At 33.0% G+C, this 115,343-nt stretch carries 110 protein-coding genes (2 of these 110 running past the window's edge); 70 read left to right on the top strand and 40 right to left on the bottom strand.

Annotation, left to right across the window (positions count from 1 at the left end):
• The 5 genes in view from H6589_06980 to H6589_07000 are tightly spaced (at most 1 nt apart) and all read right to left on the bottom strand, a layout consistent with a single transcriptional unit that may run on beyond the window.
• On the bottom strand, nucleotides 1-687 hold the 5' portion of the coding sequence (locus H6589_06980) for a DUF3365 domain-containing protein (GenBank protein ID MCB9174334.1). Its footprint begins 270 nt before the window's first position; 687 of the gene's 957 nt are visible here — the first part of the coding sequence; it begins with the start codon at nucleotides 685-687; its stop codon lies beyond the left edge, outside the window.
• Complete coding sequence (locus H6589_06985; protein MCB9174335.1) at nucleotides 684-1,154, bottom strand: hypothetical protein; 471 nt, start codon at nucleotides 1,152-1,154, stop codon at nucleotides 684-686. Before H6589_06985 ends, H6589_06980 begins: the two co-directional genes overlap by 4 nt.
• Nucleotides 1,144-1,542, bottom strand: coding sequence for a hypothetical protein (locus H6589_06990; protein ID MCB9174336.1), 399 nt, complete (start codon nucleotides 1,540-1,542; stop codon nucleotides 1,144-1,146). Before H6589_06990 ends, H6589_06985 begins: the two co-directional genes overlap by 11 nt.
• Before the next feature lies 1 nt (nucleotide 1,543).
• Nucleotides 1,544-2,134 (bottom strand): TetR/AcrR family transcriptional regulator, encoded by a 591-nt coding sequence (locus H6589_06995; GenBank protein ID MCB9174337.1) that lies wholly within the window; start codon nucleotides 2,132-2,134, stop codon nucleotides 1,544-1,546.
• The gene (locus H6589_07000; GenBank protein ID MCB9174338.1) at nucleotides 2,134-2,541 is read right to left on the bottom strand and encodes a hypothetical protein; all 408 of its coding nucleotides are present in this window, start codon (nucleotides 2,539-2,541) and stop codon (nucleotides 2,134-2,136) included. Before H6589_07000 ends, H6589_06995 begins: the two co-directional genes overlap by 1 nt.
• Nucleotides 2,542-2,708: 167 nt before the next feature.
• Here H6589_07000 and H6589_07005 point away from each other — a divergent pair, with 167 nt between their 5' ends.
• The 5 genes from H6589_07005 to H6589_07025 are packed head-to-tail and all read left to right on the top strand — an operon-like array spanning nucleotide 2,709 to nucleotide 9,315.
• Nucleotides 2,709-4,565: a type IIA DNA topoisomerase subunit B gene (locus H6589_07005; GenBank protein MCB9174339.1), complete on the top strand. Its 1,857-nt coding sequence runs from the start codon at nucleotides 2,709-2,711 to the stop codon at nucleotides 4,563-4,565.
• A 9-nt stretch (nucleotides 4,566-4,574) separates the two neighbouring features.
• Nucleotides 4,575-7,346: a DNA gyrase/topoisomerase IV subunit A gene (locus tag H6589_07010; protein ID MCB9174340.1), complete on the top strand. Its 2,772-nt coding sequence runs from the start codon at nucleotides 4,575-4,577 to the stop codon at nucleotides 7,344-7,346.
• The gene (locus H6589_07015) at nucleotides 7,346-7,975 is read left to right on the top strand and encodes a rhomboid family intramembrane serine protease (GenBank protein ID MCB9174341.1); all 630 of its coding nucleotides are present in this window, start codon (nucleotides 7,346-7,348) and stop codon (nucleotides 7,973-7,975) included. The genes H6589_07010 and H6589_07015 overlap by 1 nt, the downstream gene beginning before the upstream one ends.
• Nucleotides 7,976-8,467, top strand: a complete 492-nt coding sequence (locus H6589_07020; GenBank protein MCB9174342.1) for an HAD family hydrolase — start codon at nucleotides 7,976-7,978, stop codon at nucleotides 8,465-8,467.
• Nucleotides 8,467-9,315 carry an aminotransferase class IV gene (locus H6589_07025; GenBank protein ID MCB9174343.1) on the top strand — a complete coding sequence of 283 codons (849 nt, stop codon included), beginning with the start codon at nucleotides 8,467-8,469 and terminating at the stop codon, nucleotides 9,313-9,315. The genes H6589_07020 and H6589_07025 overlap by 1 nt, the downstream gene beginning before the upstream one ends.
• Here the strand turns inward: H6589_07025 and H6589_07030 are convergent, their stop codons facing one another.
• Nucleotides 9,316-9,945 (bottom strand): response regulator transcription factor, encoded by a 630-nt coding sequence (locus H6589_07030; protein ID MCB9174344.1) that lies wholly within the window; start codon nucleotides 9,943-9,945, stop codon nucleotides 9,316-9,318.
• A 145-nt stretch (nucleotides 9,946-10,090) separates the two neighbouring features.
• On the opposite strand from H6589_07030, the gene H6589_07035 reads away from it, so the two are divergent.
• Nucleotides 10,091-14,056: a gliding motility-associated C-terminal domain-containing protein gene (locus H6589_07035; GenBank protein MCB9174345.1), complete on the top strand. Its 3,966-nt coding sequence runs from the start codon at nucleotides 10,091-10,093 to the stop codon at nucleotides 14,054-14,056.
• Between the two features lie 61 nt (nucleotides 14,057-14,117).
• The gene (locus tag H6589_07040; protein MCB9174346.1) at nucleotides 14,118-15,149 is read left to right on the top strand and encodes a PorP/SprF family type IX secretion system membrane protein; all 1,032 of its coding nucleotides are present in this window, start codon (nucleotides 14,118-14,120) and stop codon (nucleotides 15,147-15,149) included.
• 1 nt (nucleotide 15,150) lies between these two features.
• Here the strand turns inward: H6589_07040 and H6589_07045 are convergent, their stop codons facing one another.
• Together H6589_07045 and H6589_07050 are read right to left on the bottom strand one after the other, a co-directional pair.
• The gene (locus H6589_07045; GenBank protein MCB9174347.1) at nucleotides 15,151-15,918 is read right to left on the bottom strand and encodes a geranylgeranylglyceryl/heptaprenylglyceryl phosphate synthase; all 768 of its coding nucleotides are present in this window, start codon (nucleotides 15,916-15,918) and stop codon (nucleotides 15,151-15,153) included.
• 19 nt (nucleotides 15,919-15,937) lie between these two features.
• Entirely contained in the window at nucleotides 15,938-16,546 is a 609-nt protein-coding gene (locus H6589_07050; protein MCB9174348.1) for a 4'-phosphopantetheinyl transferase superfamily protein, read from the bottom strand.
• Between the two features lie 74 nt (nucleotides 16,547-16,620).
• Here H6589_07050 and H6589_07055 point away from each other — a divergent pair, with 74 nt between their 5' ends.
• Complete coding sequence (locus tag H6589_07055; GenBank protein MCB9174349.1) at nucleotides 16,621-17,925, top strand: adenosylhomocysteinase; 1,305 nt, start codon at nucleotides 16,621-16,623, stop codon at nucleotides 17,923-17,925.
• Nucleotides 17,926-18,002: 77 nt separating this feature from the next.
• Here H6589_07055 and H6589_07060 read toward each other — a convergent pair whose 3' ends face one another.
• Nucleotides 18,003-18,836, bottom strand: coding sequence for a universal stress protein (locus H6589_07060; GenBank protein MCB9174350.1), 834 nt, complete (start codon nucleotides 18,834-18,836; stop codon nucleotides 18,003-18,005).
• 99 nt (nucleotides 18,837-18,935) lie between these two features.
• Between H6589_07060 and H6589_07065 the strand changes: the two genes are divergently transcribed.
• Entirely contained in the window at nucleotides 18,936-19,208 is a 273-nt protein-coding gene (locus H6589_07065; protein ID MCB9174351.1) for a DUF493 family protein, read from the top strand.
• Between the two features lie 3 nt (nucleotides 19,209-19,211).
• On the opposite strand, the gene H6589_07070 is transcribed toward H6589_07065, so the two are convergent.
• Together H6589_07070 and H6589_07075 are read right to left on the bottom strand one after the other, a co-directional pair.
• A complete protein-coding gene (locus tag H6589_07070; protein ID MCB9174352.1) occupies nucleotides 19,212-19,733 on the bottom strand; it encodes a hypothetical protein in 522 nt (173 codons plus the stop codon).
• A 48-nt stretch (nucleotides 19,734-19,781) separates the two neighbouring features.
• On the bottom strand, nucleotides 19,782-20,489 hold the full coding sequence (locus H6589_07075; GenBank protein ID MCB9174353.1) for a Crp/Fnr family transcriptional regulator: 708 nt from the start codon (nucleotides 20,487-20,489) through the stop codon (nucleotides 19,782-19,784).
• An 84-nt stretch (nucleotides 20,490-20,573) separates the two neighbouring features.
• Here H6589_07075 and H6589_07080 point away from each other — a divergent pair, with 84 nt between their 5' ends.
• The 14 genes from H6589_07080 (at nucleotide 20,574) to H6589_07145 (ending at nucleotide 35,160) form a co-directional block, all read left to right on the top strand.
• Complete coding sequence (locus H6589_07080; GenBank protein MCB9174354.1) at nucleotides 20,574-22,976, top strand: heavy metal translocating P-type ATPase metal-binding domain-containing protein; 2,403 nt, start codon at nucleotides 20,574-20,576, stop codon at nucleotides 22,974-22,976.
• Between the two features lie 222 nt (nucleotides 22,977-23,198).
• Entirely contained in the window at nucleotides 23,199-24,182 is a 984-nt protein-coding gene (gene nadA / locus H6589_07085; protein MCB9174355.1) for a quinolinate synthase NadA, read from the top strand.
• A gap of 79 nt (nucleotides 24,183-24,261) precedes the next feature.
• Nucleotides 24,262-24,957, top strand: coding sequence for a hypothetical protein (locus tag H6589_07090; protein ID MCB9174356.1), 696 nt, complete (start codon nucleotides 24,262-24,264; stop codon nucleotides 24,955-24,957).
• A 10-nt stretch (nucleotides 24,958-24,967) separates the two neighbouring features.
• Nucleotides 24,968-25,225 (top strand): hypothetical protein, encoded by a 258-nt coding sequence (locus H6589_07095; protein ID MCB9174357.1) that lies wholly within the window; start codon nucleotides 24,968-24,970, stop codon nucleotides 25,223-25,225.
• 70 nt (nucleotides 25,226-25,295) lie between these two features.
• A complete protein-coding gene (gene nadB, locus H6589_07100) occupies nucleotides 25,296-26,915 on the top strand; it encodes an L-aspartate oxidase (GenBank protein ID MCB9174358.1) in 1,620 nt (539 codons plus the stop codon).
• Nucleotides 26,916-26,978: 63 nt separating this feature from the next.
• On the top strand, nucleotides 26,979-27,155 hold the full coding sequence (gene ccoS / locus H6589_07105) for a cbb3-type cytochrome oxidase assembly protein CcoS (GenBank protein ID MCB9174359.1): 177 nt from the start codon (nucleotides 26,979-26,981) through the stop codon (nucleotides 27,153-27,155).
• 18 nt (nucleotides 27,156-27,173) lie between these two features.
• Nucleotides 27,174-29,309: a cytochrome-c oxidase, cbb3-type subunit I gene (ccoN, locus tag H6589_07110; protein MCB9174360.1), complete on the top strand. Its 2,136-nt coding sequence runs from the start codon at nucleotides 27,174-27,176 to the stop codon at nucleotides 29,307-29,309.
• A gap of 188 nt (nucleotides 29,310-29,497) precedes the next feature.
• Complete coding sequence (locus H6589_07115) at nucleotides 29,498-30,103, top strand: c-type cytochrome (protein ID MCB9174361.1); 606 nt, start codon at nucleotides 29,498-29,500, stop codon at nucleotides 30,101-30,103.
• 114 nt (nucleotides 30,104-30,217) lie between these two features.
• Nucleotides 30,218-31,633, top strand: coding sequence for a cytochrome c oxidase accessory protein CcoG (gene ccoG / locus H6589_07120; GenBank protein MCB9174362.1), 1,416 nt, complete (start codon nucleotides 30,218-30,220; stop codon nucleotides 31,631-31,633).
• A gap of 19 nt (nucleotides 31,634-31,652) precedes the next feature.
• The gene (locus H6589_07125) at nucleotides 31,653-32,090 is read left to right on the top strand and encodes a FixH family protein (GenBank protein MCB9174363.1); all 438 of its coding nucleotides are present in this window, start codon (nucleotides 31,653-31,655) and stop codon (nucleotides 32,088-32,090) included.
• Between the two features lie 3 nt (nucleotides 32,091-32,093).
• Nucleotides 32,094-32,798 carry a sulfite exporter TauE/SafE family protein gene (locus H6589_07130; protein MCB9174364.1) on the top strand — a complete coding sequence of 235 codons (705 nt, stop codon included), beginning with the start codon at nucleotides 32,094-32,096 and terminating at the stop codon, nucleotides 32,796-32,798.
• 82 nt (nucleotides 32,799-32,880) lie between these two features.
• The gene (locus H6589_07135; protein ID MCB9174365.1) at nucleotides 32,881-33,768 is read left to right on the top strand and encodes a PHB depolymerase family esterase; all 888 of its coding nucleotides are present in this window, start codon (nucleotides 32,881-32,883) and stop codon (nucleotides 33,766-33,768) included.
• Nucleotides 33,769-33,775: 7 nt separating this feature from the next.
• Nucleotides 33,776-34,258 (top strand): GNAT family N-acetyltransferase, encoded by a 483-nt coding sequence (locus H6589_07140; protein ID MCB9174366.1) that lies wholly within the window; start codon nucleotides 33,776-33,778, stop codon nucleotides 34,256-34,258.
• 74 nt (nucleotides 34,259-34,332) lie between these two features.
• A complete protein-coding gene (locus H6589_07145) occupies nucleotides 34,333-35,160 on the top strand; it encodes a hypothetical protein (GenBank protein ID MCB9174367.1) in 828 nt (275 codons plus the stop codon).
• Between the two features lie 132 nt (nucleotides 35,161-35,292).
• Here the strand turns inward: H6589_07145 and nth are convergent, their stop codons facing one another.
• The gene (nth, locus tag H6589_07150; GenBank protein ID MCB9174368.1) at nucleotides 35,293-35,928 is read right to left on the bottom strand and encodes an endonuclease III; all 636 of its coding nucleotides are present in this window, start codon (nucleotides 35,926-35,928) and stop codon (nucleotides 35,293-35,295) included.
• A 344-nt stretch (nucleotides 35,929-36,272) separates the two neighbouring features.
• On the opposite strand from nth, the gene H6589_07155 reads away from it, so the two are divergent.
• The 4 genes from H6589_07155 to H6589_07170 all read left to right on the top strand — a co-directional run bounded on the left by H6589_07155 (nucleotide 36,273) and on the right by H6589_07170 (nucleotide 40,859).
• Nucleotides 36,273-37,574, top strand: coding sequence for a hypothetical protein (locus tag H6589_07155; protein ID MCB9174369.1), 1,302 nt, complete (start codon nucleotides 36,273-36,275; stop codon nucleotides 37,572-37,574).
• Entirely contained in the window at nucleotides 37,574-39,220 is a 1,647-nt protein-coding gene (locus H6589_07160; GenBank protein MCB9174370.1) for an amidohydrolase, read from the top strand. Before H6589_07155 ends, H6589_07160 begins: the two co-directional genes overlap by 1 nt.
• A 30-nt stretch (nucleotides 39,221-39,250) precedes the next feature.
• Nucleotides 39,251-39,904 (top strand): hypothetical protein, encoded by a 654-nt coding sequence (locus tag H6589_07165; protein MCB9174371.1) that lies wholly within the window; start codon nucleotides 39,251-39,253, stop codon nucleotides 39,902-39,904.
• Between the two features lie 112 nt (nucleotides 39,905-40,016).
• The gene (locus H6589_07170; GenBank protein MCB9174372.1) at nucleotides 40,017-40,859 is read left to right on the top strand and encodes a T9SS type A sorting domain-containing protein; all 843 of its coding nucleotides are present in this window, start codon (nucleotides 40,017-40,019) and stop codon (nucleotides 40,857-40,859) included.
• A gap of 4 nt (nucleotides 40,860-40,863) precedes the next feature.
• Here the strand turns inward: H6589_07170 and nusB are convergent, their stop codons facing one another.
• Together nusB and H6589_07180 are read right to left on the bottom strand one after the other, a co-directional pair.
• Nucleotides 40,864-41,817, bottom strand: coding sequence for a transcription antitermination factor NusB (nusB, locus tag H6589_07175; GenBank protein ID MCB9174373.1), 954 nt, complete (start codon nucleotides 41,815-41,817; stop codon nucleotides 40,864-40,866).
• Nucleotides 41,818-41,880: 63 nt separating this feature from the next.
• Nucleotides 41,881-42,975 carry a Glu/Leu/Phe/Val dehydrogenase gene (locus tag H6589_07180; GenBank protein MCB9174374.1) on the bottom strand — a complete coding sequence of 365 codons (1,095 nt, stop codon included), beginning with the start codon at nucleotides 42,973-42,975 and terminating at the stop codon, nucleotides 41,881-41,883.
• Between the two features lie 138 nt (nucleotides 42,976-43,113).
• On the opposite strand from H6589_07180, the gene H6589_07185 reads away from it, so the two are divergent.
• The 4 genes from H6589_07185 to H6589_07200 all read left to right on the top strand — a co-directional run bounded on the left by H6589_07185 (nucleotide 43,114) and on the right by H6589_07200 (nucleotide 46,611).
• Complete coding sequence (locus tag H6589_07185; protein MCB9174375.1) at nucleotides 43,114-44,916, top strand: ABC transporter ATP-binding protein; 1,803 nt, start codon at nucleotides 43,114-43,116, stop codon at nucleotides 44,914-44,916.
• Between the two features lie 84 nt (nucleotides 44,917-45,000).
• Entirely contained in the window at nucleotides 45,001-45,360 is a 360-nt protein-coding gene (gene rplS, locus H6589_07190; protein MCB9174376.1) for a 50S ribosomal protein L19, read from the top strand.
• 130 nt (nucleotides 45,361-45,490) lie between these two features.
• Nucleotides 45,491-45,994 carry an OmpA family protein gene (locus H6589_07195; protein MCB9174377.1) on the top strand — a complete coding sequence of 168 codons (504 nt, stop codon included), beginning with the start codon at nucleotides 45,491-45,493 and terminating at the stop codon, nucleotides 45,992-45,994.
• Nucleotides 45,995-46,089: 95 nt separating this feature from the next.
• Entirely contained in the window at nucleotides 46,090-46,611 is a 522-nt protein-coding gene (locus tag H6589_07200) for a transposase (protein MCB9174378.1), read from the top strand.
• A gap of 41 nt (nucleotides 46,612-46,652) precedes the next feature.
• Here the strand turns inward: H6589_07200 and H6589_07205 are convergent, their stop codons facing one another.
• Nucleotides 46,653-47,888, bottom strand: a complete 1,236-nt coding sequence (locus H6589_07205; GenBank protein ID MCB9174379.1) for a competence/damage-inducible protein A — start codon at nucleotides 47,886-47,888, stop codon at nucleotides 46,653-46,655.
• 92 nt (nucleotides 47,889-47,980) lie between these two features.
• On the opposite strand from H6589_07205, the gene H6589_07210 reads away from it, so the two are divergent.
• From H6589_07210 to H6589_07275, 14 genes are all read left to right on the top strand, one after another.
• The gene (locus H6589_07210) at nucleotides 47,981-48,691 is read left to right on the top strand and encodes a DUF4197 domain-containing protein (GenBank protein MCB9174380.1); all 711 of its coding nucleotides are present in this window, start codon (nucleotides 47,981-47,983) and stop codon (nucleotides 48,689-48,691) included.
• Nucleotides 48,692-48,752: 61 nt separating this feature from the next.
• Nucleotides 48,753-49,301 (top strand): NUDIX hydrolase, encoded by a 549-nt coding sequence (locus H6589_07215; protein MCB9174381.1) that lies wholly within the window; start codon nucleotides 48,753-48,755, stop codon nucleotides 49,299-49,301.
• A gap of 5 nt (nucleotides 49,302-49,306) precedes the next feature.
• Nucleotides 49,307-50,782: a hypothetical protein gene (locus H6589_07220; protein MCB9174382.1), complete on the top strand. Its 1,476-nt coding sequence runs from the start codon at nucleotides 49,307-49,309 to the stop codon at nucleotides 50,780-50,782.
• A 99-nt stretch (nucleotides 50,783-50,881) separates the two neighbouring features.
• Nucleotides 50,882-51,622, top strand: a complete 741-nt coding sequence (locus H6589_07225; GenBank protein MCB9174383.1) for an electron transfer flavoprotein subunit beta/FixA family protein — start codon at nucleotides 50,882-50,884, stop codon at nucleotides 51,620-51,622.
• A gap of 103 nt (nucleotides 51,623-51,725) precedes the next feature.
• Nucleotides 51,726-52,691, top strand: a complete 966-nt coding sequence (locus H6589_07230) for an electron transfer flavoprotein subunit alpha/FixB family protein (protein ID MCB9174384.1) — start codon at nucleotides 51,726-51,728, stop codon at nucleotides 52,689-52,691.
• Nucleotides 52,692-52,776: 85 nt separating this feature from the next.
• Nucleotides 52,777-53,400, top strand: coding sequence for a bifunctional nuclease family protein (locus H6589_07235; protein MCB9174385.1), 624 nt, complete (start codon nucleotides 52,777-52,779; stop codon nucleotides 53,398-53,400).
• A 62-nt stretch (nucleotides 53,401-53,462) separates the two neighbouring features.
• A complete protein-coding gene (locus H6589_07240; GenBank protein ID MCB9174386.1) occupies nucleotides 53,463-54,716 on the top strand; it encodes a Na+ dependent nucleoside transporter in 1,254 nt (417 codons plus the stop codon).
• Between the two features lie 122 nt (nucleotides 54,717-54,838).
• Nucleotides 54,839-57,391, top strand: a complete 2,553-nt coding sequence (locus H6589_07245) for a DUF559 domain-containing protein (GenBank protein ID MCB9174387.1) — start codon at nucleotides 54,839-54,841, stop codon at nucleotides 57,389-57,391.
• An 82-nt stretch (nucleotides 57,392-57,473) separates the two neighbouring features.
• Nucleotides 57,474-57,986: a hypothetical protein gene (locus tag H6589_07250; GenBank protein MCB9174388.1), complete on the top strand. Its 513-nt coding sequence runs from the start codon at nucleotides 57,474-57,476 to the stop codon at nucleotides 57,984-57,986.
• 228 nt (nucleotides 57,987-58,214) lie between these two features.
• Entirely contained in the window at nucleotides 58,215-58,772 is a 558-nt protein-coding gene (locus tag H6589_07255) for a hypothetical protein (protein MCB9174389.1), read from the top strand.
• Nucleotides 58,773-59,030: 258 nt separating this feature from the next.
• Nucleotides 59,031-59,240, top strand: a complete 210-nt coding sequence (locus H6589_07260; protein ID MCB9174390.1) for a helix-turn-helix transcriptional regulator — start codon at nucleotides 59,031-59,033, stop codon at nucleotides 59,238-59,240.
• 75 nt (nucleotides 59,241-59,315) lie between these two features.
• Nucleotides 59,316-59,630, top strand: coding sequence for a HipA N-terminal domain-containing protein (locus H6589_07265; GenBank protein MCB9174391.1), 315 nt, complete (start codon nucleotides 59,316-59,318; stop codon nucleotides 59,628-59,630).
• Between the two features lie 4 nt (nucleotides 59,631-59,634).
• Complete coding sequence (locus tag H6589_07270) at nucleotides 59,635-60,594, top strand: HipA domain-containing protein (GenBank protein ID MCB9174392.1); 960 nt, start codon at nucleotides 59,635-59,637, stop codon at nucleotides 60,592-60,594.
• A gap of 78 nt (nucleotides 60,595-60,672) precedes the next feature.
• Entirely contained in the window at nucleotides 60,673-61,314 is a 642-nt protein-coding gene (locus tag H6589_07275; GenBank protein MCB9174393.1) for a class I SAM-dependent methyltransferase, read from the top strand.
• Between the two features lie 12 nt (nucleotides 61,315-61,326).
• On the opposite strand, the gene H6589_07280 is transcribed toward H6589_07275, so the two are convergent.
• The gene (locus H6589_07280) at nucleotides 61,327-62,736 is read right to left on the bottom strand and encodes a phosphoglucomutase/phosphomannomutase family protein (GenBank protein ID MCB9174394.1); all 1,410 of its coding nucleotides are present in this window, start codon (nucleotides 62,734-62,736) and stop codon (nucleotides 61,327-61,329) included.
• Nucleotides 62,737-62,841: 105 nt separating this feature from the next.
• Here H6589_07280 and H6589_07285 point away from each other — a divergent pair, with 105 nt between their 5' ends.
• Both H6589_07285 and H6589_07290 read left to right on the top strand, forming a co-directional pair.
• Complete coding sequence (locus H6589_07285; protein MCB9174395.1) at nucleotides 62,842-63,357, top strand: DinB family protein; 516 nt, start codon at nucleotides 62,842-62,844, stop codon at nucleotides 63,355-63,357.
• Nucleotides 63,354-64,337: a cation transporter gene (locus H6589_07290; protein ID MCB9174396.1), complete on the top strand. Its 984-nt coding sequence runs from the start codon at nucleotides 63,354-63,356 to the stop codon at nucleotides 64,335-64,337. The genes H6589_07285 and H6589_07290 overlap by 4 nt, the downstream gene beginning before the upstream one ends.
• 63 nt (nucleotides 64,338-64,400) lie before the next feature.
• On the opposite strand, the gene H6589_07295 is transcribed toward H6589_07290, so the two are convergent.
• Both H6589_07295 and H6589_07300 read right to left on the bottom strand, forming a co-directional pair.
• Nucleotides 64,401-66,503 carry an insulinase family protein gene (locus H6589_07295; GenBank protein MCB9174397.1) on the bottom strand — a complete coding sequence of 701 codons (2,103 nt, stop codon included), beginning with the start codon at nucleotides 66,501-66,503 and terminating at the stop codon, nucleotides 64,401-64,403.
• A gap of 36 nt (nucleotides 66,504-66,539) precedes the next feature.
• Nucleotides 66,540-67,859: an insulinase family protein gene (locus H6589_07300; GenBank protein MCB9174398.1), complete on the bottom strand. Its 1,320-nt coding sequence runs from the start codon at nucleotides 67,857-67,859 to the stop codon at nucleotides 66,540-66,542.
• A gap of 186 nt (nucleotides 67,860-68,045) precedes the next feature.
• Here H6589_07300 and H6589_07305 point away from each other — a divergent pair, with 186 nt between their 5' ends.
• The gene (locus tag H6589_07305) at nucleotides 68,046-68,450 is read left to right on the top strand and encodes a hypothetical protein (protein ID MCB9174399.1); all 405 of its coding nucleotides are present in this window, start codon (nucleotides 68,046-68,048) and stop codon (nucleotides 68,448-68,450) included.
• Here the strand turns inward: H6589_07305 and H6589_07310 are convergent.
• On the bottom strand, nucleotides 68,447-69,133 hold the full coding sequence (locus tag H6589_07310; GenBank protein MCB9174400.1) for a rhomboid family intramembrane serine protease: 687 nt from the start codon (nucleotides 69,131-69,133) through the stop codon (nucleotides 68,447-68,449). The two genes, H6589_07305 and H6589_07310, sit on opposite strands and share 4 nt — an antisense overlap.
• Nucleotides 69,134-69,255: 122 nt before the next feature.
• On the opposite strand from H6589_07310, the gene H6589_07315 reads away from it, so the two are divergent.
• Nucleotides 69,256-69,477 (top strand): hypothetical protein, encoded by a 222-nt coding sequence (locus tag H6589_07315; protein ID MCB9174401.1) that lies wholly within the window; start codon nucleotides 69,256-69,258, stop codon nucleotides 69,475-69,477.
• Here H6589_07315 and H6589_07320 read toward each other — a convergent pair whose 3' ends face one another.
• A complete protein-coding gene (locus H6589_07320) occupies nucleotides 69,478-70,212 on the bottom strand; it encodes a TerB family tellurite resistance protein (protein ID MCB9174402.1) in 735 nt (244 codons plus the stop codon).
• A 96-nt stretch (nucleotides 70,213-70,308) separates the two neighbouring features.
• Here H6589_07320 and H6589_07325 point away from each other — a divergent pair, with 96 nt between their 5' ends.
• The 6 genes from H6589_07325 to H6589_07350 all read left to right on the top strand — a co-directional run bounded on the left by H6589_07325 (nucleotide 70,309) and on the right by H6589_07350 (nucleotide 76,619).
• The gene (locus H6589_07325; GenBank protein MCB9174403.1) at nucleotides 70,309-70,734 is read left to right on the top strand and encodes a hypothetical protein; all 426 of its coding nucleotides are present in this window, start codon (nucleotides 70,309-70,311) and stop codon (nucleotides 70,732-70,734) included.
• A 197-nt stretch (nucleotides 70,735-70,931) separates the two neighbouring features.
• Nucleotides 70,932-71,795, top strand: coding sequence for an RNA polymerase sigma factor RpoD/SigA (locus tag H6589_07330; protein ID MCB9174404.1), 864 nt, complete (start codon nucleotides 70,932-70,934; stop codon nucleotides 71,793-71,795).
• Between the two features lie 70 nt (nucleotides 71,796-71,865).
• On the top strand, nucleotides 71,866-74,481 hold the full coding sequence (locus H6589_07335; protein ID MCB9174405.1) for a hypothetical protein: 2,616 nt from the start codon (nucleotides 71,866-71,868) through the stop codon (nucleotides 74,479-74,481).
• A complete protein-coding gene (locus tag H6589_07340) occupies nucleotides 74,468-75,052 on the top strand; it encodes a methyltransferase domain-containing protein (protein MCB9174406.1) in 585 nt (194 codons plus the stop codon). The genes H6589_07335 and H6589_07340 overlap by 14 nt, the downstream gene beginning before the upstream one ends.
• Nucleotides 75,053-75,060: 8 nt before the next feature.
• Nucleotides 75,061-75,552, top strand: a complete 492-nt coding sequence (locus tag H6589_07345) for a C40 family peptidase (protein MCB9174407.1) — start codon at nucleotides 75,061-75,063, stop codon at nucleotides 75,550-75,552.
• Nucleotides 75,553-75,557: 5 nt separating this feature from the next.
• Nucleotides 75,558-76,619: a CoA transferase gene (locus H6589_07350; protein ID MCB9174408.1), complete on the top strand. Its 1,062-nt coding sequence runs from the start codon at nucleotides 75,558-75,560 to the stop codon at nucleotides 76,617-76,619.
• Here the strand turns inward: H6589_07350 and H6589_07355 are convergent.
• Nucleotides 76,606-77,151, bottom strand: a complete 546-nt coding sequence (locus tag H6589_07355) for a hypothetical protein (protein ID MCB9174409.1) — start codon at nucleotides 77,149-77,151, stop codon at nucleotides 76,606-76,608. The genes H6589_07350 and H6589_07355 overlap by 14 nt on opposite strands.
• A 112-nt stretch (nucleotides 77,152-77,263) precedes the next feature.
• On the opposite strand from H6589_07355, the gene H6589_07360 reads away from it, so the two are divergent.
• Entirely contained in the window at nucleotides 77,264-78,088 is an 825-nt protein-coding gene (locus tag H6589_07360; protein ID MCB9174410.1) for a hypothetical protein, read from the top strand.
• 6 nt (nucleotides 78,089-78,094) lie between these two features.
• On the opposite strand, the gene H6589_07365 is transcribed toward H6589_07360, so the two are convergent.
• The 9 genes from H6589_07365 to H6589_07405 all read right to left on the bottom strand — a co-directional run bounded on the left by H6589_07365 (nucleotide 78,095) and on the right by H6589_07405 (nucleotide 87,151).
• Nucleotides 78,095-78,700: a dephospho-CoA kinase gene (locus H6589_07365; protein MCB9174411.1), complete on the bottom strand. Its 606-nt coding sequence runs from the start codon at nucleotides 78,698-78,700 to the stop codon at nucleotides 78,095-78,097.
• Entirely contained in the window at nucleotides 78,681-79,670 is a 990-nt protein-coding gene (locus H6589_07370) for a hypothetical protein (GenBank protein ID MCB9174412.1), read from the bottom strand. The genes H6589_07365 and H6589_07370 overlap by 20 nt, the downstream gene beginning before the upstream one ends.
• A 6-nt stretch (nucleotides 79,671-79,676) precedes the next feature.
• Nucleotides 79,677-80,006, bottom strand: a complete 330-nt coding sequence (gene yajC, locus H6589_07375) for a preprotein translocase subunit YajC (protein ID MCB9174413.1) — start codon at nucleotides 80,004-80,006, stop codon at nucleotides 79,677-79,679.
• Between the two features lie 27 nt (nucleotides 80,007-80,033).
• Nucleotides 80,034-80,516 (bottom strand): DUF1573 domain-containing protein, encoded by a 483-nt coding sequence (locus H6589_07380; GenBank protein ID MCB9174414.1) that lies wholly within the window; start codon nucleotides 80,514-80,516, stop codon nucleotides 80,034-80,036.
• A gap of 130 nt (nucleotides 80,517-80,646) precedes the next feature.
• On the bottom strand, nucleotides 80,647-82,602 hold the full coding sequence (locus tag H6589_07385) for a T9SS type A sorting domain-containing protein (GenBank protein MCB9174415.1): 1,956 nt from the start codon (nucleotides 82,600-82,602) through the stop codon (nucleotides 80,647-80,649).
• Nucleotides 82,602-84,350 (bottom strand): long-chain fatty acid--CoA ligase, encoded by a 1,749-nt coding sequence (locus tag H6589_07390; GenBank protein MCB9174416.1) that lies wholly within the window; start codon nucleotides 84,348-84,350, stop codon nucleotides 82,602-82,604. Before H6589_07390 ends, H6589_07385 begins: the two co-directional genes overlap by 1 nt.
• Before the next feature lie 9 nt (nucleotides 84,351-84,359).
• Nucleotides 84,360-85,103 carry a hypothetical protein gene (locus H6589_07395; GenBank protein MCB9174417.1) on the bottom strand — a complete coding sequence of 248 codons (744 nt, stop codon included), beginning with the start codon at nucleotides 85,101-85,103 and terminating at the stop codon, nucleotides 84,360-84,362.
• A gap of 15 nt (nucleotides 85,104-85,118) precedes the next feature.
• Nucleotides 85,119-86,570, bottom strand: a complete 1,452-nt coding sequence (gene nhaC / locus H6589_07400) for a Na+/H+ antiporter NhaC (protein MCB9174418.1) — start codon at nucleotides 86,568-86,570, stop codon at nucleotides 85,119-85,121.
• A gap of 113 nt (nucleotides 86,571-86,683) precedes the next feature.
• On the bottom strand, nucleotides 86,684-87,151 hold the full coding sequence (locus H6589_07405; GenBank protein ID MCB9174419.1) for a RecX family transcriptional regulator: 468 nt from the start codon (nucleotides 87,149-87,151) through the stop codon (nucleotides 86,684-86,686).
• A 35-nt stretch (nucleotides 87,152-87,186) separates the two neighbouring features.
• On the opposite strand from H6589_07405, the gene H6589_07410 reads away from it, so the two are divergent.
• From H6589_07410 to H6589_07445, 8 genes are all read left to right on the top strand, one after another.
• Nucleotides 87,187-88,467: an MFS transporter gene (locus H6589_07410; protein MCB9174420.1), complete on the top strand. Its 1,281-nt coding sequence runs from the start codon at nucleotides 87,187-87,189 to the stop codon at nucleotides 88,465-88,467.
• Entirely contained in the window at nucleotides 88,460-90,196 is a 1,737-nt protein-coding gene (locus H6589_07415; protein ID MCB9174421.1) for an ABC transporter ATP-binding protein, read from the top strand. Before H6589_07410 ends, H6589_07415 begins: the two co-directional genes overlap by 8 nt.
• Nucleotides 90,197-90,276: 80 nt before the next feature.
• Nucleotides 90,277-92,349: a phenylacetic acid degradation bifunctional protein PaaZ gene (gene paaZ / locus H6589_07420; protein ID MCB9174422.1), complete on the top strand. Its 2,073-nt coding sequence runs from the start codon at nucleotides 90,277-90,279 to the stop codon at nucleotides 92,347-92,349.
• 75 nt (nucleotides 92,350-92,424) lie between these two features.
• Nucleotides 92,425-92,790 (top strand): four helix bundle protein, encoded by a 366-nt coding sequence (locus H6589_07425; GenBank protein MCB9174423.1) that lies wholly within the window; start codon nucleotides 92,425-92,427, stop codon nucleotides 92,788-92,790.
• Nucleotides 92,791-92,828: 38 nt separating this feature from the next.
• Nucleotides 92,829-93,218: a VOC family protein gene (locus H6589_07430; GenBank protein ID MCB9174424.1), complete on the top strand. Its 390-nt coding sequence runs from the start codon at nucleotides 92,829-92,831 to the stop codon at nucleotides 93,216-93,218.
• Between the two features lie 72 nt (nucleotides 93,219-93,290).
• On the top strand, nucleotides 93,291-94,064 hold the full coding sequence (locus H6589_07435) for an enoyl-CoA hydratase/isomerase family protein (protein MCB9174425.1): 774 nt from the start codon (nucleotides 93,291-93,293) through the stop codon (nucleotides 94,062-94,064).
• A 96-nt stretch (nucleotides 94,065-94,160) separates the two neighbouring features.
• Nucleotides 94,161-94,580 (top strand): hypothetical protein, encoded by a 420-nt coding sequence (locus tag H6589_07440; GenBank protein MCB9174426.1) that lies wholly within the window; start codon nucleotides 94,161-94,163, stop codon nucleotides 94,578-94,580.
• Between the two features lie 278 nt (nucleotides 94,581-94,858).
• Nucleotides 94,859-96,001, top strand: a complete 1,143-nt coding sequence (locus H6589_07445; protein ID MCB9174427.1) for a hypothetical protein — start codon at nucleotides 94,859-94,861, stop codon at nucleotides 95,999-96,001.
• Between the two features lie 196 nt (nucleotides 96,002-96,197).
• On the opposite strand, the gene H6589_07450 is transcribed toward H6589_07445, so the two are convergent.
• The 6 genes from H6589_07450 to H6589_07475 all read right to left on the bottom strand — a co-directional run bounded on the left by H6589_07450 (nucleotide 96,198) and on the right by H6589_07475 (nucleotide 102,311).
• The gene (locus H6589_07450; protein MCB9174428.1) at nucleotides 96,198-97,493 is read right to left on the bottom strand and encodes an NADH:ubiquinone reductase (Na(+)-transporting) subunit F; all 1,296 of its coding nucleotides are present in this window, start codon (nucleotides 97,491-97,493) and stop codon (nucleotides 96,198-96,200) included.
• Nucleotides 97,494-97,503: 10 nt separating this feature from the next.
• Nucleotides 97,504-98,118 carry an NADH:ubiquinone reductase (Na(+)-transporting) subunit E gene (gene nqrE / locus H6589_07455; protein MCB9174429.1) on the bottom strand — a complete coding sequence of 205 codons (615 nt, stop codon included), beginning with the start codon at nucleotides 98,116-98,118 and terminating at the stop codon, nucleotides 97,504-97,506.
• Between the two features lie 22 nt (nucleotides 98,119-98,140).
• A complete protein-coding gene (locus H6589_07460; protein MCB9174430.1) occupies nucleotides 98,141-98,803 on the bottom strand; it encodes an NADH:ubiquinone reductase (Na(+)-transporting) subunit D in 663 nt (220 codons plus the stop codon).
• 28 nt (nucleotides 98,804-98,831) lie between these two features.
• Nucleotides 98,832-99,731, bottom strand: coding sequence for an NADH:ubiquinone reductase (Na(+)-transporting) subunit C (gene nqrC / locus H6589_07465; protein ID MCB9174431.1), 900 nt, complete (start codon nucleotides 99,729-99,731; stop codon nucleotides 98,832-98,834).
• A 2-nt stretch (nucleotides 99,732-99,733) separates the two neighbouring features.
• Nucleotides 99,734-100,900 (bottom strand): NADH:ubiquinone reductase (Na(+)-transporting) subunit B, encoded by a 1,167-nt coding sequence (locus tag H6589_07470; GenBank protein ID MCB9174432.1) that lies wholly within the window; start codon nucleotides 100,898-100,900, stop codon nucleotides 99,734-99,736.
• A gap of 61 nt (nucleotides 100,901-100,961) precedes the next feature.
• Entirely contained in the window at nucleotides 100,962-102,311 is a 1,350-nt protein-coding gene (locus H6589_07475) for a Na(+)-translocating NADH-quinone reductase subunit A (protein ID MCB9174433.1), read from the bottom strand.
• Between the two features lie 149 nt (nucleotides 102,312-102,460).
• On the opposite strand from H6589_07475, the gene H6589_07480 reads away from it, so the two are divergent.
• Nucleotides 102,461-103,804, top strand: a complete 1,344-nt coding sequence (locus tag H6589_07480; GenBank protein ID MCB9174434.1) for a DUF5103 domain-containing protein — start codon at nucleotides 102,461-102,463, stop codon at nucleotides 103,802-103,804.
• Between the two features lie 67 nt (nucleotides 103,805-103,871).
• Entirely contained in the window at nucleotides 103,872-105,041 is a 1,170-nt protein-coding gene (locus H6589_07485) for a SpoIID/LytB domain-containing protein (protein ID MCB9174435.1), read from the top strand.
• 1 nt (nucleotide 105,042) lies between these two features.
• Here the strand turns inward: H6589_07485 and H6589_07490 are convergent, their stop codons facing one another.
• On the bottom strand, nucleotides 105,043-106,314 hold the full coding sequence (locus tag H6589_07490; GenBank protein ID MCB9174436.1) for a DNA/RNA non-specific endonuclease: 1,272 nt from the start codon (nucleotides 106,312-106,314) through the stop codon (nucleotides 105,043-105,045).
• Nucleotides 106,315-106,359: 45 nt separating this feature from the next.
• On the opposite strand from H6589_07490, the gene H6589_07495 reads away from it, so the two are divergent.
• On the top strand, nucleotides 106,360-108,483 hold the full coding sequence (locus H6589_07495) for a ComEC family competence protein (protein MCB9174437.1): 2,124 nt from the start codon (nucleotides 106,360-106,362) through the stop codon (nucleotides 108,481-108,483).
• Nucleotides 108,484-108,487: 4 nt separating this feature from the next.
• Here H6589_07495 and H6589_07500 read toward each other — a convergent pair whose 3' ends face one another.
• Nucleotides 108,488-108,850, bottom strand: a complete 363-nt coding sequence (locus tag H6589_07500) for a hypothetical protein (GenBank protein MCB9174438.1) — start codon at nucleotides 108,848-108,850, stop codon at nucleotides 108,488-108,490.
• A gap of 162 nt (nucleotides 108,851-109,012) precedes the next feature.
• Here H6589_07500 and H6589_07505 point away from each other — a divergent pair, with 162 nt between their 5' ends.
• Entirely contained in the window at nucleotides 109,013-109,732 is a 720-nt protein-coding gene (locus H6589_07505) for a carboxypeptidase-like regulatory domain-containing protein (GenBank protein MCB9174439.1), read from the top strand.
• Between the two features lie 55 nt (nucleotides 109,733-109,787).
• On the opposite strand, the gene H6589_07510 is transcribed toward H6589_07505, so the two are convergent.
• Both H6589_07510 and rlmH read right to left on the bottom strand, forming a co-directional pair.
• Complete coding sequence (locus tag H6589_07510; protein ID MCB9174440.1) at nucleotides 109,788-114,185, bottom strand: PKD domain-containing protein; 4,398 nt, start codon at nucleotides 114,183-114,185, stop codon at nucleotides 109,788-109,790.
• Nucleotides 114,186-114,299: 114 nt separating this feature from the next.
• Nucleotides 114,300-114,770, bottom strand: coding sequence for a 23S rRNA (pseudouridine(1915)-N(3))-methyltransferase RlmH (gene rlmH / locus H6589_07515; protein ID MCB9174441.1), 471 nt, complete (start codon nucleotides 114,768-114,770; stop codon nucleotides 114,300-114,302).
• A 104-nt stretch (nucleotides 114,771-114,874) separates the two neighbouring features.
• Between rlmH and H6589_07520 the strand changes: the two genes are divergently transcribed.
• Complete coding sequence (locus H6589_07520) at nucleotides 114,875-115,258, top strand: DUF4783 domain-containing protein (protein ID MCB9174442.1); 384 nt, start codon at nucleotides 114,875-114,877, stop codon at nucleotides 115,256-115,258.
• On the top strand, nucleotides 115,251-115,343 hold the beginning of the coding sequence (nadC, locus tag H6589_07525; protein MCB9174443.1) for a carboxylating nicotinate-nucleotide diphosphorylase. 756 nt of this gene lie beyond the right edge of the window; the window shows 93 of its 849 coding nt (coding positions 1-93); it begins with the start codon at nucleotides 115,251-115,253; its stop codon lies beyond the right edge, outside the window. The genes H6589_07520 and nadC overlap by 8 nt, the downstream gene beginning before the upstream one ends.

A 115,343-nucleotide genomic window follows, 5' to 3' on the forward strand; every position in this document is an offset into this window, starting at 1 on the left:
GTTAGCTTGATTGTTAGCGTTTCGAGGTTTATCACTTACTCTTTTTATTTTAGCACCAAACTCAACCGACATACTATCGGTTAATGGAATGGCTTTGATGTTACAAAAATCAACCGCATGTTCTGCTCCTTTGGTTTGAATGGCATTCATCAAGTTTTTACCCAGAATGGCTTTCGTTCCCATAGCATACTTTAAACCCATGTCTTCAAAACTCAATTTTTCCTCATCAGTTTTTGGCTGCTTATTAAAAGCTTCCCAACGAGCATACCACTCATCAGAGGCGACATCATTTTCAAACAAATATGCTGCAATCAATTTAATGTCTTCATCTTTAAAAGTCATTTTTGGCATCAATCCAAAATTGCGAACAGCTCCTGGCATTATAGAATTTTCTTCGGTTGGGTTATTAATAAAGTATGTAATGTTTTTTACAAACTCATCTTGAGTTGTTTCATCATCCAAATAATGTTCTCGAATTTTAAACAAAGGAGGAGCAACTCTATTGTCGATTTCCATATCAGGATTATGGCAGGTAAAACACGTTTGGCTCATTAATTTTAAAGCCACTTGCTCATCAACCTTTGTACTTTCTTCCTCAACAGTAATTGGTTCAGCATTTCTACCACAACTTTGTAAAAAAAGTAAACCTAACAATACTGAGAAAGCTGTTATTACCGTTTTTTTCATTTGAAATAAATATTAAATTCGTTAAACGATTGATTGATTTTTTGAAATGATGCTTTAGCTTCGTCAATATTTTCACTTTCAGCATACTCCGAAGCTAAATCTAAAAAAGGCAACAACCACTTGTGCAATTCGTCGTGTGCTTGCCCTGTCATGGTACAATTAGAAGTTAAGTCTTCTAGATTTTTGTCAATTAATTTCGACAACGATTTATGGTCTTCAAAAGTGGCGTTTTCCTTTTTAGAAAATTCCACCACTCCGTTTTCGATGTTTGTTATAAAAGCCTTCATTTCTGGTACAACCACCCATTTATTTCCATTATCTAAAACAATGGCTTCGTCGTCATCGTGGTGATGCTCGTCTTCGGCAACAACAGTTTCTTGAGTTACTTCTTTTTCTTCAGTTGTAGCTTCCCCACAACTAAACAATACAAATCCTAATGCAATAGGTATAATTAATTTAGTTTTCATTTTTCTTGTTTTTAGTTATTAATAAATATGATGATGTTGTAAATACAATTGTGATAACTGTTCTGAATATCATAGCTCCAACAGTTTTAGTTTCGTAAATTCCTCCGCCTTTTATGTGAAGTAATAATCCTAAAAAGGCAACAATTAAAATAACCACAGATGCAGCTAAAAGTTTGGTTGCCCATTTTTTTAATTGAACAAAACCATAAGCCGATACTAAATAAAGGATACTACTGATAAAGTTTGCCCAAACCACAAACAACACATAATTACCTTCTTTGGCTCTTATCCCGAACCAATCGAATATTACCGACGAACTTAAAAAGAGGGTTAACAACCCAAATGCAGTAAGTACAACTGCAACAACGTATCGAAGTATATTTTTCATTTTATTTTTCTAATAAATTTATTAAACCGTTTAACACCGATGTACCGTCTTTAATTAAATCCGATTTATGTCCTGATAATTTCCATTTCAGTACTACCATTCGCATACTTCCCATTATAATGGTTGTGGTAGCAGATGCTCCAAGTAAACTATTGTAAACTCCTACTTCTTGACCTCTCTTAACAACCTCTCCAATATTGGTTTGCATCACTTTCATCATTGCCGAAACTTTATCCGACAACTCTTTATTAAATTGAAAAATACCTTCCGAAAAAATAACACTAACTATTGCAGGGTTATTTACAAAGGTGTTTAATTGTGTAGTAAAAATTAGTCTTAAAATTTCTGATGGCGATTTTTCTTTATCTGATAAGGCAGAAGAAATTCGCTCTTTCATTCCCATAATAAAATAGGTTAGCAACCCCAGTAATATCTCATTTTTACCTTTAAAATGACGGTATAATGCAGCTTCCGATAAGTTAATATCCGCAGCTAAATTTTTTATGGTAAGTTCTTGTATTCCACAGCAATCAATACGCTTAATTGCAGCTTCCATTATCTCTATTTGTCGTTCTGTAAACTTGTTTTCCATTATTTTTCTGATTTTAAATTAAAAAATACTATACCTAACCAAATCACAGCAGCTGTCATAGCCATTGCCCCAAGCAATACAAAAATTGGAGGTGCACCAACATATACTTCCGCTAAAATACCTATTGGCATTAACAGACCGACTAGACTTAACAACGATATGGCTTTCGTATTTGCTAATTTATCTTGAAATTGTATTAAAAGATATCCAACAACGATATTTAAAAAAGCAAATAAATTACCGTGAACATGTGCCAATCTCGATTCAAAATGTTTTCCAAACGAATAAGAATTAATCCATTCTTCTTTTTCTGGTGCAAAATCTCGTAAATAAATTAACATAAAACCATAAGCCATAAACAATCCCATAGTTAAAAAACCTATTGCAATATTGTATTTTCCGTTCATGACAATTTATGTTAGTAAGTATTCACTTACAAAGTTACGGCAAAAAAAGATTAACTTCCAAGTACAACTTAAAAAATGTTAATAAATCCTTTGATAACCTTTATTGGATAGTCAAAAAATCAAAAAAAATAATTTCTAATTTTAGGATTTCTTGAAAGAAACCCTTTATGGCAGAAGAATCAAATTATACCGAAGACAGCATACGGTCGTTAGATTGGAAAGAACACATCCGATTACGGCCCGGTATGTATATAGGTAAACTCGGCGACGGGTCTGCTTACGACGACGGTATTTACATTTTGTTGAAAGAAGTTGTAGATAACTGTATTGATGAGTTTGTAATGGGAAATGGTAGAACCATTGATATTTCTATTAAAGACAAGTTGGTAAAAGTGAGAGATTACGGTCGTGGTATTCCGTTAGGAAAAATGATTGATGCCGTATCGAAAATGAATACGGGTGGAAAATACGACTCAAAAGCATTTAAAAAATCGGTTGGTTTAAATGGTGTGGGTACAAAAGCAGTAAATGCTTTATCCAGCTCATTTATTGTTGAATCGGTTAGAGATGGACAAATTAAAAAAGCAGAATTTGAGCGAGGCGAATTAATCAACGATTACCCGATTGAAGAATCGAGCTACCGAAAAGGAACAAAAGTGAGTTTTATTCCTGATGAAGTTATTTTTAAAAACTACCAATACCGTATGCAGTTTGTCGAAAAACTGTTGTGGAACTATGCGTTTTTAAATACTGGTTTATCCATCAACTTCAATGGCGAAAAAATTGAATCGGAAAACGGGTTAAAAGATTTATTACAACAAAATTTATCCGACGAAGCCCTCTACCCTATTATCCATTTAAAAGGCGAAGATATTGAAGTGGCTATTTGTCATACTCAAGCGTATGGCGAAGAATACCATTCGTTTGTTAACGGACAATTTACTCCGCAAGGTGGAACACACCAAAACGAATTTAGAACGGCTTACGTTAAAACCATTCGTGAGTTTTATGGTAAGGATTATGATGCTGCCGATGTGCGTTCAGGAATTATTTCTGCAGTAAGTGTAAAAGTAATGGAGCCTGTTTTTGAATCGCAAACAAAAACAAAATTGGGTTCAACAGATGTTGGTCCTGATGGTCCTTCGATGCGTGCATTTATCAACGATTTTTTAAAACGTGAATTAGATAATTACCTTCATAAAAACCCAGATGTTGCCGAAGCCGTTCAGCGCCGTATTTTACAAGCTGAGCGTGAACGCAAGGACATGGCGGGCATCAAACAATTGGCAAAGAAACGAGCCAAAGAGGTTTCGTTGCACAACAAAAAATTAAGAGACTGTAGAGTTCATTACAACGACGAAAAAGACAATCCTAGAAAAGTGGAGACTACCCTTTTTATTACTGAGGGAGATTCAGCTTCTGGTTCTATTACCAAGTCGAGAGACGTAAACACTCAAGCGGTTTTTAGTTTAAAAGGAAAGCCCTTGAATTCGTATGGTTTAACTAAGAAAATTGTTTACGAAAACGAAGAATTCAATTTATTACAAGCAGCCTTAAACATTGAAGAAGGCATTGAATATTTACGCTACAACAACATTGTTATTGCTACCGATGCCGATGTGGATGGTATGCACATACGATTGTTGTTGATTACCTTCTTTTTACAATTTTTCCCTGATGTGATTAAAAATGGACACTTGTATGTATTAGACACGCCTCTTTTTAGGGTTCGTGATAAACAACAAACCTTTTACTGTTATTCGGAACAAGAAAAGAAAGATGCCATTGAAAAACTAAAAGGTAAAGCCGAAATAACTCGATTTAAAGGGTTAGGAGAAATTTCACCAAGCGAATTCAAATTTTTTATTGGTGAAGACATTCGTTTAGACCCAGTTATTATTGGTTCTGACACACCAGTACAAAAATTGCTGGATTTTTACATGGGTAAAAACACACCAGAACGTCAAGAATTTATCATCGAAAACTTAAAAGTTGAAAAAGATTTAATTGAGGAATCATTATAGAATAAAATAATGGCAGAAAACGAAGAAGATAACATAGAAAGAGACGAAGAGTTTGAAAACAACGAAGGCGAAAAGCTGGAAAATGTTATTCAGGTTTCGGGCATGTATCACGAATGGTTTTTGGATTATGCTTCTTATGTTATTTTGGAGCGTGCTGTTCCTCATTTAAACGATGGTTTAAAACCAGTTCAGCGTCGAATATTACATTCGATGAAAGAACTGGACGACGGTCGTTACCACAAAGTAGCCAACGTAATTGGTAACACCATGAAATATCACCCTCATGGTGATGCTTCAATTGGCGATGCCATGGTACAAATCGGACAAAAAGATTTATTGATTGATTGTCAAGGAAACTGGGGAAATATTTATACTGGTGATAGAGCTGCTGCACCCCGATACATTGAGGCACGTTTAACCAAATTTGCTCTAGATGTAGTATTTAATGCAAAAACTACTACTTGGCTGTCTTCATACGATGGTAGAAACAACGAACCCGAAACCTTACCTGTAAAATTCCCTTTACTGCTTACCCAAGGTGTTGAGGGTATTGCTGTTGGTTTAGCTTGTAAAACCTTACCTCATAACTTTATTGAGCTTATTGATGGTTCGGTAGCTATTTTAAAAGGCAAAAAAACCAACATCATGCCCGACTTCCCAACGGGTGGTATGGCAGATTTTTCGAACTACAACGAAGGATTAAGAGGTGGGCGAGTTAAAGTAAGAGCCAGAATTGCTGTAGAAGATAAAAAGACCTTAAAAATTACCGAATTGCCTTTTGGTGTTACTACAGATAAGTTGATTGAATCCATTCTAAAGGCAAATTCAAAAAACAAAATAAAAGTTCATCACATTGATGACAATACAGCCGAAGATGTCGAGATTTTAATTCACTTACCATCTGGTGTATCGCCCGATAAAACCATTGATGCACTTTATGCTTTTACTGATTGTGAGGTTTCGATATCTCCAAACAGTACAGTAATACACGAAGACAAACCAAAGTTTATTGGTGTAAATGAATTGTTAGAAATTTCAACGCACAATACCGTTGATTTATTAAAACGTGAGTTAGAAATCCGAAAAGGTGAATTAGAAGATCAATGGCACTTTTCATCGTTAGAGAAGATTTTTATCGAAAACAAAATTTATGTTCCGTTACACGGTTTGGGTTATGAAGAAGCTATTGAGAAAACCTTAGAATTGCTTCAACCATTTATCAAACATTTGCTTCGCCCTGTAAATGATGAAGATGTGAAGCGCTTGTTGGAAATCAGAATGCGAAGAATTACAAAGCACGATGCCGACAAAGCCGAGGAGAAATTATTGGCATTAGAAGATGAACTGAAACAAGTGAAATACAACTTGGAACATTTGATTGAATTTGCCATTGAGTATTTTAAAGAAATTAAAAAGAAATACGGTGAAGGAAGAGAACGAAAAACAGAAATTCGTTCGTTCGAAAACATTGATGCAGCACAAGTTGCTATAAACAATGTTAAGCTTTATGTAAATAAAGAAGAAGGTTTTATTGGTCATGGATTAAAACGTGGCGAAGGAGATTTTGTTTGCGATTGCTCGGATATTGATGATATTATTGTATTTAGAGAAGACGGTGTAATGATGGTTACACGTAACTCTGCAAAAGCTTTTGTGGGTAAAAACATTATTCATGTTGGAGTTTGGAAAAAAGACGATAAACGAACCATTTACAACTTAATTTATCAGGACGGTAAATCTGGGCCAACCATGATGAAACGTTTTCCGGTAACCTCTATAACTCGTGATAAGGAATATCATTTAACCAAAGGAACAGCTGGTTCTAAAGTGCTATGGTTTACAGCAAATCCTAACGGAGAAGCAGAAACCGTTTTAGTTAAATTAAAACCAAAACCAAACGTACGTAAACTCAAATTCGAAATCGATTTTTCAGAATTGGCAATAAAAGGTCGTGGAGCATTGGGCAATAGAGTTACTAAATATCCTATTGCAAAAATTGAATTGAAAGAAAAAGGAGTTTCAACCTTATCGGCTCGTAAAATTTGGTTCGACGATACCGTTCAGCGTTTAAATACCGATGGTAGAGGTGATTTCTTAGGAGAGTTTAAAGCTACCGACAAGATATTAACCATCATGCAATCGGGCGAATACCAATTAACTGGATTCGATTTGTTTACCAAGTTTGATGAAAACATGATTGTTATTGAGAAATGGAATCCTAAAAAACCTGTTTCTGCAATTTATTACGACGGCGACAAAAAACAATACAATGTAAAACGATTTTTGGTGGAACCAACAAGCAATAAAGTGTTGTTTATTACCGAACACCCTGATTCGTTTTTGGAAGTAGTCTCTACCGATTGGAAACCTCAAATACAATTGAACTTTGCTAAAGATAAAGGTGTAGAACGTGCCTCAGAAACGATAAAATTAGAAGATTTTATTGCTGTAAAAGGACTAAAAGCAATTGGTAACCGTTTAACTACTTACAAAGTTAAAAACATTGATTTGTTAGAACCACTTCCGTTCGAAGAAGTTGTTGAGGATGTTGAAGAGGTAGAAGATGAAAGTCAGAAGTTGGAAGAAGATACAGAAGATATAGACGATGGAGATGAGCAAGTTGAAGAATCGGATGATGAAGACGATAATGAAGAAGAGGAATTAATGACTAAAAAAGAAACAAAACCTGCCATATCATTACCTTCGGTTGAGAAAAAAGAAAAAAAAGGACCAATTAAACCTATTGACGACGATAGCGAAAACCAAATGAAATTATTTTAATGAGTATAACCCTCATCATAATTATTATTACAGTTGCTATTTCCTTGGCAGCAAACAATAATCAAGAACTTTATTCAAAACTGTTGTTTAACCCGTACCAGGTAACACAACATAAGGAGTGGCACAGACTAATTAGCCATGCATTTGTTCACGACCGAACCAATGTTTTTCATCTAATTTTCAACATGTATGTGTTGTATTCTTTTGGTAATGCAGTGGAAGATTTTTTAGCGTATTCTATGGGCTCAAAAGCAATATTGTATTATTTGTTTATTTATTTGGGAGGAACAATGGCTGCAACTATTCCTTCCTTAATCAAACACAAAAACAATTACGCCTATAACTCTGTTGGGGCTTCAGGAGCAGTATCTGCAGTATTATTTTCTGCCATAGCTTTTATGCCTTTAAGCGGAGGTATTGGAATAATATTTCTACCCATTAGCATACCTCCTATTATTTTTGGAGTGTTATATATTGCTTACGAAATGTATATGGATAAACGTGGTGGAACCAACATTGCACACGATGCACACATAGGAGGTGCAGCATTTGGATTTTTATTTACCTTATTATTTGTACCAGGTGCATTTGTAAATTTTATCAGTCAAATAGTAGCTTATTTTCAATAAATGTTAAGAAAAATAATATTTCTTGATAGAGACGGTGTCATTAATGTAGAACGTGGCGACTACACCTATAAAATTGAAGATTTCAAATTTGTTGATGGGTTATTTTCGGCTTTAGAAAAGTTGAAACAACGAGGATTTGAGTTTGTTGTTATCACCAATCAAGGAGGTATTTCGAAAAAAATTTATAACCATAACGACTTATTTCTCGTACACAGTCACATGCGAGAGCAATTTACAAAACATAATATTCCCTTATTAGCTGTATTTTATTGTCCGCACCACAATGAAATTGAAAAATGTATTTGCCGAAAACCTGACTCATTAATGTTAGAAAAAGCCATTGCTAAATACCAAATTGATGTTTCAAACTCATACTTTATTGGCGATAGCGAGCGAGACATTTTAGCTGCACAAAAAGTAAATGTTACTGGAATTAAAGTAAATAAAAACGACGATATAAACAAGTACCTCAACCAGATAAAAACACCCTAATGCCAAACGAAACCTACATAAATTACAACGGAAAATTGTATGTAGAAACCGAAAAAATTTTTACGGTAAACAATAGGGCTTTTAAATACGGTGATGCTATTTTTGAAACCATTCGGGTAGTAAATGGTAAACTTATGTTTTTAGACGACCACTTTATTCGATTAAAAAAAGGGGTTGATTTTTTAAAACTTAAACCCTACGGAATAAATTTTGATGAAATTATTAAAAACACCAAACAACTTATCATCAAAAATAACATTACCGAAGGCGGCAGAATTCGAATAACACTTTTTAGAGACTCTGAAGGTTTTTACACTCCTATTAACGAAAAAAGTGCATACATCATTGAAGCAAAAAAAATTGAAACCAATCTTTATTCACTCAACGAAAACGGAAAAAGTATTGATTTATACAGCGAAGAACGAAGAAGTACTTCGAAGCTATCTAACATTAAAACCACCAACAACATTATTCAAATTTTAGCTGGTTTATATGCTGTTGAGAAAAAAATTGACGACTGTATTGTGTTAAATAAATACAATCGCATTGTAGAAACAACCAACTCCAATCTTTTTTTATACAAAAAAAACAACATTTATACTCCAAGTTTAGATGAAGGTTGTATGGATGGCATTATGCGAAAGCAAATCCTGAAAATTGCAGCGCAACATAAAATAAACATTTTTGAAGGTATGCTTAATGCCAATGTGCTACTCCAAACCGATGAGGTATTTATAACCAATGTGGTAAAAGGTGTTCAGTGGGTAAAATCATACAAAGAAAAAACTTACACCAATGAAGCGGCATTAATGTTTGTAAACGAATTAAATAAGTTGGTAGCAGGTTAATCAGGTATTGATAATGTTTTCTTTTACCGCATAAATCACAATTCCAGCAGTATTTTTTAAGCCAAGTTTTGTCATGATATTTTTACGATGAGTATTTACAGTATGCGTACTCAAACATAAACCATCTGCAATTTCTTTGTTGGTTAATCCATCACTAATTAAACGGATTATTTCCAATTCTCTTTCCGAAAGAGTGATACCACTACAATTGTTTAAATCGTCGTCTTTTTCAGCCAAAATATCAATAACATGACCGCAGTAAAATTGTTTTCCTTGATAAGTATCTTCAATAGCTTCAAGTATTTCAGGTTTTTGACAATCGTCTAACAAATAACTATCTACACCTAATTTTAACGCCTTATGTATCGTTTGTTTAGGCAAAACATCAGTTATCGCTAATATTTTAGTGTTTTTATACACTTTTCTTATTTCAGCAATAAACTCCACTCCAAAAGATGAATGAGAGTAATCAACCACAACAATATCAGGAAAGTATTTTTTTGAAGAGGTTATAAATTTATCTTTATCATCAACGACACCTAACACACGATTACCTAGTCTGCTCTGCAAAATGGTCTTTAACCCTTCTCCAGCTATCAAGTTGTTATTGGCAATTAAAATATCTATCATTCTTTATTTTTATTTAGACTGATTCTAAATAATATTCAAAAGTAATTAGTTTTATGTATTCTTACAAACAATTAAAGGCTAAATATTTAAAAATTTGATGACAAACAATTTATCATTAAATTTACTTGGTGTTATAAGTATAACTATGAGATTATTTTTTATAATAATATTAGCATTTGTCGATTTATCTGCGAAAGCACATAACGAAGGAATACGTTTTATTGAAAACAAAGGGCAATGGAATAAATCTGTTTTATACAAAGCTGATATAGGAATTGGAGCTTTATTTATTGAACAAAAATCATTTACCTATAACTTGTATAATGCTGAAGAAATTCATCAAAACCATTTTTCCACAAATCAAAAACCAATTGAATTAAAGTATCATGCTTTTAGGGTAAGTTTCATGAATGCATTAACTGCTACAATTAGATCTTCAGATAGCTATTCGGAATATTACAACTATTTTTTAGGTAAGGACAAGAACAAGTGGAAAAGCAATGTTATTGCTCATAGAATCATTAATTACAACAACATTTATACTAACATTGATTTTAAAGTTTACTCTATAGGAAACTTTTTAAAGTATGATGTAATTTTGAATCCTAGTGGTAATATTAATGATGTACAATTAAATTATGAAGGAGTTGATAACCTTAAAATCAACAAATCTGGAAACCTGATTATCAAAACCACTATTGGAGAAATTGTTGAGGAAAAACCCTATGCCTATCAAAACATAAACAATAAAAAAATTGAAGTTCCTTGTGAATTCGTTTTAAAAAACAACACCTTATCATTCAAAATAAACGGTAAATACAACACTAAAATACCTTTAATTATCGATCCTATTTTGATTTTTGCTAGTTATTCTGGCTCCACTGCTGACAATTTTGGTATGACTGCAACTTACGGATATGACGGTAGCCTATTTGCTGGTGGAACAGCTTTTAATGTTGGTTACCCTACTACACTGGGAGCTTACGACCCTTCCTTTAATGGTGTCCCTGGGGGGGGAATTACTGATGTTGTAATTACTCGTTACGACTCTACAGGTACTAATTTACTCTACTCTACTTATGTTGGTGGAACTTCAACCGAAACGGTTCATAGTTTAATTGCAAATGAAAATAATGAGCTTTATTTATACGGAGCAACCAGTTCCTTTGATTTTCCTACTGATGTTAATTCATTTGATAATACTTTTAATGGAGGTATTCCTGTATACTATGTCAGTAATGGCTCAAATTTCACTAATGGGACAGATATTTATGTCGCAAAATTAAACTCATCTGGGACAAGTCTTTTAGGTTCTTCTTACATAGGTGGCTCTTTAAATGATGGAGTTAACTCAACCATAAACTTAACTTACGATACGTTAATGAACAACTATGGAGATCAATATCGTGGTGAAATTATGCTCGATAAATATAGTAATTGTTACATAACTTCATCAACCAAATCCTTTGATTTCCCTATTATTAACGGGTTTGATGACACATTAAATGGTAATCAAGATGCCGTAATTATTAAATTTAATTCAAATCTATCTAACGTTTATTGGAGTTCTTATTTAGGTGGTGACAATATGGATGCTGGTTTTTCTATAAAAGTGGACACTAGTAACTATGTTTATGTGTGTGGAGGTACGGCATCAAACAATTTTCCAACCACTACTGGAGTTATCAATACCAACTATATAGGCGGAAAAGCAGATGGATATATTACTAAAATTGACACTAATGGGTCTCAAATAATAGCTTCAACTCTTTTAGGCACCAACAATTACGACCAATGTTATTTTTTGGAAATTGACCGTTTTGGTAGTGTTTATACCGTAGGTCAAACTAGAGGTTCTTTTCCAGTTATAAACGCTCCTTATAGTAATCCCAATAGTAGTAATTTCATAGTCCGATTAGATAATAATTTATCTACAATTGATTACAGTACTGTTTTTGGAAATGGGAACATCAATGCTAAATTCTCACCTTCAGCATTTTTAGTAGATAGGTGTGAGAACATATATGTTTCAGGATGGGGAGGAGATATCTTAACTGGAGCTAGCTTAAATGGCATGCCAACCACTCCGGGGTCATTTCAACCCAATACTCCGAATGGGTTTGATTTTTATTTAATTGTAATGGAACGAAATGTTCAATCTCTTCTGTATGGAACTTATTTTGGTGGTAATTTAAGTCGAGAACATGTTGATGGGGGCACTAGTCGATTCGATAAAAATGGAATTGTTTATCAATCAGTTTGTGCGGGATGTTGGGGAAACCATGATTTTCCTACTACACCAGGTGCATGGTCAAATACTAACAATAGTACAGGATGTAACAATGGAACTTTTAAATTTGATTTTGAAATTGTCCCTAAAGCAAGATTCACTGTTGATAATTATGAAGGGTGTGCCCCTTTAACCGTTACGTTTACTAACAATAGCAATAGCAGCGACACCTACTTATGGGATTTTGGAAACAACGACACCACTTCACAGGTTTTTAATCCAATCAGAAATTATAATACTCCTGGTACTTATAATGTTACTCTTATTATTCAAGATTCTATTTGCAACACAATTGACACGGCCCATCAAGTTATTGTAGTAAATCCTCCTATAACCATAAATTCTATAACTACTGATAGTACTAGTTGCGACCCCGTTTTATTAAATGTTTCTGCAACTGGGGCAACAAGTTATGTTTGGTCTTCAAACAATCAATTTACAGATACTTTAAACAGCGGACTAGCAGATACGCTTACAGTATTCAATAATCAGGTTGTTACCTATTATGTTATGGCAACCAATGGTATTTGTAGTGATATTGATAGTGTTACCATTAATTTTCATACTCCTTCACAACCCATTTTAGGAATAGACAATCAACAAGGATGTGCGCCATTAACAGTCAATTTCACCAACATTAGTGGTTCACACGATTATTATTTATGGAACTTTGGTGGGAATGATACCACTTCTCAAATATTAAACCCTATAAAAACATTTTCAACACCAGGGTCCTATCCTGTTTCTTTAACCGTAGTAGATTCAATCTGTAATACCACTTTTACAAGTAATACAACTATAACTGTTGCTTCTGCGGTTTCAATTACTACTACGGGTTCAATCAATACTTGTAATGTAGCTTTATTATATAGCACTACTACTGGAGCGAATAGTTATATTTGGTCTTCAAACCCTTTATTTACTGATACATTAAACCCTAGTTTAAATGATAGTATTACTGTATCTGTTTCTGATACTACTACTTTTTATTTAATGGCAACTAATGGCATTTGCTCTGCTATAGATAGTATTAAAGTAAATTACAATGGTGTTAATATATTAACCACAGGAGGTGCAACTTGTAATGGCGCTAACGATACACTTTCTGTAACAAGTATCAACAATCAAACACTTACTTATACTTGGCAACCTATAAGTGAAATATTATCTGGAGAAAATAGCGCTACACCTATTGTCAACCCTTCTTCAACAACCATGTATTACGTAACAGCGCAAAACAGTTTTGGATGCTCAGCAAATGATTCTGCTTTAGTGGTTGTTTCTGGATTTAATCCTAACAACATTTTTATAACCTCTGATAAAGACACTTTGTTTAATGGTGAAGGAACTTATTTACATGCCGACCCTGATTCAAATTTTACTTACTTGTGGCTACCAAACAGTAACTTAACCAATAATACTATTGCAAACCCTTTTGCAAACCCTCCTACTACAACCAATTACTCCGTACTTTTTACAGAAATAAGTAGTGGGTGTTCCTATATAAAATATTACACTCTTTATGCTTGGGAAATTGTGTGTGGAGAACCTAATGTTTATCTACCAAATGCTTTTACACCTAATGGTGATAAAGAAAATGATGTGCTATTTTTAAGAGGCCGAAATGTAGAAAGTATGCATCTAAAAATTTACGACCGTTGGGGTGAGTTGGTTTTTGAAACTACACAACAACATGTAGGTTGGGATGGTAACTACAAAGGAAAACCAGTAGATCCAGCAGTTTATGTTTATCATTTATCTGTTAAATGTATTGATGGTCAAGATTACTTCAAAAAAGGAAATGTAACAGTAATTAGATAGCTCACATTCGTTGAGGCATCTCCTCTTAAGAGGGGTTAGGGGTGTTAGTTGTTAAACAAAAATGAAAAAAGAAAAACGTCATATAAATTTATGTATAATTTTAGCAGTACTGCTAACTGTTAACTTTCAACTATTAACTATTAACTGTTCCGCTCAAGACATCCATTTCTCACAATTCTACAACTCTCCATTAAATCTAAACCCAGGCTTAACTGGTGGTTTTCTTGGCGACATTAGAGTGGTTGGAAACCAGCGTTCGCAATGGAGTTCTGTTACTACTCCCTACTCTACTTTTGGTTTATCTATAGATGCAAATACCATTTACAATACCCCCATAAGTGTTGGTTTAGGTTTTTATAATGATAAAGCTGGTGATTCGCAATTTAGCACACTACAAATAGCACCAAGTATTGGTTACACCATTTTTCTTGGCGATTCTTCTCAAACCATTACAATTGGGGCGCAACCCACATTTACTCAACGAACCATAAACTACGACAAGTTAAAATTCGACAACCAATACAATGGTGTTGCTTACGATGAAAATTTAGGCAATGGCGAGACTTTTAGTAATGAAGGCAGAAGTTACTTAAATATCCATGGAGGATTGAGTTGGAATTACTCCTTAGGTCAACGAAAATCGGTTTCAGCAGGTATTGCTTTACACAACATTTTTAATCCAAAACAAAGTTTTTTTAACAATGCTAGCATTACGTTGAATAAACGTTTTACTTTCCATGCCGAAGGTATTTTTAAAGTTTCTGATAAAATTGATGGTATCCCCCGTGTTTCTATTATGACTCAAGACCAATTCAAAGAAATTATTTTTGGAGGCTCTGGAAAATACTACCTGAACAAAGGTAATTATAAAGCTGCCTATTTAGGTTTTTGGTACCGAAATAGTGATGCTACTTACATTACAGCTGAATTGGATTATAGTAACTTTCATTTTGGAGTTAGTTATGATATCAACTTATCATCACTAAAAGTAGCCAGTAGAAACCGTGGTGGTTTTGAATTTTCAGTAATCTATATATTTGAGAAGTTCCGACCAACTATAAAACGATACAAAGCTTGTCCGAATTATATATAACTCAATTTTTAATTGAAAACAAATTATACGAAGCTCTAACATCTGCAATTTCCTGTATTAGGCTTCTATTCTCTTCAGCGCCATTTCCGATAATTATAATGTCTGCTCCAGCTTGATAGATATCATTAGCTTGCATTGCCGATTTAATACCTCCTCCAATAATTAGTGGAATACTCAATACTGATTTAACTTGTTTAATCATCTCCGTAGAAATGGTTTTTTGAGCACCACTACCACCATCAATGTAAATCATTTTTAAACCCAAATATTCGCCAGCCAAAGCCGTTGCTGCTGCAATATCTGGTTTATGATAAGGTAGAGGAGCTGTTTCACTCATGTATATTGCCGTAGTAGTTGTGCCACAATCTACCAACATATAGCCAGTAGAAAGCACTTCTAAATCCGTTTTTTGAATAATTGGAGCAGCCAACACTTGATTTCCTATTAAAAATGATGGGTTACGACCCGAAATCAACGATAAAAACAAAATACCATCAGCATGTTGTGTAACGTGTTGATGATTTCCCGGGAACAATACTACTGGAATTTTAGAATTTTCTTTTATAAACCGAACAGTAGTAGCAATATCACCTTTAGTTATAATACTACCTCCCACCAAAAAAAAATCAATTTGTGCATCATTACACTTCGATACCGTTTTGTGTAAATCAGCAAAATTCTGCTTGTCAGGGTCAATCAATACAGAAAACATTTTTTTGTTTTCGGCACTTTTATCTAACAAACCTTTGTATATATTTTTCTTTGTCATTCAGCTACAATATTAACCATTAGATAGTATATACTAGTAGGTAATCACCAATTTTTTCGGCTACCAATTCATGTACATCTTCATTCTCGCCAATTTTTATACGACCAAGCAAGTTATTTGGTTTGTTTTTAACATCTACAAACAGTTGCTCATTAAAAATCAACTCTTTTTTTCCATACAATTTGTACAAGGCTTCTTTAGCGCACCAAAACAACGTTAACTCTTCCAATGATGTTACTTTTTCTAACTCATCTAAACTCAAAAATTTCTCTTTAATTCGTTCAACTTTTGATGAAATTTGCTCTATATCAATCCCACATTTTTTGGTCGAGTTTAAAGCTATTACTGCGTAATCACCAGCATGCGAAATGGATATTTCCACCCCATTAGAAAGCATTGGTTTTCCGAATTTGTCATAAGTAATGGATGCATCCGAATAAATTTCGTTTAACAATAAACGAACACTCAACCATTGTTTTAACCGCGATTCACTTTTGGTTTCCACAATATCAATCTCATCAAACCCTTTATTGATGTAGTTATTTTTTAATTCAGCTTGACTCTCAGAGATATGCCAAATACCAACAGTTAAAGAATCGGTGATATTTTTTTTGTTAAGTAGGGGCATTTTATAAATGTTCCAAAGTTAATGGTTAACTTTGGATTCCAAATTTATAAAAACTATATACAATGAGTAACACTATGGTAGAAAAATTACCTTACAAAGTTAAAGACATTACCCTTGCTGAATGGGGAAGAAAAGAAATTAGATTAGCTGAAGCAGAAATGCCAGGTTTAATGAGCTTAAGAGAAGAATTTGGTAAATCTAAGCCTTTAGCAGGTGCTAGAATTGCCGGTTGTTTACACATGACTATTCAAACTGCTGTTTTAATTGAAACATTAATTGAATTAGGTGCAGAAGTATCGTGGTCTTCTTGTAACATCTTTTCTACACAAGATCAAGCCGCTGCTGCTATTGCTGCTGCAGGAATTCCAGTTTATGCTTGGAAAGGTTTAAACGAAGAAGAATTTGATTGGTGTATTGAACAAACCTTGTTTGCTTTTAAAGATGGCAAACCGTTAAACATGATTTTAGATGATGGTGGTGATTTAACTAACATGGTTTTTGATCGTTACCCAGAATTAACTAAAGATATTAAAGGATTATCAGAAGAAACAACTACTGGTGTTCATAGACTTTACGAAAGAGTTTTAAATGGAACTTTAGTAATGCCAGCAATTAATGTTAATGATTCTGTTACAAAATCAAAATTCGATAACAAATACGGTTGTAAAGAATCGTTGGTAGATTCTATTAGAAGAGCTACTGATGTTATGATGGCTGGAAAAGTTGCAGTTGTTTGTGGATATGGTGATGTTGGTAAAGGTTCTGCTGCTTCGTTAAGAGGTGCTGGTGCTAGAGTTATCGTTACAGAAATTGATCCGATTTGTGCTTTACAAGCTGCGATGGATGGATTTAAAGTTACTACTTTAGAAAAAGCACTTGCTGATGCTGATATTGTTGTTACAACAACAGGAAATAAAGATATCGTACAAGGACACCATTTTGAAGCAATGAAAGATAAAACAATCGTTTGCAACATTGGTCACTTTGATAACGAAATTGATATGGCTTGGTTAAACAAAAACTACGGACATACTAAAGATACTATTAAACCACAAGTAGATTTATACAATGTTAAAGGTAATGACATTATTATTTTAGCTGAAGGTAGATTAGTAAACTTAGGTTGTGCTACTGGTCACCCATCGTTTGTTATGAGTAACTCGTTTACTAACCAAACATTAGCTCAAATTGAACTATGGACGAATAGTGCTGCATACAAAAATGAAGTATACATGTTACCAAAACATTTAGATGAGAAAGTAGCAAAATTACACTTAGCTAAAATTGGTGTAGAATTAACTACTTTACGTCCAGAACAAGCTGCTTACATTGGTGTTGATGTGAATGGTCCGTTTAAACCAGAACATTATAGATACTAATAGTATATTAGATAAAATAATTCACAAAAAAGCCTCGCAAAATATTGCGAGGCTTTTTTGTGAATTATGTAATTGTATTACTTAAGCTTTATACTTAATACCGCTCTTTTCGAATGATTTAGTAAATCCTCAGCAATACTTCCTTTAATGAGGTGTGCTAACCCTGTTCTACCGTGTGTTCCAATTAAAAGTAAATCAGCATTTATTTCATCAGCATAATTTAATACTCCATCTTCTTCGGTAGTATCGTTATATATACTCATTGTAAAATTTTCAAGTTTGTTTCTATCGGCAAACTTTTTCATTTTTTCTTTACTTTCTGGTGTTGTTTCAAAATTTACTGGAGTATTTACTCTAATCAAATGAAGTTTGGCTTTAAACAAAGAAGTAAACTGCTTAAATCCTTTAAACATTTCATCGGCTTCACTATTAAAATCGGATGCGACAACAATATTTTTAACATCAAAGTTTGAGTCATCTTGTTTTATAGTTAAAACTGGACACGATGAATACCTCACTACACGTTCAGCATTTGAGCCTAGAACAATTTCATTAAAACCCTTAGCTCCATGAGAACCCATCACAATTAATTGAATATCATTTTTTTCAACGTAATGATTAATTCTTGTATAAATGGCATCATACTCTATTTTAGACTCCACAGATATACCTTGCAAAAACCCTTCATTTAAAAGGCTTTTCATGTTGTCATCCGCTAATTCTTTCATAAACATGGCTTGTGGTAAACTCTCAAAATTTACCATTCCTGCATCATAAGCAACTACTGGCGTTTCAATAACATGCAACAAATGTATTGTAGCATCTAACTTTTTTGCCAATTGAGCCGCTACTTTAACAGCACTTACCGAACATTTTGAGAAATCTGTTGGAACTAAAATATCTTTTATCATATCGCTTATTTTTTCTACTAATTTACCACAATTGTTGGTCATAAAAAATGATAATTATCAATAAAAAAAATAAATTAACTTTGTGTTAACATTAGCATTATGCAAGAAGATTTTTTTATAGGACTCCAACAGAAATTAGACGACCAATGTACATGGCCTCATGTTTACATGTTTAAGTTTATTATTCCTGCCGATAACCATAAACTGGCTTTGGTTGAAGCCTTGTTTGGTTCGGAGGCAGAATTAACCACTCGCCAATCGAGCACCAATAAGTTTATTAGTATTACTGCAAAAGAAATGATGATGAGTTCGGACGAAATTATTGCCATTTACAGAAATGCTACGAAAATTGAAGGCATTATGTCCTTGTAAGGATTATTTACTCTCTCTTATAAATTTAGGTGATTGCGACTTTCGAGTCAGAGTACTTCCTTTTTGAATGGTTATTTTATAATAAAACTCTCCTATCTGTTGGTCAATAACTAAAGGCTCGTTTTCGTTTAACTTCCAGTTTTCTCTGTACTCGTAAAATCCATTAGGATTGCAAATCAACATCATATAATTATCTGTAGCATCAATCCCTGGTCGTCCGTTTGGTCGACCTGGTCCACCTCTGTTTACCCAAATTTGATAAGTTCCATACCAATAATCAAATTCATTAACAAAATATTCAAAACGATAAGTGCCTGGAGCACTTCTATAATATTCACCTAAAATTGGATTATAAGGAATGGAGTTGTTATTATCCCAATAACTATAAGGTGGACGTCTATCATAATCTACACCGAAATAAGCTAATCCATCTCTACCATTTGGTCCTGGCGAATTGTCAACAATAATACAACTGGATAAAAATAATACTAAAGAAAGTATGGATAGAATGTTTAGCTTTTTCATAACGTTCGGTTTTAACTAATAAAACCAAATGCTATGCCAAAAAAATATTTATTCGAAAATATTAGCTGTTCTAGTCAATGCTGGAATGTTTAACAACTTAATGTTTCTTCCATCTACATCTATCAACTTATCTTTTTTAAATTCTGAAAGTAAACGAATAACCGACTCGGTAGCTGTGCCAATAATATTAGCTAATTCTTCTCTCGATAATTTTACCTGAATGTTTTTTTCCTCATCCAAATCAAAGGTATCCTTTAAAAGCAACAACGATTCTGCTAAACGCTCTCTCACTGGTTTTTGAGCTAAATCGGTTATAATTCGTGCAGCCTCACCCAACTCATGACTCAATAACTTTAACATTTTAAAATTAAAGTTTGGATTATCTTGTAAAACTTTAAAGATTTGAGATTTAGGTATAAAACACAAGGTAGCTTCTTCTAAAGTAGCGGCTGACGCCGAAAGAGGCTCCTCACTCAATAAAGCTCTATATCCAATAATATCACCTTCTTTAGCAAATCGAATAATTTGCTCTTTACCCTCTGCTCCTATCTGGAAAATTTTGATTTTACCTTTGTTTATGCAATAAATACCATTGATTCTATTGCCTTCATGAAAAATGACCTGACCTTTATCGTAAAAATTACAACCTTTTGATGCATCAATATCACTTACTTCTCCACTTGCTAATCCACAAAATACTGATTTATCACGAGAGCCACATGTTTCACAGTGAGGCATTTCAGGTTTCTTCTTCATTCCTTGTTTTTAGGTTTGAATACAAAAATATGATAAAATTCATATTTTTAAAAGATTATTAATTTAAATTTTGCAAAATTCAATATGTTGAAAACTTCTCCTCATTCTTTACCAAACTGTTATCATTGTGGGGAAAACTGCACAGAAGACACTATTGCTTTTGATGAAAAATCGTTTTGCTGTGAAGGTTGTAAAACAGTTTACGAAATTTTAAATCAAAACAACCTTTGTAATTACTACAATCTAGAGAACAATCCAGGAATTACTCCTCCCAAAAATTTATCGAAAAAATTCGAATACCTCGAAAATGAATTATTGGTTAATAGTTTATTAGAATTTAAAGACGAAACCACTAGTGTAATAAAATTCTATCTACCACAAATACATTGTAGCTCTTGCATTTGGTTGTTAGAAAACCTCTTCAAATTAAACAAAGACATTTCCTCTTCGAGAGTTAATTTTTTAAAAAAAGAAGTGAAGATTGTGTTTCATCACAATACTTTATCACTACGAGAATTAGTAGAACTACTTGCCTCTATTGGTTACGAACCTCAAATAAACCTCAACGATTTAAACAACACCAAGAAAAAACCCATTGATAGAAGTTTAATTTACAAACTAGGAATTGCTGGTTTCTGCTTTGGAAATATCATGTTAATTAGTTTACCCGAATATTTTGGGCTTGATAACATTAAAGAATCTGAATTCTCCCAATTTTTCGGTTATATCAACATATTACTTTCGCTACCTGTATTGTTTTATAGCTCAAGTGGTTATCTAAACTCAGCTTTTCAAGCAATTAAACACAAAACAATAAACATTGATATACCCATTGCATTAGGAATTTTAGCTTTATTTTTCAGAAGTGTTTATGAAATTATTTCTCATACTGGCGCGGGCTATTTAGACTCATTGGCAGCATTAATTTTCTTCATGTTAATTGGTCGTGTTTTTCAACAAAAAACATACGATATTCTTTCTTTCGAGCGTGATTACAAATCCTATTTTCCCATTGCAACAACCATTATAACCAAAAATAACGAAGAGAAAAATATTGCTGTAGCCGATTTAGAAATTGATGACATTATTTTAATCAGAAACAACGAGTTAATACCTGTTGATGCTGTTTTAGTGAGTGGAAATGCTAATATCGACAATAGTTTTGTTACAGGTGAATCTAACCCAATTGAAAAAGAAATTGGAGATAAAATATTTGCTGGAGGAAAACAGATTGGGGCGGCTATCCAATTGAGAGTGACAAAAAAACTTTCCAACTCTTACCTTACTCAATTGTGGAACGACGAAGCTTTTACCAAAGAGCATGAAGATCGTTTTGAAGGAATTACTAACAAAATGAGTAAATATTTTACCGTAATTATTCTAATTATTGCTTTAGGTAGTTTATTTTATTGGTGGAACATCAACTTAAAAACAGCCATCAATTCATTTACTGCAGTTTTGATAATTGCTTGTCCTTGTGCTTTAGCTTTGGCTGCTCCATTCACTTTTGGAAATGTGTTGCGCATTTTAGGTCGAAACAAATTTTACTTAAAAAATGCTTCAGTAATCGAGAAAATATCAAAAGTGAGTATTTTAATTTTTGATAAAACAGGCACTATTACTCAGTCTTCTTCATCTCTAATAACCTATCATGGAAAAGAGTTAAGTAGCCTAGAAACAAGTTTAGTTTTTTCCGTACTTCGACAATCGTCTCATCCCTTAAGTAGAATGATTTTTAACAGCAACCCAACAGTTAACATCATTGAACCAAGGCTATTTAATGAATATGTTGGTAGAGGGTTAGTTGGTGAATTTGAGTCAAATGTGATTAAATTAGGTTCAGAAAAATTTATTAAAAATCTTGATAAAAACTCCTCTCAAGCCACACGAGTTTACATTAAGATAAACGATGTTGATACTGGTTACTTCCAACTCGATAACAATTATCGAGAAAACTTGAAGGAAACCATAAACACCTTAAAAGAAAACTACAAACTTCACCTAATATCAGGAGACAACGATAGTGAACTAGACAATTTGAAAAATTATTTTGGTGACGAAGGCGAATTCCTTTTTAATAAAACTCCCGAAGAAAAATTACAATACATCAAATCGCTACAAGAAAAAGGAGAAGCCACATTGATGATTGGCGATGGTTTGAATGATGCAGGAGCACTAAAACAAAGTGATGTTGGAATTTCTATTTCAGAAGATGTAAATACCTTCTCGCCTGCTTGCGATGCTATTTTAGATGCCTCAGTATTTAACAAGCTGCCTAAGTTTATTCAGTTTTGTAATACAAGCCTAACCATCATTATCATAAGTTTTATCATTTCATTTGCATACAACATTGTAGGATTAGTTTTTGCGGTTAGTGGAATGTTGTCTCCAGTTTTTGCAGCTATACTAATGCCTATAAGCTCCATAACGGTTGTCAGTTTTGTTACATTGGCTACAAATATTGTTGCAAAACGTAAGCAATTGTAATATTTATATGAAAATAACCGCATAGGGACATAGTTAAATAGCTTGATTAACACTCAACAAAAAATAAACAGTAGTTCTTTTCGTCTTTAGACGAAAAACTATATTAAACTCATTGTTTTCCTTTGTTATAATATATTCTATGTTTCTATGTGGTTATGATTTTTAGTCAAACAATCCTTTAAAAAGGATATCTATTGGTAATTTTACAAAAATTAGACGGTAATGGATATTTTAACACAAGTCGAAAAACAAGGTTTTGTTACTGCAGAACTGGAAAAAGAGAAAAATTTAATTAACGAGATTGCTCGATTAAAAAAGGAGAGAAATGCTATTATTCTCGCTCATTACTACCAGCAAGAAGACATCCAAGATATTGCTGATTACATTGGTGATAGTTTAGGCTTGGCTCAAGAAGCTGCTAAAACAACTGCCGATGTTATTTTGTTTGCTGGGGTTCATTTTATGGGTGAAACTGCAAAAATTCTAAATCCAAGTAAAACAGTTATTATACCTGATTTAAATGCGGGTTGCTCATTGGCAGATTCTGCACCAACCGATAAATTTGAATCATTTTTAAAAAATTACCCCAACCATACGGTTATAAGTTACATCAATTGTTCTGCCGAGATAAAAGCATTGAGCGACATTATTTGTACATCGTCTAATGCCGTTAAAATTGTGGATGGTTTACCCAAAGATGAAAAAATTGTTTTTGCACCCGACATTAATTTAGGTAGATATGTAGCTAAAAAAACTGGTCGTGAATTGGTGTTGTGGGATGGCGCTTGCGAAGTTCATGTTGAAATATCAGCTGATAAATTGCAATTATTGCAAGGCAAGTACCCCAATGCTAAGTTAATTGCTCACCCTGAATGTCAAGAAAATGTATTAGCTGAAGCTGATTTTATTGGTTCTACAACTGCATTATTAAAATTTGTTGAGGAGGACGAAGCTACTGAATTCATTGTTGCAACAGAGGTTGGTATTATCCATAAAATGAAACAAGCTGTTCCTCATAAAAAATTAATTCCTGCACCTGCAAATACCAATAACACTTGTGCTTGTAGCGAATGCCCTTATATGAAACTGAATACTTTAGAAAAAATTCACGCAAGTTTGGTTCACTTACAACCCGAAATTTTTGTACCTGAAGAAACTCGCTTAAAAGCATTAAAATCAGTAAATAGAATGTTGGAACTTAGTTAAAAAAGCCCCTCTTAATCTCCCCGAAGGGGAGAAACTCAAAATTAATTTATTTACATTTATTTCATAAAACCAAAATACAATGAAAAATGAATCCTTTGTAATTAAAAAAGATATTGATACAACTTATAAAATAGTTCTTGATTCCCTTCAAAAAGTAGGGTCATTAAAAAACCAAGATAATGTTAACTTTAAAGTAGAAGGAATCGTTTGGTATGGACTTCAGAGAATAAAAGTTTTTATTGTATTAGCTAGTGAAAAGAAAACTACTGAAATACAAATAAAAGCAACAAGTGATGACATATTAGAAATAGGTGCATCAAAATCTATTGAAAAATTAATGAATGAAATAATCTCTATTTCAAAAAATAAAGATAACTCTAAGTCTGTATCTGAAGAAAAAAATCATACAAAATTTAAATCCAATAAACCCAATACCTCTTTTAAAATAAATTACAAAATTTTATTAACTGCTTTTGTTGCAATAATATCTATTTGGTTAATGTTCTTTTCAAATAAGAACAACGAAGATTTTTACTATACTAAGTCTGGTTTTGGAGCAGCATTTAATGAAAAAGATTTTGACTTATTGTTATCCTGCTCTGTTAAAAACGATCTTCAATGTATTCAAAATATGATTAATTCAGGCTCTGCAATAGAACTTCATTCAGGAACTAAAGTATACATAGTAAAATCAACATTTATGGGTGGAGTGATAATAAGACCCGAAGGTGAAACATACAATTTATGGACAGTAAAAGAAGCTCTAACTAAATAACTATGATATTATGTTTGATAACGAAATAAATATAATTAATACTGGTATCGAATTATATTTTAAAACTACAAATACCAAAAAGTGCAAACCAAAAGACTTAATGCCAATCTTAATAAAACTCAATCTTTTTGAGAAAGACAACAGAAATGGTAATCCTTTAAGAAAGGTTTTAAGGGAGTTATACCACAAAAATAAATTAGAATTAATTCCCACATTGACTTGTGAAAAAAAAAGAAAAAATATTTATTGGTCTTTTATTAAAGAATAGCCATGTTCAAGACAAACCCTCCCATTAGAGTTTTAGCGGAAGGCTTATCATTTAAACTTTATAAACTAAAATGACTCTAACCACTTACCACTCACCACTAACTACCGACTTCCTCGTAATAGGCTCTGGTATTGCTGGTTTAAGTTATGCGTATAAAGTTGCAGAACATTTTAGGTTACAAAATAAACCCGTAAGTGTTACCATTATTACCAAAGTAAATGAAGATGAAAGCAACACCAAATATGCCCAAGGTGGTATTGCTGCTGTAACTAAACAAACCGATTCGTTCGAAAACCATATTAAAGATACGTTGATTGCAGGTGATGGTTTATGTAATGAAGAAGTTGTTCGGACTGTTGTGGAAGAGGCTCCAGAACGAATTCAAGAATTAATTGAATGGGGAACGAATTTTGACAAAAACAACCAAGGTGAATACGATTTAGCCAAAGAAGGTGGTCATTCCGATAATAGAATTTTACATTTTAAAGATTTAACCGGGAACGAAATTGAACGAGCATTAATCCATCAGGTAGAAAACCACCCCTACATCAACATTTTAAGTCATCATTTTGCTATTGATATTATTACACAACATCATTTAGGAGTTAAAGTTACTCGACAAACAGAAGACAAGGAATGTTATGGTGCTTACGTGTTAAACCGAAAAACCAACGAAATTCATACCTTATTAGCTAAAATAACCTTGTTAGCTACGGGAGGTATTGGTCAAGCTTATACCAACACCACCAACCCAACTGTTGCAACAGGCGATGGTATAGCTATGGCATATCGAGCAAAAGCCCTTATCGACAATATGGAGTTTGTACAGTTTCATCCTACGGCGTTGTACAATCCTTCCGACAATCCTTCTTTTTTAATCTCCGAAGCTGTTCGTGGTGCTGGAGGAATTTTACGCAATCATTTGGGTGAAGCTTTTATGGAACAATACGATGTAAGAAAAGATTTAGCTCCTCGTGATGTGGTGGCTCGTTCTATTGATGCAGAAATGAAAAAACATGGTAAAAAGCATGTCTATTTAGATACCACTCATATCGACAAAGCTTTTTTACTCGACCACTTCCCTACTATATACAACAAATGTCTTTCTATAGGAATTGACATTTCCAAGAAACTAATCCCCGTTGTACCTGCTGCACATTATTTATGCGGAGGAATTCGTGTTGATTTAAATGCAAAATCATCTATAATTAACCTGTATGCTTCTGGCGAATGTGCTTCAACTGGTTTACATGGTGCTAACCGTTTAGCCTCAAACTCTTTATTAGAAGCACTTGTTTTTTCACATCGAGCCTTTTTAAGTGGAATAACCGAAATTCATAACATCACTTTTAAAAGTGGAATACCTGATTGGAATGATGAAGGAACAGTTGTACAAAACGAACAAATACTAGTTTCACAAACCAAAACAGAATTACAAACCATTTTAAGCGATTATGTTGGTATTGTGAGGTCTAACGAACGATTAGAGAGGGCATTATCTCGATTAAAGTTGATACTACATGAGTCTGAAAATTTGTATGAAAAATCAAAAATTACCGTAGCCATTTGCGAATTACGAAATTTAAGAAGCATTGCCTATTTAATTACAAAAGCAGCCAAAGAGCAAAAAACCAATGTAGGCTTGCATTTCAACTCCGACAATAAATCATTCTGTCAAAAAACATTTTAAAGACTGATATTCGTCATAAATAATATGTTGTATAACATATTATCTTTGGAGAAACTAATAAACATGAGCGTTTTATTCATATTAATCATCATAAGTCTAGTTGTTGCGGCTAGTTTCCTTATCGCTTTTATTTGGTCAGTAAAGAATGGTCAGTATGAAGATGGTTATACGCCATCGGTTAGAATGCTTTTTGATGATGAATTATCCAGTAGCAATAAAAACAAAGAAAATAATAAGTAAAACTAAAAAAGAAAAAAAATGTCAGAGCAAATTGAAAAATTCTATTACGATAATAAAATCGTAAAAATGTTTGCCTATGCCACAGGTCTTTGGGGTATAGTCGGGATGTTGGTTGGATTGCTAGTAGCCTTCCAAATTTATATTCCTTGGATGAACTTCGATCTTGAATTTACCACCTTTGGTAGAACAAGACCATTACACACCAATGCAGTAATTTTTGCATTTGTAGGTAACGGAATTTTTACAGGAGTTTATTACTCACTTCAGCGATTATTAAAAGCAAGGATGTGGAGTGATAAATTAAGTTTAATAAACTTTTGGGGTTGGCAATTAATTATTGTAGCTGCAGCTGTTACTCTTTTAGCTGGTTTTACAACTGGTAAAGAATATGCCGAATTAGAATGGCCTATTGATATAGCCATTGCAGGTATTTGGGTGGTATTTGGGTGGAACATGTTTGCAACCATTTTAACCAGAAGAGAACGACATTTGTATGTTGCTATTTGGTTTTACATTGCTACGTTTGTTACTGTAGCTGTTCTACACATTGTAAATTCTTTCGAATATCCTGTAAGCTTTATGAAAAGTTACTCTTGGTACGCTGGTGTTCAAGATGCATTAGTACAATGGTGGTACGGACACAATGCAGTTGCATTTTTCTTAACTACCCCTTATTTAGGTTTAATGTACTACTTTGTACCAAAAGCTATTAAACGACCTGTTTATTCTTATAAGTTATCAATTATTCACTTTTGGGCTTTAATTTTCCTATATATTTGGGCGGGCCCTCACCATTTATTATATACTTCGTTACCAGAGTGGGCTCAAACATTAGGCGTTGTATTCTCTGTAATGTTAATTGCTCCATCGTGGGGTGGTATGATAAACGGTTTATTAACCATGCGTGGTGCTTGGGACAAAGTTAGAGATAGCGCAGTATTAAAATTCTTTGTTGTGGCAATTACCGCTTATGGTATGTCAACTTTTGAAGGCCCAATGTTATCTTTAAAAAGCGTTAACGCAATTAGCCACTATACCGATTGGACAATTGCTCACGTTCATATTGGAGCTTTAGGTTGGAACGGATTTTTAACTTTTGGTATGTTGTACTGGTTAATCCCACGTATGTTTAACACCAAATTGTATTCCGAAAAACTTGCCAATGCTCATTTCTGGATTGGAACAATAGGTATCTTATTCTATGCCATACCAATGTACTGGGCAGGGTTTACACAGTATTTAATGTGGCAAGAATTTACTCCTGACGGATTTTTAGCATACCCTAACTTTTTAGAAACTGTTACTCAAATTATACCTATGTATGCAATGAGAAGTATAGGTGGAACATTATATTTTGTAGGTTCTTTAATGTTAGCTTACAACTTAATTAAAACGGTTAAAGCTGGTAATTTTGTGGCAAACGAAGAAGCTGAAGCTCCTGCATTGTTAAAAGACCATGCCTTTACACACAACGAACACTGGCACAGAGTTATTGAACGTAAACCAGTTCGTTTATTAATATTTGCGCTTATCGCTATTTTAATTGGTGGTGCAGTTGAAATGATACCTACATTCTTGGTAAAATCAAACGTTCCAACTATAGAAGCGGTTAAACCATACACTCCTTTGGAATTACAAGGTAGAGACATCTACATTAAGGAAGGTTGTTATAACTGCCACTCTCAAATGATTCGTCCGTTTAGACATGAAACCGAACGATTTGGCGATTATTCTAAATCAGGTGAATTTGTTTACGATCATCCATTCCAATGGGGTTCAAAACGAACAGGTCCAGATTTAGCACGTGAAGGTTCAAAAAAACTACGTAAATCTCATTCGTGGCATTACAATCACATGCAAAATCCAACTTCTATGTCACCAGGTTCTGTTATGCCTCGTTACCCATGGTTATTGGTTAAAGAAATTGACGTAAAAAGCACCACTTCTAAATTAGCTGTAATGCAGAAATTGGGGGTTCCTTATACCGACGAAGAAATTAAAAACGGTAAAAAAGCTTTAGAATCTCAAGCAGAACAAATTGCTGCTGAATTAAGAGATCAAGGAATTAAGGAAGCTGATGCTAAAAAAGAAATCATTGCTTTAATTGCTTACTTACAGCGATTAGGTACTGATGTTGAAAAAACTGCAGAATAATTGATATGCTAAAATTTGTAAAACATACCATGGATACTATATCGGGAATAGAAATATTTCCGATAATATCCCTTGTTATCTTTTTTACCTTTTTTATGGGACTTTTGCTTTGGGTAAAAAAATCAGATAAAACGTATATCAATCATGTAAAAAATCTTCCGTTTGAAGATGATAATAATTAGAATTTAATGATAAAAGATATGGACTACAAAAACGAAAAAACAGAAATAATAGAAGAGTTAGACAAAAACCTTCTAGATCACGATTATGATGGAATAGTTGAGTTGGATAACTCTCTTCCTCCTTGGTGGGTGTATATGTTCTACGGAACAATAATTTTTGCAATAGCATACAGTGTTTACTTTTTTGCTTACGATGGTTTCTCTCAAAAGGAAGAATTAGCAAGAGAAATGGAAGCTGCTCAAACACAAATAGCTAAATTTCAAGAAGAAAATGGCGCCAGTGTTGATGAAAATACTGTAACGCTATTAAGCGATGCCACTGCATTAACCGATGGAAAAGCTATTTACGACAAAAACTGTGTGGCTTGCCACGCTGCAAATGGTGGCGGGGGTGTTGGCCCAAATTTAACTGATGGTTATTCAATACATGGAAATACCATTAACAATCTTTTTAAAGTAATTAAATTTGGAGTTCCAGAGAAAGGAATGATTCCTTGGGAAAGCCAACTTAAACCAGAACAAATACAAAACGTAGCAAGCTACATTTTAACAGAGTTCGCTAACAAAAACGTAGAAGGCGGTAAAGAACCTCAGGGTGAGGAAATTAAATAGTAATTCATCTACTGTATAACTTTTATTGTCATGTTGAGCCTGTCGAAACATTTTATCTTTTATTAAAAGATTCTTCGACGAGCTCAGAATGACGTTTGAAGTTTTTATTCTAAAATGGAAGAAAAACAAAAATATCAACGAGACGAATCATTTAGAAATAAAATAACTACTGTAAACGAAGATGGTGGTAGAAAATGGTTGTATCCAAAAAAACCAAAAGGAAAATTTACCAATTACCGTTCTTATTTAAGTTATTTTTTACTTGTTATACTCTTTGCTATACCTTGGATTAAAATCGACGGTGAACCTTTTTTAATGTTCAACATTGTTACCAGAAAATTTGTATTGTTTGGTCAGGTATTTTGGCCTCAAGATTTCCACATTTTTGGATTAATAATGATAAGCATGGTCGTTTTTATTGTGCTGTTTACCAGTGTTTATGGTCGTGTTTTTTGTGGTTGGATTTGCCCTCAAACCATATTTATGGAAATGGTTTACCGTAAAATTGAGTATTTGATTGATGGCGATTACAAAGAACAACAACGCTTAAAAAAACAAAAATGGGATTTGGAAAAAATTGGGCGACGAGGTTTTAAATACACCTTGTTTTATGTTATCGCATTAATTATTTCTCATACTTTTTTGGCGTACATCATTGGTTCTGATGAGTTAATTAAAATTCAAACCTCACCTATTCGTGAACATATCGGAGGTTTTTTTGCTATAATTGGATTTAGTTGGGTGTTCTTTTTTGTTTTTGCCTGGTTCCGAGAACAAGTATGTTTAATTGTTTGTCCTTACGGCAGATTACAGGGTGTAATGTTAGACAGGAATTCATTAGTTGTAGCATACGATTACATTCGTGGCGAAGGCAGAGCTAAGTTTAGAAAAGGCGAAAACCGTAAAGAAACAGGAAAGGGCGACTGTATTGATTGTAACCAATGTGTAAACGTTTGCCCCACTGGAATTGACATTAGAAACGGAACTCAACTAGAATGTATAAACTGCACCGCTTGTATGGATGCTTGCGATTTTATGATGGAAAGCACCTATCAGCCTAAAGGTTTGATTAGAATTGATTCTGAAAATGCAATTGCAGAAAACAAGCGTGTTAAGTTTAGTTTTAGATCAAAAGCTTATACTGTTGTTTTAATAATTTTAATTGTATTTATAGGTTTCTTATTTAAACTTCGTGGTGGTGTAGAAACTTCAATTTTAAGAACACCTGGTGTAATGTACCAAGAAACTGAAAATGGTTTTATCAGTAATTTATACAACGTTAAAGTGGTAAATAAATCTGGAGATGCGTTGGACTTAACCTTTAAATTAATCAATTACAACGGTGAAATAAAAATGGTTGGACAAGATAATTTAGTGGTGAAAAAAGGCGAAAGCAACCAACAAGCCTTTTTTGTTGAAATAGCTAAAAATGAATTAACTGATAAAAACACCGAACTTACTATTGGCATTTACAATCACGGAGAATTAATAGAGCAAGAAAAAACCTCTTTTAACGGACCTGTTCGTTAACTTTGAAAAAAATCTACTTATGAAATTGAATTGGGGTGTATTTGCTTTTTCGTTGTTTGGAGTTTTTGTGGTGTTTATGTTAACACTGGTTTATTTTGCCACAAAACAAAACAATGAACTAGTAACAGACAACTACTACGAAAAGGAACTGGAGTTTAAAGAGGTGATGATTAAGAAACAAAATGCATCAAAACTCACCGAGCAAGTTACCTTTAACATCACTAACGAAAATATTGAAGTCCTTTTTCCTAAAGAGATTACCGAGCAAATTTCTGGCAAAATGTTTTTTTACAAACCGTCAAATGAGCAATCCGACAAAGTATTTGATATTAAGCTAATCAATCATTCTCAACAAATTCCTTTACAACCATTTCAAAAAGGAATGTACCACGTAAAAATTGATTGGAAAGCTAATAATACTGACTATTTTAACGAAATATCTATTGTAATTCCATAACAAATGGAACACTTTTTTACGGCATTTAGCATTGGTTTTATTGGGAGTTTACATTGCATTGGAATGTGTGGCCCTATTGCGTTAGCCTTGCCATTGGGCAATAAATCTGTTCTTTCAAAAACCACTAATGGCTTGATTTACAATGCTGGGCGAATAATTACCTATTCTTTATTGGGCTTATTTTTTGGCTTTTTTGGTGAGCGATTAGCAGTGGCTTCCACCCAACAATTAATTTCTATTGCAATAGGTAGCCTTTTTATAATGGCAGTTTTTATTCCTAAAAAATTAATCAACAACATTAACCCTACAAGTTTTATTGGTAAATACATTGCCTTGGTTAAAGTCAGCCTTGGTAAGTTTATCCAAAACCAATCGATACTAGGCAAATTAAGTGTTGGTTTATTAAACGGTCTCCTGCCCTGCGGATTGGTTTATGCTGCCATTGGAGGTTCAATAGCTACAGGAAGTTTAGTTGATGGAATGTGGTTTATGGCTGCCTTTGGATTAGGTACTTTGCCCATGATGTTTTCAGTTTATTTTTTATCCTCCTCGGTTAGTTTAACATTACGGAATAACATCAAAAAATTAGTTCCAGTTTTCTTAATTCTGTTGGGTAGCTTATTCATTCTACGTGGTTTAAACTTGGGCATTCCGTATTTAAGTCCAAAAATAAATGTTGCCCGACCATTTGTTCAGGATTGTGATTAATACAATCTCAAGTCTACTTCGTTAATATTAAACCCAGTCAATAAAAATCATACTTTTGAGTATAATCATTTGTTAATGTATAATGCTGAAACACTTTTTGTTAATTATATATCTTTTTACCAATTTATATAGCTCTGCACAGCATTTGTTAACTCAAATAGAAGATTTTGGGATAAACAAAGGTAACCTTAAAATGTATGCTTACATTCCAAACAACCTTGAAAGTGTTGAAAAAATACCTTTAGTTTTTGTGCTACATGGGTGTACACAATCAGCAGAACAAATAAGCAATGAAACTGGTTGGAATAAACTAGCCGACAGCCTTAAATTTATTGTGGTTTATCCTGAACAACGACAAATAAACAATGCTACAAAATGTTTTAATTTTTTTATAGGCTTTAAAGCAAAAAAGGATAAAGGAGAAGTCGCGTCTATCAAACAAATGATAGATTATTGCTTTACCAATTATAATATTGACAGTTCTATGGTTTTTATTACTGGAATGTCGGCTGGTGGAGGAATGAGCAATGCTCTGCTCAATGCTTACCCAACATTGTTTAATGCAGGAGCGTTGTTTGCTGCCCCATCTAATTTGTTTGAACACAACACAGACTCGCCAGAAAAACAACCTCGTATAGTAATTATCCAAGGAAATGATGACCAAATTGTTCCAAAAAAGAATAGTGATGCACTTATCTCTCATTGGTTAATTAAACATCAACTTGATTCGACAAGTGTTGAAGAAATACCAAATTATTTGGAAAACCCTTTACTAAAAGCCCAATTTTATTCCAATAAAAATAAAGAAGTGAAAATTATTAGCATTTTGGCAAACGATGTAAAACACAAATTGTTAATTCATTCAGGGGAAGCCATAAACGAAGGTGGTGTAATGGATTATCATACACAAGATATTAATTTCCACTCTACGTATTGGGTTGCCACATTTTTTGGTTTAACAACTAACTAATTTAACAATGAATTTAACCATTAGAGAAATAACCCAAAACGACAATCAAGTTATTTCAACTATTATAAAATCTACTTTAACCGAATTTAAAGCCAACAAACCTGGCACGGTTTATTTCGACCCAACAACCGATCATTTATTCGAACTGTTTCAAAAAGAAAACGCTATGTATTTTGTAGCAGAATTAAACGGTAAAATTGTTGGCGGCTGCGGCATATATCCTACCCAAAACTTACCAAACGGTTGTTCCGAGTTAGTGAAATTTTACTTAACCACTTCTGCTCGAGGAAAAGGCATTGGAAAAGCCTTAATGCTAAAATGTTTTGAAAAAGCAAAAGAATTGGGTTACCAACAGTTGTATTTAGAATCGATGCCTGAATTAGCTATTGCTGTGGGTATGTACCAAAAATTAGGTTTTGAATTTATTACTAAACCATTAGGTAACTCGGGGCATTTTGGTTGCGACATTTGGATGGTGAAAAATTTATAATGGTTATATTTGATAGAAATTTATAATGCGTATAAAGTGCACATGCACTTTATACGCATGTTAGTGGCAATTTTATGAAGAGACTGTTTATTATATTATTCGTTGGACTTTTGACAAGTTGTTCCAACACGACAAACAAGGTTGACTCTACATCGGTTGACGCAAATTACTTTGCTTATTATGCGGACTTTGGCCCTTCATTTATGCCGTCTTGCAGAATTTCAATTATCAGAAAGGACAAAATCGGACAAATAAAATTGACTGTCTACAATTTCAGAGACACATCAAGAACTTTGAGAATTAACTATGCAGACAGCGTAGAATTAACAGAATCCGACTTCAAATATTTTTTCAATACCCTTGACACCATTTCATTAATGAAAATGAAATCAGACAGTTCAATGGGTTTTGACGGAATTGGTGTTCACAATACATGCTACCAGGACTCTATCAAGAATTCTTTTTACTTTTGGTCACCAAACAAAGGAAGTAAAGAGCATAAGATTGTTGAGGCTGTAATTGGACTTTCACGACAGAAATTTACAGCTATGAAGTATCAAGAGTATTTTGAATCATTAGAACAATACTTTGACTTCGGACTTCCTTGTAAAAAAATCAGCGACAACCCATATGAAGTAAGAATCTATGGTAGCCTTTCATCAAATGAAGAAAAAGAATTAAATAAATTCATAAATGAACTACCTTCTGACAGACCTATCTTAATCGACATGACAAACTTTGAAGGTATGGGAACAATGTATTATCCATTATTCAAAAGTTTAATAACTCGAAACAATAAAATTGTTTGGGCGACAAGATATAAACAGCAATTAAAGGAAATTGGAGTGGACACCTCTAAAATTGCAGCGGACATTGAAACTGCAAGACAATGGATGAAATAAAAACTGCCACTAACACGGGTTTTGCGTTAGTGGGCGGACAGTGCGGATAGAAACATTTGAACAATTAATAAACGTTGGTGCTGGCAGACAGTTTTCGGTTTCAAAAGCCCACCAACGCAAAGCCCGAAACCGTTAAACCTTCCCAAACGATTTACAAAAACTGATAATCTCACAGATTGAGCATTTGGGTTTTCGAGCCACACAAACATACCTGCCGTGCAATATTAACCAATGGTGAGCAACATGTATCACCTCTTCGGGTAAATTCTTCGTCAACTGTTTTTCTGCCGCTAACGGTGTTTTGGCATTAGTGGTTAGTCCTAACCGATTGGCTACCCTAAACACATGCGTATCTACCGCCATTACAGGTTTATTGTAAATAACACTAGCAATAACATTAGCTGTTTTCCGCCCCACTCCAGGTAATTTTTGTAAATCATCCACATCACTCGGAACTATGCTGTTAAACTCGCTCACCAACAATTTGCCCATACCTACTAAATGCTTGGCTTTGTTGTTTGGGTAACTAATGCTCTTAATGTATTCAAAAACTTCCTCAACATCAGCTTCTGCCAGTTCTTGAGGACTTGTAAATCTTCTAAACAAATCTTTGGTAACAATGTTTACGCGCTTGTCGGTACATTGAGCCGATAAAATAACCGCTACCAACAATTCAAATGGATTGGTATATTCAAGTTCAGTTTCGGCAGTTGGGTTTGCCTTACTAAAATGTTCAACAAATAATTGGTAACGTTCTTTTGTAGTCATGCTCAAAATTAATTTAAAACCGTGTAATAAATAAATTAATAGCCAGTAAACTGATAACCACATAGAAACATAGGTACAATTATACCTCAAGCACAAATGAGTATTCACATAGTATTTCGTCAAAGACGAAATAAACTATTGTTTTACTAAATAACGTAAGTGCGTTACGCATATAGTAATCAACGCCCATTTTTCTTCTATTCAATTTGACAAGTTCAGAATGGTGGTTTATGGAGAAACATTAAAAACCTATGTCTCTATGTGGTAAAAAAGAACTGATACGAAATAGTTTACTTAATTTGTAGATTCATCAAAATAAAAATACTTTTAAAAAAAATTTATTCTTGGACATTATTTTAACCATACTCTATTTTAGCATTTTCTGTTTTGTTATTTTAAAAAGTAAGTTTTTTAACGATGATGAATTGTCTAAAAAATGGTTTTTGTCGGCCTTTGCATTAAAATTTTTGTTTAGCATTATATTAACATTAATATACACCTACTACTACACCGACCGCAATACATCCGATATTTACAAGTATTTTGATGATAGTAAAATAATGTTTGATGCGTTAAAAAACAAGCCGCTCGATTATGTAAAAATGATGTGTGGGTTTGATAACGACTCTGCCTATTTTGACGAACATTATTACCGAAAAATGATTTTCTGGTATCGTGCATTTAACAGTAATTTATTTAGTGATAGTCACATCATTATCCGTTTTAATGCTTTTATTCATTTGTTTTCGTTTGGGCATTTTTATGTGCACAATGTGTTTATCAACTTTATATCCTTATTAGGGTTAACAGCACTTTTTAAGTTTTTTAAACCCTTTTTTAAGAATAATTCCAAAGTTTTATTTTATGCCATTTTCTTCATTCCTTCGGTATTGTTTTGGGGTTCTGGCTTATTAAAAGAAGGCTTGATTTTATTTGGTCTTGGAACTTTACTCTTAACGATTCAACAAGGTTTTATTAAATTCAAATGGTACCACATTTTATTTATTGTAATAGCTATCGTTATTTTACTTTACACCAAATTGTATGTTTTGGCAGCACTGTCTACTCCAATGTTAGCTTATCTTATCTATAAAAAAATACCCGACAAGCCCTTTTTAAGTTTCGTTTACGCTTTTGGTAGCTTAATGGCTATGGTTTCTGCTATCGTGTTGTTTACCAAAAAATACAGTCCTTTCGATATTATTATTGATAAACATGGAGAGTTTATGCGATATGTTCAGCATTTTCCAACCAACAGCAGTTTTGATTTACCCCAATTAACCAATTGGGTTTCAATTATAAAATATACTCCAAATGCGTGGCTAAACACTTTTATTCGACCATATTTATGGGAATCGTATTCGCCCTTTGTACTAATGAGTTCGCTAGAAAACTTATTGTTTATTGGTTTATTTGTACTCGTACTAGCGTTTCCAAAAAAGGGCAATAAAGAATGGTTTTATATTCTGTTTTGTTTGGTATTTGTATTTACGTTATTTACCATTATTGGATTAATGATACCTATTTTTGGAGCGTTGGTTAGATATAAAGTACCAGCATTACCATTTTTAGCTATTGCACTTTTAATGCTTATTGATTTTGACAAACTAAAATCGAAATACCCATTTTTAACTAAATTTTTATAATGAAATTCTCCTTATCTATTTTTATAGCCCTAACTATTGTTTTGATTGGTTGCGGTGAAACTCCTAAAATTGATTTAATCGTTCACAACGCCAAGATTTATACCGTTAACGAATCGTTTGACGTGGTAGAAGCCATCGCCATTGACAAAGGGAAAATCATCGCTGTGGGTGCTGAAAACGAAATTAAAAATAAATACTTGGCTAAAGAATACCTTGATGCCAAACAAATGAATGTATACCCTGGTTTTATTGATGCTCATTGCCATTTATACAATTACGCTGCGTTACTGCAAGAGTTAGATTTAACTGGTACAAGTTCTTTCAATCAAGTCTTAAACAAAATCGAAACGTATAGTAAAACGAATACTTTTGAATGGATTTTAGGTAGAGGTTGGGATCAAAACGATTGGGATAAAAAAGAATTTCCAAACAAAGAAAAATTAGATGAGCTTTTTCCAAATACACCAATCTTCTTAGTTCGTATAGATGGACATGCTGCTTTAGTAAACCAAAAAGCACTGGATTTAGCTCAAATTAGCACTAATACTGTTATAAAAGGTGGTATTATTGAACAAAAAAACAATCAATTAACAGGTATATTATTAGATAACGCTGTTGATTCATTAAAAAAAGCGATTCCAGTAAAGGATAAAAAATTGCTATCAGAACAACTTTTAGCAGCACAAAAAAACCTCTTCAAAGTTGGGTTAACTACCATTGATGAAGCAGGTTTAGAAAAGGAGCAAATCGACTTACTTGACGAATTGCAACAATCCAATAAAATGAAGCTAAAAATTTATGCTATGATTAGCTCATCGGAAGAATTACTTGAATACTACTTAAAAAAAGGACCTTACAAGACAGAGCGTTTAAATGTTTCGTCGTTTAAATTTTATGCCGATGGTGCTTTAGGTTCTAGAGGTGCTTGTTTATTAAAACCGTATAGTGATATTCATACATACAACCATTATGGTTTATTGATAAATGAAAGAGCATATTTTGAAAAATACGCTCCATTACTTTACGAAAAAGGTTTTCAAATGAACACACATTGCATTGGCGATTCTGCCAATGAAATGGTTTTATCTGTTTACGCAAGTGTTTTAAAAACCACCAACGATAAACGCTGGAGGATTGAACACGCTCAAGTTTTAGATCCTAGTCATTACGAATTGTATAGAAATTATACCATTATACCATCGGTACAACCTACCCATGCAACTTCTGATATGTATTGGGCAGAAGACCGAGTGGGTAGCGAACGCATCAAGCATGCTTACGCGTACCAACAATTGTTGTTGCAAAACGGTTTAATCGCACTTGGAACAGATTTTCCTATCGAAGGTATCAACCCCATCAATACTTTTTATGCTGCTGTTGCTCGTAAAGATGCTAAAGGTTACCCTGAAGGTGGTTTCCAAATAGAAAATGGCTTATCTCGCCAAGAAGCACTAAAAGGAATGACCATTTGGGCAGCACTTTCTAATTTAGAGGAGAATGAAAAAGGTAGTTTGGAAATAGGCAAATTTGCCGACTTTGTTATTACTGACAAAGACATTATGAAAGTAAAAGAAAATGAGCTTTTAAGCACCAAAGTGCAATACACCTACATTAATGGCGAAAAAGTGTATTCGGCAGAAAATTAATTAGTTACTTTTGCCAAAAAACTACTATTAATGATTAATTACTTCAAAACAGTAATTTACATTTTAACCTTTCTGTCGTCTAGCGTATTGTTTGCTCAAAAAATTACTCCTTTTGATACATGGAACAGTAACGATTTAAGAATGGCAAATTCTGCCAAAGAACTGAAAGAACTTTCCTTCCAAGAAAAAAAAGTCATTTTTTACATCAATTTAGCACGTATAAACGGTTCTTTGTTTGTCGATACTTACTTAAAAGATTACATGGACGATGTGAAAATTCCTAAAAACAAGTATTACAAATCGTTGGTAAAAACCCTAAAAGAACAGCCTCGTTTACCTATACTAGAACCTCACGATGAATTGTTTAAAGAAGCCGTAAATCACGCTAAAGAGATGGGTAAGTTAGGCAAAAAAGGACATCGCTCGGGTGAATACGAAAGTTTTGCTGAACGAATAAAATCGATGAAAACCAACTTCAAAAAAGTAAAAGAAAGTAATCAATATGGTTTCCCTGATGCCTTGTCTATTGTGGTTGATTTATTGATAGACGATGAGCAAGAAAGTTTACGTCATCGTAGAATGTTATTAGACCCCGAACTCATTTATATTGGAGTTGGAATTCGTGCTCACAAAAAATACATGATTAATACGGCTATTTTATTTGGTGCAGAAATAATAAATTAACCCTTTTTTGCACAAAACTACCAAAAAAGTGACCGTTCAAAAGATAAATTGAACATTTGTTGTTTTACAGAACATTCCAATATAATTTTGAGTTATAATTAATCTCATTACTATGAAAAAATTTATAATTCTTATAACTCTTATTACCATCAGTCATTTTGGTTTTTCACAAATGACTACTATTTATGAAGGCGGGGCAAATACTTTTGACTCACTTTATACTGGTCTTCCTGCTTCAGCGACTGCAAGTACTGCAGGTCATAATTGGCCAAATCCAGACACATTATTGCATAGTATAAATTTTTTTAATGATGGGAATTATGGTACTGGAGTTATATTCAAAAATTGGGGAAAATCTTTGTATCAACTTTATAGAAGTATTCCAGAAATAGCTAACTACGGCTATATTAATTACTACATAAATTACACAATATCTAACCCCAATGCACTTCTATCAATTTTAAGCTCTGATTCTATGGCGTTGAATTCCCATGCTATACTAAATGATATAACAAATAGTGAATTATGTGGAAATGTAGTTTCAATTTCCCCTCAAAATATGATACCTATAGCTGATACCAATTATTTTCAAGATTCTGTTATTAAATTACAAGTTCATATGCCTGCTCACTTTGATTCTTTGTATATAGACATTACTTATTTTAGAGTTGATGTTGACCTTTCAAGCTACATGATGTTTGCAACTGATGTTAAAGAACAAACAGCAATAGATGAATTTAGCCTTTTTGCCAGTAATAAAAATATTAACATATCTACTTCTTCAAACAATCCTTATCAGGTAAATGTTTTTAATATTAATGGTCAAGAAATTTACCAAGGGAGTAAAAATGGAAATTCAACCATACCATTAGAAACCAATAGTAACGGAATCTATTTGGTTAGAATAGTTGATAGTCAAGGAAAAATGATTAGTAAAAAAGTGTATTTGAATTAAGAGACTAATTCTCCAACAAGCCTCTTCCTATTTTTTTAAGTTCACCACTTGCTTTAAGCTCAAGTACCAACTTATCTAATATACCGTTTACAAACACCTTGCTGTTTGGCGTGCTAAACCATTTGGCCAAATCAATGTATTCGTTAAGGGTTACTTTTACAGGTACCGCTTTAAAATGAAGCAATTCAGTCAATGCCATTTTCATTAAAATAATATCTACAATGGCAATACGTTCAACATCCCAATTTTTGGTTTTGTCGCCAATTAATTTAGAGTTTTTATCGTCGTCGTTAATGGTTTTTTTAAATAAATCCTTTACCATTTTCACATCTTCATCCATATCGGTATAAAGACTTAAAATAGGTTCAAATTCGGTAGATTTTGATGTGAATCGTTTAATTGATTTAATAACCATACTCAGCACAAAGTCAATTTCGTCAAATCCCCAAAAAATGCTTTTGTCTTGTAACTCTGCCAACATCAACTCATGTTCTGGAATTACTTTTTTATAAATGTCAACTACAAATTTTTGATCTTCTTCAAAAGTGGTTTCCCTTGTACTCATGTAAGTAGTAAAAACCTCATGTTGACGTAAAAACACTAAAAATTTTGAAATCAATTCTTGGTCGGCAGCCCAAGAAATTTTCTTTTCCTTTAATTGTTTATTCAATGCCGAATTTTCAGCTAAAAGCTTAAGTACAGCATTGTTAACGAATTTTAAATTTGGATTTAAATCGTTTTCGGTAGGTAATCTTTTGGTTTTTAATTCCTCAATTTTTAATTCCGATTGATGAACCAACTCTCTACCAATGGCTAAAAAGAAGATATACAAATCGTACATTCTTTCAAGACTTAAAAAAAGTTCATTTTCTGCTTTATTCACATTTTTATCTTCCGACTGAAAATATGCGTACAACGCTTGAAATGTCTTTACTCTTAAATATCTTCTGCTAATCATTTTATTTTTTTCAAAGGTTAGGCATTGATTCGTTAACCAAGCCTTTATTACTCCATTTTTGTATTAAAATTTCGTCTTTATTTTTGCTATTGCTTCAATTCTTTCTTCAGCCATACGGTTAGCAATAGCATAAGTAGGTATGTTATTTTCTTTTGATCGTTTTAAAATATTTGCTGTGGTATTGTAAATATCTTCAGCTTTAGCCATTGCCCAAGCTTCTGTTAAATCAGCAACTTCCGCATAACAATTGATAACCCCACCAGCATTAATCATAAAATCAGGTGCATAAATCAACCCTTTTTCCATTACAATTTTACCGTGAACATCTTCTTGTTTTAATTGATTGTTTGCTGCACCAGCAATAATCGAACATTTTAAACGGCTCAACGTATCATCATTCAATGTTGCTCCTAAAGCACATGGGGCATAAATATCTACATCTAAATCGTAAATAGCATTAATACCAACAACTTCAGCCTTGTATTTTGCTGCAACTCTTTTTAATGCTTCCTCATTAATATCTGTAATGTAAACTTTTGCACCTTCATCGGTTAAATGTTTAACTAAATATTCGCCAACATGTCCAATTCCTTGAACAGCCACTTTTTTTCCTGCTAACGAATCAGAACCAAATTGCTCTTTTGCACAAGCTTTCATACCCATATAAACACCAAAGGCAGTAACTGGCGATGGGTCTCCACTTTTACCTGGTAAACCTGCAACGTGATTGGTTTCCATGTTTACCCAAGTCATGTCTTGTGGCGAAATACCCACATCTTCTGCAGTAATGTATTTTCCTGATAAAGAATTTACGAATTTTCCAAATCTTCTAAACAAAGCTTCGTTTTTTTGAGTTTTAGAATCGCCAATAATTACGGCTTTTCCACCACCTAAATTTAAACCAGCCAACGCATTTTTGTAGGTCATTCCTCTCGATAATCTTAACACATCAGTTACAGCTTCTGCCTCTGTAGCATAATTCCACATACGTGTACCACCTAAAGCTGGACCGCAAACTGTATTGTGTACTGCTATAATTGCTTTTAAACCAGTAGCTTGGTCTTGACAAAAAACCACTTGCTCGTGGTCGTAAACCGACATATCTGTTAACACTGTATTTACAGCTGTTTTAGGTTGATTTTCCAAAATTGTTGACATTCTATAAAGATTTATAAATTCTAATTAAAGATACTTACTTTTGCAAAGTTCTAATTTCTGTGGGCAAAAATAATCTTTATTCATTGATTTGTTAAAGATATTCGACAAAAAATAGAAACACACCAACTAGTACCATAAATGAAATCGTTAAAGCATCTAAATAAATATTTATTCAAGTACAAATACCGTTTGTTACTTGGAACTATTTTTATTGTTTTATCGAACATTTTCGCACTATATCCTGCACAAATTATTCGTGAAACGTTTAATTTGGTAGAAACCAAACTATCGGGTAAAGCAATTGCAAGCACGAGTTTTATTGGCGATTTTTTTCAAAGTTTAAGTTTTGGAAAAGCCATTTTAGCATTTGGTATTGTGGTTTTTGTTTTGGCTATTATCAAAGGAATTTTTATGTTTTTTACTCGTCAAACCATCATTATTATGTCGCGTTTGATTGAGTTTGATTTAAAAAACGAAATTTTTAACCACTTTCAGCTACTCGATACTTCGTTCTACAAAGAAAACAATACGGGCGACATCATGAATCGAATTAGTGAAGATGTGAGCAAAGTAAGAATGTATATCGGTCCCGGAATTATGTATAGTGTTAACCTTATCACCCTTTTTGCATTGGTTATTCCAGTAATGTTTTCCATCAATGTTAAACTAACACTTTATTCGCTAACCCCCTTACCTATTCTATCGTTTATTATTTATTACGTGAGTAGTCGAATAAATAAACAAAGCGAAAAAGTACAAGCCAAACTATCTGACATTACTACGCTTTCGCAAGAGACCTATTCAGGCATTCGTATCATAAAATCGTTTGTGAAAGAGAAATTGTTCGTTAACAAACTATACGACGAAAACGAAGAATACCTAAAAAGTTCGATGCATTTAGTGAGAACTAATGCAGTATTTTTCCCAGTAATGATGTTGTTAATTGGTTTGAGCACCATTTTTACGATTTACATTGGCGGTATTGAATACATTAACGGAAATGTAACGTTGGGTAATATTTTAGAGTTTGTTTTTTACATTAACATGCTAACTTGGCCAGTTACTGCTATAGGGTGGGTAACCTCTATTGTGCAACGCGCAGCAGCATCGCAAACCAGAATAAACGAGTTTTTAGATACCAAACCAAAAATTGAAAACCCTACCGAAAAACATTTTGACTATTCGGGCAACATTGTGTTTAAAAATGCTTCGTTTACCTATCCCGAATCGGGTATAAATGCCTTAAAAAATGTTTCGTTTGAAGTTAAACAAGGTGAAACACTAGCGATAGTCGGTAGAACGGGTTCTGGAAAATCGTCTATCATCAATTTAATTTTACGAAAATACGATGTTACCAGTGGATCTATTTTTATTGATGATGAAAACATACAGCAACTCAATTTAAATGAGTTACGAGAAAACATTGGCTATGTACCACAAGAAGTATTTTTGTTTTCGGATAGTATTGAAAACAACATTGCTTTTGGTTACAAAAACGGTTTGCCCCACAAAGCAGTAATTGAAGAAGCTGCAAAAAATGCTGCCATTTATAGCAACATTATTGAGTTTCCGAATGGTTTTAAAACCCGAATTGGTGAACGTGGAGTAACTTTATCGGGTGGACAAAAACAACGAATTTCTATTGCTCGAGCCATTATTAAAGAACCTAAAATATTGATTTTCGACGATTGTTTATCGGCGGTAGATACCGAAACTGAAGACATTATTTTAGAAAATTTAGAACGCATTATGAAAGACAAAACTTCGTTAATTGTGAGCCACAGAGTTTCGTCGGTAAAAAATGCCGATAAAATTTTGGTGATTGAAAATGGAGAAATTATTGAAACTGGAACACACCAAAGCTTACTAGACTTGGGTAAAACCTATTATACCATGTACCAAAATCAATTGTTGGAAATGGACAAACAAAAAGTAGAATAAATATTTTAAAAATTGTTTGATAACTAATTATTAATGTATAAATTTGCAGCCCTTTTAAAAGGAAATATTTAATACTAAAGAAGCATGGAAGCGATAAAATTTGTAGAAAACGACTTGTCACCAATAAATGAATTCCCAGCATTTAAAGCAGGAGATACTATTATTGTATATTATAAAATTAAAGAGGGTGCTAAAGAAAGAATCCAACATTTTCAAGGTGTTGTATTACAAAGAAAAAACTCAGGAGCTAATGAAACCTTTACTATTAGAAAAATGTCTGGTAACATTGGTGTAGAAAGAGTTTTTCCATTGGCTTCTCCAATGTTAGATAAAATTGAAGTAGTTAAACACGGTCACGTTAAACGTGCTAGAATTTTCTACTTGAGAGATTTAACTGGTAAATCTGCTCGTATTAAAGAGAAAAAAAGAGTTGCTACAAAGTAATCTCCACAATTACAAAAAAAAGAGGCTAACCAAATGGTTAGCCTCTTTTTTTTGTAATCATTTTAATCTCTTAAAAAGAAACTTTATTCTTTTTCAATTATGTATTATATTTGGATACAATATACTTTTTATGAAAAAATTATTTTACATACTATTAACAATAATTATTTCAAAATCTGTTTTTTCACAATCTGATAAAGTATTTAATTATTCTGATACTATATTTTCTATTAACTCTATACACCGTCTAGATTTAAATTATGATTATAACGGTGGACGAGTAATAAAAGATTCCCTAGGAACAGCTGAATTAAATGAACTTGCAAAGTTCTTAATAAACAACCCTAACCTTTATTGCCACTTAGAAAACCATACCGACCATAGGGGGTCAGATAAATACAATTTAAAACTTTCTGAATATAGGGCTCAAAGTGTTGTTTTTGAATTAATCACAAATTATAACATTGATTCCACAAAAGTAAAAGCTATTGGATTTGGAGAATCTAATCCAATTGTAAATATGTTATTTATTGAACAAATGAAGTTGCAAAATGAAGATGAATGCATTCGTGAAGGGGTTTATTTAGTTAATAGAAGAACTCAATTACGAATAATTGACATTAAACAACATTAAACGACTCTCCCTTTTGTCGCCTTTGTTTGTGTCCCACAAACAAAAAGTAAACTTGATTATTTATATCTATTCCATCATTTTTTTACATTTGGAATATGGAACTAAACAAACTTTATTTCTACACAGCTACAATACTCGATTGGAAACAATTGTTAAGTTTCGACAAGTATAAAGACTACATCATAAACAGCTTAAAATATTTAGTAGATAACAAGAAAATAGCTTTGTATGGTTTTGTAATAATGCCCAATCATATCCATATCATTTGGGAATTACTAGAGTTAAACGGTAAAGAATTACCTCATGTTAGTTTTATGAAATATACCAGCCACTTGATATTAAAAGATTTACAAACCAATAACCCTAAATTATTAAGTGAATTTAAGGTAAATTTAGAGACGAGAACCCACCAGTTTTGGCAAAGAGACGCTTTACCTGTCCACTTATATACTCCCGAAGTTATTTATCAAAAACTGGATTATATTCATAATAATCCGTTACAAGATAAGTGGATGTTAGTGGAATTAGCTACTGACTATAAATACTCGTCTGCATATTTTTATGAAAACGAAAAGGATGATTTTGGAATACTAACCCACATAAATGAAAGAATCTAATCATTTGTGGGACACAAACGATGGCATAAAAGACAAAAAGGTTAACTAATAACCTCCCTCAACATTCCCAAAGCAGCAATTGTACTACGTTCAATATTAATGCTACGTATTTTACCAAAAGTAAATAACTTGCTTGTTACAGTAGTTTTGGTAGCAACAGCAATCCAAACCGTACCCACAGGTTTTTCAGGTGTACCACCATTTGGTCCAGCAACACCAGAGGTAGCAACAGCATAATCAACTCCATATTTTTGCAACACACCTTTTGCCATTTGTTCTACTACTTGTTGGCTAACAGCACCGTGGTTTTCAATATCGGCAGGGTTTACTCCCAACTCGTTAATTTTAATTTGGTTGGCATAACTTACAACCGAGCCAATAAAATAATCGGAACTCCCCGAAACACTCGTTAACAAATGAGCAACGTAACCACCTGTACAACTTTCGGCAGTAGCCAACGTGGCTTTTTTATTTCGCAACATGTCGCCAATAACTTCCTCTATGTTTCTACCATCAAACGAATAAATGTAGTTGGGTATAATGGCATTTAATTTTGTCACTTGCTCATCAATTTGCTGTTGTACGGCTTTTCTGTCATTGCCTTTTGAGCTTAAACGCAATTTAACCCTACCAGGAGAAGGTAAATAAGCCAGTTTAATGTTTTGAGGTAAGCCATCTTCCCAATCAGCAATAATTTCTGCCAATTTCGATTCAGGCAAACCCTGCGTGTAAATCATTTGGTGTACAATTTCGGGCAACACGTATTTTTGTTTCAACCAAGGTATTACCGTATCGGTAATCATGGCTTTCATCTCAAAAGGCACTCCGGGCATGGCTACCACCACTTTATTTTCTTTTTCAAACCACAAGCCTGGAGCTGTTCCGTGCATATTCCTCACCACTTTACAATTATCAGGAACCAAGGCTTGTTTTTTGTTTCGTTCGTTCATCTCAAAACCACGACCTAAAATCAACCGTTCAATGTCTTGATAAACCGTTTTGTCTTCAACTAATTTTCCACCAAAATATTCGTTTAACACAGGCATCGTTAAATCGTCGTTGGTTGGTCCTAACCCACCCGTAATCAACACCACATCAACATTTTTAATGGAATAATCCACCCTGTTTAAAATATGTTCACGGTTATCGCTAATCGAAACATGTTCGCGAATGGTAAAACCAATTTTATCCAACTCAGTAGCAATCCAATGTGCGTTGGTATTCAACGTCTGTCCAATTAAAAGCTCATCGCCAACAGAAATGATGTCTAAATTCATTATTCAAAATTATGATTTAGAAATTGGTATAAAATACTTCGGCATAAAAAATATGTTTTAATTACATTTGAAAAAATTACATTTTACAACACATGAAAAAAATTACCATAGTAGCCATAACTCTTATTACTTTGGCAGGATGTGCCGAAATGACTTCAGTAATGGAACAAGTGAGTACCGAAATGGGTTCTACAACCCCTAGCTTAACTAACGATGAAGTTATTCGTGGTTTACGAGAGGCTTTAACGGTAGGTACAAACAACTCATCAAGCTTAACTTCAAAACTAGACGGTTTTTATAAAAACCCAGAAATTTTTATTCCTTTTCCTGAAGAAGCCATAAAAGTAAAAAATACTGTGGAAGATCTTGGCATGAAAAAACAAGTGGATGAATTTGTGATGACCTTGAACAGAGCGGCAGAAACTGCTACCAAAGAAGCTGCTCCAATTTTTGTTAATGCCATAAAAGAAATGACCATTGCCGATGGATTTGCTATTTTAAGAGGTAACGATAATGCTGCCACTCAATATTTAAAAGATAAAACAAGTGCCCAACTGAAAGTGAAATTCAACCCTGTTGTAAAAAATGCCATTCAAAAAGTGGAGGTAACAAAATACTGGAACCCAGTAATTAATACATACAACAAAGTACCGTTTGTTGAACCTATGAACCCCAATTTAGAAGATTACATTACAACAAAAGCTATGGACGGTTTGTTTTTAATGATTGAAAAAGAAGAAGCAAAAATTAGAAAAGACCCTTTGGCGCGTGTTACTGATTTATTGAAGAAGGTTTTTCAGTAGACAGTTGTCAGTTCACAGTATATAGTTTACAAAAAACTAAACACGAAACACCATTCACACAATGAAAAACCCTTGGAAAACCAAACATAGTGAATTGAAGTACGAAAATCCTTGGATTAGTGTTACTGAACACCAAGTTGTAAATGCTGCTGGAAATGATGGTATTTATGGAACGGTACATTTTAAAAACATTGCCATTGGCATTATTCCTTTAGATAAAGACAACAATACGTGGTTGGTTGGTCAGTTTAGATACCCATTAAACCAGTACAGTTGGGAAATTTGCGAAGGTGGTGGTAAACACCATGTTGACCCTTTAACTTCTGCAAAACGAGAATTGTTAGAAGAATTGGGTATTAAAGCTGAAAAATGGGAAAAATTACTGGATATGCATTTGAGCAATTCGGTTTCTGACGAAGTTGGAATCATATACATCGCAAAAGACCTCACGTATCACAACCCTGAACCAGAAGAGGACGAAATACTTGAACTTAAGAAAGTTAGCCTTAACGATGCTTACAACATGGTTATGAATGGTGAAATAACCGACAGTCTGAGCGTTGCTGGGATACTAAAAACCAAAATTTTGGTGGATAAAAACCTAATCTAAACCTGATGAAAAATTGGTTGTGGACTGTTGTTATTTTATCGCTTTTTACAGCTACTTTTTTTAATCAACTCAATTTAAATCAACTCCCACAAGAACTTATTCGAGATGGAGAAACAGTAGTAACTTCTGATGATTGGAGTTATTTAGGTCCTGCAACCAATTATTATAAAACAGGGGTTTGGAAAAACAATATACCTGGTAAAATCGCTTATTTTTCCCACACTCCAGGATATGGCTCATTGTATTATTGCTGTTTACTGCTTAACGAAAACCATGCTCTTTTACTCCTTAAAACAATACAAATCATCTTGTTCAGCTTGTCTGTTTATTGTTTATATCACATTGGTTTTAACCTATTAAAAAACGAGCTTATTGCATTTATCATTACTGTAATATATGGGCTCACGCCATTCGCTACAGGTTTTTTATACTATACTTTAACAGAAGGAATAACTCCTGCTTTAACTATTTTTTACCTTTATTTTTTAACCAAAGCTTTTTACCACCAATCGGTAAAACATAAAAATATATTCTTTGGGTTAGCCGCTCTCGTATTTGCTTATTTGTTTGTAACTCGACCTGTTTTAGTGGTGTTTGGTCTACTACTACCGATTGTCATCTATAAATCGTATTCAAAGCCACTAAAAAAAATAATACTGTTAGGTGCAATTGCCTCAAGCTTAATGGTATTATGGCAAATAAGAAATTACAACATTGCAGACAAATACGTGGGTATTTATCCCATTTATTATGCCGATAACAATTCTATTTATAGACCAACATTAGAAAGTTTTTGGGATTTTAATAAATCCTGGGGAGTAGAGGGGCATGTTTATCACTCCTATTCCCTCCCCTTTTGGACTGCTGCAATTAAAGGCGACACATCCATTTCACACATCCATTTCATCATTGATAATTTTCCTAAATATGTGGTAGATTTTTATGGAAAAGATAAACTAACCAATGTTTTTAGAAATTATCAAAAAGCTATTCTTGTACAAAAACAATACTACGACAAAGGGATTCCTATGCCCGAATACAAAATACCTGAAGAGCAGCTTGTGGTAAATCAATTTAAAGCATTAACTACTGAGTTTAAAAACGAATTCTGGTTTCAATATCACGTTATTTCTCCTTTAAAAGTTTTTAAAGTCATGGCTTTTCACTCTAATCTCTCGCCTTATTTATTTCAGGTTACTTTACGAGGAAATATCATAATGGAATTTTTCCGTTTGTTATTTTTTAGCCTTCATGTATTATGTTTTTTAGCGTTGTTACTAAATATTATTTGTTTCAAGTGGAACACTGATTTTCTTAACAGCCTATTTTTACCCACTTTTATTTATGTTTTATTTTTGTGTTATTTCCAGCGCGGAATAGAGGAACGCTACACCCTTCCTTTAATACCCATACTACTCATTGCTCTTTTTAACATCATTCTACTCTCTAAAGCATTTTTAAACCAAAAAAAGTGTTTATAAAAAGTACGATTACTGCTTAAAATCATGTTTTTTTTAAGACTTTATTTGGTAACTTCGTTGGCATTAAATTTCTACTTAAAATAATTTAAAATATATCAGATGAAAATATTAGTATGTATTAGTAAAGCTCCTGATACCACATCGAAAATTGCATTTACTGATGGCAACACCAAATTCGACGAAAATGGTGTGCAATTTATTGTAAATCCTTACGACGAGTGGTATGCTTTGGTAAGAGGATTAGAATTGAAAGAAGCAAACGGTGGTAACGTTACCGTTTTAAATGTTGGTGGTGCAGAAAACGACCCAATTATTAGAAAAGCTTTAGCTATTGGAGCTGATGATGCTGTTAGAATTGATGCTAAAACTGAGGATGCTCTTTTTGTAGCAAAGCAAATAGCTAATTATGCTACTCAAAATAGTTTCGACATTATATTGTTCGGAAAAGAAACCATTGACTTTAATGGTTCTCAAGTTGCAGGAATGGTTGCAGAATTAATGAATGCTCCTTATGTTTCTCTTGCTTCTAAATTAGATATGAGCGGAAACAACGCTACCATTGAAAGAGAAATTGAAGGTGGTGTTGAAGTGATTGAAACTTCTACTCCATTTGTGTTAAGTGCTGCAAAAGGTATGGCAGAAGCTCGTATTCCAAACATGAGAGGAATTATGGCTGCAAGAACAAAACCATTAACGGTTGTTGCTGCATCTGATGCAACTAACGCTACAAAAATTAAATCGTTTACATTGCCTCCAGCAAAATCGGCTTGTAAATATGTTGATGCTGCAAATGTAGAAGAGTTGGTAAACTTACTACACAACGAAGCAAAAGCTATTTAATAAATCAATTTAACAATTATAAAATGTACCAATTTGTTCCTACATATATACTTTTGTCAACATTGAACAATTGCTACATTAACCAATTAATACATTAAGAATTATGTCAGTTTTAATATACGCCGATTCAAACAACGGAACATTAACAAAAAATGCTTTAGAGGCTGCTAACTATGGTGCTCAATTAGCTAAAAAAATAGGTTCATCAGCTACTGCTGTGATAACTGGAAATGTATCTGATGCTGCTCTATTAGGCAAATATGGTGTAAGCAAAGTATTACACGCCAACAATGGTGATTTAGATAACTTTGACCCACAAAAATTAGCGCAAGTGATTGCCGAAGCTGCAAAAGCAGAAAACGCTACAGTAATAGTATTTGCCCACGATTATTCGGGTAAAGCTGTTGCTCCTCGCTTAGCTGCAAAATTAGATGCAGGTTTGGTAAGTGGTGCAATTGCATTGCCAAATACAGATGCAGGATTTACAGTTAAAAAAGCAGTATTTTCTGGTAAAGCATTTGCTGAAGTAGAAGTATTAACTTCAGTTAAAATTATTTCAGTGTTACCCAACTCTATTGAAAAAATTGAAAACAATACCACTCCAGAAATCGTAAATTTTGCAGTAGAATTACCAACAACTCGTTTAAAAGTAAAAGAAATTAAAAAAGAATCTACAGAGCTTTCATTAACCGAAGCTGATTTGGTAGTTTCTGCAGGTAGAGGATTAAAAGGTCCAGAAAACTGGGGTATGATTGAAGAATTAGCAACTGTTTTAGGTGCTGCAACTGCTTGTTCTCGTCCAGTTGCTGATATTGGTTGGAGACCTCACCACGAACACGTTGGTCAAACTGGTTTAGCTATTCGTCCAAACTTGTATTTTGCAATAGGTATTTCTGGTGCAATACAACATTTAGCAGGTGTTAACGGTAGTAAAGTTATTGTTGTAATTAATACCGATGCTGAAGCACCATTCTTTAAAGCTGCTGATTATGGTATTGTAGGTGATGCTTTTGATGTTGTTCCAAAACTAGTTGAAGCATTCAAGAAATTTAAAGCAGCCAGTAATTAAAGAAGAAGTTGGAAGCTGGAAGACCGAAGTTCTTAGTCAACATGAACACTGGTAACCAGCAACTAAAAATTAGTAACCAGTTAATATGGATAAAATAGCAATAGAAATTATTGGTCTTTCATACAGTCAAACTCAAACAGGAGCTTACGCTCTTGTTTTGGGTGAAACCAAAGGTGAAAAACGACGATTACCAATTATTATAGGTGGATTTGAAGCACAAGCAATTGCCATTGAGTTAGAATCCATGACTCCTACACGACCTTTAACACACGATTTATTCAAATCTTTTTCTGAAGTTTTTGATATTCAAATTAAAGAGGTGATTATTTACGATTTACGTGAAGGTATTTTCTATGCTAAATTAATTTCTGAAAAGGATGGTAAAGAAGTAGAAATAGAAACTCGAACTTCTGACGCCATTGCTATCGCAGTTCGTTTTAAATGCCCAATTTATACCTACGAATTTATTCTATCGAGCGCTGGAATTATTTTAGATGATACCGCCAACGATAAAACCGATGAAATAGAGAAACAAATTGAAGAAATTGAAGAAGAACTGAACGAACCAAAACCAGCCACTCCTAAAAAAAGTTTAGCTGATTTGTCGTTAGATGAACTGAATAGTAAACTTCAAATTGCTATTGATAACGAAAATTATGAAGAAGCATCTAAAATAAAAGCTATTTTAGACAATAGAAATAAAAACTAAAACAAACCCTATTGATTTTACTTGCTATAAACATTTCTGCTATACTAAAAGGACTTCTTGGAATGGCAGTATTGGTTGCTATTGCTTGGCTTTTTAGTAACAACAAACGTAAAGTTAATTGGTCACTTGTTGGAAAAGGATTAGCCATTCAATTTATTTTTGCCATTTTGGTGCTAAAAGTACCTGTGGTTGAACGTGGTTTTGAGTTTGTAAGTAAAATTTTCACTAAGGTTATTGGCTTTACACAAGAAGGGACTATGTTTCTTTTTAAATCGTTTGTTAGTGGCGAAATTGAAATGCCGTTGGTAAACTTTGTTATAATGGTATTACCCACCGTTATTTTCTTCTCTGCACTTACTAGCTTGCTTTACTATTGGGGAATTTTACAAAAAGTTGTATATGTTTTTGCATGGGTAATGAAAAAAGCCATGAAACTTTCTGGTGCCGAAAGTTTAGCTGCAGCAGGTAATATTTTTCTTGGTCAAACTGAAGCTCCATTATTGGTTAAACCTTACTTGAGTAAAATGACCAACTCAGAACTCATGTGTTTAATGAGTGGAGGAATGGCAACCATTGCTGGTGGTGTATTAGCCGCTTACATTGGTTTTTTAGGTGGCGATGACCCTGTTCAGCAATTGTTTTATGCAAAACATCTGTTAGCAGCATCTGTAATGTCGGCTCCAGCAGCTGTTGTTGCTGCAAAAATATTGGTACCAGAAACCGAAAAATTTGATGAAAAACTAGAAGTTTCAAAAGAAAAAATTGGAACCAATGCTTTAGAAGCTATTGCCAACGGAACTTCTGATGGAATTAGATTAGCAGTAAATGTTGGAGGTATGTTATTGGTATTTATTGCTTTAATGGCAATGTGTAATTACATATTGTTTAAAATTGGCGATTGGACTGCTTTAAACGAAATGATTATTGCAAGCACAAACTTTGACGGACTATCTTTTCAGTTTATTTTAGGTTATATTTTTGCTCCTATTGCATGGTTAATGGGAGTTTGTGCTGAAGACATGGTGTTGGTTGGTCAATTGCTTGGCGAAAAAACCATCCTTAACGAATTTGTAGCTTATGTTTCGTTAGGAGAAATGAAACTAGCAGGAAAATTTGCTGAAGAAAAATCAATTATAATGGCAACCTACATACTTTGTGGCTTTGCCAACTTTGCTTCTATTGGTATTCAAATTGGAGGTATCGGTGCACTTGCGCCAACTAAAAAAGGCATGCTTTCAAAATTTGGTTTTAGAGCATTGATTGGTGGTACTATAGCTTCTTTATTTACTGCCGTAATTGTTGGAATGCTATTGTAGTTGTTGGTTATTAGTTAATGGTTTATTGAAAGCTAATGACTGTAAACTTTAAACTGAGTACTGTAGACTGATTACTATTAACTAAATCCTTAACTTTATACTCAACAGTTAAATTCAACTAATTGAATAACCATTTACTTGATACCAAAATTGAATTTCTGAAAGGCGTTGGTCCTTCAAGAGCAGAATTGTTACAGCAAGAATTAGGCATTTATACTTTTGGTCAATTATTAGAATATTACCCTTTTCGATACATCGATAAATCAAAAGTTTATCAAATTGCCGACATCAATTCCGATCAAGCCCACATCCAGTTAAAAGGTAAAATTACCAACATTCAAACCATAGGCGAAAAACGAGCAAAACGAATGGTAGCAAGATTAAAAGATGCTACTGGAGAAATTGAATTGGTATGGTTTAAAGGGATAAAATGGCTGTCTTCATCCATTAAAATAAATCAAGAATACATTGTTTTTGGTAAACCGACTTATTTTAGAAACAGCTACAACATTACACATCCAGAAATGGAATTGGTTGAGCAATCGTTAGTGGCAAATGCTATCAGTTTACAAGGCGTCTATTATTCATCAGAAAAGCTGACCAATAAAGGATTATCCGCCAAAGGGATTCATAAAATACAGCAAAATTTAATTGCACAAATTAAAGGCTGCATACAAGAAACCTTACCTGATGAATTGCTGAACAAACTAAAACTATTACCTAAAGAAATTGCATTAATCAATGCTCATGCACCAGAGAATGAACAAATGTTGCAACGCGCATTATTTCGGTTAAAATTTGAAGAGTTGTTTTTTCTACAACTACGCTTATTACGACAAAAAGTAGTGAAAACTCAAGCCTTAAAAGGACACGTATTTAGTGATGTTGGTGAAACATTTAATACCTTTTACAACAATTATTTGCCTTTCGAATTAACCAACGCACAAAAACGTGTTATTAAAGAAATACGTAAAGACATCGGCTCTGGAAAACACATGAACAGGCTTTTGCAAGGAGATGTGGGTAGTGGAAAAACAGTAGTTGCTTTACTAACCATGTTAATTGCTATTGACAATGGTTATCAAGCTTGTTTAATTGCTCCCACCGAAATTTTAGCAACGCAGCATTATTTAGGTTTATCAGAGCTGCTGCAAGACATGAACGTAACCATTGAGTTACTGACTGGCTCAACAAAAAAAGCGAAAAGAGCGGAAATAAATACCACTTTACTCGATGGCTCATTAAATATTTTGGTTGGAACGCATGCCTTGCTCGAAGACCATGTACAGTTTAATAAACTGGGCTATGTAGTAGTCGATGAACAGCACCGTTTTGGTGTAGCACAACGAGCAAAATTATGGGCAAAAACAAGTAGCCCCTCCAACCTTCCGTCAGCTGACGGAGAGGCTTTAAAAAAAGTGCTCTATAAATACCAAACTGCTCGACCTTCAATTTATTCACTATTAAAAGCGAATCAACAAGAAAGAAAAAAACAAACTACTGAAGCAGAGCAAGTATTATGGCTTAACCTTAAAACAAAACAACTTGGTTCTAAATTTAGACGACAACACATTATTGACGAGTTTATTGTTGATTTTGTTTCTTTAGAAAAAAACTTAGTTATAGAGGTTGACGGAAAATATCATAACTCTCCAGAACAACTAGAAGCCGATAAAATGAGAACTCAAATTCTGAATGATTTGGGTTTTAAAGTTATTCGCTTTACCAACGAAGAGGTATTGTTAGACATCGACAATGTCCTCAAAATAATTACAGCAGCTACTAACTCCCTCCCCTTTGGGGAGGGTCGGGGTGGGGCATCCATCCCTCACGTCTTGGTAATGACTGCTACCCCAATACCAAGAACATTAGCCATGACTTTCTATGGCGATTTGGATGTTTCGGTAATTGATGAGTTACCAGCTGGACGAAAACCTATAAAAACCATTCACAAATACGATTCTTCACGTTTGAGGGTATTTGGAATGATGGAAGAAGAAATTAAAAAAGGCAGACAGGTTTATGTGGTTTATCCCTTAATCAACGAATCGGAAAAACTTGATTATAAAGATTTAATGGATGGTTACGACAGTATATTACGCCGTTTTCCGATGCCTCAATACCAAGTAAGTATAGTACACGGACAAATGAAATCGGATGCCAAAGATTTTGAAATGCAGCGATTTGTAAAAGGTGAAACTCAAATAATGGTGGCTACCACTGTTATTGAAGTTGGCGTAAACGTTCCCAATGCCAGTGTAATGGTTATTGAAAGTGCCGAGCGATTTGGTTTATCGCAATTGCACCAATTACGTGGAAGAGTTGGGCGTGGGGCAGAACAATCGTATTGTATTTTAATGAGTGGAAACAAATTAAGCCCCGAAGGCAAATTACGATTAGAAACCATGGTAAGAACCAACGATGGCTTTGAAATTGCCGAAGTAGATTTAAAATTGCGTGGACCTGGCGACATACAAGGCACCCAACAAAGTGGTCTGCTCAACTTAAAAATTGCCGATTTAGCTCGCGACGGACAAATATTACAAGCAGCACGCAACCAAGCCGTAGAAATTTTAAAAGAAGATGCCAACCTAAAACTAGAAAAAAACTACCGATTGGTACATGCTTTAAACAACATTAAACGCAACAAAAAAAACTGGAGCAGGATTTCTTGATGTTTGAGTAATGATTATATTTGGTTAAATATATTTCGCGAATAAATGCAATTGCATTTATTCGGATGTTACCACCAATTTTATGGCGACACATAGAATAACGAAATATAACCCTGCAAACAGGAATTCACTTGGACACTATTTAATTGATAGTGAGTGGACATCTATTTCTGACATTGGTAAGCCTGAATATAACTTGCCGACCTTTGAGGAATATTACCTTACAGAAAATTCCTATTGTCAAGCTGTGAAAGCAATCTTAGATTTAAATAATGTTGTTGAATTGGAAGTTGTTAGTCTTGAGGCTAATCTGTCCAAATCGGAATTTACCGAACTGGAAGTAAAAGGATATTTAAAAAATATGAATATCTCACTTGACTATATCAATAAGACATTTAAAAATGGTATTAAATTAAATTGGTCTGACATCGAAGTTGCAATTCGTTTAATACTTAGAGAAATAATTTGGTGTGAATTAAAATCACCAATAGTATCGTTAAATTTTGGTTATGATTACTATATGTATGTTGACTCGAAATTGCTTGACACAAAGACAATAGAGAAAATCAGCGAAATGAAAATGTTTATAGATTAATAAAACTGGTGGTAACAGCACCTAAAACTTATGCGGGCGACATCAAAGCATTTGCAAATTTCAAGGTCGCTTCGCGAAACATATTTTCATTTTGCAAATGCATAGAAACATAGTATCTTTATTTAAACGTTTCGGTAGACGAGTGTTCCAAAACCGCACAAGTTCTAGCTGCAAAACGTTGGCGGTCATTGTATAAAGCGAAAAACTTTACTTAAGTAGATAAATAATTTGGCAAATAATTCAAGCATAAAACAAAGAACTTTTGCACTGACAATAATGCTATTGTCAGCCTTAGCTGTTTCTCTAAATTCTTGTAATATGTTTTATAATTTGACACATAAGAGATACCCTTTACCAGATTCATTTACAGACACTTTAAACACTATAAAAGCTGACCTCGAAAGCAAAGATCAATATATTTTTTATAGTTCATACAATGGAAATTGCTTTGGACCAAGTTACAGTGGTAGAGCTACAGTGAAGTGGACAGAAAGTGACAAATCATATTGCCGAACAATTTTTAAAAAGACTGAAGACAAAAAAGTTACTGACCTGACTGTAGAGTGTGATATTGACAGCATATTTCAGGAATTTAAAACTAAAAGACTTGACACTGTAACGACTTTTCCTGAAGGTTATATGTTTATGGATCCCGCAACTATGGACTACGTAAAGATAAAAAACAAGGAACTGACCTATGAACGATCATTTGAACAAATGCCTTTTATAACTTCCAAAGACACTACACATATTCTTTACTCATTTATAAAGACCCTATTGGAATAAATGAATCTTGAAAATGATAAAAAACGAACCGCCAACAATGGCTAAAAATCATAGACCTAACCAACCAAACCGTTTCTACGCTTTTTAGCCGGAACGTTGTAGTTAATTAGATTATACCCAATCAGGTATACTGTCACTGAAATACCCGTAATTATACCCGTAATGGTATAAAAGATACTTTTCAAATACTTTTTATACCCGAAAAGGTATATTTACAATATATATTTGTATATTTATACCCGAAAAGGTATATACAAAATGAACAAACTAAGTGAATTTGTAAAAAAAAGAAGAAAACATCTTGGGTTAACTCAAGAAGATCTTTCATTCAAAGCCGGTGTAGGACTGAGGTTTGTAAGGGACCTTGAACAAGGGAAACAAAGCTTACAAATGGATAAAGTGAATCAAATATTATCATTATTTGGCCATGAACTTGGTCCAGTACAATCAGAAAGAAACGAGCCGTAAAATTATTAGGAGTATCTAATCATTTGGATATGCGAGTTCCATGTGACCTTAAATAATTAACGCAACACACATGAAATGAAGAAAGCTAAAGTATATATGTATGATGAAATGGCTGGTATCCTTACAGAAGATGAAAATGGATTTCATTTTCTATATGATCAATCTTATCTAAAATCAAAAGAAGCCGAACCTGTTAGTTTGACTCTACCTCTTACAGACAAAGAATTTGAAAGCAAAACAATGTTCCCTTTTTTTGACGGGTTAATACCAGAGGGTTGGTTATTGGATATCGCTCAAAAAAATTGGAAATTAAATTCCAGGGACAGAATGGAAATATTATTAAAAGCATGTCAAGATTGTATCGGGGCCGTATCAATTGAAGCAATTTAAAGTCATGGAAAACAAATGTCTTTACTGTTACAAGGAAATCAATTCAACAGAGTTAAAAACTCCAGCTGGGAAACAAGGTTATCACCCAAAGTGTAGTAAAATATTTTACGGAAATTCTACTCCACCAATTTTAGATTTTACAGAAGATCAAATATTAGAACTAGCAGAACAAGTAATAAAGAGTCAAAGAACAGTAACGGGTGTTCAACCAAAAATTTCACTTGGATTAAGCAATGAAATAGATACACCTGAACGTTTTACAATTGTTGGGCTATGGGGGGAATACATTTTAAAACCTCAAACCAACTTATATTCTAATCTTCCAGAAATTGAAGATTTAACAATGCATTTGGCTGAAATTAGCAAAATCAAAACGGTTCAACATTCTCTGGTAAAATTCAAATCAGGGCAATTAGCTTATATCACCAAACGAATTGACAGAAATAATGGTAAAAAATCACACATGGAAGACATGTGTCAATTAACAGAAAGGCTAACCGAACATAAATACAAAGGGTCATATGAACAAGTTGCGAAAGCAATTAAAAAGTATACAGCCAATCCAGGCTTAGATGTAACGAATTATTATGAACTAGTTCTTTTCAGTTTTTTAACCGGAAACAACGATATGCATCTAAAAAACTTCTCCTTATTAAAAAGAAATTTGACATATGACTTGTGCCCCGCTTATGACTTAGTTGCATCTGAACTAGTTATGGAAGGAGACGATGAAGACCTTGCATTAAATCTAAATGGGAAAAAGAAAAAAATTAAACGGAAAGATTTTGAAAGCGCTATGAAAGGGGCTGGACTTGAAGAAAAAGTAATTGAAAATATTTTTAAAAAATATAAGAAACTACTTCCTAAGTGGTCCAAATTTATAGACGAAAGCTTTTTACCTGACCCAATGAAAAATGACTATAAAATTTTGATTAATCAAAAATCAATTCAAATTGAACTATAAAAACTTGCCACAACAATATGTATAGTGCATAGCACCCTACGGGATGCTACGACACCATACACAAAACGTTAAAAACTAATGAATCCATACCAAGAAACATTCGAAACCTGGAACAAAATAGCCCAATTGTACGAAGAAAAATTTATGGATTTAGCTTTGTACAACCAAAGCTACGATGCCTTTTGTGCTTTGTTAGAAAAAGACAACCCAAAACTATTGGAAATTGGTTGCGGTCCTGGCAACATTACCAAATATTTATTATCCAAACATCCTCATTTTAACATCTTGGGTATTGATGTTGCTCCAAACATGGTACAATTGGCTAAAAAGAACAACCCAACTGCTCAATTTGAAGTAATGGATACTCGTAACCTAAATACTATAACGACAACTTTTGATGCTATTGTTTGTGGGTTTTGCCTACCTTATCTTTCCAACGAAGAATGTTCTACATTGATAAGAGATTGCAACAACCTGCTTACCGAAAGAGGAATACTTTACATTAGTTTTGTAGAGGGCAATGAAAAAGATTCTGGCTACAAAACCAGTAACAGTGGCGATAGGGTTTTCTTTAATTACCATTCCTTAAAACAACTTGAAGCTGATTTAAACTTGAACGCTTTTACCATTGAAAAAACAATAAAGGTAGATTATCCCAAACAAAATGATGTTGAAGTACATACCATCGTTATTGCAAAAAAGAAGCCTTTACAAAAGTAAAGGCTTCTTTTTTTATGCTTTAAACTCTTGGTGAGTTTTCTCCAGTATTTTAAATGCTCGTTCCGTAGTTGCAGCCTCTGCATAGGTTCTTAAAACAGGCTCTGTACCCGATGGTCGAATCATTACCCACTCGTCATTATCAAAGAAAAACTTATAGCCATCAATATCTTCAACTTTACGCACTTCTAAATCGCCAAACTTTTTGTAAGCATTGGTCGAACAATTTTTCATGATACGTTGCTTATCTGCTTCTGTTAAATGCAAGTCGATACGCTCAAATTTAAACGCTCCTACAATTTTGTAAACATCTTCAATCAATTGTTCTAATGTTTTACCCGATTTAACCATGTATTCCCAAATAATCAATCCCATCCATATACCATCTCGCTCAGGAATATGACCTTTTACCGCAATACCACCCGACTCTTCACCACCCAACAACACATCTTCTTTAACCATTATACCAGCAATATTTTTGAAGCCAATTTGCACCACTTGGTAATCTAGTCCAAAATAATCGCACATTTTTTTCACTTTTGGTGTTACCGAAAACGCATTCACTACTTTACCTTTCAATTTTTTCTCTTCAACCAAATATTTGATTAATAACAAAATAATATGATGAGAATCTACAAATTCTCCTTTACTATCGTACAAACCAATTCTGTCAGCATCGCCATCGGTAGCTAATCCACAATTAATTTGTCCGTCCGATAGTTTAATCATTTCAGAAAATTCAATCAAATTTCGGTGGATTGGTTCTGGAGCAACTCCCTCAAAACCTGGATTATGATCGCAATGTAAAAAATCAATTTCAGGTAACAATCTTCGCATTACATTTTGCCCAGCACCATACATAGCATCATAAGCAAAATTCAATTTAGATTTTCTGATGCTTTCCATATCAAAATTAGCTTCAACATGGTTAACATACATCGTTTCTAAATCAATGTACTCTATCATTCCTTTCTCTATCAATTTATTGATGTCAAGTATTTCTAAATTAATGGTATTGGCTTCAGGAATTAAATCTTCCACTTCTTGAATCTCTTTTGGCAAAAGAGGTCCTCCAAAACTACCTTTTAGTTTGTAACCGTTGTACGATGGTGGATTGTGAGAAGCTGTTAACACAACTCCCAACGAAGCTTTTTGTTTCAACGTTCCTAAACTTACCATTGGTGTAGAAACAAAATCTTTAGCCAAATAAACTTTAATTCCTGCATTAGCCAATACTTTAGCCGTAGTTTCAGCAAAAAGTTCGCCAGCAAACCTACAATCGTGCCCTACCACTACCGATGGCTTTTTAAAATTATGTTTTAACCACGTTGCTGTTCCTATTGCTACTCGAGCCACATTATCAACGGTAAAATCTTTAGCTATTATTGCTCTCCAACCGTCCGTTCCAAATTTAATTTTTGCCATACTGTTAATTTCTTTTGCGACTACAAGATTAATGTTTTTTTTATAAAATCAACGTATCTAAAAATTAACTTGATTTAAACCTTAATTTTGAGAAAAACAATCGTTATGGAAAGCTTAAAAGAACACAATTTTGCTGATTATTTTAATCACTACATTAGTTTAGTAAAAGAAGAAAATTTTCTGAAGGCATTAAAAATTTCTCACAAAGAGGTTAAAAAAGCCATGAAAAACATAACTGAAGAACAAGGTAATTTTGCTTATGCTAAAAAGAAATGGACGATTAAAGAATTGTTGGTACATATTATTGATACCGAACGTATTTTTTGCGAAAGAGCATTGCGTTTTGCTAGACAAGATAAAACAGAATTACCTGGCTTCGACCATGATTTATACGTATTAAATTCGGGTGCAAACCAAAGAACACTTAAAGATATTTTAAAAGAATATAAAGCTGTTCGAAAATCAACTTTAACCTTGTTTAGCAACTTTAATGAAAAAATGCTAAATCAATCAGGTACTGCTAATGGTAATAAACTAACCGTTTTATCTATAGCGTACATCATTTCTGGACATGAGTTACACCACCTTAATATATTAAAAGAGAAATACCTGACCGTTTGAAAAATCAACAGGACAATTACAATTTTCAGAAAATAGTTGCAGCAACAGGTGTTGTACTGTTTATTGTAAAACTATCTGCTTGGTACCTTACTAATTCTGTAGCTATTTTAACCGATGCCCTTGAAGGTATTGTAAATGTTATTAGCGCTTTTATTGGTTTGTACAGTTTGTATTTGTCTTCTTTACCTAAAGATAAAAACCATCCATACGGACACGGAAAAGTAGAGTTTATTTCTGCAGCACTCGAAGGTGTTATGATTGCTTTTGCTGGTCTTTGGATTATTTTCGAAGCCATCAATCACCTGATTAATCCACAACAAATAAAAGAACTTGATTTAGGAATTGTATTAATTGTTGTAGCCGCAATAGTCAATTTCATTATTGGTTTTATTGCGATAAAAAAAGGAAAGAAAACCAATTCCGTTGCTCTAATTGCTTCGGGTAAACATTTAATATCAGACACATTAACCACCATAGGTGTTATTGTTGGTTTAATTATTATTTTATTTACACACATCATGTGGCTCGATAGTTTGGTTGCGTTAATCTTTGGTAGTGTTATCATTTTTACGGGTTATCAGATTATTAGAAAATCCATTTCTGGCATTATGGATGAAGCTGATGAAGAACTGCTAAAAAAATTAGTTAAGTGTATTAATCAAAATAGAAAATCCAATTGGATTGATTTGCACAACCTCCGAATAATTAAATATGGTAGCATTTTGCATATTGATTGCCACATGACCTTACCTTGGTATTTTAATATAAAAGAAGCTCATGCTGAAATTGATGAAATAGAGCGAATTGTACAAAAAGACTTTGGAAAAAGTGTAGAATTATTTGTACATAACGACTATTGTCAACCCCTCTCTTGCAGCGTTTGTACAAAAACCGATTGTAAGCACAGGGTTAACTCATTCGAAAAAGAATTGGAGTGGAACATCGAAAACGTTAGAACCAACCAAAAGCATCAAGCGTAAAACAAAAAAGAGAGCTGCTCAATTGAGCAGCTCTCTTTTTTGTTTTGATAGGTCTTTCAAAAATTATTTAAATACTTCATCACCAAGCTTAGTGTTAACTTCAACCGAAGTTACTTCCATATCTAACACTTGTGGACCAAAGCTTTGTTTAATTTTGTGAGCGAATTTAATTCCATTTACTTCCTTGTAATCAGAATATAAACCCATTACCACAAATTCACCACCCATATCTTCGTTTGTTTGAACTGACATGGTTTTAACCTGTAACCCTGAAGCTACATCATACCAAACCGTTTCTTTCTCACCAGAAGCCGATAGTTTTTCCATTTTGTAAGCTTCTTTGCCATCAAGCGGCTCAATACCTAATAAAGTGTGTTTAATACCATGTTTTTCATAATTTAACTCAGCAAACATCTCAGAACTTGCTTTTAAATCGTCTAAATCAGCGCCTTCTACATCTTTATTTCCTTGCATTCCACTTACTTTTCCAACAGTTCCATCAAAAGTTTGTTTTTGAATAACCATAGTACCCATAGCCATAACCATAGCAAATTTGTTTGGTGCTTTTTGGTAACGTGTAACGCCTATGGTTTGTCCTTGAATTGAAGCATTCATTTTAACAGTAAGGTCTTTAATTTTACTTAATTTCTTATCTAACGCTTTACCTTTAGGCAAACCATATTTTGCCTTTATTGCATTATCCAATACTGTTTGTGCTGTAACACCAGCAGGAGCTTGTTTTAAAGCTTCTACATAGTCATTTCCATAATTATCGTAAAAACTAACTTTACCGTCAGCACTAAAAGATTTTACTTTTTCAGCTACAGCTTTATCTCCAATAATTAAAATTACTGCATTATCAGGTTTGATGTATTTTTCAGCCACAGCTTTAATGTCATCAACAGTAACTGCATTTAATTTTTGTAGATACGTAGTATAATAATCTTCTGGAAGTTTATATTTTGCAATATTTAAAGCAAAATTGGCAATAGTTTGAGGGTCTTGTAGCGAGTAAGCAAATGTTCCCGTTAAATAACTTTTAATATCTTGCAATTCTTGTTCAGAAACTTTCTCTGTAGCAATCCTTCTTAATTCAACCATAAATTGAATGATTGCACTATCAGTAACCTCGTTTCTAACTTTAGCACTAGCATTAAATCTACCTACTAATTCATCTGGATTAATTGACGAATAAGCACCATAAGTATACCCATGTCCTTCACGTAAATTCATAAACAATCTACCAGTCATTCCTCCACCTAAAATTGAATTTAACATTTTAACCTTAATCACATCAGGGTTATTCTGTTTTAAACTAATTGGGTATGTAATGTTTATTAATGACTGTGTAGAACCTTCTTTGTGAACAAACGCAACAGTAGTTTTTTCTGGTGCCATTGGCGTTTTAAATTTATTTACTGGCACTTCAGCTTTTTCCCATTTCGCAAAATATTTTTCTACTAACGGTTTTGCTTCTTCTAAAGTAATGTCACCAACAACTGCTAAATAAGACACATTTGGTCTGAAATAAGTTTTGTAATAATCAACACATTTTTCTAAAGTGATGTTTTCAACTGTTTTCTCAGTAGAAATTTCTCCATAAGGATGGTTTTTACCATAAAGTAAAGCAGAAGCAACATTTCCAGCAATTGCATCAGGATTGTCTTTTGAACTTTGAATACCTGAAATGGTTTGTTTTTTAATTTTATCTAATTCCTCTTGTGTAAAAACAGCATTCATTAAAACATCAGACATTAAATCCAATAATTTTTCTTGGTGTTTTTTTAATGATGAAGCGTATATTCCATCAGCATAAGGTTTTAAATCTGCTCCAATAAAATCAACTTGCTCATTAATCTGGTCTTTTGTTCTGTTTTGGGTTTTAGTACCCAACAATTCACCAGTAGCCGATTTAAAGCCAACCATTTCGCCTTCTAATACAGGATCAACATCCAACGAAAGAGAGAAAGAAACTTTTGGTAATTTATGATTTTCTACTACAAACACTTTTAACCCATTTTCGAGTGTAAAAGATTGTGTTTTACCCAATTTTATTACTGGAGCTGCACCAGCTTTTGGCTTAATGCTTCTGTCTAATTTTTTTTGAGCAAATGTTACTCCACCTATAAATAATGTAGCAACTACTATTGATATAATTTTTTTCATCTTTATATATTTATTCAATACGTTAAATTCTATTAATTACTTTTTCTCTGATTTAGGTAAATAGTGTAAAACCACTCTATTATCCTTTCTAAAATATTCGTTGGCTACTCGCTTAATGTCTTCTCTAGTAACTTTTAAATAACGATCAATTTCGGTATTGATAAGATTTGCATCGCCATAATATACAGCGTAGTTTGCCAAGTTTTCGGCTATACCTTCTACTTTTGAATTCTGAGTAGTCATATCATTTTCTATCTGATTTTTTAATTTTTGAAATTCTTCTTCAGAAATCAATTCAGTTTGAACTTTTTCTACTTCTTTGTCGATTGCAGTCTCTAAGTCGTTAATAGCAACACCCATATTGGTTACACCAAACATTAAAGCCATTCCTGGATCTTCGGTAGGAAAAGGAAATGCTCCAACGAAAATGGCTTTTTGTTGTTCATCAACAATACTTTTTTGTAATCTAGAACTTTTACCTTGCGATAAAATTTGAGCCAACATACTTACTGCATAAGAATCAGGTGTTCCTTGAGCTGGAGTATGATACCCCATCATAACTGCAGGCAATTGGACGTTATCATAAATAGTATCTCTAACTTCTTTACGTTTAACAGGCTCAACCAATTTAGGTCTATTCATTTCTTTCGTTCCCATTGGAATTTCACCGAAATATTTTTCAATCCACTTTTTCAATTCTGGTTTGTTAATATCTCCAGCTATAGATAAAGTAGCATTGTTAGGTACATAATACGTTTTATAGAAATCTCTAAACTCTTCAATTTTTGCTTGATTTAAATGTTCTAACGACCCAATTGGAACCCAGTTATATGGATGAACTTCAAAACCTCTTTTAAACATTTCTGGTAAAAATGTTCCGTAAGGTTGGTTATCGTAACGCTGACGATATTCTTCCTTTACCACTTCTCGTTGAGTTTCAACACCTGTCTCATCAATTTTTGCATGCAACATTCTTTCCGATTCTAACCATAAACCCAATTCCAATTGATTAGATGGTAAAATTTCAAAGTAAAACGTTCTATCGAATGAGGTGTTTGCATTTAAAATCCCTCCGTTGCTTTGAACAATTTTCATGTACTCACCTCTTCCAATGTTTTCAGAACCTTCAAATAATAAATGTTCAAAGAAATGTGCAAAACCAGTTCTTTCAGGGTTTTCATTTTTTGAACCAACATGATACAACACCGTTACTGCTACTATTGGAGTTGAATGGTCTTCATGTAAAATAACATTCATCCCATTTTTTAGTTTGTATTGTTCAAACTCAATTTTGTTTTGCGCCCCTGCAACCATTGAAATGGAAAAAATGGCAGCTGACAATAAAATTTTTCTCATATACTATATTTAGTTTATTACAAATTTAAAGTTGCTAATGTAATTATATACTTCATCTTTTTAAAACTGAATTACACTAATGGTAAAATAAGTAGTTGACTGGAAAATTTTACATAGAAGTGTTGCGGAATATTATTTTTTTATCAAAATTTTTAATACATTGGTCGAAGATATTCAGTAACTAGTATGAATTTTATTACAGAAGTCGATTTAGAGAAATGTGTTATAACGCTATATGATAACCGCATTGTTAAAATTCGATTTAAAGACGGAATTGCTTTTGAATTAGATGATGCCATAGAAGCTAATCAAACCATGTTCAATTTAGCTAAAGGAAATTCTTTTTTATCTTTAGTTGATTCTATTAATGTAAGAGGGGAAATTTCTAATGAAGCTCTTAATCATTTTGCAAAACACCCCTTAACAAAAGGTGTTAGAGTTGCAGAAGCTATTGTAATAGATAGCTTGCACAATAGGATACTGGCTAACTTCTATGTGAAATTTACAAAATCACATAATCCCGTTAAAGTTTTTAGTAAAATGGATTCTGCTATTAAATGGTTATTAGATTCTTACAGTAAACACCACTAATTGTTTTCATTCTCTTTGTAATCAATGGTATAATTTTCTTCATCGTATCCCGATTTCCAATATTCTATTTTCTCATCTTCATCATCGTCTTGCTCTTCATTCCAAACAAAAACTTCTTTTTGCAGACCTTCTTTACGATAAAATATCGCTAAAATTATTCCTGAAACAAATCCCCAAAAATGAGCCTCGTATGATATTTCTAACTTTATTGGAAATATACCCCAAACCATGCTCCCGTATACTAAAACTACAAAAAACGAAAGTGCAATAAGCTGTTTGTTTAATCGAATAAACCCGCTAACCAATAAAAAAGAAAATAAGCCATAAATCAATCCACTTGCTCCAAAATGATATGCCTCACGAGCCATAATCCAAGTCCAAAATCCACCCATTAAAACTATCCATACTACAATTTTAAGTGCTACTGGTTTGTAAAAGTAAAATAACGATGAGCCTAATATTAATATTGGTATCGCATTATTAAACAAATGATTGAAGTTTCCGTGAATAAAAATAGCCGTAACAATTCCTTTTAAACCTTTTACATCTTTAGGATAAATACCAAATTGGTGTAAATTAAAATCAAATGCGTACTGAACAAAATGAATAATAGAAATTACTACTACAAAAATAGCAGGATAAAAAATGGCATTGATAAACTTGTTTAATTCTTGTTTGTCCACAAAACTAAATTAGCCATTATTGTACCATTGTAATTTTGTCATAACAAAATGTTAAATAGTGTTAAGAATAGTTCTGTTTGTAATTATTTATATACATTTGGAGAAATAAGAACATTTTCGATATGAAAGCTCAAGTTATTATTCTTACTTTATTTTTAGGTTTATTAAGCCTAAATGGTTTTGCTAAAACCAACGACCCACAGGAATCACAACAAAAGAAAACTGTTAAAAGTAAGTATGATTATAACTTGTTTAAACTTTTTTTTATTGAATTAAAGCAACCGCAAGCTGATTCTTTATCATTAAAAGATAAGCGCTCAGAGTATTACAAAAAACAAGATTAATTAGTTCATTCCTCGTTGTTTCTTCACATTTTCGTAAGCCTCTTGTACTTTTTGGAATTTCTCTTTAGCTGATTTTTGAAATTCTTCACCTAAGTGGCTTACTTTATCAGGGTGATATTTAATCGCCATTCGTCGGTAAGCTTTCTTTACCTCTTCATCACTTACATTTTTATCAATTTCAAGAATCTTGTAATCACCATCCACTTCTTTAAAAAACATTGCTTTTATAGAAGCAAAATCAACCGAAGTAATACCTAAATACGCTGCAATATCTTTAATCACGTTCAATTCTGCTACATCAACATTTCCATCAACCGAAGCAACACCAAACAACAAGTGAATCAACTGCAACCTAGCAGGATACAATGTGTATGCCTTAATTTGTAAACTAACATCCTGAACAGGAATGTCCTTTTTAAGAATTTCTCTTAAAGTAATTAAAAGTTCTTGGGTTCGTTCAGATCCAAACTGTTTAAGAAAAAACTGTTTAACATAATCTAACTCTGATTTAACGACCTTACCATCAGCTTTCATCACAGCGGCAATCAATACCAATAGGCCTAAACTAAAATCGTTGGGTTGATTTCTACCATGTGGTCTACCTGTAACAACACTCCCTTCAACACTAACTACTGAATCTATTGCCGAACCCACGGCAAAACCTAAAATAGCACCTATAGGACCACCAAAAGCCCAACCTATTCCACTACCTAACCACTTACCAAATTTTGCCATTTAAACTTAAAATTTGCCTCAAATGTAATAAATCCTGAAACAAGCTAAATTTTATTTTTTTAATTAACAAAATTTTTAAATCTTCGCAGATTCAAAATGCCAAAAGTTAATCCATATAAAATTACCCCTCCAGCTATTAAAAGCGGCACTATTTATTCATTTACAACCGATTCTGGAGTTAATTACGAAGTGCGATTTGGTAGAAAACAAGACAATATATTAAACGCCACAATAGTTTTTGGTGTAACCAACGACGAATATGAAGGTGAAGAATACAGCATAACAAACAAAGGAGAAGTTTATCAAGTTATGGCAACTATTGTTGAAGTTGTCCGTATTTATAAAGACGAACACCCAAATGTAAATTCATTTGAGTTTACTGGAGAACAAAGTGAGAAAGAAAAAGTAAAAAATAAAAATGTACGATTAAACCTATATCACAGGTATATACCGAAAGTATTTGATAACACTTGGAGTATTGAGTTTACCGACGATAAAATAGTTATTAAAAAGAATAAATAATTATTGATTGGTTAATTAAACATGACATTATGTCAATAAACAATAAGTTAATTAAACGTTAAAATTTCATAATAGAAGCAACATTTTGTCAATTATATACGTTATACAAGCATACGATATTTAGAATAAATCTAAATTAATGTTTAGCACGATATTTGATACTATAGGTTTAACATAGAACTAGATAAAATATAAGAATGAGACAGTTAAAAATTACACAACAAATTACCAAAAGAGAGAGTAAATCTCTCGAAAAATACCTTCAGGAAGTTTCTCGTGAACCGATGATTACAGCTGATGAAGAGGTTGATTTGGCTCAAAAAATTAAAGATGGTGACGACCGAGCGTTAAATAGATTGGTAAGAGCAAACCTTAGATTCGTTATTAGTGTTGCCAAGCAATACCAAAATACTGGTTTAACTTTAGAAGATTTGATTAACGAAGGAAACTTAGGTTTGATTGAAGCTGCAAAAAGATATGACCATACAAAAGGATTTAAGTTTATTTCTTATGCCGTTTGGTGGATTAGACAAAGTATATTAAAAGCTGCTGCTGATAACTCTAGAACAATTCGTTTACCTCACAACCGTTTGGGTGAAATCCAAAAAATAAATAAAGCGTCAAGCGAATTTGAACAAACCATGGAGCGTGAACCAACTGATGAGGAATTAGCTGATATATTAGACATGGATTTAGAGAAAGTTCAAAACTCTAGAAAAATGTCGAAAAAACAAGCTTCATTAGATGCTCCAATGGCTAACGATGAAGATAATAACAGTTTAATAAGTGTTATTGAAAGTGATGGTACACCAGCTCCAAGCGACACCTTAATTCATGAGTCATTATCTACTGACATTGAAAGAACATTATCCTACTTAAAAGGAATGGAAGCAGAGGTTATTCGTTTATTTTACGGATTAAGTGGTAGAAAAGAAATGACTTTAGAAGAAATTGGTAGCCACTTTGGTTTAACAAGAGAACGAATTAGACAAATTAAGGAAAGAGGTTTAAGAAGAATGAGAAGACTTTCAAGAACAAACAATCTTCAAACGTATCTATAATTGAAATAAAAAAATTAATTTTAAGCACCAAGAAAATAATCTTGGTGCTTTTTTTTTTACAAAATTTATAATGAGACATTTTTATTTTTTAATTCTAATAATTTTATTTTTTTTATCTTCTAAACCTGCCCATACTCAACAATATACAAACGAGTATGGTCGTCTAAAATTTGGCTTTAACCTAGGTGGCACGTATCAAACAACTGATATAAAAAACGATTTGTTCGGACTAGGTGTGGGTGCAACATTAGAATATGCTTTCATACAAAATAGCTATAGTATTTTTGGATTTTCATTACGTGGCAGATATTTATACGGAACTACTTATGGCACAGAACTGAACTTACACGATGGCTTTATCAGTAATAGTGCTATAAACGGATTTGAAAACCCTTTGAACAACTACACTAATCTACCATTATTCCTGAATAATAGAACAACACTAAACGAATACTCTTTAGAAGCGATGTTAAAGTTTAATAAACTTTACATTAAACATGGTGTATTATTTTATTTATTTGTAGGTGGTGGTGCAACTCAATACAAGTCTGAAACTAATCAATTTGATGCATTAGGAAATTTGTATGACTACTCAAAAATTGATTTATCAAAATCCGACGTTAAATCACAACTTAAATCGTTGAGAGATTTAAATTATGAAACCAGTCTTCCTAATGTTACGCCAAACTCATTTGTTTTTACTCCTACATTAGGTTTTGGAATTGGGTTTAGAGTGGCTCCATTATTAACAATTGCTCTAGAACACAAAACATCACTTCCTCAAACAGATTTTTTTGATGGTCAACTGCATCAATCTGACAGACATCCATCATTTATTCAAGACATTTACCACTACACTTCTATCGGTTTTATATTTTACATATTCAAATCACGCGAACACGTTGAACAAACATATAATAATCCTCCTCCAAAACCATCAAATCCAGTTGCACCACCAAAACCTACTCCCTTACCAAACCCTAAACCAGAACCAACACCTGTACCAACAAACCCTATAACACCGGTACAACCGACTCCAACACCTGTTCCTTCACCGGTACCAAATCCTACTCCAACACCAATAGATAATCCAATATCAAATCCTCCAACAATTACGTTGTTAAACCCAACAAACACAACCTTTAATCAACCTAATTGTAAGGTAAAAATTGAAGTAAAAATTGAAAATATAACCAATGAAAAAGATATTGAATTTTTACAAAACAATTCAAAAGTTCCTTCTTATTTATACTATCTTCAAGCAGGTATTTTACATTCAACAATCGATCTAAAAATTGGAGAAAATCTTTTTAAAGTTGTTGCAAAAAACAATGTAAAAACTGTTAGCAAAGAATTTTCTCTTTCATGTACATCTCCTGTTAATAAAATTACTATTTGTCATAAAAACAACAATGGAACTACCCAAGAGATTGAAATTAATGAAAATGAATGGTTTAACCATGCTGCTCATGGTGATACTAAAGGCACTTGTCCTGTTGAAGTAAAAAAAATTACCATTTGCCATACCGACCCTATTACCAAAATAAAACAAAAATTAGAAATCCCTGAAACAGATTGGTCTACACATCAAGCTCACGGAGATATTATTGGTGATTGCCCTCGTGTTGCTGGTAACCTTCAAATCCAAATCTGTCATGTTGATAGAGAAACCGGAAAGAAATCAAATATCTTGATTGATGAAAAAGATTGGTTTACTCACGCTGGACATGGTGATACTAAAGGCTCTTGCCCTATTGAAGTAAAAAACATCACCATCTGTCATACCGACCCTGTTACCAAAGTAAAACAAAAATTAGAAATCCCTGAAACGGATTGGTCTATACATCAAGCTCACGGAGATATTATTGGTGATTGCCCTCGTGTTGTTAGTAACCTTCAAATTCAAATCTGTCATGTTGATAGAGAAACTGGACAGAAATCAAATATCTTGATTGATGAAAAAGATTGGTTTAATCATGCTGCTCATGGTGATACTAAAGGCGTTTGCCCCAGAAACACAAATTCAACTCAAATCCAAATTTGTCATATTAACCAAACTAATGGTGATTTAGAACCTATGCTAATCAATAAAACTGACTTACCAAGCCATCAAGCACATGGTGATTTAGTTGGTAGTTGTGATGGATTCGATCAAACACCTGTTGATATTTGTCTAAATAAAAAAGATATTACCATAAAAAAATACTTGCTATCTTATTTCGAAAGTATTGGTGCTACACTTGGTAAATGTCCTGATGACAATATTGAATATATGGAAATCTGTCATATAAATTCTAATGGAGTTAAAGAAACCATGACAATTCAAACCTCTGAATGGATCACTCATCAAAATCATGGAGATATTTTGGGGAGCTGCACAACAGGAACGAGTAATCCAAAAACCAACTTTGACATCTGCCATACAGATGCTGAAACTGGAACTAAAACCACTTTAAATGTTAGCGCAGCTGAATGGGGTAATCATCAAGCTCATGGCGATGTTTTGGGTGCTTGTCCACAATCAACATCCAAAATAAAAATCTGCCACATTCCTCCTGGAAACAATCAGAATCCTCAAACAATAGAAATTCCTGAGTCTGCATGGCCAGCACATGAAGCTCATGGTGATAGTAAAGGAGAATGCGAAACACCTAACAAAACGAAAAAAAATGGTGGAATTAACTAAAGATTTTTGGGATAATAGATATAAAAATAAGGAGATAGGTTGGGATATTGGCTATCCTTCTACTCCAATAAAGGAATACATTGATCAGATTTCTGATAAATCAATAAAAATTTTAATACCTGGATGTGGAAATGCTTATGAAGCAGAATACTTGATTAATAAAGGGTTTAAAAATGTTTATCTAGTTGACTTATCTCCTTCGGCTCTTGAGAATTTCAATAAAAGATTACCAAATTTTAAAAAATCGAACCTTATTTGTGGGGATTTTTTTGACTTAAATGATACTTTTGACCTAATTATTGAACAAACTTTTTTTTGTGCAATTAACCCTGAATTAAGGAAAAAGTATGCTGTTCAAATGCATAAGCTTTTAAACAAAAATGGAAAGTTAGTTGGTCTTTTATTTAATGATGATTTAAATAATGACAAACCTCCATTTGGTGGCAACGAAAAAGAATACAAAGGTTTATTTTCTCCTTTTTTTGATATTCAAATTATGAAAAAAGCTTACAATTCAATTACACCAAGAGAAGGTCGAGAATTGTTTATTAAAATGGTAAAAAAAGATTAGTTAGCACAATGAAAAAAATAGTTTTTATCGCCATTTTAAGCTTAAGTAAGATAAGCTTTTCACAAAGTTATTATGTAGAACCCATTATTAACGATTTTTTCTGTAGAAATGGAATTGTTATTGACTCTTGTAGTTATGATGCATTATACACTGTAGCATATCAATGGGCAGAAACACCTTATAATTATGCTGGAAAATCAAAAAAAGGAATAGATTGTTCAGGACTAGTTAAAAAACTTTATGAAAAGGTTTATAACATGCAACTTCAGGGTGGATCAAGAGATATATACCAACAAGTAATCCCTATTAAGAATAGAGAAGATTTGATTGAAGGTGATTTGGTATTTTTTAAAATTTATAAAAACCAAATTTCGCATGTCGGATTATATCTACAAGATGGTAATTTCATACATGCCTCAACTCGAAGTGGGGTTATCATTAGCAATCTAAACGAAGATTATTATAACAAATACTACTTTTCGGGTGGTAGATTTCCTTAAAAAAGATGTTGAAAGATTTAGTTGTATTAGAGTTAGCAAGTGTTTTGGCTGGTCCAGATGTAGGAATGTTTTTTGCAGAGTTGGGGGCCAAGGTTATTAAAATTGAAAATAGTAAAACAAATGGAGATGTAACTCGAACTTGGAAGCTATCTTCAGAAAACAAAACAGCAAATGTTTCAGCTTACTATTCTTCAGTAAATTGGAATAAAGAATCTCTATTTCTTGATTTAAAACTAGAAAAAGATATCGCTAAAGTTCATGAATTAGTAAAAAAAGCCGACATTGTTATTGCTAACTATAAGAAAGGGGATGATGTAAAACTCAAAATGGATTATAACACTTTAAAAAAAATAAATCCAAAAATTATCTATGGAAGTATCAATGGGTTCGGTTCAGATGACAAACGAGTTGCTTTTGATGTTGTTTTACAAGCCGAGACAGGTTTTATGTCGATGAATGGAACACCAGAAAGTGGTCCAATTAAACTACCCATAGCTTTAATCGACATCGTGGCTGCTCATCAATTAAAAGAAGGGTTACTTGTTGCCTTATATAATCGAACAAAAAATTATAAATCAGTTTTTGTTGAAGTCTCGCTATACGATGCTGCACTTTCTACATTAAAAAATCAAGCATGTAATTGGTTAATGAACAACCATATCCCACAAGCTTTAGGTTCTCTGCATCCTAACATTGCACCTTATGGTGAAATATTTATCACAAAAGACAATAAACAGATTGTATTAGCAATAGGGAGTGACACTCAATTTCAACACATGCTTGAAATTTTAGGGGCAGATAAAATTCTTAGCAACAATGATTATTTAACGAATCAATTAAGAGTAAAAAATAGAACTCTGTTGCACCATGACCTAACTCCTTATTTTAAACAATTTAAAAGTAAAGAACTCATGGAATTGTTTATTGTTAAAAATGTACCTGCGGGTGCGATAAAAAACATAAAAGAGGTTTTTGCTGAAAAAGAAGCACAAAACCTTGTTAACGAAGAAGTAATTGAAAATATCAACACCAAACGAATTAAGACTTCTGTTTTTAAGATTTCTTGATTTTTGATATAAAATCCCCTATTTCCTTTAACAATTTCTTTGCCTCATTTTTTTCTAAATCAATTGCAAATGGAACAGGCTTATTTTGATATTCAAATGCAATTGAGTATTTGTTAATATTCCAATACGATGCGTTCATTGCTTTAACAAAACCAGGTTCTTCAGGTTCAAATAATCTTAAATTACTTATTTCATTTAATGTTATCACTTGAGTAATACCTCTTTTGCCAATTTCTTTAACTAACTCAATTTTATCGTTACTAATTTTTATTTTTTCGCAACCTGAATTTCTCCATCGGTAAGCATAAATAACCTTAAACTCAAAAAACATCCAAAAAGCCAAATAAACCGCAAAAAAAAGTTTACTCGATTTATCATAATCGTAAAAAAACTGAGATACAATAGCTAATCCACAGACTGTAAATAAAACAATCCACACTAAAAGCATTTTTTGTTTTGATTCATCTTTAAATGATTTAATAGTTATTACCAACTCATTCTCTTGCTTTTCCACTTGAACTCTATCTGTCATATTATTTATTAAAAGAATTTGTACAAAAATACCCAGTAAAATGAATTGGGCATTATCTTTGTTTGCATTACAAGTAATTTTAGTTAATTTTAAATCAAAATTTATATTTTTTATGAAAAGTTATATTACAGTAATATTGATTTCAGCATTGTTTTATACTAAAATAAATGCACAAGATAATGATAAGAAAATTGATGAATTGGTTTTCTTGTATGTTGATGAAAAGTATGACAAAGTTGTTGATAAAGCCATGTCATTAACTCAAAATGATTCATATAAAAAGCACCCATTACCATACCTATATGTTTCTATGGGTTATTATCAAATATCTAGACGACCTGATAAATACCCTCAAGGTAAAGGTGAAGAATATGATAAAGCTTTAAAAAGTGCTCAAAAATATTTATACAATTTCAATAAAAAAGATTCAAAAGCTAATGAGTATTATAACGATTATTTAGAATATTATGATTTATTAGCTGATACATCCAACAAACTTGGTCAACATTATTTTTTAATGGAAGATTACAGAAAAGCCGCTGGTGCTTATAAATATGCCGTAAAAGCATTACCAAACGACCCTATTCTACTGCTTTGGCAAGGAATATGCGAAGTAAAATCTAAGAATTTTGTTGAAGGAGACAAAAACATCTTAGCTGCACTTGACTCAATTAACGAAAACTTTAAACCATCAGAAGTTACTGCTGGAGTTTTAGCTCATGGAATGCTTATTGTAAGTGAGTACCTATCTCAAAAAGGAGATGCTTCTAATTCCAATAAAGCAAAAAACTTAGTTGAAGTATTCAAAAAATATGATCCAGATGAATTGGATAAATTAAAAATGGAACAACGTAAAGAAAAAGCTAAAGAAGATGATAGAGTGATGAGAAAGTTTTATAGTGATGATGATAGTGGTGATGACGATATAGATAAATAGCTTTTACTACAAATTATCTAAAATTTTTACAACTTGAGGAAGAAGAAATTCTTCCTCATTGTTTTTTATAACATAATCAACATAAGGCATTTTTTCATCATCAGTCATTTGAGTTTTAATTCTTTTTCGAATATCTTCTTCATTAGATTTATCTCTATTACAAACACGACTTATTCTTAACTCTTCTGGAGCTGTTACCAAAACAACTTTATCCAAACCCTTATTTGCTCCACTTTCAATTAAAATAGCAGCCTCTTTAACTAATACTTTTTCTTTTTTGTTTTGAAGTACCCAGTTTTCAAAATGAAATTTTACTTGAGGATGAACAATAGCATTTAACTCATTTAATGCTTCTTTATTATTAAAAACCACTGAGGCTAATTGCTTTGAATCTAAAAATCCATTAACATAAATACTGTCTCCAAATTTATTTTTAATCTTAACAATAACTTCTTGGTTTGTATTAATGATATTTTTTGCTTCATCATCCGAATTATAAACTTTAATACCTAATGCTTGAAAAATTTTAGCGATAGTAGATTTTCCACTTCCAATACCTCCGGTTAAACCAACAAGAATAGGCTTTTTAAGTTTATTTTTTTTTGAGGACATACTCAACATTTGCAGGTTTAATTGTTATTGATTTTAAATACGAAGGATGTTTAACTAAATGTACTTTAAGTTTTTTATAAATTTTACTCTGCTCATCAAAATCAACAATTACACTAAATTCTTCTGAATTTAATAATGATATTTGACTCAACGGAATCATAAACTTGATTTCAATGTTTTCAGGTATTATGCTTACATCCACACTATCAGGATTGTTTCTTATTTTAATGGGCAGGGTTAATTTATATTCTGTAAACCTATCGGTAACTATGTTAATATCAACTTCTGAATTAACTGCTTGCAAATGATTCTTAACAAAGAAATTAGCATCCAACTTTATCGTCTTTTGAATTGAACCCTCTATATTATTAATTTCAGCGAACACCGTAGGTATGTAATTTAGTGTATCCAATACATGTTTTGGACCAGATACTTCAATCGTATTAGGGTTTACTTTTACACTATCGGATAATTGATATTGATTTTTAAAACTGAGTTTATAAAAGGGTATTACTATTAATGTTTTGATAACTTTATCATCTAAGCGTACAATAATTTTCTTTGGAGTAATTTCATTAATTTCAATCTTGTCGCTTAATTGTTTTTTTATATCATTTCTAAAATCATCTACAAGAATTTCATTCAAATTTCTCCCTTTTTCAAATTGATAATCATCAAGGTTTATTTCTACAAAAGGTTTTTTAATTTTTAGTTGATATGCTAACAATGTATATCCATCAGTTGTAACTGTTGTTTTAAAACTTGAAGGCAACTCACTTAAAATAACATATTTTTCGGGCTGATTTTTATAGTTAATTTCAACATGTAACTCTGAAGTATATTGGTTACCCAAAACATTAATTAACCAATAAAATGTAGATAAAAATAGACAGACCAAAAACACGTAAAGCTTCTTGTTTACAGAAGCTTTACTTAAATTTTTCTTAATATCAGTTAAGACTTTATTCAACCTTTATTACTTTTTTTCCATTTCTTCACTAGAAAATTCTTTAGCAATAGCTGATTTTTCAATTTTTAAACGATTTCCACCTTCCACTTCAATTATTGCAGTATCATCGTTTACTTGTTCAATTTTACCGTGAATACCGCCAATAGTAACAATTTTATCCCCTTTTTTTAAAGCTTCTCTAAATTGTTTTTGTTCTTTTTGTTTTTTTACTTGTGGCCTAATCATAAAGAAATAGAAAACCACGAAAATTAATCCAAACATTATAAGAGTTTGCATTCCTCCTCCACCTTGACCACCTTCTGGTGCCGACATTAATAAAATTGCTAGTTTGTTCATTATTATTTTTTAGTTTAGTAATTAATATTATTCTGAAACAGGATCATTTTCATGTCCTTTTGGAACTAACACATCTCCTTTTAAAGCAATAACTTTAGTATTTGGAATTGTATTCGCAACCAATGTGATTGTTTTGTTTTGTTTACCCTGTTTGCCAGTTGAGTTAAATGTTACTGCAATTTTACCCTCCTCACCTGGTTTAATAGGTTCTTTTGGCCATTCAGGAACAGTACAACCACAACTACCCTGTGCAGATGAAATAATTAAATCTGATTTACCTACATTTTTAAATTTAAAATTTGTAGAAACCACCTCGCCTTGAGTTATTGTTCCAAAATCTACTACTTCTTCAACAAACTCGAAAAAAGGAAGTTCATCTTTATCTACTTCAGAACTACTCGCTGAATTAGGATTATTAATTAAATCAGTAGTTAACTCTTGAGAGTCATTATTCCCTGAGCAGGCAAACAATACAGAAACTATAGCTACTGATAAAATAAGTCTTTTCATATGTTAATATTTATTTGTTTTTTTAAAGGTCATATGGAATTCGCTCACCCTAATTCGTGTTTGTTTAGAATTTTCGCTATGCTCATTTCATATTACTTTTTTTTGATTGCAAATATAACTAAAAACTATGCTAAATCTTACTCACCTTTTTACGGATAATTTCTTTTTCAACTTGAATTTCTATAAAATAAATTCCTTTTGGAAAATTAGTAGTATTGACATCTAATTTTATATCACCTTCACCAATCACTAATTGTTTAATTTGCTTACCTAAAGCATCATAAACAATAACCTTTGTAATTGGTTTTAGGGATGATATTGATAAAATATTATTTGTAGGATTAGGATATATATCTACTTGAGAATCCAAAAATTCATGTGAAAAAGAAGTATTTATATCATACGTAACTATATTATTTTTGGATAAAATCCATAATTCTGGATCAAAAAACACAGAATCGATGGTAAAAGGTATTGAAATGGTAAAATGCTGACCTGAAAAAGTATGGTCAAAAACTACAGTGGTATCTAACCCTTGTCCTTTTAAATAAATTGGTATAGGTATATCAAAAAAAGCAACAGAATTATGAGATTGAGTTTGGTTTACTTTAAAGAAAACATCAGTCCCATTTTGTGCCCACGTAATTTGATAAGAAGGAAAGCCTTCTCCATAATACCAATCGTTAAAAAATTCAGTTAAATCCAGTCCACTTAAGGTTTCTAAATGGTTTTTTAAGTTTTCTGTAGTTGCAAAGTGATATGCCAAATTCACATCCGAGAGGTAATTATTAATAGCTTGATAAAACAACTGGCTACCTACTTTCCACTCCAACATACGAACCAGAAAAGCTGCCTTTTTGTATGATAATCGCGAACTAAATATTCTAGAAACGGATGTCGTATCTGGATTATAGACAGATCCATCAGGCAAACTTGTTGCTGAATTTATCATATCCTCTTTCCATGGTTTAAACCATACAGGCGAAAGGTGTTTATAAAACATCCCTGTACAGTATGTGGCGAACCCTTCATTCAACCAAATGTCCGACCAGCTACCACAAGTCACTTTATCACCAAACCATTGATGCCCTAACTCATGCGACATTAAATGTTCACTAAATCCTCCCATTGAACTCATTGTTTGATGCTCCATTCCTCCTCCCCAACCAAACTGAGCATGCCCATATTTTTCATTCATAAAAGGATATACACCAAATAACGAATCAAACAGTTCTATGATTGGAGTAATAGCATTAATTTGAGGAAAATAAGTTATAGAATCTTCAGGATAAATATAATTTACGATGGGCAGAACTCCTTGACTTAAATTTGCATTGATTGTAAACGAGGCATAATTTGTTACTGCTATTGAAATTAAATAAGTAGAAATTGGATAACGATGTTTCCAATGATAAGTTTTGTTTGCTCCTATTTCAACTTCATTTATTAATAAGCCCTGACTACCAACCCGATATTTTTTTGGGGTTGTTACAATTACATCTATTGAATCAATTTTATCGTACAATCCATTTTTACAAGGCCACCATTCGTATGCTCCAAAAGGTTCTGAAAGTGTCCAAATAATTGAATCATTTAAATGTGATGATTGAACAAAAGAACCAAAACCACTATTTTGTGGAACTCCTTGGTAATAAACAGTAATCGAGTCTAATGAATTTATTCCTATTTCATAAGGTAAATTTATCTGTAAGCTATTATTGGGCAGTTGTGTAAAAGAAACTAGCGTATCGTGGTAAATAACAGAATCAACTGTTAATGCTGTTGTTAAATCAAAATATATTTGATTAAAATTTGTTGCAACTGGCGAAAAGTATGAGGTTATCTCACCTTTAATGTATAATATCTCTGGATTGATTTCCCAAACCAATCGATGATAATACAAGTTGTAGTTTTCAGTTTCAACAACTCCTTTTTGAGTTGAATTAAATAGCTTTTGATGATGTTTAGCTTCTTCTAAACTTATTTTATCTATCTCAAATATATTTTGTGAAGAAGTTGTTAAAAAATGAAACATAAGAACCACAAAATATATAGCTCTTGTATTTATTTTTTTTATGAGAAGCATTAACGATAAATTTTATCCACTAAATTTTGGTATTTAGTTAGAATAAATTTACGCTTTAATTTTAATGTAGGAGTCAATTCTCCTGATGGAATTCCCCATTGAGTATCAACTAATTCAAATTTTTTAATTTGCTCATAATGTGCAAATCCTTTATTTAGTTCTTCAACTTCTTTGGTAATTCTATCTATCACAGCTTTGTTTTTTATTGCATCTGAAGGATTATTATACTCAACATTTTTTCTATTACACCATCCTTCAAGAAAAGCAAAATCAGGCTGAATAATAGCCGCTGCATGCTTTTCTCCCTCCCCAATAACCATTAACTGTTCAATAAAACGTGATTCTTTAAATTTGTTTTCCATAACCTGTGGAGCAATGTATTTACCTCCAGAAGTTTTAAAAATTTCTTTTTTTCTATCGGTAATTTTTAAGAATCCATTTATAAACTCTCCTATATCTCCTGTATGAAAATAACCATCTGCATCTATCACTTCTGCTGTTAATTCTGGCTTATTATAGTAACCTTTCATTATGCTTGGTCCTTTCACAATAATTTCACCGTCTTCTGCAATCTTAACATCTAAATTTTCTAATGGTTTTCCTATTGTACCAATCATTCGTCCATTTGGCAATAATGAGTTTACACCTATAACCGGCGACGTTTCAGTTAACCCATAACCTTCTAACACAGGAATATTCGCCGAAGCAAATACCCTTGCTAATCGAGGTTGTAATGCTGCTCCACCTGAAACAATTGCAATTACATTTCCTCCCAGAGCTTCTCTCCATTTAGAAAAAATGATTTTATTAGCTAATTTCAATTGTAAATTATACCAAAATCCTCCATCTATAATTGGATCATATTTCAGTCCTAACTCTAATGCCCAAAAGAATAGTCTTTTTTTAATTCCAGTTAAATCTGTGCCTTTAGCAACAATTTTATCATAAACCTTTTCTAACAATCTAGGAACAGTAGCAAACAACTGAGGTTTTACCTCTTTAAGATTATCAGCAATTGTATCCATTGATTCTGCATAGTATATTGATACACTTTTGTAGATGTATAAATAATCTAACATTCTTTCGAATACATGGCACAAAGGCAAAAAACTCAATGCTTTTTGCTCTCTAGCTATTGGTAATCTAGCTTCGGATGCTAATACATTACTTATAAAATTATTATGTGTAAGCATAACTCCTTTTGGGTTTCCTGTTGTGCCAGAAGTATATATTAAGGTAGCTAAATCATTTCCTGTTACCGTATTCCTAATCTCTTCAATATCAATAGTTGATGAACTGTTTAATAAATCTGTATAATTAGACTCGCTCTGTATATTATTGTAAGTAAATATTTTTTCTAATGAAGGCACTTTATCTTTTATCTGTTTTATTTTCCCAAGAATCTCTTCATCAGAAACAAAAACCAGCCTCGCCCCACAATCATTTAAAATATAGTTGTAATCTTCTGGATTAATATTTGAATAAATTGGAACATTAACTGCTCCAATTTGCTGAATGGCTAAATCCGTTAAATGCCACTCTGTTCGGTTATTAGAAACAATTGCAATTCTATCGCCTTTTTTTATACCAAAATCAAGTAAACCCTTGCTTAACAAAATAGCTTTTTCAACCAATTCTTTTGAAGAGGTAGACACCCATTCACCATTTATTTTTTGTGTAAAGGCATCACTCTTTGGTTGATTTTTTAAAGGGTAATAATAAAAATCTGAAAGGCTCTTGATTTGCATAATATTGGATTATAAATTTTGTTCAGAATGAACAACACCATTAGTATATTTTTGAATTTTAATCGCTACACCATTTTCATTGTATAATTTCCAATCCCCTATTCTTGAATAATCAAACATCGCTTTATCGTATTTGACTACCCCTTGTTCTTTCAAATTCCCATTTTCATAATAATATGATTGGCTATAAAGCAACTTTTTTTTATCTGTGAGTTCAAGTATATTCTCAGGTTTTCCATTCGAATAATAATTCGCTTTCTTCTCATAATATTGAAAAGACTTGTCGTAAATCTCTTCGAACTCTATCATCCCATTTGGGTAATAATCAATCCATGACAATGCTTCGTTTTCAATATAAACAATATCAGATTTCATCGTTCCATCTTCATAAAAAATGGTCATTTTACTTTTTTTAATGTCAACCATTCTAAAGTTACGCTCTATATTTCCATTAGGATAGTAGTTTTTGTAAATTTTTAGTTGTCCATCAACATAAAAACCTTTATGTAAAAGTTCTCCTGTGGTGTAATAATCTTCTAAAAAACCATTAGCGGCATAACCATTAATACCATTTCTAGTCGATTTATCACCCAACATCATATTTAATTTTTCATAAATATTTATACCATACGTTTCATCAATAACATCTTTGGCATCAAAGGTTTTAAAATATAAACTTTTGTCAGTAAGGTCATTCTGTGCATACAGACTAACACTAATAAAAAATATTAAAATGGATAAAATAGACTTCATAACTATAAAAATAATTTATTCTTTTAATTTTTCCTCATTTAATTTTGCAATTTTTATATTAAAAAATCCAAACACTATGGTCATTAAAGGACTAATTAAATTAAAAAAGCAATACATAAAATAATCTCCAGTTGCAATTCCTAATACTCCCGAATGATAAGCACCACAAGTATTCCATGGTATTAATGCAGAAGTAACTGTTCCAGAATCTTCTAAAGTACGACTTAGTACTTTTGGATGCAAATTTCTTTCTTTGTACTCTTCTGCAAACATTTTGCCAGGAACTACTATTGCTAAATATTGGTCGGAAGCGGTAACATTAAATACAACACACGATGCTGTTGTTGTTGCTATTAAAGAACCGTCATTTTTTGCAAGACCAATTATTGATTTTGTTATTCGTTTTAACATTCCAGTAATTTCCATTACACCCCCAAAAATCATTGCACATAAAATCAACCAAATAGTATTCAACATCCCTTTCATACCGCCTGAAGACAATAATTCGTTAACCAATTCATTTTCAGTAACAATTGCAACATCTGTAGTCATTGAGTTAACCACTGCTTTATAAGAAGATTTAAAAACACTTGTATCTGCAAACAATTCATGAATTAATTCTCCTTGAAACATAATGGCAAAAAATCCTCCCAATAAACTTCCTAGAAACAATGATGGAATTGCAGGAATCTTCAACAAGATTAATCCAATTACCACAAGAGGCACAAGAAATAACCATGGTGTAATGTTAAATTTAGAAGAAATAGCAAGTTGTAAAGCATCTACCTGACCAGTTTGGTTTCCTGGCTCGTAAAAGAAGCCAATAATTAAAAAGATAATTAAAGTGATAACAATCGAGGGAATTGTAGTTAAAGTCATGTATTTTATATGGGTAATCAAGTCAGTCCCTGCCATTGCCGGAGCCAAGTTAGTAGTATCAGATAATGGAGACATTTTATCGCCAAAATATGCTCCAGAAATAATTGCACCTGCAATTATTGGCTCGCCAATACCCAAAGCTTTGCCTATACCTAATAAAGCTATACCTACCGTTGCTACTGTACTCCACGAACTACCTGTAGCTATTGAAACTATAGAACAAATAATACACGTTGCAAATAAAAATATTTTGGGATTTAGGATGTCTAACCCATAATATATCATTGCTGGTACAACTCCGCTCAACAACCATGTTCCTGCTAAAGCCCCTATTAGTAATAAAATAATTATAGCTGGTAATGCAGAATGTATACTTTTGGTAATACCCTCTATAATTCTTTCAAAATCAAATCCGTTGTAAATTCCAATTACACCGGCTACAGTTGCAGCAAGCAATAATGCTAATTGATTTGCCCCATCTAAAGCTCCATCTCCATAAACTTGTAAAACATTAACCGCCAACAACCCAATTAAAATAATTATTGGAATTATTGATTGTATTAAACTTGGTTGTCTGTTTTTACTCATTTTTTACCCCTCAAACTTTACGAATAGCCGTAAATTTAAAAACTGATTCATTACTATTCTAATTATTCAGCAAGTTATTATTAACAAGTTATAAATAAAACCAAGAACTTTAGTTAATTTAAAAATCTGAAAATCAATTCTGTTTCATATCCTTTACTTGATAAGTACCTGAAAATCTTTTCTTTAATTTTCGATTTATCCTCATCCTTAATCAAATGTCTTTTCTTTTCGATAAGTAGTTTTATGGTTTTAAAATAATCTTCTTCTAAAATCTCAGTTTCAATAGATTTATCAACAACATTACCTGATATTTTCTTTTGAAACAATTCAGCTTTTATCTTATTTTTTCCCCACCTTTTGATTAAAAATTTACCCCGAACAAAAGCTTCAACATATCTTTTTTGATTTAAAAAATCTTGTTCAATTAAACTATCTATCAGTTTATCCCAATCTTCTCTTTTTACATTCCAAGCTCTAAATCTATTTTCCACATCAAAAACACAACGTTCTTGAAACGAACAATATCTCATTGCTTTTTCAAGAGCTCTTTCGCTCGACATATTTTTATATAAACTGGACATTAAACCCTAATTTTACCTTCTTCAAAAATAAAGAATTGAAAAACAAAAAAGCATTAAACTTTCTCTTTGCTGCAAATACCATTTCTGGATTTGCTCAAGGAATAAGTATGCTTGCCATTCCATGGTACTTTGCTTCGGTTTTAAACGATAGCACTACATTTGGAATTATATATGCCATTACAACTATCATCTCATTATTTTGGGGACTGTATGCAGGAACTTTAATCGATAGATATTCTCGAAAAATTATCTTTTTGAGTACTTGTGTAGTGAGTTTTATTATTCTTTTTAGTGTTTCTTTAATTGGTTATTACCTTGGTTATGTTCCAACAATTTTAGTCGCAGTTGTATTTTGTTTTACCATTTTCAACTACAACATTCATTATCCAACTTTATATGCATTTGGACAAGAAATTTCTGAAAAGCATAATTATGGTAAAACAAACTCACTGATTGAAATTATAGGTCAATCAACGAGTATAATATCAGGAGTTTTTGCTGCCCTTTTACTTACTGGAGTTAATAAGGCATTTTTATCTCAGTTAGGTTTATCTAATTTAATTAATTTTAATATTGAGCCTTGGACTTTATACGAGATATTTATGTTAGATGCCTCTACATATGTGGTCGCATTTTTTCTAATCCTATTAATTAAATACACACCTATTAAATCACTTGAAGTTGACAAAAGCTCAGTTTGGAATCGGCTAACACAAGGTTTCTCTTATTTAAAAAAACACCCACTTTTATTGCATTTTGGTACAGCTTCATTTGCCATATTTGTAATATTACTCATTCATGTTCATCAATTAATGCCTATATATGTTGATAAACATTTACAAGCCAATTCAGGTATTTATGCCCTTGGCGAAATGATTTATGCTGTTGGAGCATTATTGTCGGGTATTGGTATTCGATGGGCATTTAGAAAAACAAATACCATAAATGCAATTATAATTTTGATGTTTTTAAGTTTTATCGCTTTTGAACTCCTTGCTTTTACTAAAGATGTAACTATGCTAATGTTGGTTAGTTTTATCTTAGGCCTTACCAATGCTGGTGCTCGAATTGTTAGAATAACATATTTGTTTGAACATATACCTAATAATATTATAGGTAGAACAGGAAGCGTTTTCAATACCATAAATATCTTTCTAAGATTCGTTTTTATTGGAATTTTCACATTACCCTTTTTTAATCATTCAAATAATATAATTTGGGCATATTGTATTGGAGGATTATTTATATTAGTTTCGATAATCCCCTTAGTTATGCATTATAAAAACCTAATTAATTACAAAAACATCGATGAGTAAACAAAAAATATCGTTAGCTAAAGTATTTAAAACCATTATTTGGCCTCGTAAAAAACTTGTATTAATAGGTTTATTACTCATTTTTATAAGTAGAATTTCTGGTTTAATTCTTCCTGGTGCAAGTAAATTTTTAATCGACGATGTTATTCAAAAACAAAATTTTGAGTTACTTAAAATACTGTTGTTAGTTGTGTCTATTGCTATCATTATTCAATCCATTTCTTCATTTCTTTTAACCAAAATAATTAGTGTAGAAGCTCAACGATTTATATCAGAATTAAGGGTTGAAGTTCAAAAAAAAATACTCTCGTTACCAATTAGTTTTTTCGACAACAATAAAACAGGAGCTTTGGTTTCTAGGGTGATGAATGATGTTGAAGGTGTTAGAAACATTGTTGGCACAGGTCTTATTCAATTAGTCGGAGGAATTATAACTTCTGTTGCATCACTGGTATTATTAATAAACATAAGCTGGTCGTTAACACTATATGTCCTAGTTCCTGTATTAATTTTTGGTGTGGTTTCATTTTTTGCTTTCAAAAAAATTAGACCCATTTTTAAAAATAGAAGAAAAATTGAATCAGAAGTTACAGGAAGATTAACTGAAACACTTGGTGGTATTCGAATAATTAAAGGGTTTAATGCCGAAAGATTTGAAACTACCATTTTTGAACAAGGTGTAACAGCCATATTTAATAATGTGAAATCCACATTAACAACATCTGCGCTTATCTATAGTTTAGCTACACTTTTATTAGGATTTGCTTCAGTGGCTATAATGGGTATTGGAGGTTATAAAATAATGCACGAAGAATTAACGCTTGGCGATTTCCTATCATTCACTTTGTATTTAGGTTTTTTAATTGCTCCAATTGTTCAAATGAGCAATATTAGTACTCAATTAACAGAAGCTTTCTCTGGACTTGACCGAACAGAAGAATTGATGAACATGAAAAGTGAAGATGAGGACGAAAATAGGATAAACGAATTGAACCATTTTAATGGTGATATTGAATTTAAGAATGTCTCATTTGCTTATGAAGAAGATAAAAATGTGATAAAGGATATTTCATTCACTGCAAAAGCTGGATCAATAACGGCTTTAGTTGGCTCATCAGGTTCCGGAAAATCAACAATAGCTGGTTTAGTTGCATCATTCTTAAACCCAACTACTGGCAAAATCTATGTTGATGGAAATGATATCTCAAAATTATCCTTGAGTTCTTTCAGAAAAAATATTGGTTTGGTACTTCAAGACGACTTTCTTTTTGAAGGTACTATCAAAGAAAATATTCTTTTTTCAAAACCTGATGCTTCTGATACCGACATTCAAAATGCAATAAAAATGGCGTATGTAAATGAATTTACCGATAGGTTTGAACTAGGAATCAATACCATAATTGGGGAGCGTGGAGTTAAACTGTCAGGTGGTCAACGACAACGAGTTGCTATTGCAAGAGCCATTTTAGCAGACCCCAAACTACTCATTTTAGACGAAGCAACTTCAAGTTTAGATAGTGAAAGTGAAATGATGGTTCAAAAAAGTTTATCGGAATTAATGAAAGGTCGAACTACCTTTGTTATTGCTCACCGATTAAGCACCATTAAAATGGCTCATCAAATTTTAGTTATTGAAAATGGCAAAATAGCTGAAAAAGGAACTCACGATGAATTAATCAAATCGGAAGGCAGGTATTTTAATTTATTCACTTATCAGTCGAGAATTTGATTTAAATACAACAGTTTTTATGTTGTAGAATATAATCCAAACTTGTAATTTAGAGCCACTAATAAAACACAGAAAGTATAATGATGAAACTACAAAATTACGCTCAAGGAAAATGGGTTGAAGGAACTGGAAAAGATAAAGCTTTGTTTAATGCCATAACTGGCGAACAAGAGTATTCAGCATCGAGTGAAGGGTTGGATTTTTCTGCCATGATGGATTATGCTAGAAAAGTAGGTGGACCAGCATTACGCAAAATGACTTTTCAAGAACGAGGATTGATGTTAAAAGCCTTAGCCTTACACTTAATGTCGTTAAAAGCAAAATATTATACCGTAAGTGCTAAAACAGGTGCTACAAAAGTGGACAGTTGGATTGACATTGAAGGTGGTATTGGAAATTTATTTGCCAATGCAAGTTTACGCCGTCAGTTTCCTGATGAACCTTTTTATATTGATGGAGAAACTGCACCACTTTCTAAAGGCGGAACATTTATTGGTCACCATATTATGGTACCTAAACAAGGTGTCGCTATTCACATTAATGCTTTTAACTTTCCTATTTGGGGAATGTTAGAAAAAATTGCGGTAAACTTTATGGCTGGTGTTCCTGCTATAGTTAAACCAGCAACATTAACTTCGTTTTTAACCGAAGTAATGGTTAAAGATATTATCGAATCTAAAATTTTACCTGAAGGAGCTTTACAACTTATTTGTGGTTCAGCAAATGGAATATTAGACCATGTAACCAACCAAGACGTAGTAACCTTTACAGGCTCAGCTTCAACTGGAAAAATGTTAAAATCTCATCCACGTTTATTAGAAGAAGCTGTTCCATTTAACATGGAAGCGGATTCATTAAATGCTTCTATTTTAGGTGAAGATGCTGTTCCAGGAACGGAAGAATTTGATTTGTTTATTAAAGAAGTTCAGCGTGAAATGACCGTAAAAGCAGGACAGAAATGTACTGCAGTTCGAAGAATAATTGTGCCTGAGAAACTAGTTGAAGATGTACAAATTGCTTTAGGAAAAAGATTGGCTCAAACCGTAATTGGAAATCCAGCAGTAGAAGGTGTTAGAATGGGGTCTTTAGCTGGTTTAGAACAAGTAAAAGAGGTTAGAGAAAAAGTAGAACAACTTTCTAAAACACAAAAAATGGTGTTTGGAAATTTAGATAATTATGAAGTTGTTGGTGCAGATAAAAGCAGGGGAGCATTTATGTCGCCAATTTTATTTGTGAATGAAAACCCTTTTGTAAATACAGATTGTCATAACATTGAGGCATTTGGACCAGTTTCAACCATTATTCCTTACAAAAATCTTGACGAAGCTATTGAATTGGCTAAAATGGGTAAAGGTTCGTTGGTTTGTTCTATTGTAACTAACGATGATAAAATTGCTAAAGAATTTGTGATGGGTGCAGCTTGCATGCACGGTCGTATTTTGGTTTTAAATAGAGCTTGTGCTAAAGAAAGTACTGGACACGGTTCTCCAATGCCGTTATTAACACACGGTGGACCAGGAAGAGCTGGAGGTGGTGAAGAAATGGGTGGAAAACGAGGCATTTTACATTACATGCAACGTACCGCCATACAAGGCTCTCCAACCATGATTACCAAAATTACCAACCAGTACCAATACGGTGCTGAGCAAACTGAATTTGACAAACACGTTTTCCAAAAATATTTTGAAGAAATACAAATTGGAGAAACTGTTATTACTCGTAAACATACCGTTACCGATGCCGACATTGTAAATTTTGCCAATGTTAGTGGCGACCATTTTTATGCTCACGTAGATGCTACATCGCTTGAAGAAACTATTTTTGAACGTAACGTAGCACACGGATATTGGGTATTATCAAAAGCAGCTGGTTTGTTTGTTGATGGTAAAAAAGGCCCTGTGTTATTAAACTATGGTTTAGAAGAATGTAGGTTTGTAAAACCAGTTTACCCTGGAATGACCATAGGTGTTCGTTTTACAGCTAAAGAAAAAATTTCGCAAGAGAAAAAAGAATTTGCTGAGGGAGAAGAAATTCCAAAAGGAATGGACATTAAAAAAGGAATTGTGAAATTCTTGGTTGATGTGTATGACGAAACTGGAGAAACTGTTGCTTTAGCAACTATATTAACCATGGTAAAATTTAAAGAACAATAGTTTATCGTTTTTAGTGTTTTGTTTTTAGTAAAAAAAATTCCTATAAACGAAACACTATACACTAAAACAGAAAAAATGGCTTTTTTAGATTATACAAATTTGGATGTATTTAAAGAATGTCGAAGCTTTGTTACAAGCGTATATGAGGTTTCTAAAGGATTCCCAAGTGAAGAAATTTATGGTCTATCAAATCAAGTTAGAAGAGCTTCAATTTCGATATTATCAAATTTAGCTGAAGGAGTTGGAAGAAATCATGTTAAGGATTCTTTGCAATTCTTCTATATTTCAAGAGGCTCTTTATATGAAGTTGATGCCCAACTTTTAATTGCAAGTGATTTAGGTTATATTTCAGAAAATCAATTAAATGAAATACTTTTACAAAGCACTAATTGTAAGAAGTTATTAAATGGTTTTATCAATTACCATAAATCAAAACTCTAAAAACACAAAAAACTATACACGAAAAACTAAACACTAAAATGCTAAATTCACTTACCCCTAACCTAATGGTTAACAATGTAGAAGAAGCCATTGAATACTATACCGATTTATTAGGTTTTACTTTATTAAGAACAGTTCCTGAAAAGGGAAATCCTGATTGGGCGATGATAAAACGAAACGATGTGGTTTTGATGTTTCAATCTGCAAAAAGTTTAAAAGATGAAATGCCAAAATTAAAATCTCAAAAACCTGGAGGTGGTTTAACGTTTTACATTAAGGTAGATAGAATTACAGAACTACACGAAGAATTGGTAGACAATGAAGTAGAAATTATTTCAGATTTAGAAAGTACGTTCTACGATACCATTGAGTTTTCGATAGTAGATTTAAACGGATACATTTTAACATTTTCAGAAGAAAAGATATAGTAACTAGTGTTTAGTGGATTGTGTTTAGATTTTTCTTGACACCAAACACCAAACACCAAACACCAAACACCAATGAATACAGCAACAGAACAAGGAACAGTAGAAATAAACGTAAACGAAAAAGGAATTGCAACCATTGAATTTTTTCATCCTTTGAGTAACTCGTTACCCGGTAAAGTTTTAAACAAACTTGCAGAAACGATTACTGAAGCAGGTAAAAATGATGCAGTTAAGGTAATCATATTAAAATCGAAAGGTGAAAAAGCCTTTTGTGCTGGCGCAAGTTTTGATGAATTAATTTCAATCAACGATTTAGAAACTGGCACCAAGTTTTTCTCAGGTTTTGCTAATGTAATTAATGCTGCACGAAAATGCCCAAAACTGATTATTGGGCGAGTACAAGGCAAAGCTGTTGGTGGTGGTGTAGGTATGGCTAGTGCCGTGGATATTTGTTACGCCACCAAAGGTGCTGCTGTAAAATTAAGCGAGCTGGCTGTAGGTATTGGTCCTTTTGTGGTTGGACCAGCCGTAGAACGAAAAATAGGGACATCGGCAATGAGTATGTTGGCAATAAATGCTACCGAATGGTATAGTGCCGATTGGGCAAAAGAAAAATCGCTTTATGCCGAAACATTTGAAACCATTGAAGAAATGGATACTGCAATAGACGTTTTAGCAAATAAATTAGCAAGCTCTAACCCAGAAGCCATGAGCATGTTAAAAACCATTTTTTGGCAAGGAACAGAACATTGGGATACTTTACTAATTGAACGTGCTGGCATGAGTGGAAAATTAGTTTTATCTGATTTTACGCGAAATGCGATAAATGCTTTTAAAGCGAAGTAATAACATGTTAAATAACATGACTAGCCCTGACAAATGTCAGGGCTTTTTTGTTTTTTGGGGTATAACTTTATGATATAAACCAATAAAACAAAAACTATGAGTCAAACAATTGAAATTAATCAAGGTGAAATTAAAGTGAATTTTAAAACTCCTACAAGTGGGAAAGTATCGTTTAAAGATCTTGGATTGAAAAACGAAGATTTAATATCGGAGAGTGGATTGGTAAGAATGGTCTTCGATTTTGAAGGGATTGGAGAACATAATTATTATCAAGTACCTACCATTAGTATTGCTTACAAAGAAGAAATGGGTGAAACACACTGGCAATGCGATTTTAATGGTGAAACCATTTTAGATAAAACCGACCATCACGGACATTCAACCGTTATTTTGTTAAACAGAACAAAATTGAGTAGTTTAGAACACCACCACCAAAATGTTTTGGTATTGCATGGTGAGTTTCCAAAACCAGCTCATTTAATTGCAGAAGATTCGTTTATTACCTTCTTTTCTTAAGAAATAAGCACACTATAAAAAAGCTCTAACAAAAATGTTGGAGCTTTTTTATTTTCTGTACTTTTAATGACAACAACTAATTACAATTATTTACAAACGACTACAAATAATTACAAATGGACTTGCGTTTAGCCGCATGTTAGCCATAATTTCAGAAACGACCTGCAAACCAAGAAAATATGAAGTACAAACTGATAATATTAGGATTATTAATAAGCTTAACTGGATTTACTCAGACAATTGAACAACTTGAATTAAAGCTGAGACATACACCAATCTTGAAACTTGATTCAGTAAAACTGATTTGTAATCAGATTTTTAAACTGGATAAATACAATGAATCAGCTATTGATTATTTAATGGAATCATATCGGTATCAAACCGATGATTCACCAGAGCTATTGTTTTTTAGTGGTCGTGAAAAGTCCGATATTGATACTACAATAAATTACACAGATTCAATTAATACCTTCTTTCAAAATTTGGTTGAAAGTGATAAATCCAATCCAATTCCATTGATATTGGAGGCTAAGTATAAATTTGGCAGAACATTTCCTTCGGATTCCAATAAGATTGCCCCGTTAGAGAAAGCCTTACAGCTTGACAAGGGAAATATTGAAGCAAACTTTTTATTAGGACAAACATACTATTTCATATTTATTGACGAGTTTAAAAAAGACTCAAATAATTCTAACTTGGAAGAATTAGCATCTAAGTCTTTAAACAGATTGGAGCAATCTTTTATTTTGGATAGCACAAAAAGAGAACTATTAAGGTATCCATTGATACAGTTAGCAAATTATTTAGGAGATTCTCAAAAAATAAAGGAATACAAAACTTACAAAGTTCACTCTGATTTATATTTCCCTTTAAAATCTTTAGGTACTTTTAGCGATGATTGGAATTTAAATTATACGATAAATATAATGCAAGAAATAGATTTGGCTTTATTCGTTAATAATTGGTATTCGAGTCAACTTAGAGCAATGAGCGAACCTATTTTGTGCAAAGATTATTCAGTAGATAACTCATACAGATTTACATGGTTAAGAACATTTCACAACCCGATTGCTGTTCGTATAGATAATAACAATGGGCAGATTCTATTGACATGGAAAGAGTGTGATGGTGCAGGGGGATATGAGCCTGGTAAAATCATAGTGGATAAACAAAAGAAAATATCAGAAGCTAAATGGCAAGAATTTCAAAAAATGATTTCACAGATTGATTTTTGGAAAATGCCATCAACATCAAATGAGATTCTTGGAACTGATGGTGCACAATGGATTCTTGAAGGAATCAATGAAGGAAAATATCATGTAACTGATAGGTGGACTCCACGAGGTTCTGATTATGCAAAATGTTGTGAGTATCTAATTGAACTTACGGACATCAAGATTAAAGAAAAAGAGAAATACTAATAAAAAACTATGGCTAACAATGTGTCATACGTAATGGCGGGGAAAGTAGTAAATATCAAGGTTTGCAGCTCGCATCAATTCCATTTCGGTTTGATAGCGAGAAGCTCCGAAGTCCGCCACTACGCATACACTCAACGTTAAACCCATAAAAAAAGCTCAACAAATGTTGAGCTTTTTTATATTAATTTGAGGATGCTTATCCACCAAAATCATCAAAACGAACATTTTCTTTTGGTACACCCCATTGATCGCACATGTTAACCACGGCGTTGTTCATCATTGGAGGTCCACAGAAATAAAATTCAATATCTTCTGGAGCATCGTGTTTACTTAAATATTGGTCAATTACCACTTGGTGCACAAACCCAACAAAACCATCTCCTTCATCATTGGTGTCTTTCATCACTTTCCAATTATCTGATTCTAATGGCTCAGACAATACCAAGTAAAATTTAAAGTTTGGAAAATCTCTCTCTAAATCTCTAAAATAGTGAATGTAAAACAACTCTCCTTTTGAACGACCACCATACCAATAAGTAACTTTACGACCTGTTTTTAATGTTTTAAACAACTCGTACAAGTGCGAACGCATTGGAGCCATACCAGCACCACCACCAATATAAAGCATTTCAGCATCCGACTCATTAATAAAGAACTCTCCGTAAGGTCCTGAAATGATAGCTTTATCGCCAACTTTTAAATTAAAGATGTACGAAGAAGCAATACCCGGATTTACATCCATCCAGCCATTTTTAGCTCTATCGAAAGGAGGTGTAGCAACACGTACATTCAACATAATTTTTCTTCCTTCAGCAGGGTAAGAAGCCATAGAATAAGCTCTAACTACTTCCTCGTCATTTTTCATTACCAAAGGCCATAGGTTAAATTTATCCCAATCTGCTTTAAATTTATCTGGCTCTCCCGGATGATCTTGAGGATGTGCAGTAATATCCATGTCCTTATAGTTAACCGTACATGCAGGTATTTTAATTTGTATATAACCACCTGCCTTGTAGTTCATGTCTTCTGGTATTTCAACAATAAACTCTTTAATAAACGTAGCCACGTTATAGTTAGAAACAACAGTTGCTTCCCACTCTTTAATACCCAAAATTTCTTCGTGGATATGAATATCCATGTCTTCTTTTACCTTAACCTGACAACCTAAACGGTAATTTTCGGCTATTTCCTTTCTTGTAAAGTTTGGAATCTCTGTTGGAAGAATACTTCCACCTCCACTATTCACTTGACAAACACATTGAATACATGTTCCACCACCACCACAAGCAGATGGCAAAAAGATACCTTCGTTACCTAATGTCGACAGTAAAGTTCCTCCACCATCAACTTCAATCACTTTATCATGGTTAATCGTAATTTTTATTTTGCCCGATGGCATTAATTTAGCCTTAGCAAAAAGTAAAATACTTACTAATGCTAAAACAACAATTAAAAAAACTACTATGGTTATTAATATTACGCTAGTATCCATATCTCAAATATTAAAGTTCAAATCCTAAAAATCCTAAAAATGCTAATCCCATTAATCCTGTAAGGATAAAAGCCATACCTACTCCTTTTATTGGACCAGGAATGTGGGAATACTTAATTTTTTCTCTAATTGCAGCAATTAACACAATGGCTAAGAACCATCCAAATCCAGAACCTACACCATATACTGTAGCTTCGCCAACATTAGAGAATTGTTTTTGTTGCATAAATAATGATGCTCCTAAAATAGCACAGTTTACTGCAATAAGTGGTAAGAAAATACCTAATGCCCCGTACAAAGCAGGAGAAAACTTTTCAACCAACATTTCTACCAATTGTACAATAGATGCAATAACAGCAATAAACATAATAAAACTCAAAAAGCTTAAATCTACATCAGCATACTCAGCACCTAACCAAGATAAAGCACCCTCTTTAAGTACATAGGTTTCTAACAAATAATTGACTGGTACGGTAACCAACAATACAAAAATTACTGCTGCACCTAAACCTACTGCAGTTTTTACCGATTTTGAAACTGCCAAATATGAACACATTCCTAAGAAGAAGGTGAAAATCATATTTTCTATGAAGGCACTTTTTATAAATAAATTAACTAATTCCATTTCTTTATAGTATTAAAACTTATTATTCTCCAATTAATTGAGGGTTTCTTGCTTTCTGAACCCAAATGTATATTGCCACAATAAACAACGATGACGGAGGCAATAACATTAATCCGTTATTCATATAGCCCATATCAAAAACTGCATCTGGTAACAATTGCAATTTACCTAAACCCGGTATGGTTAAAAACCCTGACCCGAAAACCTCTTTAAAAAACGCAACAACAACTAAAACCAAACCATAACCTAATCCGTTACCTATACCATCTAAAGCAGACGCCCAAGGCTTGTTTCCTAAAGCAAATGCTTCTAAACGTCCCATAATAATACAGTTGGTAATAATTAAACCAACAAATACCGATAATGATTTAGAAACATCATATACATAAGCTTTAAGAATTTGGTCAACACAAATAACCAAAAATGCTACAACCACAAGCTCAACAATAATTCTAATTCTACTGGGGATAATGTTTCTCATTAAAGAGATTACTACGTTACCTAAAGTAGTTACTGCCAACACAGCAATAGACATGATAAGTGCATTATCCATTTGAACCGTTACAGCCAATGCTGAACATATACCCAATACCTGAATAGTAACAGGATTGATGGTGTTTAATGGCTCTGTAATTAACTTTCTATTTTTCTTTGAAAATAGAGACTCTTTTTTTGCTTCGCTCATAATTAATCTAATTTACTTTTGCGATTTATTAATTTATTGAATCATTTACACTAACTAGTGTTGAATCACTCACAACAATTTCTTCGGTAACTACTTCTTCTGGTTGATTTCCAGCAAACTCAGGATTGCTCTTAAAAAAATTGTAGTAAACCACTAAATTTCTTTTTAACATTTCTTGAACACCAACACCAGTAAACGTTGCTCCACTAATCCCATCAACTTGGTGCTCGTTTAATGTAGCCCCTGGTTTTAATACATTAACTGATGTAAATTCGTTATCGTTAGCTATTAACTTACCAATGTATTGATCTTGAAACCAATCTTCTTTAATTTTAGAACCTAACCCAGGTGTTTCACCTTTGTGGTCGAATACAGAACCGTTAATGGTTTTAAAGTCAGATTTAATACACACATAACCCCAAATATCATCCCACAAACCTTTACCACTTGCTGATAACACAAAATATTTTTCACCATTGTGTTCGCAAACAAAAATTGGGAAATGGATATCTTGAGATTTTTTTAATTCTTCAACCAACAAATCAGCATTTCCTTTTGTTTTGTTCATTATTGGTTTAATAAATTTAGAATACTCTTTTCTTAAATCAATGTTAAAAGCATCTAATTTATCTTTTGGGTCAATGGGGTCATTCACCGACTTATCACTTAAAATTTCACCATTGTAATTAATGGTTAATCTTCTTGTAATAAAATTAGGAAATGCTTTCCCTGCTTCATCCCTTGAAATACCTTTTGTTTCATCAATACCAATAGCTTGAAGAATGTTTTGCATCTTCTCATTATCAACATTGGCTTGCTGAACTGGTTTTAAGCTCATTGAAATAAAAGCCAATAAACCACCAACAATTACTACCATTATAATGGCAAAAGTTATTGTATATCCGTTACTTTCTCTGTTAATAGCCATAATTATGCTGTTTTTATTCTTTTTAATCTTTTCTTAATATTTGCTGAAACCACCATGTTATCAATTAATGGAGCAAACACATTACCTAAAAGTATAGCCAACATTACACCTTCAGGGTAAGCTGGATTAGCAACTCTTATTAAAATTGCCATCATACCTATAAACAATCCATAAACAATTTTACCAATATTGGTCTGAGAAGCAGTAACTGGGTCGGTAGCCATAAAAACAGCACCAAAAGCAAAACCACCTAACATTAAGTGATGTAAAGCTGGTACTTGTGAATAAACTGATGTACCTAATGCATTAAATGCTAACCCTGTTAAAAGACCACCAACACACATCGACAACATTATTCTTAAACTTCCTATACCTGTAATCACTAATATTAATGCACCTAAACCAATTGCAATTACAGACGTTTCGCCAATAGAACCTGGTATAAAGCCAATAATAGATTCCATCATACTTGGTATAGCTTCTACTCCACCTTGAACTGCATTACCAAGAGGTGTAGCTCCAGAAAAACCATCAACAGCTTTTCCATCACCTAAACTCACCCAAACTTGGTCTCCCGACATTTTTGTTGGATAAGCAAAGAATAAAAAAGCTCTAGCTACTAAAGCCACGTTCACCACGTTCATACCTGTTCCACCAAATACTTCTTTACCAATAACTACAGCAAAAATAGTAGCAACTGCAACCATCCACAATGGCACATCAACTGGCATAATCAACGGAATTAACATTCCCGACACCAAAAACCCTTCATGAATTGCATGTTTTTTAACCGCTGCAAAAATAAATTCAACTCCTAAACCTGCTGCATACGAAACTATTACTATTGGCAACACCTGAATAGCTCCGTAGATAAATTTATCCCAAAACATGGAACAAACATTATCCCCTAAAGCCACTTCGCCAAGAGCTAAAAAATGTTGATGTCCAACATTGTATATACCAAATAATAAAGCTGGAACTAACGCCAAAACAACCATAATCATGGTTCTTTTTAAATCTATACCATCTTTAATGTGAGTACCGTTGTGACTTGTATGTCCAGGAACGAACAAAAACGTGTACATTCCATCCCAAACCGTATGAGCTATAGGAAATTTCCCATCAGCTTTAGGTTTGATTTTTTGCATGAATTTTTCTAATGCTTCCATTTTTTAGTTTCTTGTTTCTTATTTCTTGTTTTTGGTTGCTTGTTTCTAGTTTTTGCAACTATTAACTACATTCTTTTTTAACCAAATTTAAAGCTTCTCTTACTACCTTTTGTGTTTCTATTTTTGATGTACAACCGTACTCACACAAAGCAAAATCTTCTGGAGCTACTTCGTAAACTCCTAATTTTTCCATGTTGTCAATATCTTCTGTAATCATTGCTTTTAACAAATACACTGGGTAAATGTCCATTGGAAAAACCTTTTCATATTCACCAGTCATCACAAAAGCTCTTTCCTCACCATTCATATTGGTGTTTAAGTCATATTCTTTATTTGGTGTTAACCACGAGAAGAATGTTCTTGATAAACTGAATTTATCAAAACCTGGAGCTATCCAACCAAAAAATTGATTGTTTCCACCTTCTGGAATTACGGATAATTGATAATCGTAATAACCTAAATGACCATTTTCACTAATTTGAGTTCCTGTTAAAGGATTTCCACTAATGTATCTTCCGCCCTCTTCAACATTACCATTAATAATGTCTGATATATTTGCCCCTAAAACAGTTCTAACATATTTTGGAGATTTTACTTTTGAGCCAACAAATGCAACAGTTCTAGACGCATCGTATTTACCCTCTTTAAATAATCTACCTATAGTTAAAACATCTAAGGCTCTTAATGTCCAAATTACTTCTCCTTTGTTTACTGGGTCGATATGGTGTGCCTGAATTCCAACATTACCTGCTGGATGTGGACCTGATACTCTATTGATTTGAACATTTTTTGCATTGGTAAATACTTCATCAGGGTTATCGTTTCCATTTACATTTAAATGAACTTTACCTTCAGTTAATTTAGCCAAAGCATTTAATCCTAATTGAAATATTTCAGCTTGTCCGTGAACAATAAAACCATAATCTGGAGCCAACGGCGCAGTATCTAGAGCCGTGATATGAATCGCTTTTGGTTTGTCGTTAGGGTTAGCTATAACATCGTAAGGTCGTTGACGAATTAAAGGCCAAACACCACTTTTCAATAGATTTTCTAAAACTTCTTCTTTTGATAATGAACTTGGGTCAGCTTGTTTAAACGATTCGAACGAATTCTGACCATCAGCTTTCACCTTAATTTCAACAATTCTTCTTTTTTCTGCTCTGTTAATTTCGGTAACTTCACCACTAATTGGCGAAGTAAACTTGATTTTATCGTTTTCTTTATCAAAAAACAATGGTGTTCCAGCTTTAACTTTATCGCCAACTTTGGCAATAAGTTTTGGTATTAATGTTGGAAAATCACCTGGTTTTAATACAATTTCAGAAACATTGGCAGGGTTTGTGTAAAGCTTTTCGGCAGCACCTTTTAGTTTGATGTTTGCACCTTTACGAATTTTTATTTCTTTTGACATGTGTCAGTATTTATAAAATCTGGCAACAAATTTATAAATTTGAATCACCAAATCAAGTATTTTTAAAGAAAAATATCACAATTTTGATAGGGAAGTTTTAATCATCGTTCAATCAGGTTATTTTACTGATAAACAAATAAATTATAGCATTGAAAAAAATCAACATTCTAGTTTTCATTATCGGATTCTCCATTTCTTCGTATGGAAAAAATCCTTTATCTACTAATAAAGTTCAACCAAATGATACGTTAGACGAGTATACTCAAAAGAATTTTGTAAGAAATGACGATTATACTTACAATAAAAACATTAAATCTGTTCAGTTTTACAACACTTCTAACATTATGAGTTATCCCATTATTACCTTGGGCGACCCTAACAAACTAAAGATTTCTTTTGATGATTTTGGTCTTGAATTAAAATACTATCACTACACCATTATTCATTGCAACGCCAATTGGGAAAAATCTGACCTTAGACAAAACCAATATTTAGCCTACAACTACGAAGATGACATTAAAAACTATAAATATTCGTTAAATACCGACAATCAATTTATTCATTATAGCATCGAACTCCCCAACGAGTTTATTAGTCCAATTATATCAGGCAATTATATTTTAAAGGTTTATGATGGCTATGATACCGAAAAAGTTATTATTACCAAACGTTTTATGGTTGCAGAAAATAAGGTTGAAATAACTCATGCTGTTAAAGAAGCGACCAATGTAATGGAGCGTTTTTCTAGACAAGAAATAGATTTTAAAATAGACCATAAAAATGTACAAATACAAAACCCTTACGAACAAGTAAAAGTGGTGTTGATGCAAAACTACCGTTGGGATAATGCCATAACAGGGTTAAAACCTCGATATGTGAATGGCTCGTTGCTCGATTACAATTATGAAGAAGAAAATGTTTTTGATGGCTCAAACGAATTTAGAAATTTTGACATGAAATCATTAATGTTTCAAAGCATTAATGTTAAGCGTATGCAGTATGAACAAAAAGACAAACGTGTTCACATTTATTTGGTTGATGACGAAAGCCGAGCATACAAACGCTATCTCTCCTCGCCAGATTTGAACGGTAATTTTTTAATAAAACGTGATGAAAGCATTACAGATTCTGACATTGAAGCTAACTATGTTAAAGTTCATTTTTCGTTAAAACAATACCCTCAATTAAAAGACGGAACTGTTTACATTTTTGGAAAATTAACTGACTGGAAATTTAAAGAAGAGTTTAAAATGAGTTATGATACTCTTAACAACACCTACGAGCAAGTGGTTTTATTGAAACAAGGGTATTACAACTACATGTATTGCGTGGTAAAAGATGGAGCTAAAAATAAAGGTGATTTAACTACTTATGAAGGGTCGTTTTTTGAAACCGAAAATGACTATTCCATTTTAGTTTATTACCGAAACCCAACACTCTTTTACGATGAATTGATTGGTATAAAAACATTTAATTCGGTTAAACGTAATTAAACGCCACTTGTGAATAAGTGTTTTTATTAGTCAATAAACCCCAAGCTAAGAACCCTATTTTTGTGTTGTGAAATTATCTAGGATACTACTTTTTTTCATTATTGCATTTTCTTCTGTTTTAGCCAAAGCAGAAGTGTTAAACATTGGTGTTTTAGCCAATAAAAAAGTTACCTCTTTTATTTTTTCACCTCAAGTTGGTAGCTACAACATTTACACCGAAAACGGCAAACTTTTAGAAATATCAATTGAAGATATTGTACAACTCTCCTACTCTAATAACAATATAACTTTAAAAACCTTAGACAAGGATTTAGGTAGCTTTAAAAAGGTTAAGTTTATTGGTACGTCTTGGAGAAATTCGTTTAAAATTAAAACAAACAAACCTGAGGGTAAAATCACTTTTTATGAAGATAATTTATTGGTGAGTATCAATAATTATTACAACCAACTTACCTTAATTAATAATGTTGATATTGACAATTATGTTGGTGGCGTGGTTGAGTCGGAAGTAGGAAGAAGTCCGCCTGCAGAATACTTTAAACTACAAGCCATTATTTGCAGAACCTATGCATTAAAAAACATTGACAGACACCAGCCCGAAGGGTTTAGTTTGTGCGACCAAGTGCATTGCCAAGCTTATAATGGACAACCAAAATCGATAATTATAAAGGAAGCTGCCATTGCAACTAAAAACATAGTAATTGTAGATAGCGACATTAATTTAATTACCGCTACATTCTACTCCAATTGTGGCGGACAAACTGCTAACTCGGAAGATGTTTGGCGACAAAGCGTGTATTATTTACGTTCGGTAACCGATACCTTTTGTAGAAAAGAGAACAATGCCATTTGGACAAAAAAGATACCTAAAACCGATTGGATAAACTACCTTACCGATAAACACAACCACCCAAAAGAAGAGCTTTACCAAGAATGTGGTTTAGATTATTTTCAATGCCGACGCGAACAGCATTTTGAAAACCAAAACATTAAAATACCGTTTGTTGATTTACGAAAAGACTGGAATTTAAAATCGGCTTTGTTTGATGTGGTAGCCACCGACAACGAAATTATTTTACAAGGTAAAGGCTACGGGCATGGCGTTGGATTATGCCAAGAAGGTGCTATGCGTATGGCAAAGCTAGGCTACTCGTATGCCGAAATTTTACATTTTTACTACAAAGATGTACACATGATTGATTTACAAGCTTTGGATTTTTTTAAGGAAGATTTTTAGATTACTCAATAATCATTATCATTTTTCCTTCCTGATGTACTTCTACCACATTTTCTTTTTCAATTATCATGGTAGGTATACCATCAAAATCGGTCACTTTTCCTTTTACTTTTATTTCTTGTCCATCAAATTCAGTTAAAGGGTCGTAACTAAAGTTAGGGATGTCTTTTGCCCAAATTACTACAGTAAAAATTTGATTGGGGTAGCTTTTATCTAAATTAAAAAACAAGTGTCCTCCTTTGGTTTTTCTAGAATTTACTACTGTACCTTGTACTGTTATAGCTTTACCTGATTTCATATGGTTTTTAGCAACAACAGTATTAAAAACTCCAGGAGGCAAAGTGGCCTGTGATAAAGGTTTTACATCGTTTTTTTGTTTTTCGGGCAACCAATCCGTAATAATTTTTTGATCTTCTAAAAACTCTTCTATTGAATCGTTTAGTTGATAATAAAAATTAATACCCGTTACTTTTTCTATTTCATTGATAGAAACTGCATAAGAAGAAATGGGGTATTCTAATTTTTTGTTGGGCATAACAAAACCAATAGCTCTATTGTTGGTTAAATCCACTGCTACTTTGTAATAAAACTCTGGCAAGCTAACTTTATTCGGGCTACGTTCAACTTTGGGTAGCGTATCATACAAAACAGGACCAGTAACCATGTAAAGCTGAACATCTGGATTACTGACAATATACTCTCTAAACATCCCTTCTAAATCTGCCCATTTACCCCTATTAAACTGTGGTTCTTGTGGCGACATGTTGGAATAATAAAACGATTCAGACAAAGCTTTTTTCGACCATTTAAAATCTGCCGAAGGTGCTAAATGACCTCTATCGTAACCATAACCGTCGTATTTGTATTTTCCGTTGGCTTGTTTGGTTTTTAAAAAGAAATCTTCATCATTAGTACTACCCGTTTTGATTAATGGGTCTGGTCTAAAATTATTCGACCTACTTTCAGTTCCATTAACAATGTCAGGCAAAATAATGTGAGCGACCCATTTGGCTTGTTCGTGTTTTTCGGCATAAACCAAACACATGGCAGAGTGGCAAATAATTTCTTCGTCAGGACTTGTTTCTGGAACACCAATCTTGGCTAAATCTTCTCGAATTTTTTCGAGTTTTAGTTCATTGAGTTGTTCAACTAATTGGGCATTTTTTTCGCCAACCAACTCCAACTCTTTTTCGAGTTTGTCAATTTTTTCTTGCGTAGTTTGTGCAAAAAGTAAAAACGGAATAAAGTATAAAAGGATAAGAAAAACTCGCATTGAAATTGTTTTATTTATTCAAAAATACAATAAATTAGCCGAACCATGAATCGGTTGAATCAACTTCCATTATTGCGATTATTAATTCCTTTTATTGTTGGAATAATTTGTGCCGTTTACTTTTCCTTTCGACAAGATGTTGCATTGTATTTGTTCGCACTTTTCTTTGTCAGCTATTTGGTTTTGACTACGATAAAAAAGATTAATTCGAACTATAAATTACGTTGGCTTTTCGGGGTTCATATTTATAGCTTATTTTTCTTATTAGGCATTGTTATAACTCAATTAAAAACTACCAATCAACCAACATTAACAAACCTAAATAATCAACTTGTAATTGGCGAAATTGCAGAACCACCTGCAAAAAAGGATAAAATAGTTAAATGTGTGCTAGAAGTTAAAGGGGCAAAAACCAATGAAAATTGGACTAGCATTGAGGGCAAAACCATTTTGTTTATTGAAAAAGATAGCTTAGCCGAAAGTTTACAAGTGGGCGATTTAATCTCTTTTCAACCCGATTTTAAAGATGTACCTGAACCAAAAAACCCACTAGAGTTCGATTACAAAAAATATTTATCGTTTCACTTAATTAAACAACAAGCCTTTTTAAAAACTAACAATTGGACACTAATCAACCAACACGAAACCTTCGATATGTTTGTTTATGCTGATAAATTAAGGCAGCAATTAATTGCAAATTTGCAAAAATTTGGATTAACCAACAATGAACTTGGAGTTGCTTCAGCATTAATTTTAGGTTATAAAAACAACATTGAAGCACAATTAAAAAGTGCTTATTCTAGTGCTGGAGCTATGCATGTTTTAGCAGTTTCAGGCTTACATGTTGGCATCGTATTTATGATTTTTAACGTGTTGCTTAACTTCTTAGATAAAATCAAATACGGTTCATTAATAAAAGGGCTTTTGTTAGTTCTCATATTATGGTTTTATGCGTTAATTACAGGTTTATCCCCATCAGTTTTAAGGTCAGCCTCTATGTTTAGTTTTGTTATTGTTGGCAAAGCGTTTAATCGTAACTCGAATTTTTTTAATACACTTTCACTTTCTGCTTTGTGTTTATTGGTTTACGACCCATTTTTAATTTTTGATGTGGGTTTTCAATTATCATACACAGCAGTTGCTGGAATTGTTTTAATACAACCTTGGTTTGATTCTTTTTACGAACCTAAAAATTGGCTTGCCAAATATATTTGGGGTTTAATTACAGTTTCAATAGCTGCTCAAATTGCCACTTTTCCATTGGGTTTGTATTATTTTCATCAATTCCCAAATTACTTTTTGCTTTCCAATTTAATTGTGATTCCTTTAGCCTTGTTTATTTTAGTTCTAGGCTTAACTACTTTAGCTTTCAGCTTTATTCCTCAAGTTGCTATTTATTTAGGATTGGGTTTAAAATGGGTGGTATTTTCACTCAATTGGTCGGTAACAACTATCGATAAACTACCTTTTTCGGTTACCAACCAAATTAAATTTACCATTACAGATACCATTTTAATTTACCTCATTATTACATCCATTATATTGCTAATTGCTTATCGTAAATTTTATTATTTTTTGATGTTTAGCTTCTTAACAATCGGACTACTTTCATTAACAGCTTACGACAAATACCATTTATTAAATCAACGAAAATTTATTGTTTATAATATCCCGAAACATACTGCCATTAATTTTATTGATGGTGATGACAATATTTTGGTGACGGATGAAAAACTTCACAAAACCAAAAACAAATTAATGTTTCATGTGCAAAACAATTGGATAGACAAAGGTGTGGAAACGGAGAAAATTGTAAATATTGAGCAATTAAAGAAAACACATTTGCTATCCAACATCTATAAAATTGACAATAAAAACCTTTTTACAAAAAACAATTACTTTCAATTTTACAACAAGCAAGTGGCTATAGTTGACAACAACATTATACCCTTTAGACCGACTAATAAAATACAAGTAGATTATTTGATTTGGACAAAAAACTGTAGATTAACTTTAAACCAAATTAATACAATGGTCAATTTTAAGTTTTTAATTATTGATTCTTCTAATTCAAATTACACCAATACTAAATTGGTAAATGAAGCCGAACAATTAAACGTGGTTTATTGGTCAATTCTAAAACAAGGTGCTTTTAGCATTGATGTTTAATCTCTTATTCAGGCATACCACCGTTAAGCCACATTTGCAGCGTATCTTTAACTGGTTGAGACAGACTAGCGGCAATTGGCATTCTTGTAGGATTTTCATCAATAACTCTTGCTTTAATCCTTCCGTTCAAGCCTTGTTGTTTCACTTCATTGTAGTTGGTTAAAAAAGGTGAAATACCTATACCAGAAGCAGAATGACAGGCAGCACAATTATCATCCATCAGCTTTTTAACAAAGTTGGTATAAGTAATTGAAGTAGTAACAACAGTATCTTGGGTTGATGATCCTGATTTTGGTAAAGGTAAAGGCTCTTGTGAGTTGTAAACACAAGAACTAAACATTAACAATATAGCAACTACTCTTATCAACTTTTCTCTCAATAGATAATCAAAATTACGGAAAGATAGTCGTCAACTCAACTATATAAACAGTTTTCATTCAAAAACATTTATATTTTTTTAACGTTTAGAAAAATTAATAATAGATACTTTTGAAAGGTGATTTACAATAAAAAAGCGAATTTATTTATTTTGTTTTGTTTAACAACTCAACTTGCTTTTGCTCAATTCGATAAAATTGAAATCAGTTCCAAAATATTAACTGAGAAAGACTCAACTTCTGTTGGTTTTGTTCACATCATAAATCTAACAACGAATCATGGTGTTATAAGTGATTATAATGGTCAATTTAGCTTTACTGTAAACTCAACCGACACATTAAGGTTTTCAATCATAGGGTATGAAACATTATTTATACAGGCTAAGTATATTGCTAGCAATATTTATCTCAAACCAAAAAATTATGAACTAGATGAATATACAGTGATACCTTATAAAGATTACGAGGAGTTTAAAGAAGCCTTTATTAATTTATTTATACCAGATACAACACAACAAATAAACCCTCATATTTTTATGTTCGATAACGATTTGTTTTTATATCGAGGAAATAATGGTTTTGGAATTATAATAGAAGGTGGTATTTCGAAATTATATGACTATTTAAGCAAACAAGGAAGAAGCAAAATACGTTATGAAGAATTGTTAGCTAGAGATCGATTTAAAGCGTTCTTATCTACTAAATTTAACAATTTGGTTGTTACCAATGCAACTGGCTTAACTGATAAATTGGAAGTAGAAAAGTTTATGATTTATTGTGATTTTTCCGATGGATTTATTTCAAAATCGAATGATTATGAAATAATTAAAGAAATACAAGATTGCTTTAAAGAGTATAAATCTAATCCATAAAAAAAAGCCGAAGATTTTATTTTCGGCTTTTTTCTATTATTGTTATAAATCAATTTTAGTTTACCACCACTTTTCTAGTAAGAACCACATCACCTTCGTTATTTAATAACTGGATAAAATAGATTCCTTTCGAAAATCCGTCTACATTGATTGTAGCGGTATTAGAATTATTAACATTTACATTAACCATTAATTCTCCTAAAATATTTATCATTTTTATTTCAGAAACAGTTGAATTAAATGTTTGAACCGTTAACAATTTGTTAACTGGATTTGGGAAAATTTTGATTCCATCAGAGTCATTTTTTTCAATTCCAGTACAAACTTGAACATTAACAGTTGTTTCTACAATACTATCACACCCGCCAGAAGAGGTTAATGTACTATTATACACAACTTGACTAGTAATATTTGTTTGAGTGGTTCCATCAGGGAAAATATAGCTTCCAAAATTACAAACCGAAACCGTTTCTTGTGTATTCATAACACCAACAATCGTAATAGTCATTGTCGTTGTTGTCGCACATTGTCCTGCAGTTGGTGTAAATGTATACGTCGTCGTGGCTGTATTGTTTATTGCTGGACTCCATGTTCCTGTTACTCCATTATTTGATGTTGTTGGTAATGCGGCTATTGTCGAACCCGAACATTTTGGTGTTACCGCTGTAAACGTTGGCGTTACGTTTGGTGTAATCGTAATGGTCATTGTCGTTGTTGTAGCACACTGTCCTGCGGTTGGTGTAAATGTATACGTTGTCGTGGCTGTATTGTTTATTGCTGGACTCCATGTTCCTGTTACACCATTAGTTGATGTTGTAGGTAATGCAGCAATAGTTGCTCCCGAACAATATGCCCCCACAGCACTAAATGTTGGTACTGTTGCTGGCGTAATTGTTATTACCATGGTAGCAGTATTCGCACACTGTCCTGCAGTTGGTGTAAATGTGTAAGTAGTCGTTGCTGTATTGTTTATTGCTGGGCTCCATGTTCCTGACACCCCATTGGTTGAAGTGGTTGGTAATGCAGGTATAGTTGAGCCTGAACAATATGCACCCACAGGCGTAAATGTAGGTGTAACACTTGGATTTACAGTTATTGTTCCTGTTGCACTAACTGATGCACCACAACCTCCAGTCAATGGAATGGTATAATTAAATGTACCACTTGCAGTTGGTGTACCGCTTATCGTAATTGTGTTAGCTGCCCAACTTGCACTTACTCCTGCTGGTAAACCAGTAGCAACCCCGATTCCTGTTGCTCCAGTTGTTGAGTGGGTAACACTTGTCATTGCCGAACTGATACATACCGTTGGTGTACTTGACGCGGCACTTACAGTATTTGATGATGTAACAGTTATAGTTCCTGTTGCACTAACAGATGCTCCACAACCTCCAGTCAATGGAATAGTATAATTAAAAGTACCACTTGCTGTTGGTGTTCCACTTATAGTAATAGTACCTGCTGAATAACTAGCCGTTACTCCTGCTGGCAAACCAGTAGCAACTCCGATTCCTGTGGCTCCTGTTGTAGTATGGGTTACAGCTGTTATTGCGGTATTTATACATACAGACGGGGAACTTGATGCAGCACTTACGGTATTTGATGACGTAACAGTTATTGTCCCTGTTGCACTTGCTGTTCCACAACCACCAGTTAAAGGAATAGTATAATTAAAAGTTCCACTTGCTGTTGGTGTTCCACTTATTGTTATCGTATTTCCTGCCCAGTTTGCTGTTACTCCTGCTGGTAAACCCGTTGCTGCTCCTATTCCTGTTGCTCCAGTAGTAGCATGAGTAATGTTTGTAATAGCAGTATTTACACATACTGTTGGTGTACTTGATGCTCCACCCACTGTTTTATTCGGTGTAACGGTTATAGTTCCCGTAGCATTAAAAGTACCGCAACCTCCAGTCAATGGAATAGTATAATTAAAAGTTCCACTTGCTGTTGGTGTTCCACTTATTGTTATCGTATTTCCTGCCCAGTTTGCTGTTACTCCAGTTGGTAAACCAGTTGCTACACCAATCCCTGTTCCTCCTGTTGTTGTATGTGTAATATTTGTAATTGCTGTATTGATACAAACTGTTGGTGAACTTGATGCAGCACTTACAGTATTATTTGAATTTATAGTTATGGTAACGCTATCTTTAGATACTGCCCCACAATTTCCTGTTAATGTTAAATAAGCTTTTTGTGAACCTGCTGCTGCATAAGAAACAGTTTGAGTAGCACTAGTTGATGTACCTGGTGCACCACCGTTAAACATCCAATTATAACCCAAAGTATTTGTTGATGTTGAAGCATTAAAATTCACTGATCCACCTGGACAAATTGAAGTTGTATTAGTTGTTAAAACAGGACCAGGAGCGTTTTGAGACATAATTGGAGATAAATAAGATGTAATATTTAACCCTCCCCATGCAGATGATACATCATACCATAAGTTATCTGATTGTTGCTCCCATGCAGTACCAGGATTTGAATCTCCACTTGTATTAGAGAATAACCCTAATGTATCCTTGGTTGAAGCAGGATTTGTAGTTTTAAAATTATTCATTACAAACCCAAAATAGTAAGGAGCAGTTCCAACATTGATAGCTGTAGGGAACATTATTTGTTGAATATTATTTTCATAACCTGTTGGGTTCGTATTTAAAGAAGCTAAAGGTACTGTTACAGACCCTAATACTGTTCCAGGTGATCCTCCTGCACCAGTTGCATCCCATACATTAAAAGTAACTGTCGCACCATTTCCTCCATCTCTTGCACTTCTTACAGCAAATCTCCCCCCTGTAACATGTGTGTATGGTGCATGAGCAGCGCTTGAGATATATTCTGCTTTGGCTTTATCTAAATATTGATTACTTCCAATTACATATCCCAATCCTGCGCCTGTAGTATAAGCTACAATTGTTCCACTTGGAGGATAGTTCAAGGTATCACATACACCCGCTGTGAACACATTGATATAATTAGTTTTAGTTTCAACATCTGTGCCTGATAAATTATCTGTTACAGTTAAAGATACAGTATAATTACCAGCAGCAGAATAAGTTATTGGTGGAGGTGTTTGCCCTACAAATGAAGACGGAGTTCCGCCAGTAAATGTCCAATTCCAAGTTGTAATGGTATTTGGAGAAATGGATTGATCAGTAAATGTAACCGAGTTACCAACAGGTATTGATAATGGTGTTCCCGAAAATTGCGCTGTTGTTGCTAAAGGGCTACCTAATGTCGAAGTAGGTAATTCAACTCTACCAGGAGAGTTTGCCAAAACAGTAACCACTCTAGCTTTTTGACCTTGAGTAAACATCATCATACAAGCATCATCGGTATAGTCCATATAATTCATATACATAGAACTTGGGTCTCCTGTACTACATCTGCCACCAGTACCAGTGGTTTGTGGGTAAGTTGGACATCCAAAATTTTTATCTTTTTGTTGTGGCGTATCAGTTACAAAATCATCAGCAGCACAAGCTGCTTCATCTCCCCATATGTGTCTTAAACCCAACCAGTGTCCAATTTCGTGAGTGGCAGTTCTACCTTTATTATAAGGTGCGGCAGCAACACCTCCAGTACCTGTAGCAGTATAAGTTAAAACTAATCCGTCTGTATTTGCTCCAGTTGCACCTCCAGTTAAGCCAGCCAAACCTGAACCAGTAGGAAATTGAGCGTAACCTAATACTCCACCACCAATTTGACAAACCCAAATATTCATTACTTCCGTTCTATTCCAATAAGTGTTTGGTTTAATAAGTGTTTCAATTTGTCCTGTTGTTCCTGTAGTGTACCCTGTAGTAGTATTTCCCAATCCAGAGATGGTTGCTGCTGATATTCTCTCAATACCAGGCTCTGCTAAGGTTTGACCAGCTAAAGCATGATTGGATGCGTAACGTAACGCTGGAACAAAATTGATTTCTAAATCTGCAGCTAAAGGTTTAAATGCTGCTGGTATTAATGTTGTATCGGCATTTAATTTTCTAAAATCGTTATTTAATATGGTAATTTGAGAAGTTGCTTGAGCTTGAGAAATATTTCTACCTGTACCAACAGCTTCAGTTGAATTATGTATAATATGCATAATTACGGGAATGGTAACAACCACTTTTTGCGTTGCTAAACCGTTTAAAACTCTATCATTATACTCTTGTATTTTTGGAGTTATCCAATCCTCAAACTGTTGCACATCAAAAGCACCATTGTACTTTTGATTTAGCATTTCCATATTCTCTGTTGTAAAACACCTTATTTGTCCATCAGGTGTTTTAGTTGCAGCAGCCTCTAAATCTCTAGCAAGCTGTTCAAAGTCCACAGATGAAGACACACCATTAGTTGGCTTTGAAACTGATAGTTGTGGATAATTTGGCAACTGTTGATGTTGCGATAAATTTTGTCCAATAGCAAAAGATGCAATAAGCATCGCAGCAAAAAAGATGGTTATCTTTCTCATTTTTTAAGTAGTTTTAAGTTTAGTTTTATGTTAAATTCCTAAAAATATAGGAATAAAATTAATTTTTCTTAACAATAAAAATAGATGCAAAATAAACAACTATTGGAATCCTAATTATTGATGATGATACTTCTCTCCTTTTAAAATGGTAAATGACCGATACAATTGTTCAACAAAAAACAAGCGAATCATTTGATGGGAAAAAGTCATTTTTGAAAGTGATATTTTATCATTAGCCCTATCATAAATAGCTTTTGAGAAGCCAAAAGGTCCGCCAATAACAAAGACAACATCAGTTGCTGCATTTAATCGTTTTTGAATAAACTGTGAAAAATCAACTGAATTGGGGTTTTTTCCATTTTCATCCAACAACACAACATATTCGTTAGCCCCAATATTATTTAGCAACAACTTCCCCTCTTGTTCTTTCTGTGTTGCTACATTTTGTTTAGATCCAACTTTTACATCGTTAATAATCACTATTTCAAACGATACATAATGTTTTAATCTATCTAAATATTTACTTATTCCTTCCTGTAAATATTTTTCATCCGTTTTACCTATCGCTATTAATTTAATCTTCATTTTGCTAAGATAAAATTTATTACTTTTGAACGACCATTTTAATTAAAAATTCATATTCAAAAATGGCTTGATTATTGCTGAAAACGAGTAAATTTAATTTTGTAATGAAAAAAATATTTATTGTTTTATTGGTTTTTTTAAGTACTGGACTATTTGCCCTACCTCTTTCTACAAGCATAATCAATGCTTTAAAAATGGGTAATGCAACAGAACTAAGTCGTTATTTTGAAACATCTATCGATTTAAGTATACCAGGTAACGAGGGTGCATTTAGCAAAACTCAATCAGAACTAATTCTTAAAAATTTCTTTATTAAAAATCAGCCATCCAATTTTAAAATAATGCATAGTGGTGATTCTAAAAACAACACCCATTATTCCATTGGAACATTAACTACCGCCAAAGCAAACTATCGTGTTTACATCCTTTATAAAGAAACAGGAACAGTTACTACTATATTAGAATTACGTATTGAAACCGATGAATAATCACCAAGTTCTTGTAAATCAACTTATCGATTTAGCAATTAGTGAAGATATTGGAGATGGCGATCATACTTCATTAGCCTGTATT

The organism is Flavobacteriales bacterium, from assembly GCA_020635795.1.
GTDB lineage: Bacteria > Bacteroidota > Bacteroidia > Flavobacteriales_E > Vicingaceae > Vicingus.

Coding starts and splice junctions, on each gene's coding strand:
- H6589_07325 (MCB9174403.1), top strand. CDS start 70,309: ATGCCAAAAGTTAATCCATATAAAATTACCCCTCCAGCTATTAAAAGC.
- paaZ (MCB9174422.1), top strand. CDS start 90,277: ATGATGAAACTACAAAATTACGCTCAAGGAAAATGGGTTGAAGGAACT.
- H6589_07130 (MCB9174364.1), top strand. CDS start 32,094: ATGGAACACTTTTTTACGGCATTTAGCATTGGTTTTATTGGGAGTTTA.
- rlmH (MCB9174441.1), bottom strand. CDS start 114,770: ATGAAGATTAAATTAATAGCGATAGGTAAAACGGATGAAAAATATTTA.
- H6589_07095 (MCB9174357.1), top strand. CDS start 24,968: ATGTTTGATAACGAAATAAATATAATTAATACTGGTATCGAATTATAT.
- H6589_07320 (MCB9174402.1), bottom strand. CDS start 70,212: ATGGCAAAATTTGGTAAGTGGTTAGGTAGTGGAATAGGTTGGGCTTTT.
- yajC (MCB9174413.1), bottom strand. CDS start 80,006: ATGAACAAACTAGCAATTTTATTAATGTCGGCACCAGAAGGTGGTCAA.
- H6589_07495 (MCB9174437.1), top strand. CDS start 106,360: ATGAATCGGTTGAATCAACTTCCATTATTGCGATTATTAATTCCTTTT.
- H6589_07295 (MCB9174397.1), bottom strand. CDS start 66,503: ATGAAAAAAATTATATCAATAGTAGTTGCTACATTATTTATAGGTGGA.
- H6589_07355 (MCB9174409.1), bottom strand. CDS start 77,151: ATGACAGATAGAGTTCAAGTGGAAAAGCAAGAGAATGAGTTGGTAATA.
- H6589_07430 (MCB9174424.1), top strand. CDS start 92,829: ATGCTAAATTCACTTACCCCTAACCTAATGGTTAACAATGTAGAAGAA.
- H6589_07345 (MCB9174407.1), top strand. CDS start 75,061: ATGAAAAAAATAGTTTTTATCGCCATTTTAAGCTTAAGTAAGATAAGC.
- H6589_07020 (MCB9174342.1), top strand. CDS start 7,976: ATGTTAAGAAAAATAATATTTCTTGATAGAGACGGTGTCATTAATGTA.
- nadB (MCB9174358.1), top strand. CDS start 25,296: ATGACTCTAACCACTTACCACTCACCACTAACTACCGACTTCCTCGTA.
- nusB (MCB9174373.1), bottom strand. CDS start 41,817: ATGATTAGCAGAAGATATTTAAGAGTAAAGACATTTCAAGCGTTGTAC.
- nadA (MCB9174355.1), top strand. CDS start 23,199: ATGGATATTTTAACACAAGTCGAAAAACAAGGTTTTGTTACTGCAGAA.
- H6589_07015 (MCB9174341.1), top strand. CDS start 7,346: ATGAGTATAACCCTCATCATAATTATTATTACAGTTGCTATTTCCTTG.
- H6589_07040 (MCB9174346.1), top strand. CDS start 14,118: ATGAAAAAAGAAAAACGTCATATAAATTTATGTATAATTTTAGCAGTA.
- H6589_06995 (MCB9174337.1), bottom strand. CDS start 2,134: ATGGAAAACAAGTTTACAGAACGACAAATAGAGATAATGGAAGCTGCA.
- H6589_07520 (MCB9174442.1), top strand. CDS start 114,875: ATGAAAAAAATATTTATTGTTTTATTGGTTTTTTTAAGTACTGGACTA.
- H6589_07380 (MCB9174414.1), bottom strand. CDS start 80,516: ATGAAAAGACTTATTTTATCAGTAGCTATAGTTTCTGTATTGTTTGCC.
- H6589_07300 (MCB9174398.1), bottom strand. CDS start 67,859: ATGAGAAAAATTTTATTGTCAGCTGCCATTTTTTCCATTTCAATGGTT.
- H6589_07090 (MCB9174356.1), top strand. CDS start 24,262: ATGAAAAATGAATCCTTTGTAATTAAAAAAGATATTGATACAACTTAT.
- H6589_07510 (MCB9174440.1), bottom strand. CDS start 114,185: ATGAGAAAGATAACCATCTTTTTTGCTGCGATGCTTATTGCATCTTTT.
- H6589_07010 (MCB9174340.1), top strand. CDS start 4,575: ATGGCAGAAAACGAAGAAGATAACATAGAAAGAGACGAAGAGTTTGAA.
- H6589_07405 (MCB9174419.1), bottom strand. CDS start 87,151: ATGTCCAGTTTATATAAAAATATGTCGAGCGAAAGAGCTCTTGAAAAA.
- H6589_07360 (MCB9174410.1), top strand. CDS start 77,264: ATGAAAAGTTATATTACAGTAATATTGATTTCAGCATTGTTTTATACT.
- H6589_07395 (MCB9174417.1), bottom strand. CDS start 85,103: ATGAAGTCTATTTTATCCATTTTAATATTTTTTATTAGTGTTAGTCTG.
- H6589_07115 (MCB9174361.1), top strand. CDS start 29,498: ATGATAAAAGATATGGACTACAAAAACGAAAAAACAGAAATAATAGAA.
- H6589_07005 (MCB9174339.1), top strand. CDS start 2,709: ATGGCAGAAGAATCAAATTATACCGAAGACAGCATACGGTCGTTAGAT.
- ccoS (MCB9174359.1), top strand. CDS start 26,979: ATGAGCGTTTTATTCATATTAATCATCATAAGTCTAGTTGTTGCGGCT.
- H6589_07125 (MCB9174363.1), top strand. CDS start 31,653: ATGAAATTGAATTGGGGTGTATTTGCTTTTTCGTTGTTTGGAGTTTTT.
- H6589_07350 (MCB9174408.1), top strand. CDS start 75,558: ATGTTGAAAGATTTAGTTGTATTAGAGTTAGCAAGTGTTTTGGCTGGT.
- H6589_06985 (MCB9174335.1), bottom strand. CDS start 1,154: ATGAAAACTAAATTAATTATACCTATTGCATTAGGATTTGTATTGTTT.
- H6589_07145 (MCB9174367.1), top strand. CDS start 34,333: ATGAAGAGACTGTTTATTATATTATTCGTTGGACTTTTGACAAGTTGT.
- H6589_07265 (MCB9174391.1), top strand. CDS start 59,316: ATGAAGAAAGCTAAAGTATATATGTATGATGAAATGGCTGGTATCCTT.
- H6589_07135 (MCB9174365.1), top strand. CDS start 32,881: ATGCTGAAACACTTTTTGTTAATTATATATCTTTTTACCAATTTATAT.
- ccoN (MCB9174360.1), top strand. CDS start 27,174: ATGTCAGAGCAAATTGAAAAATTCTATTACGATAATAAAATCGTAAAA.
- H6589_07075 (MCB9174353.1), bottom strand. CDS start 20,489: ATGAAGAAGAAACCTGAAATGCCTCACTGTGAAACATGTGGCTCTCGT.
- H6589_07390 (MCB9174416.1), bottom strand. CDS start 84,350: ATGCAAATCAAGAGCCTTTCAGATTTTTATTATTACCCTTTAAAAAAT.
- H6589_07275 (MCB9174393.1), top strand. CDS start 60,673: ATGAATCCATACCAAGAAACATTCGAAACCTGGAACAAAATAGCCCAA.
- H6589_07285 (MCB9174395.1), top strand. CDS start 62,842: ATGGAAAGCTTAAAAGAACACAATTTTGCTGATTATTTTAATCACTAC.
- H6589_07460 (MCB9174430.1), bottom strand. CDS start 98,803: ATGAGCGAAGCAAAAAAAGAGTCTCTATTTTCAAAGAAAAATAGAAAG.
- nqrE (MCB9174429.1), bottom strand. CDS start 98,118: ATGGAATTAGTTAATTTATTTATAAAAAGTGCCTTCATAGAAAATATG.
- H6589_07045 (MCB9174347.1), bottom strand. CDS start 15,918: ATGACAAAGAAAAATATATACAAAGGTTTGTTAGATAAAAGTGCCGAA.
- H6589_07450 (MCB9174428.1), bottom strand. CDS start 97,493: ATGGATACTAGCGTAATATTAATAACCATAGTAGTTTTTTTAATTGTT.
- H6589_07335 (MCB9174405.1), top strand. CDS start 71,866: ATGAGACATTTTTATTTTTTAATTCTAATAATTTTATTTTTTTTATCT.
- H6589_07060 (MCB9174350.1), bottom strand. CDS start 18,836: ATGATAAAAGATATTTTAGTTCCAACAGATTTCTCAAAATGTTCGGTA.
- H6589_07205 (MCB9174379.1), bottom strand. CDS start 47,888: ATGAATTTAGACATCATTTCTGTTGGCGATGAGCTTTTAATTGGACAG.
- H6589_07210 (MCB9174380.1), top strand. CDS start 47,981: ATGAAAAAAATTACCATAGTAGCCATAACTCTTATTACTTTGGCAGGA.
- nqrC (MCB9174431.1), bottom strand. CDS start 99,731: ATGGCTATTAACAGAGAAAGTAACGGATATACAATAACTTTTGCCATT.
- H6589_07425 (MCB9174423.1), top strand. CDS start 92,425: ATGGCTTTTTTAGATTATACAAATTTGGATGTATTTAAAGAATGTCGA.
- H6589_07185 (MCB9174375.1), top strand. CDS start 43,114: ATGAAATCGTTAAAGCATCTAAATAAATATTTATTCAAGTACAAATAC.
- H6589_07050 (MCB9174348.1), bottom strand. CDS start 16,546: ATGCCCCTACTTAACAAAAAAAATATCACCGATTCTTTAACTGTTGGT.
- H6589_07000 (MCB9174338.1), bottom strand. CDS start 2,541: ATGAACGGAAAATACAATATTGCAATAGGTTTTTTAACTATGGGATTG.
- H6589_07160 (MCB9174370.1), top strand. CDS start 37,574: ATGAAATTCTCCTTATCTATTTTTATAGCCCTAACTATTGTTTTGATT.
- H6589_07225 (MCB9174383.1), top strand. CDS start 50,882: ATGAAAATATTAGTATGTATTAGTAAAGCTCCTGATACCACATCGAAA.
- H6589_07315 (MCB9174401.1), top strand. CDS start 69,256: ATGAAAGCTCAAGTTATTATTCTTACTTTATTTTTAGGTTTATTAAGC.
- H6589_07250 (MCB9174388.1), top strand. CDS start 57,474: ATGGCGACACATAGAATAACGAAATATAACCCTGCAAACAGGAATTCA.
- H6589_07475 (MCB9174433.1), bottom strand. CDS start 102,311: ATGTCAAAAGAAATAAAAATTCGTAAAGGTGCAAACATCAAACTAAAA.
- H6589_07140 (MCB9174366.1), top strand. CDS start 33,776: ATGAATTTAACCATTAGAGAAATAACCCAAAACGACAATCAAGTTATT.
- ccoG (MCB9174362.1), top strand. CDS start 30,218: ATGGAAGAAAAACAAAAATATCAACGAGACGAATCATTTAGAAATAAA.
- H6589_07195 (MCB9174377.1), top strand. CDS start 45,491: ATGAAAAAATTATTTTACATACTATTAACAATAATTATTTCAAAATCT.
- H6589_07170 (MCB9174372.1), top strand. CDS start 40,017: ATGAAAAAATTTATAATTCTTATAACTCTTATTACCATCAGTCATTTT.
- H6589_06990 (MCB9174336.1), bottom strand. CDS start 1,542: ATGAAAAATATACTTCGATACGTTGTTGCAGTTGTACTTACTGCATTT.
- H6589_07415 (MCB9174421.1), top strand. CDS start 88,460: ATGAGTAAACAAAAAATATCGTTAGCTAAAGTATTTAAAACCATTATT.
- H6589_07330 (MCB9174404.1), top strand. CDS start 70,932: ATGAGACAGTTAAAAATTACACAACAAATTACCAAAAGAGAGAGTAAA.
- H6589_07055 (MCB9174349.1), top strand. CDS start 16,621: ATGGTAGAAAAATTACCTTACAAAGTTAAAGACATTACCCTTGCTGAA.
- H6589_07365 (MCB9174411.1), bottom strand. CDS start 78,700: ATGTCCTCAAAAAAAAATAAACTTAAAAAGCCTATTCTTGTTGGTTTA.
- H6589_07065 (MCB9174351.1), top strand. CDS start 18,936: ATGCAAGAAGATTTTTTTATAGGACTCCAACAGAAATTAGACGACCAA.
- H6589_07230 (MCB9174384.1), top strand. CDS start 51,726: ATGTCAGTTTTAATATACGCCGATTCAAACAACGGAACATTAACAAAA.
- H6589_07200 (MCB9174378.1), top strand. CDS start 46,090: ATGGAACTAAACAAACTTTATTTCTACACAGCTACAATACTCGATTGG.
- H6589_07035 (MCB9174345.1), top strand. CDS start 10,091: ATGAGATTATTTTTTATAATAATATTAGCATTTGTCGATTTATCTGCG.
- H6589_07490 (MCB9174436.1), bottom strand. CDS start 106,314: ATGCGAGTTTTTCTTATCCTTTTATACTTTATTCCGTTTTTACTTTTT.
- nhaC (MCB9174418.1), bottom strand. CDS start 86,570: ATGAGTAAAAACAGACAACCAAGTTTAATACAATCAATAATTCCAATA.
- H6589_07220 (MCB9174382.1), top strand. CDS start 49,307: ATGAAAAATTGGTTGTGGACTGTTGTTATTTTATCGCTTTTTACAGCT.
- H6589_07240 (MCB9174386.1), top strand. CDS start 53,463: ATGGCAGTATTGGTTGCTATTGCTTGGCTTTTTAGTAACAACAAACGT.
- H6589_07435 (MCB9174425.1), top strand. CDS start 93,291: ATGAATACAGCAACAGAACAAGGAACAGTAGAAATAAACGTAAACGAA.
- H6589_07165 (MCB9174371.1), top strand. CDS start 39,251: ATGATTAATTACTTCAAAACAGTAATTTACATTTTAACCTTTCTGTCG.
- H6589_07070 (MCB9174352.1), bottom strand. CDS start 19,733: ATGAAAAAGCTAAACATTCTATCCATACTTTCTTTAGTATTATTTTTA.
- nth (MCB9174368.1), bottom strand. CDS start 35,928: ATGACTACAAAAGAACGTTACCAATTATTTGTTGAACATTTTAGTAAG.
- H6589_07280 (MCB9174394.1), bottom strand. CDS start 62,736: ATGGCAAAAATTAAATTTGGAACGGACGGTTGGAGAGCAATAATAGCT.
- H6589_07180 (MCB9174374.1), bottom strand. CDS start 42,975: ATGTCAACAATTTTGGAAAATCAACCTAAAACAGCTGTAAATACAGTG.
- H6589_07270 (MCB9174392.1), top strand. CDS start 59,635: ATGGAAAACAAATGTCTTTACTGTTACAAGGAAATCAATTCAACAGAG.
- H6589_07470 (MCB9174432.1), bottom strand. CDS start 100,900: ATGGAAGCATTAGAAAAATTCATGCAAAAAATCAAACCTAAAGCTGAT.
- H6589_07215 (MCB9174381.1), top strand. CDS start 48,753: ATGAAAAACCCTTGGAAAACCAAACATAGTGAATTGAAGTACGAAAAT.
- H6589_07385 (MCB9174415.1), bottom strand. CDS start 82,602: ATGCTTCTCATAAAAAAAATAAATACAAGAGCTATATATTTTGTGGTT.
- H6589_07030 (MCB9174344.1), bottom strand. CDS start 9,945: ATGATAGATATTTTAATTGCCAATAACAACTTGATAGCTGGAGAAGGG.
- H6589_07440 (MCB9174426.1), top strand. CDS start 94,161: ATGAGTCAAACAATTGAAATTAATCAAGGTGAAATTAAAGTGAATTTT.
- H6589_07025 (MCB9174343.1), top strand. CDS start 8,467: ATGCCAAACGAAACCTACATAAATTACAACGGAAAATTGTATGTAGAA.
- H6589_07235 (MCB9174385.1), top strand. CDS start 52,777: ATGGATAAAATAGCAATAGAAATTATTGGTCTTTCATACAGTCAAACT.
- H6589_07080 (MCB9174354.1), top strand. CDS start 20,574: ATGTTGAAAACTTCTCCTCATTCTTTACCAAACTGTTATCATTGTGGG.
- H6589_07260 (MCB9174390.1), top strand. CDS start 59,031: ATGAACAAACTAAGTGAATTTGTAAAAAAAAGAAGAAAACATCTTGGG.
- rplS (MCB9174376.1), top strand. CDS start 45,001: ATGGAAGCGATAAAATTTGTAGAAAACGACTTGTCACCAATAAATGAA.
- H6589_07305 (MCB9174399.1), top strand. CDS start 68,046: ATGAATTTTATTACAGAAGTCGATTTAGAGAAATGTGTTATAACGCTA.